The sequence below is a fragment of the Lysobacter sp. CA199 genome (assembly GCF_052078715.1).
Classification (GTDB): Bacteria; Pseudomonadota; Gammaproteobacteria; order Xanthomonadales; family Xanthomonadaceae; genus Lysobacter.
Genome location: NZ_JBQJIL010000004.1, coordinates 1 through 108,180 on the forward strand (window position 1 = coordinate 1; position 108,180 = coordinate 108,180).

131 protein-coding genes (1 of these 131 only partly in view) are annotated in these 108,180 nt (G+C 61.8%); 41 read left to right on the forward strand and 90 right to left on the reverse strand.

Annotated features, from left to right (window positions below; translation table 11 throughout):
- From ACTOWJ_RS07065 to ACTOWJ_RS07080, 4 genes are all read left to right on the forward strand, one after another.
- Positions 1 to 185: IS3 family transposase (locus tag ACTOWJ_RS07065; protein WP_441333891.1), on the forward strand; the 185-nt coding region annotated here is incomplete at its 5' end.
- A gap of 124 nt (positions 186 to 309) precedes the next feature.
- On the forward strand, positions 310 to 693 hold the full coding sequence (locus ACTOWJ_RS07070; RefSeq protein WP_441333892.1) for a hypothetical protein: 384 nt from the start codon (positions 310 to 312) through the stop codon (positions 691 to 693).
- Between the two features lie 72 nt (positions 694 to 765).
- Positions 766 to 1,413, forward strand: a complete 648-nt coding sequence (locus tag ACTOWJ_RS07075) for an NMCC_0638 family (lipo)protein (RefSeq protein ID WP_441333893.1) — start codon at positions 766 to 768, stop codon at positions 1,411 to 1,413.
- Positions 1,414 to 2,240: 827 nt separating this feature from the next.
- The gene (locus ACTOWJ_RS07080) at positions 2,241 to 3,884 is read left to right on the forward strand and encodes a hypothetical protein (protein ID WP_441333894.1); all 1,644 of its coding nucleotides are present in this window, start codon (positions 2,241 to 2,243) and stop codon (positions 3,882 to 3,884) included.
- A 356-nt stretch (positions 3,885 to 4,240) separates the two neighbouring features.
- On the opposite strand, the gene ACTOWJ_RS07085 is transcribed toward ACTOWJ_RS07080, so the two are convergent.
- The 11 genes from ACTOWJ_RS07085 to ACTOWJ_RS07135 all read right to left on the reverse strand — a co-directional run bounded on the left by ACTOWJ_RS07085 (position 4,241) and on the right by ACTOWJ_RS07135 (position 12,010).
- On the reverse strand, positions 4,241 to 4,684 hold the full coding sequence (locus tag ACTOWJ_RS07085) for a hypothetical protein (RefSeq protein WP_441333895.1): 444 nt from the start codon (positions 4,682 to 4,684) through the stop codon (positions 4,241 to 4,243).
- A complete protein-coding gene (locus ACTOWJ_RS07090) occupies positions 4,681 to 6,027 on the reverse strand; it encodes a recombinase family protein (RefSeq protein WP_441333896.1) in 1,347 nt (448 codons plus the stop codon). Before ACTOWJ_RS07090 ends, ACTOWJ_RS07085 begins: the two co-directional genes overlap by 4 nt.
- A complete protein-coding gene (locus ACTOWJ_RS07095) occupies positions 6,024 to 6,503 on the reverse strand; it encodes a DUF2924 domain-containing protein (protein WP_441333897.1) in 480 nt (159 codons plus the stop codon). Before ACTOWJ_RS07095 ends, ACTOWJ_RS07090 begins: the two co-directional genes overlap by 4 nt.
- A 120-nt stretch (positions 6,504 to 6,623) precedes the next feature.
- Positions 6,624 to 7,526 carry a hypothetical protein gene (locus ACTOWJ_RS07100; protein ID WP_441333898.1) on the reverse strand — a complete coding sequence of 301 codons (903 nt, stop codon included), beginning with the start codon at positions 7,524 to 7,526 and terminating at the stop codon, positions 6,624 to 6,626.
- Positions 7,527 to 7,538: 12 nt separating this feature from the next.
- A complete protein-coding gene (locus ACTOWJ_RS07105) occupies positions 7,539 to 7,847 on the reverse strand; it encodes a hypothetical protein (RefSeq protein WP_441333899.1) in 309 nt (102 codons plus the stop codon).
- A gap of 49 nt (positions 7,848 to 7,896) precedes the next feature.
- Positions 7,897 to 9,009 carry an AAA family ATPase gene (locus tag ACTOWJ_RS07110; RefSeq protein ID WP_441333900.1) on the reverse strand — a complete coding sequence of 371 codons (1,113 nt, stop codon included), beginning with the start codon at positions 9,007 to 9,009 and terminating at the stop codon, positions 7,897 to 7,899.
- A 7-nt stretch (positions 9,010 to 9,016) separates the two neighbouring features.
- Positions 9,017 to 9,472, reverse strand: coding sequence for a hypothetical protein (locus tag ACTOWJ_RS07115; protein ID WP_441333901.1), 456 nt, complete (start codon positions 9,470 to 9,472; stop codon positions 9,017 to 9,019).
- Positions 9,469 to 9,699: a helix-turn-helix domain-containing protein gene (locus ACTOWJ_RS07120; protein WP_441333902.1), complete on the reverse strand. Its 231-nt coding sequence runs from the start codon at positions 9,697 to 9,699 to the stop codon at positions 9,469 to 9,471. Before ACTOWJ_RS07120 ends, ACTOWJ_RS07115 begins: the two co-directional genes overlap by 4 nt.
- 1,038 nt (positions 9,700 to 10,737) lie before the next feature.
- On the reverse strand, positions 10,738 to 11,061 hold the full coding sequence (locus tag ACTOWJ_RS07125; RefSeq protein WP_441333903.1) for a hypothetical protein: 324 nt from the start codon (positions 11,059 to 11,061) through the stop codon (positions 10,738 to 10,740).
- A gap of 142 nt (positions 11,062 to 11,203) precedes the next feature.
- Entirely contained in the window at positions 11,204 to 11,767 is a 564-nt protein-coding gene (locus ACTOWJ_RS07130) for a DUF3489 domain-containing protein (RefSeq protein ID WP_441333904.1), read from the reverse strand.
- Positions 11,768 to 11,779: 12 nt separating this feature from the next.
- Positions 11,780 to 12,010 (reverse strand): hypothetical protein, encoded by a 231-nt coding sequence (locus ACTOWJ_RS07135; protein WP_441333905.1) that lies wholly within the window; start codon positions 12,008 to 12,010, stop codon positions 11,780 to 11,782.
- Between the two features lie 613 nt (positions 12,011 to 12,623).
- Between ACTOWJ_RS07135 and ACTOWJ_RS07140 the strand changes: the two genes are divergently transcribed.
- On the forward strand, positions 12,624 to 12,893 hold the full coding sequence (locus tag ACTOWJ_RS07140) for a hypothetical protein (protein WP_441333906.1): 270 nt from the start codon (positions 12,624 to 12,626) through the stop codon (positions 12,891 to 12,893).
- A gap of 16 nt (positions 12,894 to 12,909) precedes the next feature.
- Here ACTOWJ_RS07140 and ACTOWJ_RS07145 read toward each other — a convergent pair whose 3' ends face one another.
- From ACTOWJ_RS07145 to ACTOWJ_RS07155, 3 genes are read right to left on the reverse strand one after another with little or no spacing between them, the layout of a single operon-like run.
- Entirely contained in the window at positions 12,910 to 13,377 is a 468-nt protein-coding gene (locus ACTOWJ_RS07145) for a hypothetical protein (protein ID WP_441333907.1), read from the reverse strand.
- A gap of 40 nt (positions 13,378 to 13,417) precedes the next feature.
- A complete protein-coding gene (locus ACTOWJ_RS07150) occupies positions 13,418 to 13,696 on the reverse strand; it encodes a hypothetical protein (protein ID WP_441333908.1) in 279 nt (92 codons plus the stop codon).
- Positions 13,697 to 13,705: 9 nt separating this feature from the next.
- Positions 13,706 to 13,963, reverse strand: a complete 258-nt coding sequence (locus ACTOWJ_RS07155) for a hypothetical protein (protein ID WP_441333909.1) — start codon at positions 13,961 to 13,963, stop codon at positions 13,706 to 13,708.
- Positions 13,964 to 14,624: 661 nt separating this feature from the next.
- On the opposite strand from ACTOWJ_RS07155, the gene ACTOWJ_RS07160 reads away from it, so the two are divergent.
- On the forward strand, positions 14,625 to 15,077 hold the full coding sequence (locus tag ACTOWJ_RS07160; protein WP_441333910.1) for a hypothetical protein: 453 nt from the start codon (positions 14,625 to 14,627) through the stop codon (positions 15,075 to 15,077).
- Positions 15,078 to 15,199: 122 nt separating this feature from the next.
- Here the strand turns inward: ACTOWJ_RS07160 and ACTOWJ_RS07165 are convergent, their stop codons facing one another.
- The 3 genes from ACTOWJ_RS07165 to ACTOWJ_RS07175 form a co-directional block, all read right to left on the reverse strand.
- Entirely contained in the window at positions 15,200 to 15,691 is a 492-nt protein-coding gene (locus ACTOWJ_RS07165; RefSeq protein ID WP_441333911.1) for a hypothetical protein, read from the reverse strand.
- On the reverse strand, positions 15,688 to 20,454 hold the full coding sequence (locus tag ACTOWJ_RS07170) for an RHS repeat-associated core domain-containing protein (protein WP_441333912.1): 4,767 nt from the start codon (positions 20,452 to 20,454) through the stop codon (positions 15,688 to 15,690). Before ACTOWJ_RS07170 ends, ACTOWJ_RS07165 begins: the two co-directional genes overlap by 4 nt.
- A gap of 383 nt (positions 20,455 to 20,837) precedes the next feature.
- Entirely contained in the window at positions 20,838 to 21,221 is a 384-nt protein-coding gene (locus ACTOWJ_RS07175; RefSeq protein ID WP_441333913.1) for a hypothetical protein, read from the reverse strand.
- 239 nt (positions 21,222 to 21,460) lie between these two features.
- Here ACTOWJ_RS07175 and ACTOWJ_RS07180 point away from each other — a divergent pair, with 239 nt between their 5' ends.
- Entirely contained in the window at positions 21,461 to 22,084 is a 624-nt protein-coding gene (locus ACTOWJ_RS07180) for a response regulator (protein WP_441333914.1), read from the forward strand.
- Between the two features lie 528 nt (positions 22,085 to 22,612).
- On the opposite strand, the gene ACTOWJ_RS07185 is transcribed toward ACTOWJ_RS07180, so the two are convergent.
- Positions 22,613 to 23,233, reverse strand: coding sequence for a response regulator (locus tag ACTOWJ_RS07185; protein ID WP_441333915.1), 621 nt, complete (start codon positions 23,231 to 23,233; stop codon positions 22,613 to 22,615).
- A 285-nt stretch (positions 23,234 to 23,518) separates the two neighbouring features.
- Here ACTOWJ_RS07185 and ACTOWJ_RS07190 point away from each other — a divergent pair, with 285 nt between their 5' ends.
- The 11 genes from ACTOWJ_RS07190 (at position 23,519) to ACTOWJ_RS07240 (ending at position 31,338) form a co-directional block, all read left to right on the forward strand.
- Positions 23,519 to 24,265, forward strand: coding sequence for a hypothetical protein (locus tag ACTOWJ_RS07190; protein WP_441333916.1), 747 nt, complete (start codon positions 23,519 to 23,521; stop codon positions 24,263 to 24,265).
- Positions 24,266 to 24,301: 36 nt separating this feature from the next.
- Positions 24,302 to 25,060 (forward strand): hypothetical protein, encoded by a 759-nt coding sequence (locus tag ACTOWJ_RS07195; protein WP_441333917.1) that lies wholly within the window; start codon positions 24,302 to 24,304, stop codon positions 25,058 to 25,060.
- 29 nt (positions 25,061 to 25,089) lie between these two features.
- Entirely contained in the window at positions 25,090 to 26,205 is a 1,116-nt protein-coding gene (locus tag ACTOWJ_RS07200) for a type IV secretion system protein (RefSeq protein ID WP_441333918.1), read from the forward strand.
- 83 nt (positions 26,206 to 26,288) lie between these two features.
- Positions 26,289 to 26,678 carry a DUF4189 domain-containing protein gene (locus ACTOWJ_RS07205; RefSeq protein WP_441334361.1) on the forward strand — a complete coding sequence of 130 codons (390 nt, stop codon included), beginning with the start codon at positions 26,289 to 26,291 and terminating at the stop codon, positions 26,676 to 26,678.
- Between the two features lie 34 nt (positions 26,679 to 26,712).
- The gene (locus tag ACTOWJ_RS07210) at positions 26,713 to 27,219 is read left to right on the forward strand and encodes a hypothetical protein (protein WP_441333919.1); all 507 of its coding nucleotides are present in this window, start codon (positions 26,713 to 26,715) and stop codon (positions 27,217 to 27,219) included.
- A gap of 181 nt (positions 27,220 to 27,400) precedes the next feature.
- Positions 27,401 to 27,946: a hypothetical protein gene (locus tag ACTOWJ_RS07215; RefSeq protein WP_441333920.1), complete on the forward strand. Its 546-nt coding sequence runs from the start codon at positions 27,401 to 27,403 to the stop codon at positions 27,944 to 27,946.
- Complete coding sequence (locus ACTOWJ_RS07220) at positions 27,943 to 29,298, forward strand: XVIPCD domain-containing protein (protein WP_441333921.1); 1,356 nt, start codon at positions 27,943 to 27,945, stop codon at positions 29,296 to 29,298. Before ACTOWJ_RS07215 ends, ACTOWJ_RS07220 begins: the two co-directional genes overlap by 4 nt.
- 60 nt (positions 29,299 to 29,358) lie before the next feature.
- On the forward strand, positions 29,359 to 30,012 hold the full coding sequence (locus ACTOWJ_RS07225; RefSeq protein ID WP_441333922.1) for a hypothetical protein: 654 nt from the start codon (positions 29,359 to 29,361) through the stop codon (positions 30,010 to 30,012).
- Positions 30,006 to 30,338, forward strand: coding sequence for a hypothetical protein (locus ACTOWJ_RS07230; protein ID WP_441333923.1), 333 nt, complete (start codon positions 30,006 to 30,008; stop codon positions 30,336 to 30,338). The genes ACTOWJ_RS07225 and ACTOWJ_RS07230 overlap by 7 nt, the downstream gene beginning before the upstream one ends.
- 5 nt (positions 30,339 to 30,343) lie before the next feature.
- Positions 30,344 to 30,568 (forward strand): carbon storage regulator, encoded by a 225-nt coding sequence (locus ACTOWJ_RS07235; protein ID WP_441333924.1) that lies wholly within the window; start codon positions 30,344 to 30,346, stop codon positions 30,566 to 30,568.
- Positions 30,569 to 30,669: 101 nt separating this feature from the next.
- A complete protein-coding gene (locus ACTOWJ_RS07240) occupies positions 30,670 to 31,338 on the forward strand; it encodes a DUF416 family protein (RefSeq protein ID WP_441333925.1) in 669 nt (222 codons plus the stop codon).
- On the opposite strand, the gene ACTOWJ_RS07245 is transcribed toward ACTOWJ_RS07240, so the two are convergent.
- From ACTOWJ_RS07245 to ACTOWJ_RS07405, 33 genes are all read right to left on the reverse strand, one after another.
- Positions 31,282 to 31,722 carry a hypothetical protein gene (locus ACTOWJ_RS07245; RefSeq protein WP_441333926.1) on the reverse strand — a complete coding sequence of 147 codons (441 nt, stop codon included), beginning with the start codon at positions 31,720 to 31,722 and terminating at the stop codon, positions 31,282 to 31,284. The two genes, ACTOWJ_RS07240 and ACTOWJ_RS07245, sit on opposite strands and share 57 nt — an antisense overlap.
- Before the next feature lie 2 nt (positions 31,723 to 31,724).
- Positions 31,725 to 33,938, reverse strand: coding sequence for a phage tail protein (locus tag ACTOWJ_RS07250; protein ID WP_441333927.1), 2,214 nt, complete (start codon positions 33,936 to 33,938; stop codon positions 31,725 to 31,727).
- Entirely contained in the window at positions 33,925 to 34,140 is a 216-nt protein-coding gene (locus tag ACTOWJ_RS07255) for a hypothetical protein (RefSeq protein WP_441333928.1), read from the reverse strand. Before ACTOWJ_RS07255 ends, ACTOWJ_RS07250 begins: the two co-directional genes overlap by 14 nt.
- A gap of 2 nt (positions 34,141 to 34,142) precedes the next feature.
- Positions 34,143 to 34,379 carry a hypothetical protein gene (locus ACTOWJ_RS07260; RefSeq protein WP_441333929.1) on the reverse strand — a complete coding sequence of 79 codons (237 nt, stop codon included), beginning with the start codon at positions 34,377 to 34,379 and terminating at the stop codon, positions 34,143 to 34,145.
- 15 nt (positions 34,380 to 34,394) lie between these two features.
- Entirely contained in the window at positions 34,395 to 35,210 is an 816-nt protein-coding gene (locus ACTOWJ_RS07265; protein WP_441333930.1) for a phage BR0599 family protein, read from the reverse strand.
- On the reverse strand, positions 35,207 to 36,910 hold the full coding sequence (locus ACTOWJ_RS07270) for a hypothetical protein (protein ID WP_441333931.1): 1,704 nt from the start codon (positions 36,908 to 36,910) through the stop codon (positions 35,207 to 35,209). The genes ACTOWJ_RS07265 and ACTOWJ_RS07270 overlap by 4 nt, the downstream gene beginning before the upstream one ends.
- Before the next feature lie 12 nt (positions 36,911 to 36,922).
- Entirely contained in the window at positions 36,923 to 37,858 is a 936-nt protein-coding gene (locus tag ACTOWJ_RS07275; RefSeq protein WP_441333932.1) for a hypothetical protein, read from the reverse strand.
- The gene (locus tag ACTOWJ_RS07280; protein WP_441333933.1) at positions 37,858 to 39,435 is read right to left on the reverse strand and encodes a hypothetical protein; all 1,578 of its coding nucleotides are present in this window, start codon (positions 39,433 to 39,435) and stop codon (positions 37,858 to 37,860) included. Before ACTOWJ_RS07280 ends, ACTOWJ_RS07275 begins: the two co-directional genes overlap by 1 nt.
- Positions 39,436 to 39,559: 124 nt before the next feature.
- On the reverse strand, positions 39,560 to 39,952 hold the full coding sequence (locus ACTOWJ_RS07285; RefSeq protein WP_441333934.1) for a hypothetical protein: 393 nt from the start codon (positions 39,950 to 39,952) through the stop codon (positions 39,560 to 39,562).
- Positions 39,949 to 40,557 carry an RHS repeat-associated core domain-containing protein gene (locus ACTOWJ_RS07290; protein ID WP_441333935.1) on the reverse strand — a complete coding sequence of 203 codons (609 nt, stop codon included), beginning with the start codon at positions 40,555 to 40,557 and terminating at the stop codon, positions 39,949 to 39,951. The genes ACTOWJ_RS07285 and ACTOWJ_RS07290 overlap by 4 nt, the downstream gene beginning before the upstream one ends.
- Positions 40,557 to 41,426 (reverse strand): transglutaminase family protein, encoded by an 870-nt coding sequence (locus ACTOWJ_RS07295; protein ID WP_441333936.1) that lies wholly within the window; start codon positions 41,424 to 41,426, stop codon positions 40,557 to 40,559. The genes ACTOWJ_RS07290 and ACTOWJ_RS07295 overlap by 1 nt, the downstream gene beginning before the upstream one ends.
- A gap of 277 nt (positions 41,427 to 41,703) precedes the next feature.
- Positions 41,704 to 44,958 carry a tape measure protein gene (locus ACTOWJ_RS07300; RefSeq protein ID WP_441333937.1) on the reverse strand — a complete coding sequence of 1,085 codons (3,255 nt, stop codon included), beginning with the start codon at positions 44,956 to 44,958 and terminating at the stop codon, positions 41,704 to 41,706.
- A gap of 166 nt (positions 44,959 to 45,124) precedes the next feature.
- Positions 45,125 to 45,304 (reverse strand): hypothetical protein, encoded by a 180-nt coding sequence (locus ACTOWJ_RS07305; RefSeq protein ID WP_441333938.1) that lies wholly within the window; start codon positions 45,302 to 45,304, stop codon positions 45,125 to 45,127.
- A gap of 143 nt (positions 45,305 to 45,447) precedes the next feature.
- Positions 45,448 to 47,127, reverse strand: coding sequence for a sensor domain-containing diguanylate cyclase (locus ACTOWJ_RS07310; protein WP_441333939.1), 1,680 nt, complete (start codon positions 47,125 to 47,127; stop codon positions 45,448 to 45,450).
- 162 nt (positions 47,128 to 47,289) lie between these two features.
- A complete protein-coding gene (locus tag ACTOWJ_RS07315; protein ID WP_441333940.1) occupies positions 47,290 to 47,679 on the reverse strand; it encodes a hypothetical protein in 390 nt (129 codons plus the stop codon).
- Complete coding sequence (locus ACTOWJ_RS07320) at positions 47,676 to 48,152, reverse strand: glycoside hydrolase family 24 protein (protein ID WP_441333941.1); 477 nt, start codon at positions 48,150 to 48,152, stop codon at positions 47,676 to 47,678. The genes ACTOWJ_RS07315 and ACTOWJ_RS07320 overlap by 4 nt, the downstream gene beginning before the upstream one ends.
- On the reverse strand, positions 48,133 to 48,354 hold the full coding sequence (locus ACTOWJ_RS07325; protein WP_441333942.1) for a DUF7940 domain-containing protein: 222 nt from the start codon (positions 48,352 to 48,354) through the stop codon (positions 48,133 to 48,135). Before ACTOWJ_RS07325 ends, ACTOWJ_RS07320 begins: the two co-directional genes overlap by 20 nt.
- Before the next feature lie 181 nt (positions 48,355 to 48,535).
- Positions 48,536 to 48,970 carry a DUF6631 family protein gene (locus tag ACTOWJ_RS07330; RefSeq protein WP_441333943.1) on the reverse strand — a complete coding sequence of 145 codons (435 nt, stop codon included), beginning with the start codon at positions 48,968 to 48,970 and terminating at the stop codon, positions 48,536 to 48,538.
- A complete protein-coding gene (locus ACTOWJ_RS07335; protein WP_441333944.1) occupies positions 48,970 to 49,728 on the reverse strand; it encodes a hypothetical protein in 759 nt (252 codons plus the stop codon). The genes ACTOWJ_RS07330 and ACTOWJ_RS07335 overlap by 1 nt, the downstream gene beginning before the upstream one ends.
- A 50-nt stretch (positions 49,729 to 49,778) precedes the next feature.
- Complete coding sequence (locus ACTOWJ_RS07340; RefSeq protein ID WP_441333945.1) at positions 49,779 to 50,321, reverse strand: hypothetical protein; 543 nt, start codon at positions 50,319 to 50,321, stop codon at positions 49,779 to 49,781.
- A complete protein-coding gene (locus tag ACTOWJ_RS07345) occupies positions 50,321 to 50,752 on the reverse strand; it encodes a hypothetical protein (protein WP_441333946.1) in 432 nt (143 codons plus the stop codon). Before ACTOWJ_RS07345 ends, ACTOWJ_RS07340 begins: the two co-directional genes overlap by 1 nt.
- A complete protein-coding gene (locus ACTOWJ_RS07350) occupies positions 50,745 to 51,035 on the reverse strand; it encodes a hypothetical protein (protein WP_441333947.1) in 291 nt (96 codons plus the stop codon). Before ACTOWJ_RS07350 ends, ACTOWJ_RS07345 begins: the two co-directional genes overlap by 8 nt.
- Positions 51,032 to 52,045 carry a major capsid protein gene (locus tag ACTOWJ_RS07355; RefSeq protein WP_441333948.1) on the reverse strand — a complete coding sequence of 338 codons (1,014 nt, stop codon included), beginning with the start codon at positions 52,043 to 52,045 and terminating at the stop codon, positions 51,032 to 51,034. The genes ACTOWJ_RS07350 and ACTOWJ_RS07355 overlap by 4 nt, the downstream gene beginning before the upstream one ends.
- Before the next feature lie 3 nt (positions 52,046 to 52,048).
- The gene (locus ACTOWJ_RS07360) at positions 52,049 to 52,441 is read right to left on the reverse strand and encodes a head decoration protein (RefSeq protein WP_441333949.1); all 393 of its coding nucleotides are present in this window, start codon (positions 52,439 to 52,441) and stop codon (positions 52,049 to 52,051) included.
- A gap of 1 nt (position 52,442) precedes the next feature.
- Positions 52,443 to 53,615: a S49 family peptidase gene (locus ACTOWJ_RS07365; protein ID WP_441333950.1), complete on the reverse strand. Its 1,173-nt coding sequence runs from the start codon at positions 53,613 to 53,615 to the stop codon at positions 52,443 to 52,445.
- Positions 53,612 to 55,108: a phage portal protein gene (locus tag ACTOWJ_RS07370; protein WP_441333951.1), complete on the reverse strand. Its 1,497-nt coding sequence runs from the start codon at positions 55,106 to 55,108 to the stop codon at positions 53,612 to 53,614. Before ACTOWJ_RS07370 ends, ACTOWJ_RS07365 begins: the two co-directional genes overlap by 4 nt.
- Entirely contained in the window at positions 55,108 to 55,326 is a 219-nt protein-coding gene (locus ACTOWJ_RS07375; protein ID WP_441333952.1) for a phage head-tail joining protein, read from the reverse strand. The genes ACTOWJ_RS07370 and ACTOWJ_RS07375 overlap by 1 nt, the downstream gene beginning before the upstream one ends.
- Positions 55,323 to 57,269, reverse strand: a complete 1,947-nt coding sequence (locus tag ACTOWJ_RS07380; RefSeq protein WP_441333953.1) for a phage terminase large subunit family protein — start codon at positions 57,267 to 57,269, stop codon at positions 55,323 to 55,325. The genes ACTOWJ_RS07375 and ACTOWJ_RS07380 overlap by 4 nt, the downstream gene beginning before the upstream one ends.
- A 3-nt stretch (positions 57,270 to 57,272) precedes the next feature.
- Positions 57,273 to 57,869, reverse strand: a complete 597-nt coding sequence (locus tag ACTOWJ_RS07385) for an elements of external origin (RefSeq protein WP_441333954.1) — start codon at positions 57,867 to 57,869, stop codon at positions 57,273 to 57,275.
- A gap of 73 nt (positions 57,870 to 57,942) precedes the next feature.
- Positions 57,943 to 58,197, reverse strand: coding sequence for a hypothetical protein (locus ACTOWJ_RS07390; RefSeq protein WP_441333955.1), 255 nt, complete (start codon positions 58,195 to 58,197; stop codon positions 57,943 to 57,945).
- Positions 58,198 to 58,347: 150 nt separating this feature from the next.
- Positions 58,348 to 58,878: a hypothetical protein gene (locus tag ACTOWJ_RS07395; protein ID WP_441333956.1), complete on the reverse strand. Its 531-nt coding sequence runs from the start codon at positions 58,876 to 58,878 to the stop codon at positions 58,348 to 58,350.
- A gap of 187 nt (positions 58,879 to 59,065) precedes the next feature.
- On the reverse strand, positions 59,066 to 59,314 hold the full coding sequence (locus ACTOWJ_RS07400; RefSeq protein ID WP_441333957.1) for a hypothetical protein: 249 nt from the start codon (positions 59,312 to 59,314) through the stop codon (positions 59,066 to 59,068).
- Between the two features lie 133 nt (positions 59,315 to 59,447).
- Positions 59,448 to 59,975 carry a hypothetical protein gene (locus ACTOWJ_RS07405; protein ID WP_441333958.1) on the reverse strand — a complete coding sequence of 176 codons (528 nt, stop codon included), beginning with the start codon at positions 59,973 to 59,975 and terminating at the stop codon, positions 59,448 to 59,450.
- A gap of 240 nt (positions 59,976 to 60,215) precedes the next feature.
- On the opposite strand from ACTOWJ_RS07405, the gene ACTOWJ_RS07410 reads away from it, so the two are divergent.
- The 5 genes from ACTOWJ_RS07410 to ACTOWJ_RS07430 all read left to right on the forward strand — a co-directional run bounded on the left by ACTOWJ_RS07410 (position 60,216) and on the right by ACTOWJ_RS07430 (position 62,525).
- Positions 60,216 to 60,446: a hypothetical protein gene (locus ACTOWJ_RS07410; protein ID WP_441333959.1), complete on the forward strand. Its 231-nt coding sequence runs from the start codon at positions 60,216 to 60,218 to the stop codon at positions 60,444 to 60,446.
- A 70-nt stretch (positions 60,447 to 60,516) separates the two neighbouring features.
- Positions 60,517 to 61,182, forward strand: coding sequence for a DUF3489 domain-containing protein (locus ACTOWJ_RS07415; protein ID WP_441333960.1), 666 nt, complete (start codon positions 60,517 to 60,519; stop codon positions 61,180 to 61,182).
- Between the two features lie 53 nt (positions 61,183 to 61,235).
- Positions 61,236 to 61,715, forward strand: coding sequence for a hypothetical protein (locus ACTOWJ_RS07420; protein WP_441333961.1), 480 nt, complete (start codon positions 61,236 to 61,238; stop codon positions 61,713 to 61,715).
- 34 nt (positions 61,716 to 61,749) lie between these two features.
- Positions 61,750 to 62,031, forward strand: coding sequence for a hypothetical protein (locus ACTOWJ_RS07425; RefSeq protein WP_441333962.1), 282 nt, complete (start codon positions 61,750 to 61,752; stop codon positions 62,029 to 62,031).
- Positions 62,032 to 62,204: 173 nt separating this feature from the next.
- Positions 62,205 to 62,525, forward strand: coding sequence for a hypothetical protein (locus tag ACTOWJ_RS07430; protein ID WP_441333963.1), 321 nt, complete (start codon positions 62,205 to 62,207; stop codon positions 62,523 to 62,525).
- Between the two features lie 36 nt (positions 62,526 to 62,561).
- On the opposite strand, the gene ACTOWJ_RS07435 is transcribed toward ACTOWJ_RS07430, so the two are convergent.
- The 14 genes from ACTOWJ_RS07435 to ACTOWJ_RS07500 form a co-directional block, all read right to left on the reverse strand.
- On the reverse strand, positions 62,562 to 63,599 hold the full coding sequence (locus ACTOWJ_RS07435; RefSeq protein ID WP_441333964.1) for a DNA cytosine methyltransferase: 1,038 nt from the start codon (positions 63,597 to 63,599) through the stop codon (positions 62,562 to 62,564).
- On the reverse strand, positions 63,596 to 64,843 hold the full coding sequence (locus tag ACTOWJ_RS07440; RefSeq protein ID WP_441333965.1) for a site-specific DNA-methyltransferase: 1,248 nt from the start codon (positions 64,841 to 64,843) through the stop codon (positions 63,596 to 63,598). Before ACTOWJ_RS07440 ends, ACTOWJ_RS07435 begins: the two co-directional genes overlap by 4 nt.
- Before the next feature lie 361 nt (positions 64,844 to 65,204).
- Positions 65,205 to 65,630, reverse strand: coding sequence for a DUF6362 family protein (locus tag ACTOWJ_RS07445; RefSeq protein ID WP_441333966.1), 426 nt, complete (start codon positions 65,628 to 65,630; stop codon positions 65,205 to 65,207).
- Positions 65,623 to 66,228, reverse strand: a complete 606-nt coding sequence (locus ACTOWJ_RS07450) for a hypothetical protein (RefSeq protein ID WP_441333967.1) — start codon at positions 66,226 to 66,228, stop codon at positions 65,623 to 65,625. Before ACTOWJ_RS07450 ends, ACTOWJ_RS07445 begins: the two co-directional genes overlap by 8 nt.
- Positions 66,221 to 68,497, reverse strand: a complete 2,277-nt coding sequence (locus tag ACTOWJ_RS07455; RefSeq protein WP_441333968.1) for a phage/plasmid primase, P4 family — start codon at positions 68,495 to 68,497, stop codon at positions 66,221 to 66,223. Before ACTOWJ_RS07455 ends, ACTOWJ_RS07450 begins: the two co-directional genes overlap by 8 nt.
- Positions 68,494 to 69,345: a hypothetical protein gene (locus tag ACTOWJ_RS07460; RefSeq protein ID WP_441333969.1), complete on the reverse strand. Its 852-nt coding sequence runs from the start codon at positions 69,343 to 69,345 to the stop codon at positions 68,494 to 68,496. The genes ACTOWJ_RS07455 and ACTOWJ_RS07460 overlap by 4 nt, the downstream gene beginning before the upstream one ends.
- Positions 69,342 to 70,229 (reverse strand): hypothetical protein, encoded by an 888-nt coding sequence (locus tag ACTOWJ_RS07465; RefSeq protein ID WP_441333970.1) that lies wholly within the window; start codon positions 70,227 to 70,229, stop codon positions 69,342 to 69,344. Before ACTOWJ_RS07465 ends, ACTOWJ_RS07460 begins: the two co-directional genes overlap by 4 nt.
- Positions 70,230 to 70,240: 11 nt before the next feature.
- Positions 70,241 to 70,987, reverse strand: a complete 747-nt coding sequence (locus tag ACTOWJ_RS07470; protein ID WP_441333971.1) for a PD-(D/E)XK nuclease family protein — start codon at positions 70,985 to 70,987, stop codon at positions 70,241 to 70,243.
- Positions 70,988 to 71,039: 52 nt separating this feature from the next.
- Positions 71,040 to 71,276: a DUF6511 domain-containing protein gene (locus tag ACTOWJ_RS07475; protein ID WP_441333972.1), complete on the reverse strand. Its 237-nt coding sequence runs from the start codon at positions 71,274 to 71,276 to the stop codon at positions 71,040 to 71,042.
- A 188-nt stretch (positions 71,277 to 71,464) separates the two neighbouring features.
- A complete protein-coding gene (locus ACTOWJ_RS07480) occupies positions 71,465 to 71,662 on the reverse strand; it encodes a hypothetical protein (protein ID WP_441333973.1) in 198 nt (65 codons plus the stop codon).
- 10 nt (positions 71,663 to 71,672) lie between these two features.
- Positions 71,673 to 72,284, reverse strand: a complete 612-nt coding sequence (locus ACTOWJ_RS07485; RefSeq protein ID WP_441333974.1) for a hypothetical protein — start codon at positions 72,282 to 72,284, stop codon at positions 71,673 to 71,675.
- A gap of 14 nt (positions 72,285 to 72,298) precedes the next feature.
- Positions 72,299 to 73,129: an ATP-binding protein gene (locus tag ACTOWJ_RS07490; RefSeq protein ID WP_441333975.1), complete on the reverse strand. Its 831-nt coding sequence runs from the start codon at positions 73,127 to 73,129 to the stop codon at positions 72,299 to 72,301.
- Positions 73,126 to 73,596, reverse strand: a complete 471-nt coding sequence (locus ACTOWJ_RS07495) for a hypothetical protein (protein WP_441333976.1) — start codon at positions 73,594 to 73,596, stop codon at positions 73,126 to 73,128. Before ACTOWJ_RS07495 ends, ACTOWJ_RS07490 begins: the two co-directional genes overlap by 4 nt.
- Positions 73,593 to 73,805, reverse strand: a complete 213-nt coding sequence (locus tag ACTOWJ_RS07500; protein ID WP_441333977.1) for a helix-turn-helix transcriptional regulator — start codon at positions 73,803 to 73,805, stop codon at positions 73,593 to 73,595. The genes ACTOWJ_RS07495 and ACTOWJ_RS07500 overlap by 4 nt, the downstream gene beginning before the upstream one ends.
- A 558-nt stretch (positions 73,806 to 74,363) precedes the next feature.
- On the opposite strand from ACTOWJ_RS07500, the gene ACTOWJ_RS07505 reads away from it, so the two are divergent.
- The 9 genes from ACTOWJ_RS07505 to ACTOWJ_RS07545 all read left to right on the forward strand — a co-directional run bounded on the left by ACTOWJ_RS07505 (position 74,364) and on the right by ACTOWJ_RS07545 (position 80,145).
- Positions 74,364 to 75,272, forward strand: a complete 909-nt coding sequence (locus ACTOWJ_RS07505; RefSeq protein WP_441333978.1) for a hypothetical protein — start codon at positions 74,364 to 74,366, stop codon at positions 75,270 to 75,272.
- A gap of 188 nt (positions 75,273 to 75,460) precedes the next feature.
- Positions 75,461 to 75,937 (forward strand): DUF2924 domain-containing protein, encoded by a 477-nt coding sequence (locus tag ACTOWJ_RS07510; protein WP_441333979.1) that lies wholly within the window; start codon positions 75,461 to 75,463, stop codon positions 75,935 to 75,937.
- On the forward strand, positions 75,934 to 76,398 hold the full coding sequence (locus ACTOWJ_RS07515; protein WP_441333980.1) for a recombinase family protein: 465 nt from the start codon (positions 75,934 to 75,936) through the stop codon (positions 76,396 to 76,398). The genes ACTOWJ_RS07510 and ACTOWJ_RS07515 overlap by 4 nt, the downstream gene beginning before the upstream one ends.
- Positions 76,399 to 76,407: 9 nt before the next feature.
- Entirely contained in the window at positions 76,408 to 76,779 is a 372-nt protein-coding gene (locus tag ACTOWJ_RS07520) for a recombinase family protein (protein WP_441333981.1), read from the forward strand.
- Positions 76,776 to 78,113 (forward strand): recombinase family protein, encoded by a 1,338-nt coding sequence (locus ACTOWJ_RS07525; protein WP_441333982.1) that lies wholly within the window; start codon positions 76,776 to 76,778, stop codon positions 78,111 to 78,113. The genes ACTOWJ_RS07520 and ACTOWJ_RS07525 overlap by 4 nt, the downstream gene beginning before the upstream one ends.
- A complete protein-coding gene (locus ACTOWJ_RS07530; protein ID WP_441333983.1) occupies positions 78,110 to 78,541 on the forward strand; it encodes a hypothetical protein in 432 nt (143 codons plus the stop codon). Before ACTOWJ_RS07525 ends, ACTOWJ_RS07530 begins: the two co-directional genes overlap by 4 nt.
- 50 nt (positions 78,542 to 78,591) lie before the next feature.
- The gene (locus ACTOWJ_RS07535; RefSeq protein ID WP_441333984.1) at positions 78,592 to 79,065 is read left to right on the forward strand and encodes a helix-turn-helix domain-containing protein; all 474 of its coding nucleotides are present in this window, start codon (positions 78,592 to 78,594) and stop codon (positions 79,063 to 79,065) included.
- Between the two features lie 123 nt (positions 79,066 to 79,188).
- Complete coding sequence (locus ACTOWJ_RS07540; protein ID WP_441333985.1) at positions 79,189 to 79,632, forward strand: hypothetical protein; 444 nt, start codon at positions 79,189 to 79,191, stop codon at positions 79,630 to 79,632.
- 216 nt (positions 79,633 to 79,848) lie between these two features.
- A complete protein-coding gene (locus ACTOWJ_RS07545) occupies positions 79,849 to 80,145 on the forward strand; it encodes a hypothetical protein (protein ID WP_441333986.1) in 297 nt (98 codons plus the stop codon).
- A 79-nt stretch (positions 80,146 to 80,224) separates the two neighbouring features.
- Here ACTOWJ_RS07545 and ACTOWJ_RS07550 read toward each other — a convergent pair whose 3' ends face one another.
- The 4 genes from ACTOWJ_RS07550 to ACTOWJ_RS07565 all read right to left on the reverse strand — a co-directional run bounded on the left by ACTOWJ_RS07550 (position 80,225) and on the right by ACTOWJ_RS07565 (position 83,518).
- Entirely contained in the window at positions 80,225 to 80,806 is a 582-nt protein-coding gene (locus tag ACTOWJ_RS07550; RefSeq protein WP_441333987.1) for a hypothetical protein, read from the reverse strand.
- 28 nt (positions 80,807 to 80,834) lie between these two features.
- The gene (locus ACTOWJ_RS07555) at positions 80,835 to 81,392 is read right to left on the reverse strand and encodes a hypothetical protein (protein WP_441333988.1); all 558 of its coding nucleotides are present in this window, start codon (positions 81,390 to 81,392) and stop codon (positions 80,835 to 80,837) included.
- A gap of 430 nt (positions 81,393 to 81,822) precedes the next feature.
- Positions 81,823 to 82,254: a hypothetical protein gene (locus ACTOWJ_RS07560; RefSeq protein WP_441333989.1), complete on the reverse strand. Its 432-nt coding sequence runs from the start codon at positions 82,252 to 82,254 to the stop codon at positions 81,823 to 81,825.
- A 643-nt stretch (positions 82,255 to 82,897) separates the two neighbouring features.
- Positions 82,898 to 83,518 carry a response regulator gene (locus tag ACTOWJ_RS07565; protein WP_441333990.1) on the reverse strand — a complete coding sequence of 207 codons (621 nt, stop codon included), beginning with the start codon at positions 83,516 to 83,518 and terminating at the stop codon, positions 82,898 to 82,900.
- A 268-nt stretch (positions 83,519 to 83,786) separates the two neighbouring features.
- On the opposite strand from ACTOWJ_RS07565, the gene ACTOWJ_RS07570 reads away from it, so the two are divergent.
- The 9 genes from ACTOWJ_RS07570 (at position 83,787) to ACTOWJ_RS07610 (ending at position 90,910) form a co-directional block, all read left to right on the forward strand.
- Positions 83,787 to 84,371, forward strand: a complete 585-nt coding sequence (locus ACTOWJ_RS07570; protein WP_441333991.1) for a hypothetical protein — start codon at positions 83,787 to 83,789, stop codon at positions 84,369 to 84,371.
- A gap of 47 nt (positions 84,372 to 84,418) precedes the next feature.
- Positions 84,419 to 85,177: a hypothetical protein gene (locus tag ACTOWJ_RS07575; RefSeq protein ID WP_441333992.1), complete on the forward strand. Its 759-nt coding sequence runs from the start codon at positions 84,419 to 84,421 to the stop codon at positions 85,175 to 85,177.
- Positions 85,178 to 85,211: 34 nt separating this feature from the next.
- Positions 85,212 to 86,330, forward strand: coding sequence for a type IV secretion system protein (locus tag ACTOWJ_RS07580; protein WP_441333993.1), 1,119 nt, complete (start codon positions 85,212 to 85,214; stop codon positions 86,328 to 86,330).
- Positions 86,331 to 86,461: 131 nt separating this feature from the next.
- Positions 86,462 to 86,827 carry a DUF4189 domain-containing protein gene (locus ACTOWJ_RS07585; RefSeq protein WP_441334362.1) on the forward strand — a complete coding sequence of 122 codons (366 nt, stop codon included), beginning with the start codon at positions 86,462 to 86,464 and terminating at the stop codon, positions 86,825 to 86,827.
- Between the two features lie 643 nt (positions 86,828 to 87,470).
- The gene (locus ACTOWJ_RS07590; RefSeq protein WP_441333994.1) at positions 87,471 to 88,112 is read left to right on the forward strand and encodes a hypothetical protein; all 642 of its coding nucleotides are present in this window, start codon (positions 87,471 to 87,473) and stop codon (positions 88,110 to 88,112) included.
- A 4-nt stretch (positions 88,113 to 88,116) separates the two neighbouring features.
- Positions 88,117 to 89,454, forward strand: coding sequence for an XVIPCD domain-containing protein (locus ACTOWJ_RS07595; RefSeq protein ID WP_441333995.1), 1,338 nt, complete (start codon positions 88,117 to 88,119; stop codon positions 89,452 to 89,454).
- A gap of 93 nt (positions 89,455 to 89,547) precedes the next feature.
- On the forward strand, positions 89,548 to 90,180 hold the full coding sequence (locus tag ACTOWJ_RS07600; protein WP_441333996.1) for a hypothetical protein: 633 nt from the start codon (positions 89,548 to 89,550) through the stop codon (positions 90,178 to 90,180).
- Positions 90,174 to 90,509: a hypothetical protein gene (locus ACTOWJ_RS07605; protein WP_441333997.1), complete on the forward strand. Its 336-nt coding sequence runs from the start codon at positions 90,174 to 90,176 to the stop codon at positions 90,507 to 90,509. The genes ACTOWJ_RS07600 and ACTOWJ_RS07605 overlap by 7 nt, the downstream gene beginning before the upstream one ends.
- Positions 90,509 to 90,910 carry a carbon storage regulator gene (locus ACTOWJ_RS07610; protein WP_441333998.1) on the forward strand — a complete coding sequence of 134 codons (402 nt, stop codon included), beginning with the start codon at positions 90,509 to 90,511 and terminating at the stop codon, positions 90,908 to 90,910. The genes ACTOWJ_RS07605 and ACTOWJ_RS07610 overlap by 1 nt, the downstream gene beginning before the upstream one ends.
- Here ACTOWJ_RS07610 and ACTOWJ_RS07615 read toward each other — a convergent pair.
- The 21 genes from ACTOWJ_RS07615 to ACTOWJ_RS07715 form a co-directional block, all read right to left on the reverse strand.
- Positions 90,800 to 91,240: a hypothetical protein gene (locus ACTOWJ_RS07615; RefSeq protein WP_441334374.1), complete on the reverse strand. Its 441-nt coding sequence runs from the start codon at positions 91,238 to 91,240 to the stop codon at positions 90,800 to 90,802. The genes ACTOWJ_RS07610 and ACTOWJ_RS07615 overlap by 111 nt on opposite strands.
- 2 nt (positions 91,241 to 91,242) lie before the next feature.
- A complete protein-coding gene (locus ACTOWJ_RS07620; RefSeq protein ID WP_441333999.1) occupies positions 91,243 to 93,456 on the reverse strand; it encodes a phage tail protein in 2,214 nt (737 codons plus the stop codon).
- Positions 93,449 to 93,658 (reverse strand): hypothetical protein, encoded by a 210-nt coding sequence (locus tag ACTOWJ_RS07625; RefSeq protein ID WP_441334000.1) that lies wholly within the window; start codon positions 93,656 to 93,658, stop codon positions 93,449 to 93,451. Before ACTOWJ_RS07625 ends, ACTOWJ_RS07620 begins: the two co-directional genes overlap by 8 nt.
- Positions 93,659 to 93,660: 2 nt before the next feature.
- A complete protein-coding gene (locus ACTOWJ_RS07630; protein ID WP_408952099.1) occupies positions 93,661 to 93,897 on the reverse strand; it encodes a hypothetical protein in 237 nt (78 codons plus the stop codon).
- Positions 93,898 to 93,945: 48 nt separating this feature from the next.
- Positions 93,946 to 94,761, reverse strand: coding sequence for a phage BR0599 family protein (locus tag ACTOWJ_RS07635; RefSeq protein ID WP_441334001.1), 816 nt, complete (start codon positions 94,759 to 94,761; stop codon positions 93,946 to 93,948).
- On the reverse strand, positions 94,758 to 96,317 hold the full coding sequence (locus tag ACTOWJ_RS07640) for a hypothetical protein (RefSeq protein ID WP_441334002.1): 1,560 nt from the start codon (positions 96,315 to 96,317) through the stop codon (positions 94,758 to 94,760). The genes ACTOWJ_RS07635 and ACTOWJ_RS07640 overlap by 4 nt, the downstream gene beginning before the upstream one ends.
- Before the next feature lie 155 nt (positions 96,318 to 96,472).
- Entirely contained in the window at positions 96,473 to 97,408 is a 936-nt protein-coding gene (locus ACTOWJ_RS07645) for a hypothetical protein (protein WP_441334003.1), read from the reverse strand.
- Positions 97,408 to 99,003, reverse strand: coding sequence for a hypothetical protein (locus ACTOWJ_RS07650; protein WP_441334004.1), 1,596 nt, complete (start codon positions 99,001 to 99,003; stop codon positions 97,408 to 97,410). The genes ACTOWJ_RS07645 and ACTOWJ_RS07650 overlap by 1 nt, the downstream gene beginning before the upstream one ends.
- Before the next feature lie 183 nt (positions 99,004 to 99,186).
- Positions 99,187 to 100,251, reverse strand: coding sequence for a hypothetical protein (locus tag ACTOWJ_RS07655; RefSeq protein ID WP_441334005.1), 1,065 nt, complete (start codon positions 100,249 to 100,251; stop codon positions 99,187 to 99,189).
- Positions 100,252 to 100,449: 198 nt separating this feature from the next.
- Positions 100,450 to 103,134: a tape measure protein gene (locus ACTOWJ_RS07660; RefSeq protein ID WP_441334006.1), complete on the reverse strand. Its 2,685-nt coding sequence runs from the start codon at positions 103,132 to 103,134 to the stop codon at positions 100,450 to 100,452.
- Positions 103,135 to 103,201: 67 nt separating this feature from the next.
- Complete coding sequence (locus tag ACTOWJ_RS07665; RefSeq protein WP_441334007.1) at positions 103,202 to 103,591, reverse strand: hypothetical protein; 390 nt, start codon at positions 103,589 to 103,591, stop codon at positions 103,202 to 103,204.
- Positions 103,588 to 104,064: a glycoside hydrolase family 24 protein gene (locus tag ACTOWJ_RS07670; RefSeq protein WP_441334008.1), complete on the reverse strand. Its 477-nt coding sequence runs from the start codon at positions 104,062 to 104,064 to the stop codon at positions 103,588 to 103,590. Before ACTOWJ_RS07670 ends, ACTOWJ_RS07665 begins: the two co-directional genes overlap by 4 nt.
- Positions 104,045 to 104,266, reverse strand: a complete 222-nt coding sequence (locus tag ACTOWJ_RS07675; protein WP_441334009.1) for a DUF7940 domain-containing protein — start codon at positions 104,264 to 104,266, stop codon at positions 104,045 to 104,047. The genes ACTOWJ_RS07670 and ACTOWJ_RS07675 overlap by 20 nt, the downstream gene beginning before the upstream one ends.
- Positions 104,266 to 104,391 (reverse strand): hypothetical protein, encoded by a 126-nt coding sequence (locus ACTOWJ_RS07680; RefSeq protein WP_441334010.1) that lies wholly within the window; start codon positions 104,389 to 104,391, stop codon positions 104,266 to 104,268. Before ACTOWJ_RS07680 ends, ACTOWJ_RS07675 begins: the two co-directional genes overlap by 1 nt.
- A 56-nt stretch (positions 104,392 to 104,447) precedes the next feature.
- Entirely contained in the window at positions 104,448 to 104,882 is a 435-nt protein-coding gene (locus ACTOWJ_RS07685) for a DUF6631 family protein (protein WP_441334011.1), read from the reverse strand.
- The gene (locus tag ACTOWJ_RS07690) at positions 104,882 to 105,640 is read right to left on the reverse strand and encodes a hypothetical protein (RefSeq protein WP_441334012.1); all 759 of its coding nucleotides are present in this window, start codon (positions 105,638 to 105,640) and stop codon (positions 104,882 to 104,884) included. The genes ACTOWJ_RS07685 and ACTOWJ_RS07690 overlap by 1 nt, the downstream gene beginning before the upstream one ends.
- A 52-nt stretch (positions 105,641 to 105,692) precedes the next feature.
- Complete coding sequence (locus ACTOWJ_RS07695; RefSeq protein WP_441334013.1) at positions 105,693 to 106,241, reverse strand: hypothetical protein; 549 nt, start codon at positions 106,239 to 106,241, stop codon at positions 105,693 to 105,695.
- Positions 106,241 to 106,669 carry a hypothetical protein gene (locus ACTOWJ_RS07700; RefSeq protein WP_441334014.1) on the reverse strand — a complete coding sequence of 143 codons (429 nt, stop codon included), beginning with the start codon at positions 106,667 to 106,669 and terminating at the stop codon, positions 106,241 to 106,243. Before ACTOWJ_RS07700 ends, ACTOWJ_RS07695 begins: the two co-directional genes overlap by 1 nt.
- The gene (locus ACTOWJ_RS07705; RefSeq protein WP_441334015.1) at positions 106,662 to 106,952 is read right to left on the reverse strand and encodes a hypothetical protein; all 291 of its coding nucleotides are present in this window, start codon (positions 106,950 to 106,952) and stop codon (positions 106,662 to 106,664) included. Before ACTOWJ_RS07705 ends, ACTOWJ_RS07700 begins: the two co-directional genes overlap by 8 nt.
- On the reverse strand, positions 106,949 to 107,962 hold the full coding sequence (locus tag ACTOWJ_RS07710; protein ID WP_441334016.1) for a major capsid protein: 1,014 nt from the start codon (positions 107,960 to 107,962) through the stop codon (positions 106,949 to 106,951). Before ACTOWJ_RS07710 ends, ACTOWJ_RS07705 begins: the two co-directional genes overlap by 4 nt.
- Positions 107,963 to 107,965: 3 nt before the next feature.
- Positions 107,966 to 108,180: the 3' portion of a head decoration protein gene (locus tag ACTOWJ_RS07715; RefSeq protein ID WP_441334017.1), read on the reverse strand. The gene runs 178 nt beyond the window's last position; 215 of the gene's 393 nt are visible here — the last part of the coding sequence; the start codon falls outside the window, past its right edge — the gene reads right to left on this strand; it ends in the stop codon at positions 107,966 to 107,968.

Here is a 108,180-nt window from a genome sequence, read left to right on the forward strand (position 1 = left end):
ATGCCGTCGCCGAATCGTTCTTCAGTAGCCTGAAGAAAGAGCGCATTCGCAAACGCGTCTACAAAACCCGCGATTTGGCCCGTGCCGACGTCTTCGACTACATCGAAATGTTCTACAACCCCACCCGCCGCCACAGCCATCTGGGCGGCGTCAGTCCTGAGGCCTTTGAGCGTGCCTCAATTTGAGGCTGGCGAGTGTCTTAAATTCCTGGGCAGTCCACCTCACCTAGGCTGCGCCATACCACCTCAGTGGGTCGTATAGATAAATCAAGGCTACGGCCGACAGCTGAATCAAGTTCAAGGATGAAAAATGAAAAGCAAGAAGCCCTTTCAAGTGCGCGTAGCGGTAGCGCTATTTTACCTCGCGTTGGTCCTAACATTAGCCGCTCCCTTTATCGATTCCCCTTTCGGGAGGCGGCCACCGGGCGCCCTGATCATCGCGGGTGTGGTCGCGGCACTTTTTACTGTGTTCCTGATTGAATTTATATCGATCGGAAGGAACTGGGCCCGAATTACATATCTCGTGCTTACGATTCTCTCCCTGCCAGCTCCTTACTTCTATTTGAAGCAAGGCATTTCGGCGAACTATATCGGCGCAGCTTCCGTCGCGGTCCAACTGCTAGCACACGGTGTTGGCCTGTACTTGCTTTTTACGTCGCCGGGTAGATCGTGGTTTTTCCGGTCGCGTAAGTGAAATCTCGCCTCGTGCTCGAATATAGCCAGGCTAACAAGCCAAGGACACCGACCTATCAAGAGGAGCAACGCCGTGAAATTGCAGGTGAACGTAACGCATGTGAGGGTGTTGTCCGTTCTGTTGCTCGTATCAGTCACTGCTCATGCCGTAAAACCAGCTGAAAGTGCAACTGCTACCGATGTGGTCAGGCGTTTCTATGACTACTGCGTCTTGTATCGGAAGCATCCAGATCAGTTTGCTGTGGCTATGGAAAGGGCCGGGGTCCGTTTGTCACCAGATGAATCAGCTCCTTTCATGTTTGGGCAGCCCGGAGTCGCATGGCGCATGCGTGGCAAGGACTACATCTTTACGATGGGCCCGCCGCCTTATTCGCCCTGCCATATGCACGTTTTATTTCAGCCAAAAGGCGACATTGCAAAGGCGTTCAACTCAGCGGCCGCGAAGCTACCGCAGGATGCGACGATGCGTGAGATACCCTATGTGTTGCCCCGAATGATCGGCTTCATTTGGAACGAGAAAGAATCTGGGTCGGAACCTGCGCGGTCGACAGCGTTATCCCTATCTCCTCCCCCACAGAGTAAGCAGGCGCCGCACGCCTCGCTTTGGCCAGACGCAACTTATTGGCTTCTGGACGCGAGACGTGACCTGGACGAAGAAGAAAGAATCAAAGGTACTTACGTATATCCCGTGGCTCCGCCCGAACCACCGAGGCAACAATGAGCGAGGGTTGCCGGGCCTAACGGGCCTCCCTGATTGGGGGCGTTATTCGTAAAAGTATCCCGCTCTACCAATGGTCGTGAGTTGCAGCGCGTTTTTTGGTTCAAAAGATCAAAAAAACCGCGTTTCGTAAGTGCCTGAATTTCAAGGGGTGAGCAATGGTCGGCCGACCAATGGCTTGGAGAAAAAGGCCTGGAGAGAGGCGAAAAAATCGCCAAAAGGCCTGTCTGTGGATAAGTCGCCGACCAATGGCAAACGCCGAAAGCCCCGAATAAAAGGCCTTTTTCGTCGTTGCGACGAGGCGTAGAAAAAGTTGAGGCTGGGAGTTTGGCGCGCCTGAGTGGGATTTGTCCGACGTGGTTTGATGTGCGCATGCGGGCTGGCGTACCCGAGCATCCCAAGCTGGTCGTCATCGGCCATCGGTGGCGTGTATCTGCGCCCCGGCCTCTAGCAGCGACTCACCGAGCGGGTTGAATTACGGCCTGTGGGTGGCGAGGAGCGGAGCCGACTGTTACCAGCTACTAGTCCTTGTCGATGTCTCAGGAGTCGGGGAGCGCCCACTCGCTGTGAACTCGGAATTCGGCGGTCGTCAGCCAGCCTGGGTTGGCGGCGAGTCCGCTTTAGAACCTCCGACTTACTCGCTCTATCTGCAGCCAAGCACAATGAAGTTGCCTTGGCTATCGCAGTTCATAAAATCACCACGGACCAGCGCCCTGATTTGTGCTATAGCGCTACTGCTCGGATCACCGAGGCTTGCTTTACTGCGGTCATCGATACTTACAGGGGGAGATTGACAGCAGGCCGCTTGTCATCCTAGACAGGAGTCCCCCATGAATATCTATGCCCCTTCTAGCGCACGGCGCCTGGCCTTCGCTTTCACGTTGCTCGCCATCGCCCCCGCCTTTGCGCAGACCCCGCCCGACGGCACGTTGGATCCCAGCTTCGGCCACGGCGGTATGCTCGTCAGCGACCGCTCCGTCACCCCATATTATCCCAAGGCCATCACCGCTCAGAGCGATGGCAAGATCGTGGTACTGGGCGTGGGTGGCCGCACCCAACCACCGGACCCCGTTCTGAAATGCCACCTGGCACGTCTGCAAAACAACGGTCAACCGGATCGCAGTTTTGGCGACAACGGCGGCGTGGCCATCAGCGTGCCGGCAATCGACGCAGATGCGTCCTGCGACAAGCTGACGATTCAGCCAGATGGCAAGATTGTGGTCGCGGGTATCGTCAACGATGAACTGCTGGTGTTGCGTTACAACCCCGACGGCATGCCTGATCAGAGCTTCTCCGGCGATGGAGTGCACATCACCGATTATGATTGGGATCCGGACCTCAACACGCTGACCCCCTACGGCGTAGCGATCCAGGCCGACGGCAAGATTGTGGTAGGCGTCAACGCTTCTGACGATTGGATGGCCGACTACAAAGTGGTCATCGTGCGCTATCACAGCAATGGCGAACTCGATAAAAGCTTCGGCGAGAGAGGCGTGGTGCTGTCGCATTTCTGGGAGCAGAATGACGGGATACAAGCCAACCAGCTCGCGATCCAGGCCGACGGCAAGATCGTCATCGCCGGCCACGGATTATCCTGGGACAGGCCTAGGGAGGAAGCGGTGCTGGCGCGCTACCTCGTCAATGGCAGTTTCGATCCGGCCTTCGGTCACAATGGTGTCGCCACGACGGCCCTGGAGGGGCTGCAAGATGGCGACATCAGCCTCGTGCTTCAGGCCGACGGCAAGCTGGTGACCGGACACGCCCTCCACGACGGAAGTCCGCTCCCCCACCCTTCGCGCGGCACCCTGCTACGGCACAATCCCAACGGCAGCCTCGACACCGACTTCGCCCGCCCGGACCTCGAACTCCCCTCCACTCGCTTGGCCGTGCAGGCCGACGGCAAAATCCTATCCGCCAACATCACCCAGAACTGGTTGTCCACGCCGGGCTGGATGCAGCGAGTCAACCCAGACGGCACGATAGATGCCCACTTCATTACCCCGCAGATCAATTTCGGCGGCGCCCACGATTACTTCGCGAGTATGACGTTGCAGGACGACGGCAAGCTGCTGATCTTGGCCGGGCTCTACGACCGCCGCCTCACCGGCTTGGCGCGCGTGTCCAATGCAACGTATTGCATCGCCGATCCCTATAATCCGGGGCGTTTCATTGGCTTCAGTGACAGTGGCTGGTTCTCCACCGCCAACACCGGCGTGGGTGGCACCGGCTTCGGCCTGGTCGGGCGCGGCAGCATCCAGGCCTGGAACCGACCGGGGGTGGGGCAGGTGCACCGGCTGACCGCGTCGGCAGCCTCACCGGCGGCGGTCTCCCGTGTGGATGCTTCCGTCTTTATCAAAGGCGTGCAGAGTTGGGGCTTCGGTAACGTGTTCGCCAATGGCGCGACGCCAGCCCGCTACGCGGCGGTGGACACCCGTATCAACGCCCCTGGTTGCGTGGTTCGACCAGGACAATAAGGCGACCGTAAAACGTCGTCTGGCGCAGATGCGCGCCAGACGACTGCAGTCGTAACCGCAGGATGGGAGTGCGATGTTTGCTGGGCCAAGTGCTAGCAGAGCCGCGGAACATCAAACTCAATAGATCGGCCCATAGCCCGCACCTATGACGGACTGGATTCGGGTCGCCGTGGCTAAATCCGCAGGCCCTCAAAAAAAATCGCTTCAACTCGCAGCCTCCGCGAGGATTCAAGTTCTCGCTACTTGAACGGCTGGCGACTGCCTAAAAAAAGCCTGGGCGATTCAGATAGCTACCAGCTAACGCACCATAATAGAATTCCTTTTAATGGATCTAGCTGATCAGTGGGAAGTACAACTTAGTTACGGCTTTGAAGTATTGGTTGGTGCGGTGCCGAGTTGTCATACCAGTGGAGACTCGGGTTGATCGCTAATGTATTCAATCCGATATCGCTAGGGAGCGAGTCGTCCAAGATAGCTTCCACAAGCTCCGGAGCCAGAGTCGTCAGGTTCAGCACGCGGGCAACGTAGCTGATGTCCGTCTTCTCCTTGCGCGCGATTTCGCTCAGGCTGGCGACCTCGCCTTCCTCCAGCATCGTCAACCACCGATGCGCTCGCATGAGAGCGACCTGTAGCGGCGTCTTTTGCTTGTCCCAAGGCCGGTTAGCCTCCACCGTTTGCATCTGCACTAGGCGCCTTCCGCCTCGGCGCTTTAACTGAATTGGCACGACAAGCGCGACGCTACCGTCGCTGACCTCGCGCTTTTCGGCGTCGCCCAGGATCTCCAAGTTCGGTCGGCTCATGCCGCAGCCTCTTTTGTTGCATGCATCTCGTCCGCCGTGGCGCGGACCCCTGCCGCTCGCAGCCGGACCTCCAGGGTTTCGGCGCTGACAATGACCTTCTCGACCAGTCGATGCAGTAGACGGGTTTGTTCTGCCGGCACCAGCAGATCCCACAGCTTGTCGACCTGCGCCATAGCGACCGTCACCATGGCTTCGTCCAGCTTCGGGTTGCGCGCGACCTCGGTCTTGATCAGGTCCGCCAGCAACGTCGGCATCGTCATGACGTGGCGCAGTTGCTGGACGACGGCGGCCTCCAACTCGGCAGCCGGAAACCGGAGTGCGTCCTGACCTTTGACGCCTTCGTGCAGGGCGCGGGTGCTCAGGTAGTAGCGGTATGTCCGGCCGTTGCGCTTGGTGGTGTGCCACGGCGTCAGCGCGTGGCCGTCCGTGGCGAGGACCAAGCCGCGCAACGGGAAGGCGACCTTGCCCGCCTCCACCCGCTCGCGCGCCGGCACCGGCGTCGACAGGCGCGCCTGCACCCGGTCCCACAACTCGCCGTCCACGACGGCGGGGTGCGCGCCGGGAAACCATTGGTCGTGGTGCCGAAGTTCCCCGAGATAGGTGCGGTTGGCCAGCATCTTATAAAAGAGTGACTTATCGATGAGCTTGCCGGTGATCTGGCGTCCGCCTCGCGTGGTCCAGACTTTCGAGGTCGCACCGCGCATCCGCAGTTCGCGGAGCAAGCCAATGGCGGTGCCGTTCTCGGCGAAGTGTTCGAAGATAAAGCGGACGAGCGCGGCCTCGGTCTTGTTCACTGCCAGCCGCCGGTCCTTCAGGTCATAGCCCAGCGGCGGCACACCATGCATCCACAACCCCTTCTTCTTGCTCGCGATCATCTTGTCGCGTGCACGGTCGGCGTCCAGTTCGCGGTCGAACTCGGCGAAGGACAGCAGGATGTTCAGCATCAGCCGGCCCATCGAGTCGGTCGTGTTGAACTGCTGGGTGACCGAGACGAACTCTACGTTGTGCTCGGCCAGCACGTCCCACAGCTTGTGGAAGTCGCGCAGGTTGCGGGACAGACGGTCGATCTTGTAGGTCACGATGATGTCGACCCGGCCGGCGCGGACATCGTCCAGGAGGCGCTGAAGCGCTGGCCGGTTCAGTGTTGCCGCCGAGTAGCCGGGGTCGTCGTAGTCGTCGGCGACCGGGATCCAGCCCTCGCCGCGCCGGCTGGCAATAAAGGCTTGGCCGGCGTCGCGCTGGGCATCAATGCTGTTGTACTCGCGTTCCAGCCCTTCCTCGGTGGACTTGCGGGTATAGACCGCGCAACGCAGGCGGCGCGGCGTTGTCGGGACATTCTTCATTTGTTCTCCTTCTTGGTGGCCGCGCGCAAGCCGAAGAACGCCGGCCCGGACCAGCGGGTGCCGGTGATGGCGCGGGCGACGGCCGACAGGCTGGCGTAGCGCTGACCCCGGTACTCGACGCCGCCGTCCTGCGCGACCGTGACCCGATGCATCTCGCCGTTGAATTCGCGCGACAACATCGTTCCCGGCATAGGCGCGGTGTTACGCGCGCGTGGCGGAAGGTCGCCGGTTTCCACGAGTGTGCGGATACGGCGCTGATTACGCTCCAACCGAGCGCGATCATGGTGGCGGTATTCGATCTCTTGTAGCCGGGTTGCGATGCGGCGCTCCACGAAGCGGCGGTGCTTCACTGACGGCTCGGCGTGATAGAGACGTTGATGCTCGGCCTTCAGCTCAGCCCACGACATCTCGGGCAAGCGCGCTAACTGCGCCAGCAATGATGCAGATGGTTGAAAGGTGGTCGTAATCTTTGACATGCGGTTGGACTCGCGTGGACGGGTTGACATGTACGCTCGGGTCGGCCCGAAAGCCAACCCAACGCGTTGTCGATTCGTCGCGAAAGCGCGCCGCAGGGGTGAACCTGCGGCGCGAAGTACTCAGTGGATGATCGTGACCAGCGATTCGTTCTTCTTCGGCGGATTCGGGTCCGGTGCGTAGACGTGCCGGTCGTCCGCTTCGTCGGTCGGATGGAACACCGAGACCCAGGACGAATCGATGCCGGCCTGCTCCAGTCGCTGGTGCAGCACGGTACTCAGGTCGTTGTCGTATCGGCCGTAGGTGCGGTTCAGATCGATAAGCTCCCTGAAGTCCAAACCTTCGATGTCAACGGAGAGCCAGTCGTCCTTCTCTTTGCGTCCGATCAAATCGAAGTCGTCCGTTTCAATCTTGCTGCCGTCGGTGTAGCGCTGGTGCATGCGCGTAGCACCGCGCAATACGCTATCCATCGCGACCATCTCCCGATGGGCTTGGGCGAACTCGCGAGCACGGTCTAGCATCCGCTGCGCGCTGGGTCGGAACAGACGACGCACGATCTCGCGGTAGCCATTGCCGTCGGCGAGCACCTGCATCTTCGCGGCGATGCCGTTGAGGTGCTTCTCCAAAGCCTTGACGCGTGCGCGGGCTTCGGCGGCGCCTTGGAGCGCGCGTTGGCGCCCGGCGAGTTCAGCGTCGAGGTCGGCAGCGTGCTCTTTATCGAACGTCGCCACTGCTACGGCGTCGCCGACGGCGACGAGCAGCTCGCGCTGAACGTGCCAAGTTAGATCCGGCTCCGGCAGCGGATCGACGCCGCTGACCAGCCGGCGAGCGGCAACGAGAGCGGTCTGCCCGCGCCTGTAGTCCGCTTCAAGTTGCCTCAGGTCGCGCTTCCACTGGGCCAACTCTTCCAAGTCGACCAGATCATCCGCGGGGGAGCGGATCTGCGAAGGCTGCATTCCTTCGTCTTGCCGGGACTGGGCCACGGCAGCGGCAGGCTTCGCATTCTTTCGAGACAACAACTTCATGGTGTGGATACCTCAATTAATGGCGTAGGGGTGGGTGGTGTTGAGCCGCATCGGCAACACATAGCTGAAGCGCGGTGCGCCCATGCGGGCAGGCGCCGGGTTAACGACGGCTACGGACGCAGCGGTGGTTGCAGCCGTCCGCGTAGCGGGTCTAATGGGTTCGGGATACAGCGGGTCGCCGGGCCAGACGACCCGGCTTTCCCAGACGTGCTTCGACAACTTGCGGCGCAGGTTTCGGCCTTCGTGGTGATGGACGCCACCGGCCGGTGGAACGGCTTCCCAGACTGTGGGGTACACGGCGTCCTCGGACGATTCCGACATGACGTTCTCCTTACGGGTGTTGCCGCCCTGATCGCCGGGCGGCGGGGCGTTAAGCCGGGGGCGAACGGCCCCGGTGTTCGGCTGCATCCAGTTCGCTGAGCGTCACTGATGCGGCGGGTGCTTCGGTCGAGCGGGGGCGACGTTTTCCGGCTGAGGAGCGGTGGTTCTTGCTTCCAGGCGGTGTAAGGCGACCTTCTTGCTCGGCTTTGCGGAAGGCGCGCGACACCGTACTGCGGTGTACCTCTAACTCGCGTGCGATCTCGGCTTGCGACAGGCCCATGTCGGCGAGTTCCAGCATCTTCGACTCGCCGATCGCTTCGACCGACCGCGTGGTCCACTGCTGCCGTCCGGCGTCAGTCTCCAGGCTGGCCTCCATCGGCAGCACGTCCTGACCGTGCAGGCTGCGCGCCTTCTCGAAATGGATCTCGAACCGCGCGCCCTGGTCGGCGGCGTAGTCCGCCGGCCGCTTGAGCAACATGACGACGTCGAGCAGATCCTCGCGCTTACTGGTGCCGCGCTGCTGCCCGCCCTTGCCGGCGTGGTGGATGAAGATCACGCTGCGCCGGTTGGCGCGCATGTGCAGCGCCCATTCGGAGACCGGGTTCCAACTGTCGGCCTCGTTCTCCTTACCGCCTCGAACCCAGCAGCTCAGGTTGTCGACAATGATGACCTGGGCGTCGCCGATGACGGCGTCCAGCGCGGCCTGCCCCGACGGCAGCGCCAGGTTCGGGATGACGCCTTCGCTCTGCAGGTCCGGGGTGACGACCCGCAGGAAGCCGGGGGCCGGCATCCGGCCGTCATTGACCAAGTGGGCGAAGCGCTCGCGCAGCACCACGCCGGGCATCTCGCCGTCGAGGTAGAGAACGCGGACCGGCTGCGATGCGGTCCAATTAAGGAAGGTGCCGCCGGTTGCCAGCGCGTAGGCGATGCCGAGCGCGATGTGGGTTTTGCCGACGCCGCGCCACGCGTAGATCATCGCCAGGGACTGCGACTCCAGCCAGGGTGCGAGCAGCATCTCCCGTGCCGGCAACTCGGCCGCCATCAAATCCTCCAGGTTCACTGCGACGACAGGGCGGCGTTCTTCGCCGTCTTCGCGCAGGCGATGCGCGCGCGCTTGCACCTGCGTCAGTTCGCGGTGGGCCTGCGCATCCAGGTTGGACATCCGAGTCTCAGCGGTCACGCAGCACCTGCCTTGCATCGGCGACTCGTTCGCAGGCAACGTCGAGGCGCTGCATATCGATTGGAGCGAGCGCACTGCCGCCAGCCAACTGCCGGCCGGCCAGCCGAATGATCGTGGCTTCCCGGTCGAGCACGCCGAGGGCCGCGCGCCAGTACGCGTGCACGGCGCCGACGGGCGGACGCGGCCGGCGTGCCGGAGCATCGTCTTGTGCTTCGGCGCGGTCGAATAGGTCGCTGACGTCCAAACCGATTGCATTAACGATCTGCTGCACGTTGCAGCCGGCGAAGCAATACGCGAGCACGCGGCCGTCGTCGCCTTGGGCGACGGCCAGGCTCGGACCGAGGTCGTCGTGCGCGGGGCAGCGCGCGACCCAGCCGTTGCGGCTCGCGCGGACGTGGCTCAGACGCTCAAGGAGATGTTGCACTGGGGGCAAGACGTCGCTCACTGCGTGTCCGACACGGTCGCGGACTTGGTGGAGCCGCGCAGGTTCGCGTTCTCGAAGTCCTCGATGTCCTGGTAGGTGTAGATCACGCGCTTGCCGAGCTTGCGGAAGCGCGGGCCGATGTTTTCGCGACGCCAGCGGGCCAGGGTCTTGGGATCAACCTTCCAATGCGTGGCAAGCTCGGCGGTGGTGAAGAAACGGAACGGTTGGGGGCGTTCGGGAGCGCTCATGGACAGTAGGGTAGTTACGGGAATGCAACCAGTTTCAGCATTCCAAACACGCTGTAAAGGCCAAATTTTCGGCACTTTTTTGTCATGTGAAGGCATGGGTACAGGAGCCCCCATAAGCCAGCACTAGCCCTCATGGCGTGACTCGCCTCGAGGGCGCACCCATCACCTCGGCGGACGAACATGCGCCAAAGTGCGCGAACTCAGTGGTTGGTGCGGTGGGAGCAGCGACGCCGGCTGGAGAGTTGTTGCGTGTTGCGCCCCTAGGGAGACGCAACAGCGCAACAACATCCGGGGGATCGTCCGAGACGGCGAAGGGGACAACCGCAATGTCCGCCGGCCTGAGGCAACACAACAGAGAGCAGGGTGCATCCCTCTCTCCCCACGGACCTGACTCCGACAGCCCCTCGCACGCAGGTTGTTGTGTTGCGCGTGTTGCGTTTCCTTAGGCGCGCAACACGCAACATGCCGGTCGCGCCGGGCTCGGGCGGGACGCCGTCGACTGCGGTAGCGAGTGGCCGGCACAGCCGGACCGCTGGCGTCGTGTTGCGAGTGTTGCGTTTCCTAAGGAGTGCAACACGCAACAACGCCTCCCGGACCAGGAGAGCGTGACGGTGGTGATGGTCGTGACGGTGTATCCGGACCTGTCACTACGGCCGAAAACAGAAGGTCGCCCGCGCCCGCGGGTTCGAGAACGCCAAACGCAGGCGTAATCCGCCGAACCATTGTTGGCGGGGTTTCAGCCGCCAGCTAATTCTGCAAATTTGCAGAATGAAGCGCCGCCGCCCAGCCGAGGCGACGGTGCGGGCATGGCGTCAGAGGCCGAGCAGGTAAGCGCGGCGCTGACTGAGCGCAGCGTCGGCCTGCGTGGTCGGCACGACCGTCACCACCATCACGGGCAAGGCGGCGGTGACGATGGTGACGGTCTATCCGAACCTTGAGCTACTCGCGAAAAGAGAAGGTGCTCATACGTCGCCGGGCGATTGTGCAAAACAGATCGCCACCGAACTCCTCCACGCAGGGCGCGGAGGCTGAGTCCGGTCACTCTTCGGCCGCGACGCCGACATAGCGGGCATAGCCCAAGCCCTCGGGATTGACGTACAGCGTGCGCTTCCCCGGCGCGGTGAGCCGGATCGCATACCAGTGCCCAAGGGCGTTGCGCCCGCCGAATGCCCTCATCCAGTCATGTGCCTGAAAGAAGTTGGCGGCGAAGGCGTCGTAGTCGTCAGGGGTGAGCGCGCGTTCTGCTTCGATCACGACGTCGACCTCGTCGTGCCAGTGAGGGATGCCGGTCGCGTGGAGCACATCCCCCAGATCACCGGGTTTGCGGGCGAAGCGGACGCGCGGCAGGGTGGGTTCGTTCATGGCCATCTCCTTGTCGATGCGGACGTGCATGAACGCTTCACCTTTCGAAGGAAGCAAGCGACATACAGGGCGTGCGGCCAGACCCCGAACTTCCGGACAGCTAACAGACAGCGAGCCGAGGGGTGCCCGGCTCGCCATCGGGTTACGCGGCGGCGTCGCCAGTCTGTGCAGCTTCGGTCTGGATGCGGTAGACCCGCTCCTCCTTTCCTTCCTTATTAGATGTCAGCGAATAGCCCTTCTTGCGGATGGTGCCGGCGAAGAATCCACGTACCGAGTGCGCCTGCCAGTTCGTCGCCGCCATCACCTGCGGGATCGTCGCGCCTTCCGGGCGGGACAGCAGGCTAACGACCAGATCCAGCCGGGGCTGCTTGGTGTTGGAGGTCGGCGCTGCGTCGCTGGCCAGCGGTTCGGCGGGTGCTGCGCCCGCTTCCGCGACCGTGTTGCCGCCGACATCGGGGACTGCTCCGCAGGCAGCACTCGATTCCGGTGGCGGCTCCGGCCTCCACTCGTAGCCCACCGTCAGCCAGCCAGCTTCGGTTAGTCGGTGGCCGCCGCCGTCGGCGACAATCAGCTCGTTGAGCAGCAGGCCGCGCACCACCGCCGTGCGTGCGCCGCCTTTGAGGTTGTCGGGGAAGTTCTCGACCCGACCGTCGGTCTCGACGGCGAGAAGGATCAGAGCGCGCTGGCTGTCAGTAAGGTTCGTCATGGCTCCCTTCCTTCAGTCAGCAAGCACTTCGCGGATGGCCCGCTGGATGTTCACCTCGCCCTTGGCGATGGCGACGAGTAGATCATCGGGCAGGATCTCGATGGCGTGGATGGCACGCCGTTCAACCTCGCGGCGGAGCAGCTCCGGCCAATTGCTGATCGTGTCGAGCCGCTCCAGCGCGAGGCGGTTGTTGCGCTTCATGCCGTTGAGGTAATCCTTCAGTTGCTGCGTCTTGTGGTGCATGGCAGGCCTCCGTGGCCGTCGTTGGGTGACGGCATGAACGCTTCGTGCGCGGAGGAATCCAAGCGGTTTCGCCGATAAAGAATGGTCGTTCTCCATCGCGTACAGGTGTCGGACACGTTCGTGCAGAGCGCTTCGAAGAAGCCGCCGACACACGATTAATTGTCGTTATGGCGACAATTAATTCTTCGCCAGAGAAACCGGCCAATTGGCCTATTTCTTTTGAGTCTAAGCAAAGTTCATCGGCACGCAGGGTGAGATCGGCCAATTGGCCGATCTGCTGACGCTGTCGAAATCGGTCAACCACCTTCTGCTGCCGGGTGCGAACCCACCCTGCTAAGTGCGAACCAAAAAAGTGCAAACCTAATTCGCAATTCTGACGCTAGCGGGGTTTTGCGGCCTTGCCCCCCGCTTTACCTAAGCTGAAGGAAGGACCCGCGTTTTTCCCGGTCGTCGCGCAACGTGTGCGCGTGTGTGTGGCGCGCGTTGAGATAACCACCGCGGGCTCGCCTTCTTTATAAGTCGCGCGCACGACGCGTTACGTTGCGACTGTCGGCCTTGGATAAAAGGCCAGATAATCTTAGCCGTCACCATCTGGATCAGGCAGGACGACGATATGGAATACGACGATAAGATCAGAACAAAGAAGGCGGTCGTTGTCTGCTTGCGCGACATGGGCGACGGCACTAGTCGCTTCTTCTTCGACGATGTAGATGGAAATCAGGAGTCACTTCCGATTGACTGGAAGCACAACTCCTTCTTCACCTTCACGCCGGCCTTCGACAACGCCGCGCTCGATGAGATGAGCCTGGATGACGATTGGTACCAACAGATCGGGGTGATGCTAGCCGCACGCCTTCTGGCTTTGAACAAGCGCGTGAAGTAGGGGAAACGCCCAGAACTTAAAGCGGCTGCTTCGTGCACTTGGCAACGTACTGGGAGTCGTTGCCATGAATAGAGTCAACAAACTTCACGAGCATGTCGCCAGTCGTCACCGAGTACGTTCCAGCCAGCGTGAATTCGGTTTCCGAAGTTTGGCTATAGAGCGAAAACCTATCCACCGAACCCCAAAGCACAAAGTCTCCGTACAGATCACCGCCCCTTGTGAACAGAGTGCCATTGCCCCTCTCCCAGAGCTTCAGAATAGGTCCATACCGGACGTAGGTCATCTCCAGATGGCTGCTCTTTATGGTCTGCCCGTTCTTAAACGACCTGGCCCCATCGCATTTCACAAGCGCTGTTTCATAGTCCAGGATCCCAACAGCCAAGTAGCCAATCGTCAGGGCAGTGGCTGAAAGGACTAAACATCCGAACCCTTTGAGCAGAAGGTGGATTACCTGAGATGTTCTTTTCTTGCTGCTGACGTCCATGCCTGCATCTATGCTGACGGCCTTGTGGCCATTGTGGGAATCATATCCGCGCCTGTCGTGCCCTGTCCGATTCCACGAAGATCCATTCCGTCGGGCCAGATGTGAAGACGACCGGCGCATAGCGGCCGCCTGCACTCCTCTTCAACGCGACCTCACTCACGCGGATGCGGAAGGCGGGCGCGATCTCCTTCCTGACCGATTCGACGCTGCCGTCAACGGATGGGTGGCAGAAGTGGCGCTTGCCGCCGATCTTCTGGATGTAGGTCGATCGGCCTATCTTTGAGATCTGAAAAGGAAGGACGCCGCCGTTGCGGTCCATCCGCCAAATCTATTCCAAGTCGTCCCACGAGGACTTAGATCGCGTGTCAAACTTCGCCACAACGTAGATGTCTCCTGGCGCGCTCTCGTGATCTTCCATCACCAAATGGATGCCGTGGAGCTTCGAATGCTGCCGAATGCTGGCGACGTATTTGTTCGACTTCGCTCCCCAGAAGTTGAGGCTCTCGACCACCCCGCCTTTACCGTCGACGCCGAGTAGCTGCTGCTGATAGACCGCGCTGCCACGCAGCCGGTTCTTATCCGGCATCGGAAATGCAGATATTGCGTATGTCAACGGATGATGGAAATCATCTGGTCGTTCCGAAGACCGAGTCCAGGCTCCCTCTCTAAAGACGTACCAACAACGGGTACAGATTTGGCCGCCTCTGTCTCCGACGACTAAGCAGTCGGCACCGCGGGTCCAGACTTCAAGATTCCGACTTGGCTTGCTCCGATCGTCCTTGAGATCGGCGCTATTGGCTAGCTGGCCCTGGCAGATGGGGCAGGTTGCGTCCGCATCGCTCGCCACCAAAGGGAGCGACATTGTCATCAGAGCAAACCCGCATACAAACTGGCGCCGATCCATACGCTCTCCGTTGCCTTCCGTCCTAGATAGCTAAGGCTACTACTTGTCGGCAGCCATTTCGATGGCGTCGTCCGAACCAAGCCTCGGCTCGGCAGCCGCTTCCTACCCTCTGCTTCCGCGCATAGTTCAAGGTCCGGATACACCATCACAAGCGTCACGACCGTCACGGCGGTGCATAGACACCGCAGCCTTCTCTTTTTCGCGTGAGTCCAAGGTCCGGATACACCGTCACCATCGTCACCATCGTCACCATCGTCACGACTGTCACATCAGCGAAATCGCGCTTGCAGCGCCGTCGTCGTGACGGCATCGTGGTCATCAGGCCAGTGCAGCGAGATACAGAATGAAAAACACGAAGCGCAATCTATCCCGGCAGGCAGCGTGCCCATCCAAGCGCGAGGCCAACTTGCGCGACAGGCTTGAGAAGAAGCTACTGAAGGTCTGCGCCGACATCGGCTGGATCTGTGGCTGGCGGAAGGAGCGCATGATCGCCACTCCGGTCGCAAGGCGTTCGTCGTGGCGTCGGGTGATGCTGGGGCGCGCGCTGGCGGCCGAAGCCAAGATGGGAGGGGCCGAGGCGTTCCTCCCCGTCGAGGCAACGTTTTTATCAAGCAGGCGAGCCGCTCGTGCCCAGGCTGAGCCGGCAGCCGCAGAGGGCGGCTTGGCCGACTTCGCCATCGACTTGCAGGATGAACTGGTGAGGTTAGGACGCGTGGGTATCAGCTCTAGCGAGGTCGCCAGAGCGCTCGGCAATAGGCGCGCGGTCGGTCGGCAACCACGGGAGCGGAGCCGATAGGGGTAAAGCCGTAGCAAAAGAAAGGCCCCGTGGTGGACTGATCCCGCAGAGATTGGAGGGGGCAACCTTCCAGGGTCAGTTCATTGCCAGGGCCTTTCTAAAACTAATTCCAGCCGACCGAGTTACTGATTTCGCAAGAAATTTATCGGATCTGCGCAAAATTCATACCCACTCGACAGCTTAATTTTTTGCATGATCAAATCAAGGATCGGATCAATGACTTCGCCGCTACCGTAAAGCACTAACTTGCAATCGAGGGCGACAGCTGCAGCCAAAATAGCCTGCAGGTGTTCAGCTGAAAACTCTCGCAAATCTAAGGCGCAAACCACATCGTCATCCCAGACTTCGATCCAATCTCCGTCCTTTTGACCAAACATTTTCGCTTCAGGGCTCCATGATTCCGCGCGAGGCAGTATCCCGCCTACAGCACCAACGGCGGCATCAATATCCAACCCTTCCCAGTAATTCGGGAAATTATCGCCAGTTCCGCCACCATCTCCCTTGAGCGATCCCGGCTTACGATATTCATCAAGAACCCGCCTAGTGTCACCATACACACGCTTCAACCCGTGCACTGGCACTAGCGCAAATTTAAACTGCCAGATCGCCATCATCTGCCCCTTCTATATTTTGGCGGCTTTACATTTCCAACAGTATCCAACACGTCCTTGGCAGTGTTGAAATTGGTCCCCGAGACAGGGAAATCTACCCGCTGAAATAAAAGCTTATCTAATTTTCCCAATTGCTTAGCCGCCAGAAATCGATTATTTCCGACAACGATAAACGGAACATCATCCACCATTACGTATTTAATCACAGGATTTTGAATTCCATCAGAATCCATGGATTTAACGAGACGCGTAAATGCCTTATCAGCCATCGCATCAGTAAAGCGGAATTTATTCGGATCGAAGCCAAGCCCAGCTATCCGCGGAAGAAGGGGGCTTTTTGCGGCTTTACAGGCAGCCCTTACGCCAGCGCGACCTGCCGCATTCGCCAGACCTCCAAGCCCGAACCCCATCTCCCAGGGAGCGCTACTTGGCTGCAACTCCCCACTGCCTTTAGGTGCGGTGTAATACACATCACTCTGCGTAAATAGCATGACAAGTGTGCCGCCGTACGGGTCTTGCTTGTAAGCCCGCGCTGGATCTGGAGAGCCAATTACTTGTAGACCTAATGGGTCAATCTGGGTAGTCGGATTCCCTCCCGCGTAGGCGTATGTACTGACGCCGCCATCCAATCCAATCGGATCGCTTTGGATGTAGCGCCCGGTTGCCGGTTCGTAGTCGCGAAAATAGTTGTAGACCAGTCCGCTAGCGGTATCGTAGCGCTGCCCCGGAAACCGCATGTTGAACACGAACGCAGTTCCGTCTAGATCCGGATCCTGATTCGGCGGACTGTTGCCAAACGTCTCACTCTTAGCATCCCAAGTCCAAATCGCGACGTTTCGCGTCGGGTCGATGACAGAGCGCGGCGTGCCCAGATGATCAGGCTGCACGTACTTCAGTGACTGGCCGGCGGCCGCACCGGCTAACAGGCCAACCGGAGCGCTGCCCATCCAAACGGCTTGTTGGATTGCCGCGCCAGTGCTGTCGTAATCGCCGATCCACTGACCGCCCTCGTCGTACAGCGTGTAGGTTGTTACCGGGCCGCTATCAGAGTTGATCGCCGCAACGCGTTCACCGATGGCGTTGTAGCGGTAGCCCATTTTCACCACACCGCCCAACTTGAGCTGCTTCATCCGGTCATTGGCGTTGTAAACGAACTCTTTAGCCGCACCCCCAATGCTTGTCGTATTGCCAACCGCGTCGTGTCCACGACTGGTGGCACCCACGCTGTTCAAACGATGGTTGGTGGTTGAGTAGCTGTAGGTGTCGGTAATGCCAGCACGCAGCAGGCTGGTGCGGTTGCCGGTCTTGTCGTACCCATACGTTTCCAGCGGGGTCGCGCTGGGGCCATCCTTGGTGATCTTCAGTCGGCTCAAGGTGTCGTAGTCGTAACTGGCCTGCGTCGCGATGTACTGCCCGTCTTTCAGCTGGGTCAATTCGCCAACCGTGTTGTAGCCATAGCCCAACGACAAGCCGCCACTGGCCGGGTCGAAGATGGTCTTCGGGCGGTAGTCCTGGTCGTAAGTACGGCTCAATACGCGGGCGTTGCCGTACGTCCAATTGGTGACCGGGCCAAACGGCTCATACGTCGCATTGTTCAACAGCACCGTGCGGGTACCGCCGGCCGGCTTGACGCCGACTTCCTTGATCCGTTGTTGCCCGTCACGCAGGTAATCGACAACTGCGCCATCGGGGTAGGTCACCATCCGCAGGTCGCCGGCGTTTGTGTACTGGTAGCGAAGCAGGAAGCTCTTGCCCGCGACGGTCTGCACCTTGCGCACGACTTGGCCGAAGCGGTCGTAGCAGTACTTCAGTTCGGTGCCATCGTGGCGCATCGCGGATACGCGGCCCAGGGCGAAGGTTTCGCCGGCTGCGCATTGAGTGTTGACGGTGTCGTAGTCGTACTCGACATCGGCTGGGCCTGCAGCGGTGTAGAAGATCGCCTTGGGGCGGTTCAATGCGTCGTAGGTATAGCGGTGCGCGGCGTCGTCGTTGGCGTCCTTCTTGGTCGCCAGTTGGCCGGCCGGGTTGTAGGTGTAGTCGGTGACGCCGGTGTCCGGGCTGGTCAGCTTGGTGCGGTCGCCGAAACCATTGTAGGCGTAGTCGGTGTCGAGACGTTTGGGGTCTTTGACCTTGGTGACCTGGTCGAAGGCGTTGTATTCCAGATTCGTCTCAACGTTCAGTCCGCCCACGTCTTGCATGGTGGTGATGAGGCGATTGAGCGGGTCGTAGGTCTGGTCGTTGTTCCGCAGCAGCGCGTCGGTCGTCCGGTCAGGATTGCCGTTCTTGTCGTAGCGGAAGCCGGTGGGGTTCGCAGATGCGTCCTTGAGCGTTTCCAACTGGCCCAGAACGTTGAACACGCGCGACAGGGTTTGCTTGAGCGTGTCGCTCGCGGTCCTGGTGTCTTCCTGCTTACGATTGCCGGCCAGATCCAAGGTGTAATGGATGTAGTTGCCGGCGTTGTCGGTGATACGGGTCAGGCGCTGGGCCGCGTCGTAGGTGTAGCTGGTGGCCACATTGCCCGGCAGGGTGACCTTCTTGACCAGACCGGTTGGCCAGTGTTCGACGCGGGTGATGCGGTCGTCGGTCTCTACCGCATTGTCGGCGCCGCGGATCTTGGTCGCGGTGAGCCAGCCACGCGAGTTGTACTCGTAGTCAGTCACTACGCCGTTGGCGTCCAGCACCGACAGAGGCCGGCCCTGTGGGTCGTAGCCCAGCACTTCGGTGGCGCGGTTGAGTGCGTCGATGGTCTTGCGCAGGTCGCCCTTGCGGAAAGTGCACAACGCGGGCTGGGTGGCGCAGGTGCTGTCGTCGCTGCCGTAGTACTCGAAGCGGACCACGTCGCTGACATCGCTGCGCGGCCCGTCGACCGACTTGGGCAGGCCCAGGATCGGGCAGGCGCTGTTGCTGGCCGCGACGTCGGCAGCTTCGCAGTAGGCGAACGCAATGGTGCGGGTCTCGTTGGTGATGGTGTCGCGCACGGCGATCGAGGCGGGCTGCAGGCGCGCGTTGCGGACGATGCGGGTTTCGCGATTGGCGATGGCTGAGTAGATCGGCCGGTTGCTGGCGATGTCGTGGCGCTGCAATGTGACGCGCTGTTTCGCCGTACCGACGGCCTCCGTGGCGGTCACGGTGCGGGCGAGCGCGCCGGTCACCGGATCGTTGGCTTCGGCGTAGGCGTACTCTGTTCTGACGTTCTTGAGATCGGTGTCGCTGGCGGGGCGGCCACGAAAGTCGCTGGTCTCGGTGTTGTAAGTGCGTCCCGCCGTGCCACGGAGATCGATCACCGCGCTGACACGACGCGGCAACGCACCGGTTCGGTTGGTCAATCCGTAGGTGGTCTGATGGCCCAGAGCGTCGGTCACCACCGTGCCGCCCTGCGATGGATAGCTCAGGGTGATTCCGTCTTTGCCGCCTTCGTGCTGGCTAGAGGTCACCCGGCCCTTTGTGTCGTAGGCGAAGGTGCTGTAACGGATATTCCCTTCGATGGTCACGCCGGTGAGATGACGCGGGAAGCGAGTGTCTTCGTAGTGGTATTTGCGGAAGCTATTTCCGGGGAACGTCACGGTCTCGACTTGCCGGCCTGGGGTGTAGCTGTAGCTAGCCAGCGTGCTGCCTTCGGAGGTGATCGAAGTGATCAGCGCGTCGCCGGAGGTATCTGCGTAAAGAAAGCGCAAGGAGCGGCCAGTCGAGTGGGTAACCTTGTCCAGGCGACCGGAGGCGTCATAGGTATAAAGCAGTGTCGTGCCATCCTCAGCGCGCTGCTCGGCCAGACGGCCCTTGCTGTCGAAGGTCAGTGTTTCGTCTTCGCGGAACAACACCCACTGAGCGCCCGACGCCACGATTCGCTCGCCGCTATCGTTGGCGGCGAAGTACGCGGTCCCGACCTTTTTGAAACGTGCCTGGTAGCCGGCGCCACCACTCAGGCCCAGTGTATTCGGAGAGATGCTCAGTCGCAGGTCCAGAGAGTGCGTCCAGCCCGTACCAAAGCCCCCAGAGAACGAGCCGATGATGGAATGGTAGCTACGCGTTAGGGCAATCCAACCCAGATCGAAGTCGGTCTGATGTTCGATCTTTTCACCGGTTTTGACGTTGCACGGATTTCCTTCTTCGTCGCACTTCTCGATAATTTGATTAGTAGTGACCGTTGCGACGAAATCCTCGCCCGCACAAGCCCCGTATTCATTTTTCCAGTTGGTATAAGGCTTAGGGCATTGCATACGGCGCATTCGTGTGAACTCAGCCGTGCCCTCTTGATCCTTTACACAGGGTCTTTGTGCGGTGTTATCGCCGCTGAAGTGCAAGACGGTGTAGTTACGCGTCTCCATCATTCCAACTGTGGATGGATCGGGCGGTGTCCACGCGTTGTCAGGTGTCGCTTTCGACGTGGCCGGGCAGGAGGGATTGAGGTCGTTGTAGAACGCTTCCGCTTCGGCAACAGCTTGCTGTTCACTGGGATAGTCCATTCCGCTACCAAAACCGGCGTCGTACTTCCAATCCGGATCCAACGGTGCGGTCAGGCCCATCCAATAAGTGATGTTGGTATAGCCTTCATCGGTAACGACGGGAGGACCCTTGATGGCGTCGATGTGTGGATACGGATTGGGGGCGGTTTGAGGTAATCCGGGGGGGCGAGGCAGAGCCTTGATCGCCGCGGCTGCTTCAGCCTGCGTGTTATGAACTGTGGCCTGCCCGGTTGGCGCGGTGATCTGCCATGTTATTTGGGTTTCCTGCTGCTGCGCAGTGACGCTTGCGCTGCACAGAAGCATGGACCAACAGAAGGCCTGTCTAAGCCAGCCTCCGGGTCGGGTGGACCGAGTTATCTCGGCTCTCGATGTCAGGCGACGTATCCTTGTGAACATGGCTAATTCCCGGAGTCGTTAAAAAAGGAGTTCGGCGTGGTCAATAAGCGAACGCGACCATCCGGAGCGGCGTCGCTCCAGACGGATAAATACGGCGAGCTGATTCGGACGACGTTTGCGGCCTGGCCCGGAAGGTCACGGGCGGCAGTGGCGCGATTGATGGCAAGTCCATTTGCACTGCTCCATGTCGTTTAGACCGTTCTAACGGTCGAGTGTCGCGTCTGATGCGACACCTTCGGCGTGCTGACGGCCGAGTATGCGCGGGGAGTATTGCATCGAAGCGCGAAGCGTCAAGGCGATCTCGTCAATGATGTGACGCTGGCCTCGTTGTGATCGGTGGGCCGGTTGTCCTTGTTCAGGCGACGAGCCGTATTCAGGTGGACAAGCCAATGGTCCGGTGCAACCCCGCCAAGCGCTATGGAGACGTAGTCCCTGTTGAGGGCACCAAAGCGGATGATGGTTTCCGCATTGCCAGGGCGAGTGGTCATGCGAACTTCGGTGGATACATCATCATCCAGATGGCGAAGCCGGGCGTGGGCGCGTGCGGCAGCGAGTGCGATCTCGCGATCCGTGAAGCGCGCAATAGGCGGGGCGTCGTCAATCGAAACCAGCCAGGCCAGCGGGTGCCGTTTCGATACGTCGAAAATGACAGTGGTGTTCGTGCAGATTCCCATGACGAATGCTCACGGCAATGAATGTCGAGGCGACGGTATCAGCGCGCTCAGCCGATATCTGTAGGATTTCCCTGATTCGTCGTGGACGTTTGTCCACGCTCATGTAGACGTTTGTCCACATCGCGTAAGCGGTCGGCTACGTTTGCATCGACGCGACGCAGTTTCAAAATGATTGTGTTGCCAATCGCGAGATGACTTCGGCTAAGTCGCGTCCCAGGACGACGTAGTCGAGGGAGTCGATGATTCGCGTGTTTGTCGTGGACGACCATCCGCTGGCGCGGGTGGGGTTGCGTTGGCTATTGGAAGCGCAAGCGGATATTCGGGTGATTGGCGAAGCGGCCACCCTGGACGACGCGAAGATGGCGATTCCCGCCATTGCCCCTGACGTGGTGCTATGTGACTACCAGCTTCCGGATGGCAGCGGACTGGATCTGACCCGACATCTTCTGAAGCACGATCCGGCGATGAAGATCCTGGTGGTGTCGATGGTTGACGGCGGGCCGGTGCCGCGCAGGCTACTGGCGGCCGGCGCGTTGGGCTACGTCTCCAAGGCACGCGACGGCGCCGTCGTAGTGCGGGCGGTGCGGGAGGTCGCGCAGGGGCGACGCTTTCTGGACGATGCCTTGGGCGGCCATCTCCTGTTTGAGTCCTCGCCGTTCGAGCGGCTGAGCGGACGGGAACTGGAGATCGCGATGCTGATGATTCAGGGCAAGCGTAACCACGAGATCGCGGAAGCCCTGAGCATCGCCGGCTCGACGGTGCGGACGTTACGAGCGCGGTTGCTGGCCAAGCTGGAGGTACGTGGCGAGGCCGCGTTGACGCGACTGGCGCTGGAATATGGGCTGGTGCGAGGGCCGGGTTAGCGGTTGGAATCGCCAACGGTGGGCCATATCCGAATCCAACCTCAATTCGAGGTCGTTACAAATCCACCTTGTTTTTGGCGCTTTGCGCACACGAGCGTTTGGTCTCAGGACCAACCGACCGGAGAAAAACGGGGTGGAGAGAGAGGAAAACGACCGGATTCGGGGTTCTTGCCGAAGACCCAAAACCAAACGCCCCTCGCGGAAGGCCGCCAGGACTGGGGCTTTCGGAGGGGCGTGCGGAGAGCGGAGAGAGTTCACCGCTGGAAACTGGCGCGCCCAAAGCACGCGGGGTCCAACTCTCTTGACGGGTTTAAACAGGCTTAAACCGGTCTAAACCGGCTCATGCCGGTTGGCCCTGTGTCGCCGCGTCCCGGCGTGCGTTGCGCCGCGGGACAGGTCGGCGGACGTCGCCTCGCCCCCAGTTGGTTCTGCCTAGACTGGCCCGTTTCGGCGGGATGACCCGCCCCCGCGCAAAGATTCTGACAGCCGCTCTGAAACCCGCCACCCCCTCGCGGCGCTTCGTGGCAGTCAAAGGCCGCCGTCAAAGCCTTCGTTCTTGGCGAGCCTCAGCAGCGCCTCGCGGTCGCGGATCTGGAGCTTTTCGTAGATGCGCGACCGATACGATCCGACCGTCGAAGCGGACATGCCGAGCTTATCGGCGATGCTCCGGCGCTCCTCACCGCGAATAATCATTCGAACGACCTCCTGCTCGCGTGCGCTCAGCAGGTCGAAGCGGGAGTATGGGAGCAGGTCTTCGCCGCCGAGCGCTTCATCCAAAAAACGTCCTCCTGCGGCGACGTCTCGTATTGCTTGGAGTACCAATGCGAAATCGGAAGCCTTCGTGACATAACCTTTTGCGCCTGCCCGCAACAGTTGTCGGGGAATGGGTCCACCCTCAAGCATCGAGACAACGACGATTTTCATGAACGGGTCCAGCGCCAGCAACTGCCGCACGACATATAGGCCATCGCCGTCGGGCAAATGAAAATCGCAAAGCACGACGTCTGGATTTAGCTCAGGGATCAAAGCCAAAGCGTCTGCGGCATTCGCGGCCTCACCTACGATAGCGATATCGATCGCATCCCCAATGACCAGGCGGAACCCGGCCCTCGTTAGCGAGTGGTCATCAACAATGAACACATGGATCATGAGCCCTCCTGGCAATGTGCGTCCCGTGGGGGTGCGACTAAGCCGCAAGAGTTCTAGAGCTATCAAGTCAATCATTTTGTTTTTGCTGTTTATCCGTCTGTTTGTAGGCGCTATGACCACAACGCGTAGTTACATCGACCACAGCGTGTAGTCGATACGACCACGCCGTGTGGTCGAATCAACTACAGCAAAATCAGACTTTTCCTACAGATTCTAGAATTCATTGATTGCATGCTTGTATTCCTCGCGATGGCGAGTTATCAACGACACCCACGGAGGGGCGTCATGCAGATTTCAGGGAAAGAATCTCGGCAACAAACGGTCGGGTTTGACTACGGCATTCGCCGGCATCCGTATCGCTCAGTTGGCGGCTCAGGTTGGGAACTTTGCGCTAGGCGCGGAGGCCGAGTCGTCAAACGCCGATATTTCAGCGACGTCCTCTACGGAAACCCTGACCGCGCGTGCGCAGCGGCCATTGCTTACCGGGAAAGGCTCCTGATGACAAATAGCAGCTGCAAAGTTCCAGCGAAGACCGCTGACGCCATCTACGACGGTGTGTCGGCTGTGCGGAAGGGCGGGCAGGTCGTGGGCTACACCGCCGAGACTCGCCTTTCGCCGGATCAGCTTCTGACCAAAACGTACAGGACCGCTCAGCGCGGACCAGCCGCTGCGTTGACGCTGGCGATTGGCGAGCGCAAGCGGCAGCTAGGAGAAAAGGGAGCTGAACTGCTGGCGGCCAACAAGCCCTCGTGCGCAATCCAGCTTTCAACTGATAAAGACGAGCATTGCGTGGCGCCCGAAGCCGCCAGCGATGCCGACGCAACCAACGCGGCGGCTCCCGATCTCCAAGACATCTATCGGCTACCCGAAGACGGCTGCGCGCCGGGCTGGCGCGTGCTGACAAAGAAAAATCGTCGTCGCGTCAGCCGTCTGTTCCTCGACCGAGATCACGGCGGAAGGGCGGGCGCGTTCGCGCGCGCGCTGGAATTCCGAGGCCCACCGGCAGCACCCCGGCGCAAAAAGTCTACGTAATCCATTTGCAGCACATTCGATACGAAAGGAGTCGGTATGGAACATCGCAGCAGAGTGAATCGTCGCTCCGTCAGGGGGGCTGCAGTAGTCGTTGCCATCGGAATCGGCTTGTGCGTAAGTCAAGCCAGCGCGCAGATGATCGTCAATGATCCGGTCAACTACGGAGCCAAGCTCCAGCAAATCGCGAAGGACGCTGCCGAGTTCGGAAAGAACGCTCAGCGTTGGCAGGAAACGGCCAACCACTACCAGCAGCAACTCATCAAGCTCCAGCGCATCAACTTCGGTCAAGGGCGAATGGAGGACAGCTTTCCCCCACGTCCCCAGGACTACGGCATGGAAGACATGTGTCCGGGTCCCGGCCGGGGCATCAAAGACCAACTGACAAGCGCGTTCCGGCAGGCCATGCCGAAGCTCGACGGCAACGTGGTCGATGAGCAACAGGGCATATGCCAGCGCCTCGTCTACGCGGAAAACGCCAAGTACAACGAGTCAGTCAACATGCTCCGTACGCTTATGCAGCGTAACCGCGAGTTCGCGCAGATCGAGAGTCAGCGCGATGGCGTCAGCAATAGCCCAGGAGCCCTCGCAGCCAACGACAACGAGGCATACCGCTTCGTGGCGCGTAACCAACTGGAGCTTGACTACTGGCAAGCGCGCATGAAGGCATACGACGATTACGTCGCGTCACTGAAGTGGGACCAGGCGCGGCTTGCGAAGCGTGCGCTCCAAGGCAAAAAGGGCGCTCTTGATGGCGTCATCCCCAGCGACGTGATCAAGTCCGCCCTGCTCAAGTAGGCGACGCCCACCATTTTTGGAACCTTGCAATGGATCTGTTTAGTGCTTCTTCGAACATTTTGGGCTGGCTGTCGCCGTCCATCGACAGTGGCGTAGCCGACTACGCCATCTTTCGGATCGTCAACGGATGGCTCACAAGTCGCATCGCAGACTTCGGCCTCGCTCTCATGGGGAGATCGATGGGCTTCGTCGGAGGCGTCGGGCTTTGCTTTGTCACCCTGTGGGTTTTTTTCCAGGGCTACCAAGTCCTGACCGGCAAGTTGCGCGATCCCCTCATGGGCCTCGTCGTCAGCGGCTTGAGGATCGTCCTGTGTTTTGGCATCGCTACGTCGATGGCGCTGGGTGGCGTAAAGCTGCATGACTTCCTAACCACTGACATGGACGAGGCCATTCATGAAATCGTCACCGGAAAGAAGGGGCAGACCACGGCCGACAGCATTGACGAGAATCTGGCATACCTCCAGATCGCGATGACCGCGATTGACGGAATTCAGGTTCTCGACGGAAACCCCGAACTTGTGGAGGAGAAACGTACCGCGAAGCTCTTGGCCGGCCTTGGCGCCGCCGGGCCAGCGCTGGCCGCAGGCGTGATGCTGCTGTTGATGAAGTTCGTGGTCGCCATGTGGGTCGGTTTTGGACCACTGTTCATCTTCGCCCTCGCATTTGATGCGACAAAAGGGATGTTCCACCGCTGGCTTCAGTACGGGCTAGGCACCCTGTTCTCGATGGCAATGTTGAGCTTCGTCTCAAATCTGATCCTGGATCTGATGATCCGAGTCTCGGCGGCGATGTGGTTGGCGAAACTGGTCAACATTCCGGGCATGAGCGCGGAAGGAATTTCAAGCCAAGCTATGCAGCAGGGCGGGCTCGGGCTAGTGCTCACCATGCTCATCATTTCGGTACCGCCTGTTGCTGCCCATTTCTTCCAAGGGCAAGTCGGTAGCTTCCTGCAATTCTCTGCCTTCAACAATTCAAATCAGAGCCAACCCGGTCCCCAGGGACAGCCGCCCGGCTCATACTCCCAGGGTGACCGCGTCTCGCCCCCAAGAGAAGGCAATACTGGAAGAACTTTTGATGCCGGTGCCAGGCACATGCCGACCGGCCAGCCAGACTCTCAGAACAACAACGAGATCAAAAAAAGATGAAGCCGGCCATTCTTCTAATCATGATGGTTTCGATAGTCCCTTTTATTCATACCGCTCGCGCCGAGGGAGGTTGTCCGCCAGGAATGATTCCCCACCAGGGAGCTAATACCTCTTCTTGTGGCCCGATACCCAGCAGCAGACCCCAAATTCAGTGGTCATCGCGTTGGGGTGCGATCACCCAGGACCCGCAAAACCGGATTATGGGAGCAGCCGCAGATCAGAAGTCCAAGCGACTGGCAGTCAAGGAGGCAATAGCTTCCTGCGAGTCCCGTGGCGGTCATGCCTGCGTGCTTCTATCGACCTATAGCGATCTTTGCATAGTCACAATCCAGGGGGAGAAGGGGACTAACGATGCGACAGCGAAGTCGATTGAGGACGCGACAGAGTTAGGGATGGAAGCATGTAGTCGACGTGGCGATAGCGACTGCCACGTGTACTACAAGGCCTGCAGCCTTCCAGTCCGCGTTCAGTAAGCGTCGCTCCGTCAGGCGCGAAAAGGAATTTCAGATGAACAAGCTCATAAAAGCAATGTTCCCTCATAGGACCGCAATAGAAAATGTCCAAAGCTCATCGAGATGGGCGCTGAAGTGGTCGCGCTTGTCCTTTGGCTCTTTCGCGACTTCACTTGTTGTCCTCGCCGTTGCTGGCGTCACGCACTCGGTGGGCACGATGACAGCAGGCATTTTTCTCGCGCTGGCATCGACGCTGCTACACACAATCGCTGCGGGGTTTCACAGTAATGTCTACTTCGACTCGCGTCGTGCGCTAAAGGCCGAGCCCGCCTACGCCGCGCATCGTGAAGTACATCAACGCATCAAGCGATCTGTCGCATTGCACTGGTTCGGTTCAACCCTAGTCATGGCAGCGGTGCCTTTAGTTCCCTTTGCGTACTTGCTTCCACCGCTGTGGTTCGTTCTGTTCGGATTGACGGTTGGGTTATTCATGGCCGATCGCTATTCGACAAGGACAGGCAAACTTCTCGCCCGCGTCGGCGCAGCCCAGTTGGAAGCGTGACCTTGGGTCACACCATGGTCCCAACCCTATTCACACGCTCAGCGTGAGGACTAGAACAATGCAATTCGGCCTAGCCAAGCGCCCAGTTTCGATGTCTCGATCTTTGCTACTGACCTTTTCGATAGCGCTGACGTGTGTCGCGCTCGCAGTCGGCGGATGCTCAAGCAAATCTGGAACAAAAATGCCTACGTATAAACAGAACCCCAAGCCCGATGCTCTTTATGATCTGACCATCACCCTCAGCAATCCTCCCGGCCCATTTGAGGTCGTGGAAGGCTGGATGCAGTACGACATTACCAACATGGACTGCTTGCCTCCGGCCGAGTATTTCTCCGGCGTTCAGACCACCCCCATCTCAACCACTCTTCCGATCAAGCTCGACAGGACCAGCAGCAACACCTATCAGGGGCGAGTGGCTTTAGACGGTCTAATTGATGGCGACTATTTCGGGCACGGCGTCTGTCGGTTCAAGGCTATCGGCCCGGCTGTAAGATTCAAGGCGACCGGGGCTGAAGGTGAGACGAGATTCGTTGCGAGCGTCGATGCAGACGACATGGCTACCAAAACGGAGAACACGTCCTACTACTGGCGGGGCAACTACCCCAGGGACGAGAAGATCGCAAACTATCCCGACCATGGCGCCCCAAGCCCGGATAAGTATGTAGAACGTCTTCGAGGCGAACTCTTCAGCATCACGATAACCACGGCCAGGACGCCGCAGCCATGAGCATGACCACACAGCAGTACGCAAACCTAGCGCAAGATGCTTATCGATCGCCGGATCTGAGCAAAGAGGAAGAGCGTCGTACCCAAATCGATGGAGTCACGTACAAGATCCTCGATCACGTCGATAAACCATCGGGATACCAAGGAACGATTTATCAACGCGAAGATACCGGCGAGATCGTCGTTGCCCATCGGGGAAGCGAGTTCGACAACCAGCCATTCAAAGATGGCCTGCTTGCCGATGGCGGCATGGTTGCTAAGCGCGTTAATGCTCAAGCAGCGGACGCACTTGAGTTCACGCGATCCGCGATTGAGAAGGCGCAGAAGCAAGGGCATGATTTTGGCGTGGAACCGCAAGTAACCGTGACCGGGCATTCCCTCGGCGGCTGCCTTACCCAGATCACCGCCGCTAAGCTCAACCTAAACGGCGAAGCCTTCAACCCCTACGGCGCGGCCGAACTTGGCTATCGGATACCCGAAGGTGGAAATCAGGTCATTAACCACGTGATGGCCGGTGACGTGGTCAGCGCGGCGAGCAAGCACTTCGGAAAGGTGCAGATGTACGCGGAGCCCGTCGAGTTGAACGTGATGAAGGCGGCGGGTTACGACGACAACGGCAGTCAGTTCGACATCAGGAATCCGATCAAGGCTGCAGTCACCGGGGGCGATTCTCACCGGATGCATCATTTTCTCAACGTCGACGGCAATGGACAGCCAGACCGGTCGATCCTTGTCCAGCCGCAGGCGCGCGAACTTGCCGACCAGCATCGCCCCATGTTCGATAAGTACAGAGGAGACATCGAGAATATACGCGGCGGCGTCTCTGTCGGTGCTTCGGGCGTGCGTGGCCTTCAGGGCGTGGCGGACGAGATCGGCAGACTGCTTCCAGAGAAGCCTGCGGAGAGTCCCTTCAAAGACGCGCACGGTTCTCTACCGGCTGGCGGCGACCGGCCACATGATCCGCGCCAGCCAGGCCACCCCGATCACAAGATGCACGACTCCATTAATTCGGGCGTGCAAGCGATCTACGCGCGGCAGGGCATGAGCTTCGATGAATCAGGTGACCGCACTGTCGCCGCCTCCCTGGCCAGCGCCAAGCAGAGCGGTCTGCAGCGCGCTGACCACGTAGTCCCAGGAAACGCAGCTAAATCCGGCGTCGATATCTTTGTTGTCGAGGGCGATCTCCAAGACCCCGCCCATAAACGCGCTCAGGTCAACACTGCGGTAGCGGCGCAGATTCCGGTCGACGCGTCATTACAGCAGGTCGACGCTGTCAACAAGCGCCAAAGCGCAGTCGCTGTAGAAGAACCATCGCAAGAACAGACGCGCACAGCCGCACCGCGCACAGCCTAACCGCTTCCTTCAATCCGACCTTAGCCACACCGCCTCGAAAGGGGTGGACAGGAGAGCTTTGTGTCTCAACTTCCGTACCCGGCGCATATGCATTGGAAGCTACCGAATTGGCTGCGCCGGTTTTTTACATCCGGTGCTCCCGCTGGCTGCGCGGCGACCAACTATGAGTACAAGCTCATGGCCGCCCAAGCACGCAGCATTCTGTGGGGATTGCAGCCGCCGCCGTTTGAGCCACTTTCCTTTCGATACGCTTCCGGCGAAGCCATTGCATCAACCCAACGCCTTCTAGACTACGGCCTAGGCCGTCTCCGCGAAGACGTGATCGCCGCTCAGCGCTTCGGATTGACCGCTATGGTGCGCGGATTGTTGGAGGCGCAACTGCGTGTCCGCGTGGCCTACACCTTGGGCTACGTGTGCCAGGACGAACATCGGCTCAGCTATACACCGATCGAGGGACTGGAACAGATGTTGCGCACCGGCATTGCGCCGGGTTCGCGCGTCAGCCTGCATGCCTGGTTGACGCTTCCCAGTCACGAAATCATGGACCCGACCTTTTGGGCGGTGTTCCCGGCGCACTCTCACTCTGACGAGCGACAAGCCCGTGGACTCTTCTTGCATCCGGATCAGATGCAAGGGCGCAGTTACCACCCTCAGTGGGTGGGCGAAGGATTTGTCCGAAAGATTGGGGTCCTCAAGGAGCGCGAGGGATGGTAATCAGTGATGCAGTTCATTTCGATGCGGTCTGCCGAGGTTCATTGAACTGGCGCGTTTCGATCAACGGCGAGGACGACCACGTTCCGTTTGCGGGTCGCGAAGCGTGCATCGGTGCCGCCACGGCGCGTGCGCGCCGCCACCACCTCGATCATTCGGTGACAACGGAAGTGTGGGCACCGGGCTTCGGTGGAAAGCGCGAATGCATCATTCGCTTCATGACGCCGCCCGATCTTGAGGCGCTGCTACGAAATCCTTTGCCGAGCATGGAACTTCGCGAAGCCTGCGATCAATACGGGCTGTATTTCCCGTGCGTGTGGCCGGGCTGATCGCGATGCTGATTCTCTCTCGCCGGCCCTGCCAAGCCATCAAGGTCGGTCATGACATAGAGATCCGCGTCTTCCGCTGTGCAAACGGACACGTTCGCTTTGGCATAACTGCACCCCGATGCGTCCTCATTCTGCGCGAGGAACTTTTGAATCGACCTGCGCCGCAACTGCCTTCGCGCTCATCCCCGCCGAGGCAGTCTTCCGCCCTCCGACGTACCCCCCGTCGCTAGAGCGTAACCGCGGTGCAGGAACTACCCGCCGGCCAATGGGGGCCGGCGGGCTGTGATATCCGACTACACCCAGATTTAGCTATAGAGCAATCGAGGACAACATGATCGGCGATTTTCGAGCTGAAGTTGTACGAAAGCTAAGCGGCGCCCCGAACTGGAAGCGCGTCGCATTCATGGCGTTTTGTGCTGAGCCTTGTGTAGCGAACTATCGCCTATACCGGCGGGCCTATAACCGCGGCAGCATCAAAGCCCTGCGTGAGTCGCTGGATGTCGTATGGGATAGCACCGCGCTGCCCGAGTGGAAGCGCCATAGCGCGGCGGTGATCGAACGCCCCTACCAGCAACCTCCGGCGCGCAAGTGGATACGCCCCATGTCGCCACTGGAGGAGTCAGCGTATTACGGCTGTGCCGCGATTGGCTACTGCCTGGACGATACCGGGCACATGGATGACGTCGAGGCGGTAGCAGAGGTCGCGCTGTTTGCGATCATTGCCGGTCTGGGCGGTAGTCTTGCGATGATTGATAACGGACAACCGGAAAATATTAAGCGCTTGGTCGAGCAGGAGATTGATCGACTTCGGAGTTGCCTCGACGGATTGTCTGAGGCCACTGAGGACTCCCGCGACTCGATCGTCAGCACACTTCGTGAGGAAGGACGTAACGCGCGCCCTAGCATCGTGTATGCATCTCCCCTTGACTATGCCGATGCACAGTTAGTCCACAAAGAAACCGATGCCATCGAGCGAGAGCCATCCGAGTACGCCAGATGACGGTAGTGCGACCAGGACTTCGCCATTGCTCCTTACGTCGATCCGTGCCGGCGCAGCCAAGTCGCAGCCGACTAAGAAGAGCAATTGTGTGAGCGGTCGAAATGCGGCCGGCAATACGCAAATGACGCTTCCTCCCACGCCCGCTTTGACCAGCCCGCGTAGCTGCACACGCCCACCATCCTTGCGATACCCGGCGTTCGCGAATGGATCGCCAAAGGCTGCCCAGGGCGCGTTGAGCGTAAATGCCTGCCACGCCCCCTTTCGTAGGTCGGCCAAGGCGGCAGCCGTGGTGCTGCGGGTCTGACCCGCCTGCACCACCGGCAGGATTTCCGTCCCGGTGAGTGCCGCCGCCGCCGGCAGCTGCGAGAGTTTCAAATTCGCCATCGTCAATCCGCCAGAATGAAATCGCCGGCCTCTGTGACCAAGTCGTCGCCGACCTCGGTACGCAGCAAGCCGTTCTTAAAGTCGAAGGTGTGGGTCGTTTTCTGCCAGCTCGTCAGGCCATCGCGCGTCGTGCCGACCTCGGCGCGCAAGCGGTACGCGCCCCGCAATGGCGACGTGTAGCTGGCCACAGTCAAAGCCGCCGGGCTGTCGAGCGCTTGGCCCGCGATGGCGTCCAGCAATCGCAAGACATACGCAGCCCCTGCTTCGGGACCGATCGATCCCTGCCCGTGATCGACCAATTGGTCCGCCTGCAGGCGTCGGTCGCGATGCGCCCAGGCCACGACCAGGTCACCGTCGATCGACGCCGGGTAGCGTTGTCCGTTGAGCTTCAGATCACCGGGCGGATACGGCCGCGCTTGGCGCTGCGCTAGCTTGATCGAGTCTACCGGCGCCAGAGCCGGGTCCAACTGCGCACTCGACGTGCGCGTCAGTAACTTAGCCTGCACGGTCTCGCCGATGGTGTAGTCGTGCGGATCATTCGCGGCGAAGTCATCAAAAAACCAGATTCGCGCCCCGGTTGCATGCGGCACCGGCACCGTGTCCGCGCAGCCGCGCGCCAACGTGGCGGTCTGCGCTTGGGGATCGATGGCGACGACACGGACGATCTCGTCTTCGACCAGCGCAGCGGTACCGGCCGTGATCTGATCCAGTCCACGGCCCGATGCCAACTGCACCGTGGTCGTAGACGCAACCATCTCATCGGCCAGCAGCGCAGTCGGGCACCAATCCCCGACACCGGCCTCGGTGAATTCGCCATTGCCAACACGCGTGGTCAGCACGTAGTTCAGCGCCAACCCGGTCGCCTGCTCGGCTACGGCCAATACCACGCCGGCATCGGCCGGTAGTGCAGCCAGCGCCGAGGCATTCAACGTAGTAGCCAGATCGCGGTAGCTCGCCTCCATCAATCGCCGGTTCGGCGACGGCTGCGGCGCTCGATCCGGCGGCGTCCACACCGGCGGCTGCGGTTCCAGATAGGCCGTTGCCGGCAACCCGAACACGTCCTGCACCGCGGCGACGGTGATCGCGCCCTCGGCCAGTTTGCCGTCATCGAACGTGCCGACCCGCAGGACGAGGTTGTCGAGGCCACGGAACGGATCACGGATTCGGAACACGCCGCCCGGCGCGAGGACACCACCGCGGCGATCAAAGCGAAGCTTCAATCGCTTCAGACCGGAGCATGCGATGGTCAGATCGCGCGTCGCCACGCGCCCCGCCAGTTCCGCTGTGGGTAAACCCTTGTACTCCGTGGTGCTGGACGCGACGCCGCCGGTGGCTTGGATGCCGGCCAAGTCTTCAACCCGGATTTGCCGCTCTTCGTCCTTGATCGGGTCGTACCACGTCACGATCAGTTGATTCATCGCGCCGTCCTGCGCCCCGCCTTCGTCCTCCTCGATCGCCAGTAGGCCGGATTCGTAATCGAACAACGGCAGGTCTTCGACCCGATAATCATCGCGCAGTAACTTCAGCGTCAGCCGGCCGGTCGAGCGGTCGGTGTACTGAGCGGCACCGATGTGGTCGATGACGACCTGCATGAAGTCGGCGATCGACGACTGCCGGTTCCAGCGCAGACACAGGCCAAAGCCTTCAGCGTGCAGCGTGTCGGCGGCCCTTCGATAGCTGGCTTCGTCCAACACGCCACGATCCAGACCGCGGCCCCAATCCCGGTTCGTCAAGCACTCAACCAAGATGTGCGCCGGGTTCATCGCTCGGATCGCGCCACTCGCCAGCGGGACCATCGCCTTCTCGGGATACCACGGCGCCCCGTCCCAGCCGGCGAGCGCACGGCGAACCCGCATCTTCCAGGGCTTGGGATACGGATTGTTGGCGGCGATCTGGCCGTCGAAGTATTGGGTGGTGACACCGCGGAACGCAGGCGTCGGCGTGCCGTGCAGCGCGCTGAGCATGGGCAAGACGGCTTGAGCGGCATCGCCCATCAGCACATCGAGCCACCCCTTGATCCCGCCCTCGCCCTTGTCGCCGCCGAACAGATCGGGCTTGTTGATGAGGATGCGGCTGGTCTTGGTGATCGAGCCCTTCCAGGCTTCACGATCGCCGACCCGGATCTCGACAATCTCATCCAGCGGACCGCGCGACAGGCCCATGTGCAGGCCGAACAGATAGCGATGCCCGACCGTTTGCTTCTTACTGTTGCCCACGCGCTTCCTCCGCGCGCGCGAACGCGACCAGGTGCAAGCCCAAGGCATCGCCGATCGCTTCGACCACCTCGGACTCGATGCCGTCGCGCACGAACGCGCTCCAGTCCAGCCCGTAGTAGGCGAACCACTCGCGACCGCCCTGTGTGCAGAATCCGGCGCGCGCACCAAAGCCCGGCGCGCGGCGCAGATGATCCAGGGTCACGATCACTTCTTGCCGCCCTTTTGCTTGATCGGCTGGGTGCGGTATTGGCCGACGCCGAGCACCATCCAATCCGGCGTCCACACGTCGCCGAACACGACCGATTGCGGTGTGCCCTCGGTGCTTTGCGGGAACTGAAAGTCACCGAACGCGGCCGGCTTGGGTTGCGGCGGCTTCGGCCGTGCGGCCACCGAGACGAAATAGCTGATAACCCAGATCGCGAGTTGGACCCAGATGCCCATGCGTGTATCCGAAAATTAGAAGAGAGGGGAGCCGTCGAACGGCGATTTGCCGGGCAGACCGGGTACGCCGCCGTAGTTCGGGGCGTTGTTGAACTTGGTGTTGCAGATCGCGATGGACCGACCGCAGCCGGGATACGCAATGACGGCTTGGCCCACTCGCAAACCATCGCCAGCACCGAGAAGCGTCAGCCGCTCACCGGTGTGCGCGCGGATGCCGCGTCGCTCCAATCCCGCTTCGCCTAGATCCCATGCCAGGAATCCACCGGCGAACCAGCCATCCGGGTACTGGCCGAAGATGCCCGCCGTGATGACGTTGCCGGCGAGCGTGGTCAGTGACGCTGGAACGCGGTACGACTCGGGATTAACCCGGCAATTGCGGTCGTAGAGGCTGTACGGACAGCCGCGTGTCCACGCCAATCGCAATCCTGGCTGCCCGAGTGCCGCATCGAGCGATTGGCATCGGACCTCGGTGCTTTCCAACGACGGCCGATTGACGCCTGCGATGCGGCCCATCCAGACCACGCGCGCATCGCCGTCGCCTTCGTGGACGTCGCGGACGATGACCGCGACCTCGCTCGATGGCGGCAGTCCGCGATATAGCCGCGCGACCTCAAAATCGCCGGGCGCGGTGATCGTCAGCATGTCGCTGGCGGTATGGCCCGATTGGCGGATGCCGTCATCACTGATGGCAGCAGCGCCGTAGACTTGCGTGTCGAGCGCGAAGTCGCGGTCGCCTCCGGTGTAGCGCCAGCGCTGCGCGCCGCGCACGAACTCGTAAAGCCGCCGCGGATTGCCCGCAGCAGTCGATCGTTCAAGCTGTTCAAAGCTCATGCGGGTGCGGGCGTCTCAGTGTCAGGATCGCGCACAGCGCGCAGGACAATGGAAGCGTCGGCGGCGCCGTCGCTGTCGGTGTGGTGTTCGATTTCGGTGTCGTCGCTGTCGCCGCGACTCAGGACCAAGAAACTGATGCGTCGGACGTCACCCGGGCGCACGTCCACGCCGAGCGCGACATCGATCGTCAATCGCTCGGCATCGTCATCCAGCGCTACTGCGGCCGTGATCCGACGGTGGAATGCCTGCCCATTGCGCAGCTCGATCCGCACGTCGCGTCGCCCCGGTCGCAAGCCGGCAAACCGGGCCAGCCCTACATTGGCCACGTCCAGCGCCGTGGCGGTGCCGGCCAAGTTGGCGACCAATGCCAGGTCGTCGGCGTGGGTGGGCCGCCAAACCGCCTGTTGGCGGCCACGCAGGGTGTACAGCCACGACCGGACGTTGGCCCGCTCGACGCGGCCGTGCATGCGCCATTGATGCGCCTGCGATACCGCAGCCCAATCCGCCGGGTCCAATACGAACGGACGGCCGAACTCGTTGTCCAACGTCAGCAGCGCTCGCTGCCAGCCGTTCGACAACTTCTCGGTTTCATCCGGCCGTTGGGCGAGCACCGGGTAACCGCGGTACATCGGCGCATTCGCAATGACCGGCCAATCGCAGGCTTCGACCACATCGAATCGGGCGCGGACCGACGCCGCCTGATCCGTCAGGCGCGTGACCTTCGGGGGTTCTGCCAGCCGCGCCGTCCGCACCGGATACAGCCGCGTACCGCGCGGCCAAGTCTTCGTCGTCGGATGGCGCAGCGTGATCGAGGCGCCCCCAATCGCCTCAACCTCTGCCACTTCGACATCGAAGGCGGTCTTGCCACGCAGCTGCACCAGCCCGCCAACGCGGAAATCGCGGTGACGGGGATCGCAGGCGATCACACGAACGCCGAGCGCATGATCGCTCGACAGCCACTGTACATCCGGCCACATCGGCAGCGCCCAGGTACGACCGCCCCAACCGAACACCGCCAGGTCGAGCAGCACCCGCTCGCGACCGTCCACGATCATGGTGGCTTCAAACGAGCGACGCGGTGCGGAACGTAGGCCGCGCCTCTGCTCGACCTGTGTCGGGCTGGTCAGGATGTCGGTCTTCCACGCCAGCCGCTCCAGCACACCACGCGACCAATCGGGGACGAACGCCCAGGCCACGATGCGCTGGCCGGTGATAACGACGGGAATCGCGGCGAAGCCATCGAATTGAAACGAAAGCGTCGCCGCGATCACCGGCGGTCCATCGGTGCCGACCGCGATCTGCCACGTCCGCTCCGACATCGGCGCGAACGGCAGCGGCGGCGCACCCGGCGCGGTCAAGACGATGCCCTCGCCACCCGACAGAGCAGCGTCGGTCAACGTCAGCGCACGCGCGCGGTAGGCATTCCAGACGCGTACCGCGCGTTGTTGCACGCTGCTGACGTTGCCCAGGTTCAGTAACTGCGGCTCGACATGGATGCGATCGAAGAAGTCGTCGCCGAACATCGCCTGCGGTACGCCGACGCGACGGTCAGCCACATGGACCGGCACCTCTACGGTGCGCGCGCCGAAGCCGGGTTCGGCACCGATGGCGCCGGATGCACCGCCGTCCCACGCGGGCGACGATTTGAAATAGTCGCCCTGACCGCTGAAGGTCAGCGGCCAGAGGGCGGGCCAGATCATGGAGAGGTCGGTTTACTCGGTGATGCGGTAGGCGTATCCGTAGACACCGCTGTTGGGCGTGCCGGGCGGACCGTTCTTGCGGTGGATCGGAAAGATCTTCCAGCGATCACTGCCCATCGGCAGTTCCTCGCCGGGTGCGTAACTATCCATTCGGATGAAGCGCATATCGGCGGGATGACCAATGTCCGAGAACAAGCCGGCGCCACGCGGCACTGCGCTCCACAGCGGCTGTCCCGGCGCGCGGCCGGTGAGCGCGCTGTGCCCGATGTCCTTCAGCAGATTGATCGGCGCCGCCTTGCCGCGCCAACCGGCCAACAGCCGCCGTGAGTCATTGCTGTCGCCACTGGTCGCGTGCCAACGCGGGGCAATGCCTTCGTAGTCGGCTCGGATACGCGTACACGGCGAGGTGTAGTTGTAATAGGTGTCATCGAACGCGACGCTGTGGTACGGGGAATCCGCGCTATTGATGTAGGTCGCGGAGTAGTACCACTGGCTCCCATAGACGTACTGACCGGTGTTGACGACCCCAGCGGTCACCAGTCGGCCGGCACCAAAGTGCTTGAAGGTGCCGGCTTGAGTTTCCAGCACGATGTGCAGGTACGGCTGCGGCGCGGTACGGCCGAAGAAATGCACGGCGCTGTATGGGCCTTGGGCATAGTTGGTCCAACATATGGCACTCGCATCGGCTTGCACATCCGCGTTGGCACCAGCCGCAAAGCCGGTGTGACCGAAGGCACCCATAAACGGCGGCGGGCTGTTGCCGTCGCCGCCGACGAGTTGGGAAATAAACGTGGCGTAGAAGTCGCCGACATGCAGACTGAGTGCCTTACCGGTGCTGGCGGTGCGATCGCGCAGCCCATCGATCGCCCAGCCAGCGCCTTGGGCGAACAGCCGCAGCTTATCCAGCAGTTCGTTAGGATCGTTCGCGGCCGAGATTGCGTAAGCCATCAGTCCATCTTCAAGGCGAAGTAGTTATCGGGTGAGATGCGGAAGATGTTCTGGAACGCCAGCCACGTCACACCGTCGCGTTCGATGCGCGATTCCGATGCCGTCGAGAAGCCGGTCGTCCAGGCGCATCCGTCGAACTCGCCCCAGCCGTGGCGGGGCTGGGCCGTTCCGAGAATGAGCGGGAACAGCGGCGAAGAACCGTCTAGGTTGTCGCGCAGGTAAGCGCGATCCCCACCGGTGGACATCGCGCTCGGATAGACCTTACCGGAGGTTTCGGTGTCGCCGTAATCGTTCGCACCCGAGGCATAGCGATTGCAGTGAGGGCGCCACACGTTATCCGGGTAGTTAGCTATCAACGCGTAGCGGCCCGGATCGAAGAAGCCGCGGAAGTTCGCGTCCGTCGCATCGGGCGTGCCGTTCTCGGTCGAACCACAGGCTCCGATGATCAACGGGTACTCATGGATCGACGGCGGCTCGTAGGCGGTCGCAAATCCCAGATAGGCGCTGACATAGACCGTGCCGATCCGCGCCACAACCACGACGCGTTGCCCGTTGATGGCGAGCCAGTAAGCAAATGGACCATTGCGCAACGGCAGGTGCCGCAGTCCGCTGTTGTTGACCTGCGTGCGCAGGTTCAGCAACGGGTTATGGCTGCGAAAGCCGTACCAGTTGAGGTTGTACGCCGCGCGCGCGGGTTCTTCAAACAGTTCGGCACCGATGAAGATCGATTGGCGACCGTCGAGGCCAGGGGCCTTTACGATCCATTGAGCACGGTCCTCCAGTTCGAAGTCGGCGTTGAAGTCGGTATGGAACGACAAGTCATTGCAATCCAGCGGCGTCGCGCCGTTCGTGGCCGAGAACACCACGCGCCAGAATCGGGCTGCAGTTGAATTTCCCGTCACCAGGAACGTTTGGCGCGCCCGTGCCGAAGGCCACCGCACACCAGACCAAGCTTGCACACGCAACCACACCGCGCCGTCGTCCGATCCCTGCAGTTCGAAGGCCGCCGCGCCGCGCGCGCCCGAGTCGCCAATGCCCATCGTGACCGCCCGGACGGCGACCGGTCCGATCAATTCGATCCCCGCAACAGCGGGAAGATCGGCAACCGCACGAGTGCCCCACGTATCCATTGCGTTATCGAACAGCGCGGACAGATTGGTGAAATTGCCCGTGCGGAAGTTCGGGTTTCGCACACCCCATCGGCGTACCAGGGTCCAAGGCGGCGATGTGTTCAACGTAAAGCGATCACCGGCCGTGAAGGCCATAGATCCCGCATTGATCCGAAAGCGGAGCCGCTCGTGTTCAAAGGGCTGGCCGACCTGCGCGATACCCAGTTCCCCGGCGGCAGCACCGACCACTTGGAAGCGGCCCGCGTCGAGCGCAGTGACCGTGAAGCCCTCGGCGAGGCTGGCGTCGCCGCCGCGGTAGCCGCCGGTCGCGCCATCTACGCCAGTCAGCGTGCCGTTTCCAGCACCCGCGTAGAACAGCCCCCAGGCATGGCCCTCTGCGCAAAGCGCGGTTTCCAAGCGGTTGAGAAAATCGTAATAGTCGGTGGCGACACCGGTTCGAAGAGTCATAGGCACAAAAAAGCACGCCCGGCAGGGCCGGGCGCGCTGATGATTAGATTTACGGAAGCTACGCGATCGGTACAGCTGGTGAGCGCCTAGGCGGAAGCATGCTCTTAACGTTAGCCTCAAACGATTAATGCTTCTTTTCTTGTTCGCGGAGCATCTCTTTTAGCCGTTCTTTTGCGAATTGTACGTTCTGGGCTGCCGCCTTCTTCATCCAGTAGATGGCGCGCATTTGCGAATAAGAATCAGCTTTTCCAGATAACAAGGATGCGTAATTGAACTGGCATGTGGGGTCGCCATTCTCGGCACCAATCCAAGTCCAGTACTCCAACAAGTGCGTATCCCTGGTGCCATGAAACATCGCCACCTCTAAGGCCGCTGCACCCGAGCCCTGCAAGGCCTTCTTTTCCAGTTGCGCTTTTATCTGCGGAGTGATCGATTGGTCCTGTGCATCAGCGTCCCGAGCCGCACCAAGGCAAAGCAAACACGCCAAGCAAAGAGTCGACCATCTGGAGATCATCATTTTTTACCCCCTTGGGGCCAAAAGATCAGATTGCCTTCGTAACCGTAATCCCAGCCATTTTTACTAGCGCCACCGATTGCGTTGCCCAGGAAGAAGGAACCATCCGGTCGACGCCAATTCCAATACTCCGATGCGTAGGTGGCCTTCCCGGCGTGGTTGGCGAAGTCCTGCGCGGCGTTGTAGCCCTTCGCATCCGCCTTACCGGTGCGGCAAGAATTAAGCTGTACAACTTCCGCGTCCTTTAGTTGCTTCATGAACTCCGGGTCTTTACTAAGCCGTTCGTAAAGCTCTTCGCCGGTCAACAACTTTCCGTTGACTTGGAAGCGACCCGGCAAGCCATGCACGGCAATCGACAACACGTTCTTGCCGTCCTGGTACTTGTTGACCCAGCCGTTCAACGCCTCTTTCTTTGGGATTAGATTGATGTCGTCGAGCCCCAGCGGATCAATACGGCTGAGCGGATCGCTATTTACGTAAGCATAGGTATTCGTTCCGGCCGCTTGACCGATGGGATCGGATTGAACGAATCGCGCGAAAGCGCAGTGGCTAAAGGCAATGATCGGCAAGGCCAGTAGAGAGGCCAGAACGAATTTGCTGGAGTGCATCACTTTCCTCCTTGAGGTGTTGCTCTGGTGCGTTGAATGTTTCGCTGATAGACAGCGGTTTCGGCTTGCGTGGGCATCTTCCACCCCAGCGCCTCGGCACGTTCAAACCACAGTTGGTTGTTGCGCTGTAGCCCGTCAAAGTCCAATCGCTGTGCTGGCGGCATTTCATCCGGCGAGCGGTATTTGGATAAGTATCGCTCTTGCATGATGCGGAAGTACGCGTTGCCCTTTTGCAGCATTGCCACTACGTCGTTCGGCGCAACCTGCAACACCATATCGGCTGTCTTGATGCGGTCCTGCTGCCTGCCCTGCTGCCCGTAGAACTCCATCACGGTCGCGATCATGACCGCGACAGATTCGTGCTTATTGAGCGGGCGCAAGTAAATTCCGCTGGCGATCGCTTTGGGGGCAATACCCAGTTCCTGCTGATAGCCGGTATCGTGCTTGGTCCCGAAGCTGGTGGCTTCGATGTTGATCCACTGTCCCTGATCGTTCCGGAACTTGACCAGGACATGCTCAGGGGCCGTCGCCAAGGTCATGTCCAACCCGAGCTTCTGGCCGAGAACGACCAATAGCACCGGCATGGATACGCAGTTACCTTTACGGGTTGCCAGATAAGTCGAAAGGAGCTTGTTGCGGATATTCCGGCCGAACGGATCAGCCAAGTCGTAGCTGAAAGGTCGATGGTCGTTCCACGGCCCCGGTTGCGACAGCGAAGTCACCAATAACTCTAGCTTCGCTTGGCTCGACGCGCCGTTGGGGAAACGCGCCTCTATCCGAGCAGCGAAGACATCGAGTATCCGGCGCGTCTCGATGGCATCGACCGTTGGATCGATTATGCGGTCAATGGTCAACTTGGCCTTCGCCAAGTCAATCCGATCTTCGGGTGTCTGTAGGAGCTGCTGCAGCGGCGCAAGCGACTCGACCGGGACATGGGCAGCCGCACGCGGGGGCGAAGACGCGGCGGCCAGTCCGGGGGCCGGCATACCCAAGACGCACAACGCGCCCGCTAGAAGAACAAATCGCCGCATCCCTTCGCCTCATGTTCTGGGGGCATCGTAGCCCGGCCCTGGCGGGCTGTCCACCGAGGTAAGCCACTGCCGTGAAAGGAATAATGCGCTTCGCAGGTCGCATCGGCTGAGATGCTTATCCAAGATCCTGCCGCACCGTAGGGGCGTTCGCCCGAATGGTAGACAGGATGACCTGCCTCCCGGCTTGGGTACTCATCACGTTGACGATTTCGCGCGGGTCTAGATACAGGACGTTGGTGATCTGCGATCCACGACGCTCGCCTTCCGCCGCTGGGGCAGCCCGGTCAGAGATGGGACCCCGCATCGGTGCCGGCGCACGCGGCGCTGGGCTGACAAAGCCGCCCGTCGCGTAACCACGCAACCCTTCCAACGCCGACATGCCCAAGCGGTTGAATCGCTCCAGAAACGAGCGCGCGCCCGGTTGCCGAACGACTTCGCGCCGATGGACGAACTCGCCGCGGTGGACCACGCCAGCAGGCGCGTACTTCGGGCCGATGCCGGTGAAGCCACCCGACGCAAAGGTCGCCGCGGACTTGGTGGCGTTGGCGGCCAGCATCGTCATCGCCGCGGCCTGCATCGCGACCGCCGCATCCTTCACCACCTTGCCGGCCACGCCCAGCGCCACCGATGCGCCGGTGATGGGAATCGCATAGGCCGCGCCTGCCGCAGCGGCCTGCACGGGATCGGGCTGCGCCAGGTCAGGGGTGCCCTTGCCGCCCGCCGCCTTGCCGATCACCGACATTAGCTTCGCGGTTGCCATCGCCGCCAACTGCTGCGAGGCCAATTGCGCCAGCGACTTCGCCATGTCCTGCACCAGACCGGTCAGCGCCTGACGCAAGGTCAGCGCGCCGGTGGCCAGCCCTTCCAGGGCATTGCTCAGGCCGCTTTCGAAGCCGTTGGTGAGCGTAATCACAAGTTCATTCGATTGAACCTTGAGCGCGGCGACCTGAGCGGTCAAATCCTTGACCCGTTCTATCGATTCCGGGGCGCCAGTCTTGGCCGCCAGCGCATCCATTTTCGGAAGCAGCTGCTCGACTTCGGCGGCAGTTTTGGCATGCAGGTCGATCAGCTCGCGACGTGCGCCGATCTCGGTCAACAATCCAGTCTGCTGACGCGTTTGGATCGACTGCTCTTGCCGGGACTGCTCGCCGAACACGCGATCAACCTGCGCTTGCAGATCGTCCAGCTCGACCTTCGCTACATCCGTGTCGATGCGAAGCTGGATCTTCAGCGCATCGGCAGTATTGCCTTTGGCCTGCAGGTCGGCGAGCGCCTTTTTGTACTCAAGATCAAGCTCTTTCCTGCGAGCCGCCGCACCGTCACCGCGGTTGCGCATGAGAGTGACATCGGCTTCTTGGACGGTTTTGTCTAGGGCTTCATCGTCCTTGGTATCCTTCTTGCCTACTTTGTCGTGCTCCTTCTGGTCGCGCAGTAATTTGCGCTCGTCTGCCTTACGCTGACGTTCCGCATCACGAACCGCTTTCGTCTGCGCGCGGCCGGCATCGGTGGATGCCTTGGCGGCGTCTCGCTCGCGGACCTGCTCATCGATGGCCTTGCGCGTGGCCTCGGTGAGCTGCGTGGTGTCTTTGACGCCCGCCGCTTTGACGGCTTGATACTCCAGCGCCGCGCGCAATCCTTTCTCGCGTTCGATTCGCTCGATCTTGAGTTTTTCGTTCTGGTCCGTCAGCGCCTTGGTGAAGTCAGTGGCATCTTTGGTTGCTTGTTGCCGCGTTCGGCCGCCGCTGGCCTGAGCCGCGCGAAGTTGCGTCAACGAGTCGCGGACTTGATTGAACTCATCGTTGGTTCGTGCCAACTGCGATCGGACGCGTTTGATCTCGCCGTCCAGCTCCTCGCCGTAGAGAATCCGTCCCGAGCTTTGGCCTTCGTTAAAGTGACCGCCACCCCAGCCTTTCTGAATGCCCTCAAGATCGGCTAGCTCCTTCTGGAGTTGCTCTCGCTGCGCGATCAGGCGCTTGCCGGCGTCGACGCCCGTATCGATGTCTTGTTGTTCGCGAAAGCGCTGCGCTGCCTTGATCGTGCTTTCGAACTCGACCTTGGCTGCTTTTGCACTCGCGCTGGCGCTGGCGAACGCGCTGGCCAGCAGCGTGACGCCGGTAATCGCTAAACCAAGCGGTCCGCCCATCAGGGTCAGCACCGACGACAGCGCACGCACCGCGACCGCCTTCGCGCCTACCGCCGCCGTCGCCACCTGCGTAGCCGCAGCCGTCCGCGCCTGCGCGGCGGCCAGGGTGCCTTCGGCGGCGGCTACCCGCGCCGCCCCCGAGCCCGACATCGTCAGGGCGCGAGCGCGCGCCAGTTCGGCTTGCGCCGCGGTCTCGGCCGCCCGAGCTTGCGCTAATTCTTCCTGCGCCAGTCGCTGTGTCTTCTGGATGCCAGCCACTTTCGCGGCGCCCGCCGTGGCCAGCGTCGCGATCAAGCGACCCAACCCGGCGACGACCACCACGCCGACCACATTCGCCAAGCTGTCGAAGTTTTGCGACAACCCTTGGATTGAACCCGCGATCGCGGTCGACACGCCACTGGCGCGGTCTTGTTGACCAATGAACCGCGTAAACGCGTTATCCAGCTGGGTCAGGCTGCGCTCGACCGTGAGCGGCAGTTGCGAGAACTCCGCGGCGATCTTCTTCGCCTGCTCGCCGGAGAAGGCAACCCGCAGCTGCTCGCTCGTCAGCTTGCCGGCCTCGGCGAGCTTGCGCAGCTCCCCGATCGGCACGCCCATGCTGGCGGCCAGGGCCTTCATCAGCCGCGGCGCGGCGTCATTGACCGAGTTGAACTCGTCGCCGCGCAGCGTGCCAGAGGCAAACGCCTGGCTTAACTGCAAGATCGTGGACGACGCTTCAGCGCCGGTGGCGCCAGAGACCGCGAGCGCCTTGTTGATCGTCTCAGTCAAACCGAGCACTTCGCGCTGCGAGCCGCCCTGGTCTTTCAACGCACTGCTGAGGCGACCGAAGAGCGTCGCGGTGGTGTCGAGCGAGGTCGAGGTTCGCTGCGAGATCGCGAAGACCGCATCTTCGGCAAGATTAAAAGCAGCCTGCGAAGCGGTAGCGAGCTTGATCTTCGCCGAAAGATTCGCGTATCCGTCTGCCGCGCGCACCAAGCCACCGATGGCCGTGCCGGCGCTTTGCAGGCCAACAAAAGCCAGTAGCTGTGCCTTGGCCTGGCCGAGCTGACGCCCGATGGCCTCGACACTGTTGCGCGAACCATCGAAGGACTTGCTGGCGCGTCGGCCCGCGCTATCGGCCTCGTTGCCAAAGACTCGCGCGCGCACACCGGCCTGTTCCAGCGCCTGATTCAGTTGTGCGGCATTCGCCTTGATCAGCAGCGTGATCGTGGTGTCGCGGTTGGTCATGAATTGTTCGCGCGCGCAGATATGCGCTCCGGTCGCGTGAGCAGCCAGAACGGGAGACAAGAGGTCGAGATAAGACGCGCTGGGCGTCAGAACGAATTAGGGCCGCTGGAATGACTTCTCAGCGGCCCACGCAATCAAGAAAGATCCGCAACGCGCGCAGCGCTGATCAGCGCTGTTGGTGCGCGTAAGCGGACTCGGAAGATTCAGCAAGCGCTTTCGCAGCCTTCGCTCCGGCGGCTTTGGCGCTAGCGTCAATGAGATTCGGCGGGTGCGTGGGTACTTCGCAGCCGACACAAAACAGCAGGCTGATCGTAACGACGACCGCAGCGAGTCTGGGCAGTTTCATGGCATGGGTCCTATAAGAAGCGGAGAGACGCGGCCCCAAATCCCTTGGCCGCAGCCCAATTTAGCCCGCTCCAGCCCCTGCACCTGTCCCGCTGAGCGAGAGATTGATGCGCCTCACAGATTCCAACACGCCGCGCTGCGCAGTCAGGTTCCGACGCTCGGCGTCCCCATGACGGCGTTATACACCGTCACTCTGGCCCGTCCATCGGTCTTGCTTTGGTACAGCGCGGCGTCGGCCCGCTTCAGCAACTGCTGCAGGGTATCGCCCAACTCCAGGTCGGCGACACCCATGCTGAGCGTGATCTGCATACGATGGCCCTGAATCGCCAGGGGATTTTGGGTGACGGCAAGACGCAGTTCTTCGGCCACTTGTGCGGCGGCGGATTGGTCATGGTCATACAGCACCACCAGCATCTCGTCGCCTCCGTACCGCGCGATCAAGTGACCCGGATTGAGCCAATTGCGCGCGCGCAGCGCGACGATGCGGATGGCTTCATCGCCTGCCGCGTGACCGTATCGATCATTGATGTCCTTGAATCGATCAATGTCGATGAAGACCACCGACAGCGGCTGCTCTAATCGAAATGCGCGCTCCATATGTTCAAGGAGCATTCCCTCGATAGCGTCGCGCGTGATGACTCCGGTCAGGCGGTCGAACGTCCAGCGCTGCTGCGCCGCATCGCGATCCTTGCGCAACTGGTGCAGTCGGTCCGTCAAGCCAAGGAACAAGCCGAAGCCACTGAATGCCAATCCGGCGGGAAGCGCCGATTCGATCCAGTTGGTGATGGGCCACCACGCCTGATAACCGCCGACCAGCGCGACCAAGATCACCATGACCGGCGCCCATGCCAACAGCAAGTAGAGCGCTTCTCGCTGGCGATGCAAGAGCGCTCTAAATCCCGCAACGGCCACAATAGCGAACGCGGCCAGCATCACCGCGTTGCCGAAGTACGCACTCACCGCCCACACCCGGATCACCGAGACTAGCAACAGGCCACCGAGTAGTGCGCTGCAAACGTTCAATGCTCGCGCTACGCGCGGCTGGCGCTGAGGCAGACCGAGGAAAAACACGATGAAGCGTAGTCCTGTCAGCACGGCTGCGGTGCTGATCACGATGCTGGTCCTTCGGTCCCCTGCCATCTGTGCGAGCCAGGGCCATTGACCGATCTCGCCGCCGTCGATCATCAGTTTGATCAACTGCGCTAACAACGTCAGGCCCAAATAGGCGTAACCCCGTTCACTCAATGCGAAGAAGTAGCCAAACGCCAGTACGGCGATCAATGCCAGCGCCACCAGCACGGACGTTCGGTAGCGCACGAACGCTAGATCTTCTTGGTGGACTTCCTCCAGCGGCGCGATGGAGACCACCGAGGGTGTTTGGCTCGCCGCTGTAACGCGCAGATAGAGAACATCTCCGGCGCGCAGCCCGGCCGCGAGTGGAAATACGTGGAAGCGCGAAGTGCGGCGTCCACCATCGGGGTCGTGCGTGATTCGACGAAGCGGCACAGAGCCACCCGGCTGCCATAGCTCGACGGCCTTACGAGTGGGGTGGGTCAGCACCAGCTGAGGTACCTGCGTGTCCATCACTGGGGCGGTAAGGACCAAACGCCACCACTGCGGGATGTCTACGGAATTGACGACCTCGTCGTTGCCGACCGGTCGGAAATCGCGGTCGCGGCCACCGGACACGATCTGGTCGGGGGCGAGCGCGCTGGAGGACTCCAACCGCTCCAGGCGAAAATCCGAAGCAAGTGCCACGCCCGCGACGGCCCACAAGGCAAGGGCCGCAAGCACGATGGCGAAGCGCTGTCGGATTCCTTCCATTTACCGCCCTCCAAGGCCTGTGTCCAGAATAGCGAGGACGCCGGCTGAACGACGGTGAGGCGGGTCACGGTTCCCCGGCCAATCTCATGGTCCGCGACTGGATGGACCGCCCGAGAGGGGCCGCATCACCGACGCCAGCCGCACAGGCGTCGGCCTGTCTCGTTATGGGTCAGGATTTGTCGGGCTGTCAGATCGGTCAGCGTGTCCTGCCGGGAGACCAGAATCGGTCGTGTCCACTCGCATCCGGTCGTCGTCTCGGTCACGCGACCATTCGTCGTACAGGCGGTCAGCAGCGGAATCAGGCACAGCGTTCGCCACCGGCGCCAAGACGCCAGGCGTAAGATGCAGGACATCGGTGTCTACCTCAATACGAATTTCAGAATCGGCACGTTCGCGCTCTGCAAGGCGTACTTGTCGTTCGCTATCGGCAATGCGATCGGCGGCGTCTTCGCGCGCCCGCTTGCTGCCTTTCCAGCGGCCCCAGCCGAACGCCGCCAGCACCGCAGCGAGCGCGGTTAGCACCGTGGTCGCCCAAACTTTCAATGCGATCATGCGATCTGGCCCCCTGCCTTTTGATAAACGGCCAGCAAGGTTTCCAGTGGAAGTTCGCGCTGGCCGTAACCGGCATCGGGAAGCGACGCCCAGGTCTTGCGGGATTTGCGCACGGCGGAACTGATCCAGCCCTTCTTGATGTCAGCGAGCGAACCGTTCTCTCGCAACAGTTCGATGGCCGCGCGATCCTGCGCGGCCGGGCCGAAGTCGGACAGCTTCAAGCGGTTGCGCAAGGTGTTCCATGTTTTCCACAGGAATTGATAGCGACCGGCGGCGGTGGAGTGAATGCGGTACTTCGGCAGCCACACCAGCTTGCGCGGATGCTCGGCGTAACTGGTGAACCGGCCGCCACCGACCAGCACGTCGTAACCGCCGTGCTCGCTGAAGCGCTGGACGCCTTCGGCATGGGCCAGCATGTCGAGGAAGGCGATGACGTTCTGCCCGCCGGCCTGCTCAGCCGATAGGTGTGCCATCGGGGCCTCGCTGCTGGACGAGCCGACCCAGGAGGCCAGCAATAAGAAGAAAGCCCGTGACGCCCGCGGTCACCCAAAGCGGGATGCGCTCGCGCAGGTCATCGGGTAGCGACAACCACGTCGCTTGCATGGCGAGCGCGGCGCCCATCGCGCGCACGCTCGCGAAGCGCCAGGCACAGCGCCAGTTATCGATCAGTTTCATACGGGATTCCGAAGTTTTTGAAAAAAGGCAGTGACGTCACGACCGCCAGCGAAGCCGGCGTTGACGTCTTCGACGCGATCAGCGCGCAGCGCGCGATCGCGCTGCACCGCGGCGCGGTAGAAAAGGGAAAGTTGTCGCGCGGTCGCGCGCTCAATCCACGACCAGCCGTGGCCGTGCGCGATCAGAGTGCCGAGGACTCCGGTCCATTCGTCGCCGCGGTCTGCCGCTGAAGCTCCAGAGCACTGAGCACGCGCTGCAGAAAAAAATCGGCGTTGACCGCCCAGAACGTCATGAGCAGCAAGTCGCCGTGCGTGGCATTCAACGAATGCACCCACTCCACGGATTGATCGCTGGTCTGCGCCAACAATTCGATGGTGGCGCCGGGGTGCAATGCACAGACCCGGTTTAGCCGGCCGAGATCGACATTGCCATCGTCGGTCAACGTGACCAGGCCACCGACGAGCGCGGCCACCGATTCGTGCAATCGCAGGCTTTCGAAGAAGCCCAGTTCGCGCACGGTCACGGTGCGATCGCCCAGCGGCAGCGTGCGGGTAGGCTGCAACACCGCCAATTCATCGGCCACAGGCGGGGCAGCCGGTTTGATCTTGCGTGCCATCAGCCGCCCACCATCTCGATCCGGCCGAAGCCGCCCAGCGCCGCGTCTTGGGCGCGGGTCTCATCGAACAGGGCGGCGCCCGACAGCTGCAAGCTGCCCCATTCCTCGGAGATCAGGTCGAGTTGTTCGATAGGATTGAACGCGACCCGATACAGGGTGACGTTGACTCGGCGGCCGTTGACCGTGTTGATGCCGTCGAGGAACAGCATCCGCTCCGGCGGCGGCGTGTTGAACAGGGCGATGTTGATCGTCGCGCCGTGCTGATAGGTCGCCTTGAACGGCTGCGTCGAGCCCTCGACCTTGCGCAGCCCGATCACGCCGGCCGACGCCGACTCGGTCCACCAATTGGCGGCCGGCACGGTCACCGGCGGGGTGCCGCTGTCGGTCAAAGACAACTCACTCACCCAGCCGCGATCCAGGCGGATCAAATCACCGGCCTTCAGACCCGGCGGCAACAGTTCATTGCTGACGGCGCCCGCCGGTAACGTAGCCGGGATCGAGTACAGGCCCTCGGCGACGTTCTCCGGGGTGGCTTCATCGAGCGTCAGATTGACGTTCGCGGTCTTGCTCTGCACCAGTCGGCCGTAGAGCATGCGGTTGCCGCTGAACGATTCAGTCTTGTCCGAGTTTTGGACTTCCAACGCGAGCTGGAGCTGGGGTGCGTTACCAACCCACCGCAGCGGACCGGGCTTGCCATTGGCAAGGCGCTGGGCGAGGTAGACCTTGCCCTGAAACGAAAACAGGTCTTGCGCGGCCATCGGTCGCGTTGCTCCTATAAGTAAGGTGTGGCTGCCCGAAGGCAGCGGATTCAGCGGCGCAGCGAGCGCAGCAGCAGCCGGTCGATCTCGGCGGTGATCACGTCCAGGCCGGCTTGGCCCATGCGCTCGGGCCGGTCGCCCTTGCGCAACATCTGCGCCAGCGACGGGCCGTATAGGCGTTGGATCGGGGTGCGCGGGACGCGCCTTTCCCCGGAAATCGGCGTGCGCTCGTAAGCGATCGGCGTACCGCGGTATTGGCTCGTGAAGCCGCTGCGGCGAAACCCGCGCTTGCCGCGTCGTGCGCTGTAGGTCAAGCCATCAGCGGTCTTGCGAGCGCCGAAGTTCGCCAGTCCGACGCCGCGCGCGACGCCGACCAGCTCGACACCCTCGCGGGTGGTCCGCACGCTGATGCCGGCCCGAGTGCGCTGAGCCGACAGGGCGTACTCGGTTTGAATGTCGCGGCGGGCGATGACCGGCCAGCGGCGGCGCAAGGTGCCCAGCGCGCGCCGCTGGGCCACGGCGACCTTGGCCGGGATCTCGCTCACACGCTTGGCCGCCTCCAGCACGGCATTGGCATCGATGAAGATGTCCATCAGCGGCGATAGCGGATCGTCAAAGCGACTTGGACAGCGACCACCGGCAGACCTTCGGGTCGGTCGAGGAACACGATGTCCTCGACCTGCACCGGCAGTGCCTGCGGTAGCGGAATCCAATCGTCCAGCGCGTCCTCGATGTCGGCCGCAATTGCGTGGCATTGGGCTTGGGCTTCGGGCAGCGAGGCCGGCAGCGTGGCTTCGACCAACGCTTGCAGCAGCCGATGCCGACCGTGGTGCGGCTTGTTGGCATCGCGTTGAATGCCCAGCGCGGCCAGTGTCAGGCCGATAGCGTCTTCGTCGGCATGTTGAGCCGGCTCCAGCGCGACCGCCGAGCCAATCTCGGTGCGGTAGTCTTGCGCCGTCCGAATCTCGGTCAATCGCTCAGCGATGCGTTGAAGTAACAGCCACGTCGCTGCTGGTTCAGCCATGCAACACCGCCTCGTTGATGAGGCCGTCATCGGTGATCAGCGATTCCACGGTTTGGACGCGTGCGTTGATCGTGACTTCATCGCCGCGACGGAACACCCACTCGCGATTGCGAGCGAAAACGTGCCGCGCGCGCCCGATGACCTGCTGAAACTCCCCGAGACGCTCGACGCCGTCGCGCACCACAAGAGGGATGCGGACCGATGAGACATTCGGGCGCCTTGCGAGCGCGACGACGCCGAGCGTGTCGAAGATTACGTCATCCATCGCCTGGAACGGAATCACACCGTGACCTTCACCAGCAGGCCAGGGCGTTGGCAGACCGGCAGCGGATTGGACTGCGTGTGCAGGTCCGTGCCGCGGTCGAACTTGCGTGGCTCCTGCTTGGCGTAGAGCAACTGGCCCAGGGTGTTCACGGTCTCGTTGAAGTCGGCCGGCGCGACGTAGGTGGCGAACGTGTCGATCGTGCCCAGCGGAAATGCGTGGCCTTCGTTCTCGTTGATGAAGCGGCGGGCCGGCTGCCCAGCGACGCCGGTGCTGACGACTGCGCGATACTCTTCGAACACCACGCCGGCCATCGCAAAGGCGGCACGCTGATCCGTGCGGAAGAACTCGCCGTTCTGCCAGCGCTCCCACGCCTTCTCGACGCTGGGGTGATTGGTCAGCGCGGTCATGAACTCTTCGGACGCCAGCACACGGATACCCGTCATCCGCTCGCCCAGCAGGTTGTCCTCCAAGTAGTGCTTCAGTTCGATGCATTTGTCGCGGACATTGGTATTTGCATCGGCCAGTTCGAACGAGAACACCTTCGGGGTGATATCGAACACCCGATAGAAGTCGATCAGTTCACTGCCGTCCGCGTCGAGGACCACGCCCTTCAACGCGCCCATGCGCAAGTGTTCCAGCGTGATCGCATGCTTGTTGCGCATGGTCTGGAGCTTGTCGGCCATGACGCCGGCCAAGGTCTCCAACTCGGTCTCACTGCCGAACGCGCGCACGCCGATTACTTCCTCGGGCAACACGACATCGTCGTGCGGGATGTGCGGAATAGTCAGCGCGCGCAGGTTGCGGCTGCCGCGCGTGCCGACCGTGCCCGGTGCGCCGACTGGCAGCGTCGGCAACAGGTTCAGCACGCCATTGCGCATCTCGATCGAGACCTGGCGCGTGCGGACCGGCTTGATCGGAAACAGGTTCAGCTCACCCAGCCGGCCATAGGTGTTCGGCAGCAGGTTGATCGCAGCGGTCAGCGAACTGACCGAGAACGCGGGGTTATGAAACGGGTTATTCATCGGCATGGATCAGACTCCGTGGCGCACAAGGACGCCGAGCGCGCGCAGCTGCAAGACGCAGGCGGTGCGTTGTTCGGGGGTAATGGCCAGGGGCCAGGCGAGATAGCGATCGGAGACCGTCGCGTAGCGCACGACGATCAGGCCATCGGGACTCGGATCTTTGGTGGTCGTGATCGGAACGATCACGACACCGGCGACCATCTCGCGGCCATCGGTTGCGGCCGGATCGAGCGCGGCGATCTGGCCGGTCTCGGTGATGCGGCCGACAACTTGGCCCAACACCAGGGTTTGATTGGCCGCGACGGTGACTTGGTCGCGCGAGTAGAGGTGATCGGCTTCCAGCTTCAGCACGTCGCCGAGGTTCGGTCCCTCATGGACCGGGGGATACGTGGTCAATCGCATGTCAGTGCTCCTGCACCAGGGCCGCGCGCGCCTTAGCGGCCCGAAGCACGGGGTTGTCGTCGGCCAATGCGCCCGTCTTGGGCGCGGTCGGGGTGAGGTGGCTGGTGATCTCGTCGGACTGCGCGCGCAGCGCGAGCAAACGCTGGCGTGCCGCGTCGGCAGTGATGCCTTCGGCCAGATACGCCGCCGTCAGCGCCGGCTGTCCGGCCAGTTCGCACAACTCGGCAATCGCCAGTGCATCGCCGTGCGCTTGCACACGGGCAGCGTCGAGATCGGCTGCGGTCAACGCCGCAGTCGGTTGGGGGGTGGACATCGAGAGGGACTCCAAGGGAAAGGGACGCGCGAAGGCGTCGAGTTCGGTGTGCATGTGCGCGACGGCGTCGCTGAGCGTGCCGAGCCGATCGGCCAGGCCGGCATCGATCGCGTCTTGGCCGAAGTACAAGGCCGCTTCGGTCGTTCGGATCAGGTCGGCCGAGACGCCGCGCTGGTCGGCCACGGTCAGTACGAACAATTCGTACAGCCGATCGACTTCGGTTTGGATCGCGCCATGCGCGTGATCACTGAGCGCGGCATGCGGCGAACCATCGTTCTTGCGCGCGCCAGCATGGATCGGCGTGTAGATCAGCCCATCCTTCGCATCCTTCTGCGATTGATCGACGTGCAGGGCGATGACGCCGATGGAACCGACACCGGCGGTGCGCGTTAGGTAGACCTTGTCGGCCGCGCTCGCCAGCGCATAAGCCGCCGAGAACGCGGCGTCGTTGGCGACGGCCCACACCGGCTTGATCGAGCGCGCGGCATGAACCTTGTCGGCCAGATCGAACAAGCCCGCCGTCTCGCCGCCCGCGCTGTCGATCTCCAGCACGATCCCGCGCACGGAGTCGTCGGCCAGCGCAGCGTCGAGCCGGCGTGCAATCGATAGGTAGCTGGTCAGGCCCGACAGCGCGTCCAAGCCGGTAGCACGCTGCACCAGCGTGCCGTGGATCGGCAGCACGTAGATGCCTTCTTCGTTCGCCAACGTCGGCGCCGCCGTGGGCGAACCCATTTGCGGCGGCGGCAGCGTTTGCAGGTCGAACTTGGGCGCCAGCACGCTCAAGATCACATCCAACTTGGCGCGCTGGATCAGCAGCGGCGTGTTGAACACGCGCGCCGCCAGATGTGGCAGTCCGATCATTGAGTGGGTTTCGCATCAAGGGCCGGCGCGTCGGCCGGCGGTGGGGCGTGCTTGACGCCGTTGCGGGCCACAGCGCGCGGATCGGTGTCGAGCACCAGGCCGAGCGCGTCAGCACGTTGGGCGTCCGCGGCGATTTCCCGATCGATGGTTTCGGCGTCGTAGCCGGAACTGGCAATGGCCTCGCTGCGACTGATCAAGCCGGCGCGGATCGCCAGGATCAGGGCGTTGAATTCCTTCTCCGGGTCGACCCAGCTCCAACCCTGCGGCACCCATTTGCTGGCGCGGTACTGGCGCTTGCGGCGGCGATAGCCGGGCAGCTCGATTGCACCGGACAGCACCGCGGCGTCAACGAACGCATTCCAGATCGGTCGGCACAGTTGGAACACCAGCACCGAGTGCTGCACCATCTCGCATCGACGTCGGAACTCGAGCAGGCCGGCGCGGATGGACGAGTAGTTCACCCCGGTCAGATCGCCGGTCAGCTGCTCGTAGGTAATACCCATCGCGGCGGCGACGGCACGGAACTGCGATCGCAGGAAAGCGTCGTAGCTCGCGCCGACGTCGGCCGGTTGGGCGAACGTAACGCTCTCGCCCGCTTCCAGAATCTGAAGGCTTCCCGGCTCCAAGCCGAGCGGCGCATTGCCGTGCTCGTCCGGTGGTGCATCGCCCGGCAACGGATCTTCGGGGCCGTCGCGGGTGATGAAGCCTGCGAACATCGCCGCGGTCTTCTTGCGGACCAACTCGGCGTCGTCGTACTGATCCAACTCATTGAGCTTGACCAGCGCGCGCGCCAGCCACGGCTCGCCACGAATCTGACCCGGACGCAGCGGCCGAAAGATGTGTAGCACCTCGGCAGCCGGAACACGGTAGGTGTCCAGGCCACCCTGCCGGCTCATCGGCGCCATCGCGCCGTCTTGCGGGTGCGACAGATACAGGTGGTACGCGACCCGGCGCCCGAGCCGGTTGAACTCGATGCCGGCGCGGATGACGTTGCCGTTGGGCTCCTCACGGTTGAGGGTCAGCGGCAAATGCTCGGGCTCCAGCACTTGCAGTTGTAGCGGCACGGCCAAGCCGTCCTCGGGGCGACGTGGGCGCAATCGCACCAGGCACTCGCCGCCCTCCAGCAGCGCGCGGCACGCCAGCGCCTGCAAGCCGTACAGATCGGTCAGCCCAGCGGCGTCCGCCTCGTCCACGAAGTCGCGCCACAGCGCGTGCAGCGCTTCGCGCTGCGCGGTGTCGACGATCAGCGATTGCGGCTTGATGCCGGTCCCGACCGCGTTGGCGACGAATGCCTCGATCGCTGCATTGGCCCACGCATTGCGGCGGACCAGATCGCGCGATCGAATGCGTAGCGCATCGCCAGTTGCGATCAGCGCGGCGATCGCGCCGGGATTGCTGGGCTGCCACGCCGTCGAACGCCGGCCGTGACCGGCGACCTCATGCACGGGGGAACCGCCGAACATCGCGGTTCGAACGCGTGACCACCAACTCATCAGAAACCCTTGCTTGTAGTGGTCAGCAATCGGCGCGGACGCCGAGGTTGGCCTTCGGTACCGGCCAACGCCGCTTCGATCTCGCGAATCGCGGCCAGCAGTTCATCGACACTGCGGTACTCGACCAGGCGGTCGCCGAAGCTGACGCGGCGTTCGCCGCGCGCGAGCGCGTTGCGCAGCGCCTTCAGCTGCTCATGGGTGTAGGGAAGATCGGTCATCGCATGAAACGGCTCGAAATGACCCGGCGCCCTCGGCGTGAGTCAGAAACAGAAAGGCCGCCCGGTGGGGCGGCCTGTGGGTTGGGATACGGCGCTGGCTGGCTAGGGACTGGCGGCGGCCCGATGGGTTGCGCGCTCAAGGTTCGTTCCAGCTCGCGCCAGTGACGCTCCTCGAAACGATCGACGCCGGCCTGCATCGCCGCAGCGCGCGCCATGACGTAGCAGTCGAGTGCTTCGTTGCGGTCGCGGCGCTTCTCCCAAACGCGCTGCGGGTAGCCGTGGCGGTCGCGACGCGTGATCAGATGCTCGGCGGTCAACTGCTGCAAGAACTCGCCATCGATCTTCGGCAGATGCACATAGCCGGCGGGGAACGCCGGCTGCCCGTCCGGGCCGATCTCGATCGATAGCCGCAGGGCGTTGTAAAACTCCAGCTTGGCAATGCCGCCGGTCACGGCGAACAACTTCAGACCGCGTCGGATGCGCTTGCCCGGCACGCTGACATCGACCGCGGTCGGCGTGCCGATCAGCGCCGCGCCACTGCCGACGCCCTTCATAGGCAGCAGGCGTGGATCTTGAACACCGCGCGCGAACGCATAGGCTTCCTGCGTGGCGAACCCGGTGTCCAAGCCCATGCGCGTGAGCGGCAATAGCGCACCGCTGGCGTGGGTCCAGTGCTCGCCCAGCACGCCAGCCAGTTCCGACCACACCGTGTTACGGGCGGTGTCGCCCATTAGCACGCGATGCTCGACTAGCCACGTCTCGCGCCCACGCCCGAAAGCCCACACCGAGACTTCGATGCGGTCCTTCTGGATGTCGGCGCCGCCGGCCAGTAGCAACCCGCCCGCCGGCACCGTGCCGACGCGGTAATCCTCTCGCCGCTCCTGCAAGCGCTCCCAATCCGGCGCTTCGCCTTCCTCTTCCCAGGTCTCGCCCAGCTCGGTGTTCTTGAATGCCTTCAGCGCTGTCGCCGAACCCTGCGCGGATTCCCACGCGGCGGCGATGTCGGCCCAACTGCGCCAGCCGACCGGCGAGTACAAGGACGAAAGGTGGTAGCCGGCTGTCTTGCCTTTGTTCTGCGGCGCCGTAGCCCGCCATTCGCCGCCGGCCAACATCGCGGTCTTATGGTGCTCGCCGATCGGCTGCTCGCAACCCACGCAGATGTACCGCGCGGAACGAGAATCTCCCCAGGTCCATCGCAGTTGCTCAAACCGCAGCCACTGCATCTCGGCGCAATGCGGACACGGCACGAAGTACCGTCGCTGGTCGGACGCGAGGTACTCGCGCTCGATGGTGCTGGCGCCGGCAATGGTCGGCGTCGAGACCAGCAGGATCTTACGGCGGGTGAACGTTCGGGTACGGGCTTCCGCCAGCGCGACCGCATCACCTTCGCCTTCCACGTCGCGCGGGTAGCCGTCCACCTCGTCCAAGAACAGATAACGCACCGGCATCGAGCGCAGACCCACCGCGCTGTTCGCGCCGGTCAGCACCAGCACGCCGCCGCGGAACTCTTTGGCGAGGATCGTGTTGCCGGCATCCCGCGCGCGCGAGGGCGCGATGCGCTCACGCAGCGACGGCGATTCCTCGATCAGCGGATCGATGCGCTGTTTCGAATTGCGCTTCGCCATCTCGACCGTGGGCGCCACGGCCATCATCGGCCCCGGCGCGCAGGCGATGACGTACCCGATCCAGTTGTTCCCGCACTCCGTACCGCCGACCTGCGCGCCCTTCATGAAGACGACGCGCTCGGTCGCCGAGGCCGGCGACAGGTCGTTCATGATGTCGCGCAGGTACGGGGTACGCGCGGTGCGCCAGCGACCGGGCTCCGACGACGACGTGCTGGATAACACGCGATCCCGGTCCGCCCAATCGGACACGTCAAGAAATGGATCGGGCGTCAGGCCGTCGCGCCAGAATCGCGCAACGTCGTCAAAGCCGTCGTACAAGGGTTAATCCAATCGTGCGTTGAAGTCGCCGAGTTCGGCCAAGTGCTGCCGCACCTCGCGCTCCAGCGCGACGTGCATGACATGCGGATCAATGTTTAGTTCGGCCGCCAGCATCGAACTGATGCGCGCCGGCCAGTTCAACCAGGCATCGCGCTCAGCGCGCGCAAGCGCGAAGACCTGCGCCATCACCTGAGAGCGGTCAATCAACTCACCCTTGAGTTGGGCGATGCGCAGCTTGTGGTGCTGCGCCTTGAGCACCTCGTTGGCGGTGCGGGCCTGCGCGTAGGTGTTGCCGCCGCTGGGCGCGCTGGTCGGCGCACCAGCGGCGACATCGCCGGCACCTGTCCCCGAGGCCGCGCGCGCCCGCGCCGGCCGTCCCGTCGCCGACAGGCGCTCGTCCGGAGTGCGCGTGCTGGCAGTCCAGTCAGCGTCGGCTCGCGCCGCGTTGATGGTGCCGTCCGCCTCGGCGGTGATGCGGCCGGCAGCGATGGCTTTGCGCACAGCCGTATCGGACACGCCACGATGGCGGCCGTAGGCGCGGATAGAGATTCCCACGATAGAAGAATTCGATTCGGTAGAGCCTCCGCGACCGCCGGCCATCGGCGCAGATCGGGCTGTTGGAAGAGGGAACACCCCAGCGCCCATCGGGCGCTGGGGACTTACCACTCCCGGCTTACTGCTTACCCAGCATCGCGTTGACGTCCGCGAGGATGACGTCCCAATCCGGTTCGGTCGGCAAGTCGACACCGGCCGCTCCACAAAGCATGGCAACGACCGCCCAACAGCTTCGGCTCAGCGTGCCAGCCGCTTTCAAATCTTCGGGCACCAACGCGGCGGTGTCGTCGTGCGCCAGCATGTCGTGGATGTCCACTTCGAACTTGGTCAGGCTGCGGGTGATGTTGCCGAAATTACGGTGATGCTCGCTCATGGTGGCTCTTCCTGGAGACGCCGCGTCGTTGCGGCGTATGCATGAACGCTTCCTTCCAACACGATAGCAAGCGGTTTCGTCCGAACAATTTCTTTTGGAAAGGGAACACCCCAGCCCTCCCCGAAGGCTGGGGTGTTCGCTCTCCCGTGGTCAGTTATGCGGCGCGCACATCGCCGCCATAATCGCCTGCTCCAAATGACGAATGGCCGCGCGCAGGCTAGGTTGGTACTTGGCGTCCGCTACGTCCCATACCTGCATCAGCCGGGCTTGTTGCACCGCTCGGTTGAGTTGATGCACCGGCAAGCCCGCGTATTCCGGCTCCAGTCCATTGAAGCAGCGCGCAATCTCGTCATGCAGCCAGCGCAATGTCGTCTCGTCCTCGCACATCTCGCTCGGAACCCAGCGCTTTGCAGCCCAGCTACCGGTCTCATCGATGGCACGTTCCACCGGGGCCAGCTCTCTACGGCACTCGGTTATCAATCGACCCAGGATGTCCGGGTTGAGGCGGCGCGTTCGGATCGTATCGGTTCGCTCGGCAAGAATGCTGGCCAAGGCAAAGCAGGCGAACAAGGTTAAACGGGCGTCGGGACGTGAGAACGTATAACCGGACCGCAGTATCCGCTCCACGTAATCGCTGAGGCTTCGAAGCTCAGCGTCGGAAATCATGATGCTCTGATTCATGGGCTCGTCCCTGTCAAACCGCGTTGTTGCGGCGGCGTCATGAACGCTTACGTACCGGAACATCGCAAGCAGATTTGCGCCCGTCCCGGAACGTGGACAGCACACAGACAGGCTCGCAGCGGGCGAGGAAGAGGAAGAGGAAATGCCCCAGCGTCCAATGGACGCTGGGGCAGTCGCTCTCATCTCATTACGTCGCTGCTTCGTTCAGCTCCTCGACTACCGTTGCAAGGTCCATGTCCGGTTCGAATTCCAGGGAGCCGCGTTCGGCCAGAAATTGGACGATGTTGAGGCAGCTGGTGACCAGCCGCTGCGCCGCGCGCAACTCCTCGTCACTAAGCCGCGCGGGGTCGCCGTCAGCCAGTTCTTCCAAAACGCTCTCGCAATCCTTCAGGGCCAGTGCGGTGTTCTGGAATCGGCAGTAAGACATATTCGACATGGTTGCTCTCTCTGGGTTCGCCGCGTCGTTGCGGCGAGTGCATGAACGCTTCCTTCCAGACAGAAGCCAAGTGGTATCTCGCCTTCGCTCTAGCGCCGACAGGCGTCAGACAGCTTGAGCACCCCACTCCGAATCAGGCGGTTCGAAATTCTGCGGCATCTTTGGCCTGTTCCAAGCCGCTGATGGCATGCGCCAATCCGCTCTGGAATTCCGCGTCATCGCCGTAGTAGTCCATCAGCCGCTCGATCCGTTCGATAGCACGACCGATGACATGCATCGGTTCCACCGGATCGAGTCCGTCAAGATAGCGGTCGATCATCGCCAGCACTTCGCGAAAGCAGTGCTCAATAGGCGTCAGCGCTCCAGCCGGCCGTCGCCGCGCTTTGTTGTGGCGCGGCAGGATATGCCGCTCCCACGAGCCCAGTTCGGCGTCCGCACCATCCAGCAAATCACGCAGCGTGTCCGGCCGGATGCGCTGCGACCGATGCGATGAGACGCAGTGCGCCAGCATCGTGCCCAGCGCCTCGCACCGTCTCGTGGCGAGAGTTTCGAACTCGCAGTCCGCGACCAATGTGGCGCGTGCGTGGTTCACGAGAAAGTTCAACCGCCCTGCGCACAGCCGTAGATCGTCGGCCAGCTTGTTGTGTACGCCTTCACTCACGCTGCGTCTCCGTAGGCCGCGTCGGTGCGGCGACGGCATGAACGCGTCCTTTCGGCGCGAAGCCAAGGCACTGCGTCGCACTTCCCAACGCGCGCGGAGATAACCAGCGGTCGGCCGCCTTAGCTGTCCGACACCTGTCTGCAACAGAGAACAAGCGTTCTTTATCGCGAAAACCGCTTTGCTTCCTCGGCGAAGGAAGCGTTCATGTCGCCACACCAACGACGGCCACGGAGGCCAAACATGAAAGACCAAACCGAAGCGTTTAAGGATTACATCGGCGGCATGAAGAAGCACAACCGCAACGCGATGACGCAACTGCTCACCATCAACGACTGGCACGCCGCCGCGCAGCGCGAGCTGGAACGCAGGGCCTACCTAGTCCTCAACACCTTCAACGACGACGTGATGCTCGCCATCGCCAGGGGCGAGATCAACCCCTACCGAGCCATCGAAGAAGTGCTCGCCGATTGATTGACCCGCGCGCCTCGCAACGGCGGGACGCGCTTAAACAAACCCACCATCTCTAAATAAGGAAAATGCCATGACCCAGCTTACCGACAGCCAGCGCGCCCTGATTCTCCTCGCCATCGACACCCAGGGCCGTATCGAGAACTACCCCGACAACCTCAAGGGCGGCGCGCGCGCGGCGGTAGTGCGCGGCCTGCTGCGCGAGGACCTGATTGCCGCTGACGGCTCTGGCTACGCGCTCACCGCCGCCGGCTACGAGGCCGTCGACCAGCAACCGCCCGCAAGCGGCGAGGGCGACGTGATTGCCTCTGGCGGCGACGACGCGGACAGCCAGAGCGGCGAGGTCGACGGTAACGCCGAGGCCGATACCGATACGACAGCGGGCAACGCCGATGACGCTGACGCGTCGGGCAGTACGGATGAAGCGGACGAGCAAGAAAGCAACGCCAGCGATGCGGGCGATGCAAGCCCCGAGACCGCAGAGCCGCCGACGAAGCGCAAGGGAACCCGCATCGACCAAGTCGTCGCCCTGCTGATGCGCCCGCAAGGCGCGACCATCAAAGAGGTGATGGTCGCGACCGACTGGCAGCAGCACTCGGTACGTGGATTCTTTGCTGGCGCCCTGAAGAAGAAGGGCTACGAAGTGATCAACGAAAAGAGCGGCAAGGAAGACCGGGTCTACCGGATCAAGACCGAGGAAGCGGTGACGACCGAAGTTTCCTCCGACGAAGAAGAGTGATGCAGCGCGCGGCCGGGCAAACGCCCGGCCGCTTCGCCCTAAAAGGACATCCTATGAAGCGCAACGCCCGCAAAGCTATGGAGGCTGTCGCTCTGCGCGAAGTCTTTCTCAGCTCCTTTACCGTAGGTCAATCTCTGACCCTGCGTGTCTGCCTGCCGCCGCCCACCGCGTTCCAGTTGACGTGGATTCTGTCGGACGAAGCCGTGTTCTGGTACGAAGATGGCGTCATTGGCGCGGTCGTCCATTTGGATGGACCGGACGCGTATGACGATTTCGTCCGCCACTTATCGGAACGGCGACCGTGGCCGAGCGATTTCGTCGCGGTCGACGCACTGGGTCAGAAACGATATGTGGCTGTGATTACACCGGAGCGCCCCACGCTTTATCTGCACCCAGATGCGAATGGGAACTTATCGTTGGTCGGGATTTGGTTCTTTGGATTCGACCATAAACGACGGCTGTCCGCGCCAACGAATCTTCAGCTATTGGCCGAGTCCATCGCCGCTGTTCCGCTTGATGTTCCTTTGAATTGAAGCGTTCATGGGCTCCCAACATGGAGACCACACCATGATCCAGAACGACAACACAGGCCCCGACCCGGTACTCGCATCGCTGCCCGAAGTTCTCCTGACGCTGGTCGAGGACCAACTCAGCAACAACGAGTCAGCAGGCGATTTCGAGCTTCGAGACTACTTCATCGAGTGCGGCCTGACAGCCGAGCAGGCATTGCGCGCGGTGCAATATCGCAGCGCTTACGCGAACGACATCTATTGGGGCAGCAACACCCCGATCCGCTCCGGTGTCGCCCTGAAGTTCAATCCGAACTCCGGGTGGCTTGAGCCGGCCTAACGGTTCGATTGCGAGTCGGCGCGCAGATCATGCGCGCCGATTTCGTTCTGAGAATGACTGTTCTTGTCCGACACCTAAACGGCTTTCTCGGGCTGCAAAAACATCGCGATTTATCGCTTGGCTTCGGTTTGGAATGAAGCGTTCATGACGCCACACCAACCACGGAGCGCGTCATGACCATCACGATTTGCAGGCCCTATCCAGTCAATGTTCGATTCTCTCGCAAGCCGACTAGCCTGCGCGCGATGCTGCGCGAGCACGGCGGGTACTACATCGAAGAGCAGCGCATTCGCGTCATTTCGATCAAGACCATGACGGCCGCTGAGTACGACGCGTATGTGCGCGATCTAACCAGCGCACAGGACTGGATTGTCGGCTTCAAGGGGAATGGTGATCAATGCATTGTGGTGCGCGCACCCGCCCGCATTGACCTGTACATCCGGCCGGAGGGTTACGACTACGCGCGCTACGCCGGCTTCACCGACGCAGACTGAGGCGGGTCCACCCTGGCGCTGCGCGCAAGCGCAGCGTCAGCGGCGCAAGGCGCGGAGGATTTCGGCGGCAACCTGCGGGACGATCGCGTTGCCGGCGGCGCGCAGGCGAGGAATTCGGGCGGGTATCCCATGAGCCAGAAGACGAATTCCGGATTCAGGTATCCGCCGGCCGGCGAGGGTTTGACCTGTCTCCCAAGCAGCGCATTCTCCGGTGCGCTGCCAACGCTCGATGCGTCTTTGTGATCCCGCGTCGTCGGCGTTGCCCACACCGCCTGCGCAGGCAGCGGCAACATGGCCCCGCTGCCGAAGCGTTGGCCCGGACTGCCCTTCGCGCCGTCGCTCGCGCGCGGCGTGCTCCACACTGCCTTCGCCACGCCCGGCAGGCCGTTGCGCCGCTCGGCCGCAAAGTCGCCGCGCTTCTCGGCGTCGTTCGCCGTCGCGGTCGGCCAGACTAACTTCGCTAGATGCGCCAGTTCGATGGTGCGCTTCTTTCCGTTCGGCATCTTCCCGGTCGACGTCGTTCCCGGCGGCACGCTGCGTCCACCGCTGGGCACCAGCGGTGTCGGCCAAACGCCGTCCGACGATCCAGACCCGGTCGCGTCGATGCGGGGCGTTGACGGCACAAGCTGGAACAACAATCGCCCGGCTGGCGTAGCCCTCGGCCTCCAGATCAGACAGAACTCCGTCGAGCGCCAGCGGGATGAGGCCAGTAACGTTTTCGCCCAGGAATGCAGCGGGTCGCGCGCATGCAATAAGGCGATGCAGCTCCGGCCAGAGGTGACGGTCATCCGCCTGCGCGCGCTGTCTTCCCGCGACGCTGAACGGCTGGCAGGGGAAGCCGCCCGTCCAGATTGCTTCGTCGTCGGGCCAGCCGGCGAGCCGGCAGGCGTAGGGGAAGCCACCGACCCCGGCGAAGAAGTGGCATTGGCCGTAACCGCGCAAATCGTCTGCGGAAACAGATCGGATGTCTCGGTCATCCACGTCGCCGGCTGGGATCAGGCTCGCGGCGATCAGGTTGCGTAGCCACGCGCACGAATACGGATCGATCTCGTTGTAGTACGCGGGCCGGGTCATGCATTGCCGGCAAGTGCGGTCTCGCGCGCGGCGTCATCGAACGACGCGCCATCGCTCTGCCGGCTCGCGGCCTGGCCGGTGAACTCCTGCCATCGGCGCACGATGACATCAACGTACTTCGGGTCCAGTTCGATCAGGCGGGCATGGCGACCGGTCTTCTCGGCGGCGATCATGGTCGTGCCCGAGCCGCCGAACGGATCGAGAATCAGATCGCGGGTCTTGCTGCTGTTGCGGATCGCCCGCTCAACCAGCGCCACCGGTTTCATCGTCGGATGCAGTTCGCTCTTGCGGGGTCGGTCGATGAACCAGACGTCGCCCTGGTCGCGCGCGCCGCACCAGAAGCGGTCGTTACCTTCCTTCCAGCCGTAGAGGATCGGCTCGTACTGCCGCTGGTAGTCGGCCCGACCCATCACGAACTGGTTTTTGGCCCAGATGATGAAGTCGGACCAGCGACCGCCTGCAGCGCGGAATGCGACCTGCAAGCGATCTAGCTCGGACGAGGACATGGCGATGTAGATCGCGCCCTTGGTCACCTCCAGCATCTGCCGGCAAGCGCTCTCCAAGAACGCACCGAAGTCCGTGCCGAGATTGTCGTTGAGGATTTCGCGCTGCGTGCCGCGAATCTTGTCGCGAGGGTTGTTGCCGTAATCGACGTTGTAGGGTGGATCGGTGAAGGTCATGTCGATCAGCTCGCCGCCTAGCAGCGCGGAGTAGTCATCCGCGCGCGTGGCATCGCCGCAGACCACCTTGTGATTGCCGCAGACCCAAACATCACCAGCTCGCGAGACCGGCTTGCTCTCCGCTTCGGGTACAGCATCCTCGTCCGTTTGACCTTCGGCTTGGCCGTCCAGTAGTTCGTCCAGTTCCTCTTCGGAGAAGCCGATCAGGTCCAGATCGAAATCGGCGTCGCGAAGCTCGGCAAGTTCCAGAGCCAGCAACTCCTCATCCCAGCCGGCGTTCTCGGCCAGTCGGTTATCGGCGATGACGTAGGCGCGCTTCTGCGCTGGGGTCAGGTAGGCAAGCTCGATCACTGGCACGTCGGCCAGCCCAAGCTTGCGAGCCGCTAGTAAACGACCGTGACCGGCGATGATGCCGTTGTCGCCGTCGATCAAAATCGGATTGGTCCAACCCCACTCGACGATGCTGGCGGCGATCTGCGCAACCTGCGCGTCAGAGTGTGTTCTTGCATTCCGTGCAAACGGAATGAGCGCCTCGATCGGGCGCTGTTCGATCTGAAGGCTCAAGGGATGTCCGAGTGCGAACCGGGTTGCAGGGACTGCAAACCCGAAGAAAAAGATTGACGCTAGCGAGGTTTTGCGGCTATGCCCCCCGCATAGGAAATCGGCGGGGAAGGACCCGCGATTTCAGCCCGACCGGCGCGACGTGTGCGCCGACGTGGGCCGCGAGGTTTCGAGGTTGGGCGTCGGTGGCGACGACTTCGAGCGCCTCACGTGCGGCCTGTGTCGCGGCCACGTTGCGTCGAGGTCTCATCGACGCAGGGTGATCAGCATGCCGTCTAGGCTAGGGCAAAACCGGGGAAGTTGGGACATCCCCAACTTCCGGTTAAGCCGGTTTAAACCGGTTTAGACCGGCGTAAGCCGAAACTCATTCGCAGGCACGTTCCGATTCATTCGAATCCACTTCCGCGATGCGGGGCAGCGGGCCATTGAGGCGCACCGTGATCACCACGATGGCGTGCTGCCAGTGACGCCACGCTGTCTTACGGATCAAGCCCGTGCGCGCGCAGACCTCGCGCCAGGGCACGTACTGCGCCCGCAGCCAAACCAGCCGACGCTGATCCTGATCGAGCCAACGTAACCAACGCACGGTCTCGCCGAAGCGATCAATCGCTCCCGGCGATGCCGGGAAGCGCAGCACGATACGCTCGTCCGCGTACCCCTCCCAGGACTGGCGCTGGATGTCCGGCCAGTAGGAGGCATAGCCCTGCACTCTGGCCGGCGGCAACCGCCGCGCGGTCACCGCGGCCTCTTGGAATCGGTCAGCGACCTGCTGCAACGACCAGTCAGACATGAGCCTGCTCCTGCGCCGCCGCCCAATGCAGAAGCGCCAACGCATCAGCTTCGTTGTCGTCGGCCGGTTCATGCCCCCAATGTTTCGCTGCCTCGATCATCGCGGTCTTGTTGGCGTTGCCCTTGCCGGTGGCGAACTTCTTGATCGTGCCGACCGGCACGCCTTGGTACGGAACGGCATGGCGCTCACACCACGCGGTGAGCTGTGCCAGAAAGCCGCCGTAGACGTGCGCGGCATCGACGCCCTTGTGCCGGCGCACTTCCTCGAAATAGACGGTCGCAGGCAGCCCAGCGAAGCGGCACAGATCATCGAGCCAACGAACGAAGCGCAGGTAGCGCATGCCGCCGCCTTCGAAGCGGCCCACCTTGAAGCGCTCGGTCCCGCTCATGGCCTGACCGGACAGGCGCACAGCCCAGCCCAACGTCGTTCCCAAATCGAGCGCCAACAGCATCGGAGCGGTGTCATCGACGGGCTGGGTGGCGGATGAGGCGGGACTGCTAGTTGATGCGCGTGCCTGCGCGCGCACACACACATAAGGGGGAACAGGCAAACGTGCCTCATCCGCCACCCGCCCTTCCAACTGATTGATTTTATTCATGGCTCGCACCTCCGTACTGCGTAAAGGATTTGGGCTTGAGGCTCAGACCAGCGAAGTAGCGGACGCCTTTGCCGCCCTTGAACTTGCTGAACTGCCGCGCGGTCAACAGATCGGAGAATCGCTTGATCGAGCCGACGAACTCGCCATTGCCCTCGGCCCACTCGCGCCAGTCGGTGAATAGGTCTGTTGCAGTGGCCTTGGCTTGCGCATGCACGTAGCAGCGTTCCTCGATCCAGTGGCCGAGCGCGTCTTCGCCTTCGAAATATTCATCGGTCGCATCGATTACGCACTGCGGCGGACGCAGTCCACTGTGCTGCCAGTCCAGGCAACCCTGTACCGCCCAGCCGATGATTCCGTCGCGCTCGGCCAGCAACTTTTCCGTCAAGCGAGCGTCGCGGCGTTCGGGCGGGATGGTGACGGTGAATGGGACTAGGTGCAGGCGTCGCTTCATGGCCTCGTCCACATTGCGAATCGCCGGTTTGTGATTGCCGGCGACCACCAACTTGAACTGCGGGATGTATTCGAAGAAGTCCTGGCGCATGAATCGCGCGCTGATCTTGTCGCCGCCAGTGATGGCCTTGAGCTTCGCCTCGTTCCACCTCCGGCCTTCCTCGGTCTCCACAGCGGCCACGAAGCGCGCGCCACGCAGACCGGCCAGTTCGGTCGGATGGCGTTCGCCGCGGGTCTCCATGAACGTGTCCATCGGCGCATTGGTGGCGTAGTCGCCCAAGATCGTGGCCAGGGTGTTTACGAACACAGACTTGCCGTTAGCGCCGGTGCCATACAGGAAGAACAGCGCGTGCTCGCGGGTGACGCCGGTCAGGCAGTAGCCGACGACGCGCTGCAGGTACGACGCTAGATCAACATCGCCGCCAGTGACATCGCCCAGGAAGCGCCGCCAAGTCGGGCAGTCCCCATGTGGGCTGGCCGTGGTCAACTTGGTCATGTGTTCGCCACGTGCATGGCGACGCAATTCGCCGTCACGCAGGTCCACAATGCCCTGCGGCGTGTTCAACGCCCACGGATCGCGGTCCCAATCCTCGGCCCAGGAGGCGTGGCGCGGATCGCTGCGAGCGAGGCGGTCAACGCCGCCCACAGTCGAAGCCGACGCCAGCTTCGAACGCTGCGTGGGCTTATCGGCGAACGCTTGCGCCGCACGACAGACACCGCGCACCAAGTGCTGCAGGACGAGAGTTCGATCCGGGTTCCAGCGCGTACCGGTCCAGCTTAGCCACTGGCCCCATGCGGCGCAGTAGCGCCAGTCATCCCCGTATCGCCGGGTGAAGGCCAGGCCGAGACCGTCGTCGCTGCTCCAGTCCAGCCCTGCGAAATCGATAGGTGGCGGCGCGTCTTCGGTGCCCGGCGACAGGAAGGTGCGTTCGCCCGCCCGCAGGAACCCGGCGATGTCGAATCCCTCGGCGCGCGCATCCGCTGCATCCCAGGCCAGAGGCTTGTCCTCGGGCACATGCAGCAGCGCACACGATTCGGCGCCGGCCTGGAAGGCGGCCTGCGCGGCCTGCATGGCGTACTCCCAACCGGGCTTATCCTTGTCGGGCCAGATCAGGACATGCTTGCCGCACAACGGCGACCAATCCGTCTTGTCGATCGGTGCGTTGGCGCCGTTCATGGACGTGGTCGCGCAGACGCCCAACTCGATCAGGGCATCGGCCGACTTCTCGCCTTCGACCAGAACCACTTCATTTTCCGACGCCATGCCGGGCTGGTTATAGAGCGGCCGGGGCGACGGTGCCTGCTGCTTACGGCGCTTGGCGTCCCAAGGGCGATACTGCTTACCTTCGGGTGGATCGTATCGGTAGACACAGCCGATCAACTCACCCTCGGCGGTGAGGTAGTCCCAACGAGCCGTGTGCGGACCCAGGTCGTCCATCGCCGGCTCCGAGCGTTTACGCCGTGGTGGCGGCGCATCGGGTGCGCGGCCCAGCAACGCGTCGGCCTCGTCCAGCACCTTCGCAAACTCGCGCCGAGCGTCCATTCGGTGGTGAGCAGCGATCAGGTCGAACACATCACCGCCCTCACCGCTGGCGTGATCCTTCCACAGCCCGGCTTTGTCGCCGACCAATTCAACTTCCAGGCTGTCGCCGGCCACGCCCGTCACGTCGCCGACGATGAACTTGCCGTGCCGCACCTTGCCCTTCGGCAGCAATGCTTGCAGGACACCTTCAAGGCGCAGTAACAGCGCGTCGCGAACATCGTCTCGACGCGCACGAGCGCCTCCCGGCGTAACCGGAGCGTTATTGAAATCCATCATGCCGTACTCCTACTACGCGGGGTTACCTCGTTCCGCAGTTCGGCAACAGCCAGCAGCCACGGTAAGCACCGTTCGTAGCGCTCAACAAATCTCGGGTCGTTCCAGTTCGCGTCATCGAAAAGGCGACGAGCGAAGGTGTCGATCTCGATGTTCGCGTTTGTTGCGCACTGAATCAAACTCTCCAAGCGGGCCATGAACGTAACGATCCAGCCCGGCTGGTCCACGACTTCGATGAAGTCGGTGCGTGGTTCGTGATGCTTTCGACCTTGGCTGATGTTGAGCGCGCGAGTCAGTTCATGCTTACGTTCTCGCTTGTCCTCGATCTGGACAATGCGGTCCTGAGACTTGACGCCTAGCGAAGCAATTTTTGCGCCCTCGCTCACCGTGATTTGGCCGGTCTCCACCTTGGTGACCAGCTTCGGCGTACCGCTTTTGCGAACGTCTTGAGCTTTCCGAACAGACCGCTCAGAAACTCCCAGCAAATCAGCGGCTTGTCCCTGTTTCATCGGGCAAACCGGCAAATGTGCCGGTTTGCCGGGGTTGCCCTGGCTCAGATTGGCCAGGCTTGCCGCGACCATCGCGCGCTGCGATTCGGTGAGGTGCCGACGCGCCACGTTCTCGCTGATCACGAATGCGACAGGATCGGCGCCACTGAACTCGATCGTTCGAGGTTCGATGCCGCACTCCAGGCAGGCGCGATAACGATGACGACCGTCGAGGATCATCCCTTCGTACAGCACGATGTCCCGCAGTTGGCCATTGCGGCGAACATCTGTAACCAGTCCCTTGAACGCCTCGGCCGCCATATCGGGCAATGCCAAGCAAAGCGGATGGAACGATAGGTTCATCGGGCGATCTCCGGGAAAGTTTCATCAGAGCGCGGGAACACCGGTCGCCACGTCGAGTAGGAACGCCCCGTGCGGGTCGCATTCCAAGCCTTGATGCCTGCGTGCAGCACTACGGTATCCGGGAGAGATTGCCCCTCCATGCGGACCTGTAGTAATCGTTGACGCAGGTGATAGAGCGGCTCGGTCTTACCGAGGTGTTCGCCGGTAAACAGTCGTTCAACGAATTCGTCGGCAGCATCAACGTTGCGCTGGCAGAACGCCCAGTGCAGAAATAACGCTTTGGAGTGACTGATTGGCATCACCTTGCGAGGCAACTTGGCGACGAACTGGCTGCTACGCCGAATCGTCGCCTGAGTGCTCCATGCCTCAATCAATTCTTGATTGGGGTATTGCGCCCGACTGTGCGGGATCAATCCGCGCTGGTAATTCAAGATCAGCGGCATCGCGGCTGCGACGGTCGAGGACTCTCGCAGACCCACACCCTCGATGACCAGAACGTCCGCGCCAGTGCGCGAACGACCGGTATCGATCACGTCGAAGGCGCTGTTGTCCAAGCCGGTGGCCACGCCCATGCGCACGGCTACACCGGACTCCACGATGGCCGCCAATCTGTGTTGCCCGTCGAGCAGGCGGCCGCTCGTACTGAACTTGATGGTTTCGCCAGTCGGCTTCCACGCGCCGCGTTGGATGTCGCGGGCATACTGCGTAACGGCACGCTGTCGAAGCTTTCGATTGGCCTCGTTGCGTCGTAGCCATGCGCTCGCCAGGACGGGCGTGATCAGAACGTCATGAATTTTGTACTGCACGTTATCTGGAAGCGCCACCAACGCCGCGATCAGTTCATTGGAGTTCGATGCATGCAGGGACATAACGTCTGCGTTCATAGGATTCTCATTTATTGTGTGGAAGAGATTGGCAGGGACCAGCAACGGTCCTGCCAAGGGCAGTAGCGACAGGTTTGATGGGTAGGGGTGGTGCTGATACGGGGAAGCAATTCGGCGGCGTCACAAGCGCGCAGAATTTGGACGGCACGGTCGGACGCGTGCTGGGCTAAGCCGCGATCGAACGGCAAGCGCTCGGCGTAGATCGACATATCGTCGGCGCAGATGGCGGTGAATAACGCAGGCTGTTCGTGCAGGCCGAGGTAGGCTTGATACAGCGCTATCTGCGTCGCATAGACCGGTCGACTGGCGGCGAGACGCTTTTTCTGTAGCTCGCGGAAAGTCTTAGCGCCGACCGCCTTGTTCTCCCAAAGCATCGGGTAGGAGAAGCTGTTTGGGCCGGCGACAATGACGCCATCGGCGTGCCCGCGCACTCGGCCACTCGCTGCAACGAAGCCGAACTGATCGCCTTGATCGTTGCGGTCGCGAAGATCGAACCCGGCCAGGCGTAGCCACGCCGCCATCCAATCCTCGACGCGATGGCCGCGCGCGAACACGCGCAACACGCGGCCGGGGAAGTGCCGGCCGATGTCCTTCGGTGCGTTGAAGTATTGGAACTGCAAACGGCGAGCGCAGTCCTCGCCGAGACTGGACGCACCGAGGTAGGCGCGCGGCGGCAACAACGCCGCCTCGTGCTCCATCGCGGTGTCGATCAGCGCGCCTACGTGCTCGGACAGATCGTGCGTGTTGAAATCAAGCATGTTCTTCGCGCCAAAAGTGGCAAATGCCAGAATAAAAATGGCAAGCCAAAATTCAGAAGGGAATCGAATCGTTTTCGAATCCGTCCAGGGGCAGCGCGACCTTGTAAGCGCTTGGATTGGACTGCGCCCGGATCGATGCCTCGTAGGCGTGCGTAATGGATTCGATGACTTCGACGGCTTGCGCTTGGTTGTAGTGACCGAGCGGCGTATCGAAGCCGATGCGACGGGCAACCGAAGCCAGTGCTTGCAGGCACGCGCGCTGCGCGTCATGGGTGAGCGGATGAGTCACAGGCAGTAGCTCCTCTATCGAAGCCGGATCGCTCCGGCTTCGGGTGTCGTAGAGTTGGTGGAAAGCGTTTTGGCAGACCGTCGAGCAGAACGCCCATCGGTACGGCGCCCGCCGCGGATCACCGATCCGACGGCGTAGGTCCAGATGGCCGAAGCCGCGCGCCGGTTTGCCGCAGGCCCAACAGAACGTCATCGGCCATGACGCGACTTATCGAAGACGCGGTCGCGGTACGCGATCAACGCCTCGGCGTGGTCGAAGTGCTGCTGCGCCAATCGTCGCAATGCGTCGATCTGGTTCTCGATCTCGGTGCCGGTGAGTTTCCGCAACGGCGTGTAGATACCGCTGCTGTTGGGATACTGGTCTTGCAGCATGGTGTCGGTGGGCATGGCGTTCGCCTCACTGCGCCCACGTCGGCACGGGGCCGGCATGCGCCGCCGCCTGCGCTGCCTGCGCCATGTGCGCCGGAATCGCGCCCGTCGCCGCCGATGCCGCCTTCGAAGACGCGGAAGCGGTACCCATCACCTCTTTGTACTGCGGGTGATCGGGCATGATCGGCATCTTGATCACCGCCTTGTCCTGGCCGTAGCCGTCCTTCTCCCAGTCGACCTGAGCGGCGAAGATCAGACCGTCGAGATCGCCGAAGCTGGCGATGCAGCGCCCAGCCTGCGCGGTCGCGCCCATGTCGTCGGGGTGCAGACCGAGCGCGGAGTTCAGCGCGCCCTTGATGAAGCTGCGGCCCATCTGGCCCCAGGTCGGTCCTTTTGCGCTGTACAGCCCGATCAGCGACCACAGCTTGCGACGAGCGTACTTGCCTTCCATCACGACAAACTCGCCGTTGAGATAGACGGCGCCGGTGTCGCCGCGTGTGGCCCAGCCGTGCAGCCAGCCTTGGTTGGCGTCGTCGTAGCCGCCGGGCTTGATGGTCATGCGGACCTTGATCAGCGTGCCCTTGGGGATGAGCGAGAACGCCGGGTTCTCGGCGTCGTTGAAGTTGTTCCAGGTAGACATGGGATTCCTGCGAATTATTCGGGAGAGGTTTTGTTGGGTGCCGCCGCTTCGGGGGCGCCGAGCTTGCGCATGAGCCGGCCCAGATCCGGTGGCTCGACCATGTCGAGACGGCCGGAACGATCCTTGGCGGGGAAACCCCACGGGTTGCCCGTGTGGCAGATGAAGGCGCGGTACGGGTTTCCTTCGCTGGGCGCGATCTCGGCCAGCGTGATCACCTCATCCACGATGCCGGGCAGTTCCAGACCGGTCTTGGAACCGTCGATCTGCAACTCGTAGACCTTGCGGTTGAAGTCGTCGGTTCGCTCATCGAGGATGCCGACGAACCAGACGTGCTTGTCGCGGCTGTGCTGGATGTGGGTCAACCAAGCGACCATCTCCTGACCCATCAAGCCGTAGGCACCACGGGTATCAGGTTTGTTGGTACGGTCGGAGAACGCTTGCGGTTGACCCTTGCACCATTGAAGGCAGAGCCGACCGGCGACGGTAATCGAGTCGATGAAGAGCGTGCGGTACTTGCCCAGCTTTGTGGGGTCGCCGATCCGGTGGCGGGCCTCATCGAAATGCCATTGGCTGAAGGACTGGCCGTCGCGGAGCGCGGGGTTCGCACCGCCCAGAAGGACGGCAATGTCGCGGCATTCTTCCCAAGTACGAGGACGCAGGCTGTCGCCCGGCCAGTCCTTGACGGCCAGGTCGCCCGCTTCGATGTCAATAAACAAGGTGCTGCTCGGATCGAGCGTCCACAGCTGGTAGGTCTTGCCCAGGCCCCAGCGGCCCACGAGGACACCTTTGACGCCGCGCGATTCCGCCAGTCGTTGATCGGCGGTGATGATCGGCAGACCGCTCATGCGGTTTCCTCCACCGGCGACAGTCGGAAGGTAGGCTTGCCGGTCTTGAGCGTTCGCGCCGGATCGAACGAGGTCCGCATAGATGTCGGCCAGGCGCAGTACTTGCTTTCGCTGATCTTGTAGGTGACTTCCAGGAATTCAGCCGGGTCTTTACCCGCTGCGCGGATGCGGTCTGCGATGCGCGCGAGCGTTGCCTGGTCCCATTCGACTTTCTTCGGCAGCTCGACACTGATGCGAATCGGCCCGTCGTTGAAGGTGACTGAGCCCGTGTCCTTGCCGGCGGCCAAGCGCTGCGCGTGGGCGAGCCGGCCGTACTTCAAATCCAAAGCGCGGTCGACCAACTCGGCGTTCGCCTTTGCCGTGGTCAGCGCCGACGCCGCTTCGCGCTTGAGATCAAGCAACAGTTCGGGTGCGTATGCGGCAAGTTCGGTAGCAGGCCGGTCCACACAGCGTTGCAACAGGCTCATGCATGCGCTCCCGCGGACGCGGACACATCCTCGGGGGATCGCACCGAGACCTCTTCGAAGGCTTCGACGTCGCTGAGCCGATAGCGAATAGCGCGCGTCACTTTTAAGAATCGCGGCCCGATTCCTTCAGACCGCCACCGTTCGATCGTGTCGACGGTGACGTCCCAGCGTGCAGCAAGCTGCTCGGTGGACAGGTGGGTACTGCTCACGGTGATGACTCCTCTCATGCATCGGCACACGCGTGCCGTGGAGAAGCGTCGGGTCAAAGTGGCTAGATGCGAAAGAGGGAAACGAGCTAGGAATGAGCTAGAAATAGCTAGAAATCGAGGTCGATTTCTAGTTCGACCCCATCTGTATCCGAACGAATGATGAATCGCGATGGACGAATGTGTATTGCGGGCGAAATAGTCGCGCATGTGATATTGCGCACAACGCGGAAGCCGAATAGGCTTCGTTCAGCAAACACTGCAAGCAAGAAATGGTCGAAGGCGACCACCCCCATGAACAACGGAATGTTTCAACACGCGGCGCAGCCGCGACCCTCTGTAGGCCGGTCCATCAAGCGCCTCCTGATACTGCAACTCGGCATTCCGGGTTGCATTGATCGCGTAATCGCACTCGATAGTGAAATCGACGGCGAACAACACGGATGCCTAGCGACGTCGGCTTCGCCGATCCGCTGATCCCTACTGCTGAGAGATTCGTTAGCAAGCCTTTTGAGGCTTGACGGGCACTGTTTGCCCGCGATTTTCCGAAGGACGTTGGCTGTGTTCAATCGATATTTGCGCTGGTTCGAACGCGAACCGGTGGATGCCCTTATGCCTGTTGATGAAAGCGAAGGGACCAACAACCTGCTCGTCTTGGGCGCTATGAACCTGCCCAGGCGAACGATACGAGTGACATGCATGAATTGTCGCCACAGCGAAATCAGGCAGAGCTATGTACATGGCGATCATGGTCTGCGTTGCAGCGAGTGCGGCTCGGTTGCGCAACTCGGCGTGCCGTTTCAATCGGTCCAGATCAATCACGAATGGCTGCCCAACGCGTTGACGCACCAGATGGCCGCCGTCAGCGACGCGCCGACCGTGTTGATCAAGAACAGGTTGTGGCGACTGGCGTACATCAACACCAGGGCCGGAAGAATCCCCGTCTATCTCGTGCGGTGCGGCTGGCATATCAACTATGACCAAGTGTCCGATGTGCTGCGTTTGGAGAATGGAAGCCGGCAACTGGTGCTCACTACGTCCACGCTGATGGAGAGCGATCTGGCCGAGCCCGATCGTTTCGTCGTGCCGTTGCTGAGCGTCGCAAAGCTGGAAACTGAAGGGCTGTGGTTGAACGTAGAGCACTTGATTGATCTGGTTTCGAAGCCGCCTCCACTGTGGTTCCGCCTGACTCACAACGCGGATCGCCTCATCCTGGGCGACGAAGAACTTCATCTTCGCCGCGGGCAGCGTCACTTCTTCCGTGCGCTGGCGGATGCACACGGGCGCGGAATGAAGCGAGCAAGCACCGATTGGCTGCTGCAGCGATCCAAGTACCGCGGCAAGTACACAAGTCTCCATCAGCTCATGAAGCCGGAGTTCTTCCGATTCATTGATTACAAGGGCGGCGAAGTGTGGATTCGGAAAGAAGTCGTTCCCGCCAAGAGCGAAGGTGCATCCGATGAAGAGTAGCCAGTTTATGAGTCGAAGCCGTGCGAAAGACGATCGACTCGTGGCGGCGGCGGATCTGGTCGTAATCGCTCTGCTCCGATTGCGCGCGCGACCGAAACCGGCGGAGAAATTCTCCGCAAAAGTTGGACTTGATAACGCGGGCGAACCGAGGGTCTATGTCAACTCCTTGGAGAGCCCTGGAGGCTAGCGTGACATCGCAATCGGTACAGACAGCATCCACAGCAGCGCAAATTTCAGCGCTGCCGGATCTGCCTTGGCATCAACTAAAAGCCAAGTGGGTAGAGTTATTTGGCGAGCCGCCGGGCATCAACAATCGACGCTACGTGATTCGGCGACTGACGCATCGGATTCAAGAACAGGCTTATCGAATCTCACACCCAACGTTGATCGACGACAACGCGCGCCGCATCAAGCAGCTGCTGGAAACAGGCCGCGTCAGCAGACGGGTCGCCACCGCCGCGCCGCTCATAGGCAGCGTCCTGACCCGCGTCCACGGCGGAAAACTCCATCGGGTGACGGTGCTCGACGGCGGTCTTTTTGAACACGAAGGTCGGCAGTTCACTAGCTTGTCGAAGGTAGCGCGGGAGATCACTGGAACCCGATGGTCCGGGCCGGCGTTCTTTGGCCTGAAAGTCAGCGGCGACAAAAAGGAACGGGGAGTATGACCAGTCAAAGAAATAGCGGAAGCATCGTGATTTATGTGCGCTCCGGACAACCGGATGCCAAAGCTCTCACCGAGCAATTCAAGGTGGCGCAGCATGCCGCCGAAGCCGCGTTTGGTGAGTTCGCCACGGTCGCGTATTGCGACGACGGCATGGCGGGGTCAACGACGCGACGGCCTGCGCTGCAGACACTGCTTCAGCACATGGACGCGGGATTTGTGCGGGCGATCGTGGTCGTCTCGACCGACCGGTTGACTCGTTCGTACATGGACGACCTACGGCTGCGGGTTCGCTTTCAGGTGGCTGGCGTGCCGCTGATCATCGCGACAGGCGTGTCGGCCAGTTTGGTGGGAGCCGACGAACAAGCCGGCCCGCAGGTGCATGACAGCGAACCGACCCGAACCCCGGCGCATCAGCGCTGGCTGTCCCGCGCCCTGACTGGGCTGCGAATTAAAAAATATTAAGGATTTTCGATGTCTAACTACGAAAGAAAGCCGCTGCGCACCGCAGTGTACTGCCACACATCGTCGCCAAACAGCGAGGAAATTGCGTTTCAGAAGACGCTCGTAGCGAAGGGAATGACGGGTTGTACCGATCTGCCGCCACATTTCATGGTCTATGTAGATGATGGCTTCTGCCCTCAGACGGAGGTCCGTCCGGAGTTGCAGCGATTGTTGACGGATGTGGCCCACGGCCATATCGATTGCGTCGCATCGTCCGGATGGGACGTGCTGTCGCCTTCGCCGCGTGACCTGCAGAAGCTTGCCGTATTCTTCATCAGTCACGGCGTGCCTATGATCGATTTCCCGGTGGGGTATGCGTTCAGAATAAAGATCGTGGCATGAACACAATCGTCCAAACTCGAACGCGATGCGCGGTCTACACTCGAAAATCGAACGAAGAGGGATTGGAGCGCGAGTACAACTCTATTGAGGCGCAACGCGACGGCGGCGCGAACTACATCGCCAGCCGGCGCAGCGAAGGTTGGGCGCAGGTTGCCGAAGACTACGATGAGTTGGCGGTGTCCGCGCGCGACATGAACCGGCCGGTCTTGCAACGCCTGATGGAAGACATCCGGCAGGGGCGAATCGATGTAGTCGTCGTCTACAAGCTGGATCGGTTAACCCGTTCGATGCGCGACTTCCCGGTGCTGATTGATTTTTTGGATCAGCACAAAGTCACGCTAGTGTCGATTACCGAGAACTTCAGCACCAAGGACGCGGTCGGCCGCATGACCTTGAACATGATGATGACGTTTGCGCAGTTTGAGCGCGAGCTGGCCGTGGATCGGGTCCGGGACAAGATGCTAGCGAGCAAGAAGAAGGGTCTGTGGATGCATGGCATCCCGCCGCTGGGCTATGACGTTCAGAACCGCCGTCTGGTAGTGAACCACGCCGAGGCGGCGCAGGTCCGCCTGATCTTCCGGCGCTTGATCGAGACCGAGTCGATTCTGACTGTGGTCAAGGACATACGCGGCATGGGCTACCAGAGCAAGGCATGGACGACGCGCGAAGGTCGGGCTCGGGAGCCCCAACCGCACGACAGGAGCACGATTCAAAAGATCCTGCACAACCGCACCTACCTTGGTGAGTTGAAGCATCTGGATCAATACTTCACGGAATGCCACCCGCCCATTATCGAAAGGGCCGTTTGGGATCAGGTGCATGCGGTGCTGACCAAGAACGCGCACGCTCGCGGCAACGCCTCCCGCGCACGTGTGCATTTCCTGCTCAAGGGAATCCTGTTTGGGCCTGACCGCCGTGCCCTCACACCGTGGCATACCACCAAGCGTAACGGCCGGATGTACCGCTACTACCTCAGCACCGCGCAGATTCATGAAGGCAAAGCCGCGACCACGATGCCGCGCCTGCCTGCGCAGGAGGTGGAGTCCCTCGTCGTGTCGTACTTGCGAACGCTGCTGACCTCGCAGGACATGCTTCAACTCATTACGCAGCAGGCGGCCACGCTCGACCGCGCGCTGGACGAGGCCAAGGTGACCGTGGCGATGCGCCAGTTCGATCAGGTCTGGGATGCCTTATTCCCTGCTGAGCAACAGCGGCTGGTCAAGTTGCTAGTCGAGCAGATCGTGGTGCGCCCCGAGGCGATCGAGATCAGGTTTCATCCTAATGGGATCGCTTCGCTCGCCAACGATTTCGAGCGCAAGGCGGTGACTGTATGAAGCCGATGATGAAAATAGCCGGTTCGCCGAACATCATCGTGACCAGCGACGGTGCACTGACGGTCATCCTGCCGGTAAGCATTACCCGGCGCGCGGGACGAAAGCGAATCGGGGTTCCGAAGGACGTCGCGACGGCAGCATCAGCGTCCGATCTGACGTCGCTCCAGCGTGCGCTCGCCCGTGGCTATCGGTGGCGAGGCATGTTGGAGAGCGGCGAGGTCGCCTCCGCGAAGGAAATCGCGGAGCGCGAGTCAACCGACAACAGCTACGTGGGCCGGATCATCAATTTGACGCTGCTGGCGCCCGAGATCATCGCCGGGATTCTCGACGACACGGTGCCGGATGTGCAGATCGATCGGCTGGGCATGAGCCCTCCGCTGCTCTGGAGCGACCAGCTGGCAGTCGTGGGCATGAGCCCGGCCCCGTAATACACCGGACTCTATTCGCGGTAATCAAACCAACACAGGAAAAATCAACAATGGCTAACGTGGCGACTGCATTGAACGAGAAGATTGCGCGCATCTCCCGCAAGGAATGCCGCTTGCTGATTGATCCGCTCAAGGCAAAGATCATCGCGCTGGGTAAGACGGTGTCGGACATCAAGAAGGAGCGCGACGCATTGAGACGGCAGCTGGCGACGGTCTCGAAAGGGACAGTGCGCTCCGCTCAGCCGCGTTTGCAGGATGATCAGGGCGACGCCCCGCCGAAGAGTGCTGACGAGAAGAAGTTCCGATTCTCGGCCGCCGGGCTGCGCCAGCTTCGCGAACGGCTGGAGTTGTCGCGGCGCGAGTTAGCAACACTGGTCGGATGTGGTGAGAACGCGGTTTGGAAGTGGGAAGCGAAAAAGGCTGTGCCGCGCGACGTGTTCGCGCAGAAGATCGCCATTGTGCGCGGGTTGAATAAGCGCACGGCTCGCCAGCTTCTTGATCAGCACGCCGCGCCTGCGGAGTGAGCGGGCTGGGGTCGCCGCGCGCCTATGCGCGGCGACCGATGCCGGCGTCACTTTTTTTCATAACGGCGGTAGCCAAGAACGAGTCTGCCGGTGCATATTTGCCTCCCGACATGGAGGTGAGAAATGCGCTCAACACCGCGTTCTTTTTGCGGCATCATTGTAGTAACCCTGGTCGCGACTGGCGTGGTTGGCTGTGGCGGCCCCGATGTTAGTTCGCCGCCGACCGCTGCGGTGGAGCCCCGCCAACTTAGCACTGCGAATCCGGCGGATAAGGTGATTCCTGATTCGTCGTTCTACGTTCGTGGGGAAGGGTGGGAGAAGACGAAAGCAAAATGGGGCGAGGATGGCGTGGCCAGGATCAACGAACTCATGCCCAAGGCGGCGTTGAAAGCGGCCGAATCCCCGGAATGTGACCACGTGGAGATCGCAGGAATATCGGACCAGCGCAGCGAGCCGGGTGTTGAGATCGTCTACTACGTTGATTGCCGAAACGAACACCGAGAGTATGTCAGTGAGAGGGACATCGCTGAGAGTGAGAACTCGCTCGGAGCTTCTTCAGGCGGCTAGAGCTTTGCGTCGCGGCGCGCATAGGCTGCTGGTATCTCCGTGGCTGACCACAGGTGCCGCTTGTTCCGCGATCGAGATTGGCTCATTCGGGCCGGAGCTTTCTTGCGATCCATTCGCGCCTTATCTAATGCTATGCGCATGCTTCCGTCAGCATCATCGGAGATTCGGGATGGCTGTGTCGCGGCCTTTGCGACGGCGCGCGAATAGCGTGTCGGCATGGACACAATCACCAGTCAGGACGTGCCGCTGCCGTCAGGCTTCCATTGGGAAGTGCTTGGCGCGGCACCGACAAAGCACCTAGTTGCAGTTCCCGACACCGCGCCGGAGGTCTGGTTGGCCTCGATCGGGGATGATGGGGCTGGCTGCATCGCCACCATTCGGCGGCACAAGGCGCGCGCCAGCCACATAGACCGACCGTTCCGAACGGCGGCAGCAGCGGCCGGCTGGGTGGCTCGTTGGCTTGATCGCCAGGGTGGATTGATTCGGGCGGAACTCGCCCGCGACACCGATTGAGAATCTGGTCGCTAAGGTTGAACCGAACCGCGAAGCGGTCTCGGTTCTGTCGCCCGTCTCGCGGCGGCGCCGCATGCGCTCAAGGGTTACACGCTATTTGCCTTCTATCGGCCTCTCCTGTTGTATCAACCGCCGGTTGCTCCAACTGGAAGGTCTTGTACTCGGTGTGGAACATGTAATAGCAAGTGCTTTCGAATAGAACCTTTCCAGTGCTTGCATTCAGCACTTCAACAGAGAGGAAGAACTCGGGATCGGAGAAGATTGCAAGTGGGCGGACTGTAGGACCAACCGTGCCGGCGTCTAGCACAAGCCTGTGGGTGAACGAACTCTTCGGAAGGTCAGACCTCATCAGGCTAATCACCTGTGATTGGTACCCTGTCGCGACCGACCGAGTCCTCTCTACTGGCCCGTGGATGAAGCCCATATTGCTTTCCACTCGAATGAAATATCGCAGGTTTGACCTGCTCGTATTTTGAACCTCAAGGTCTAGCTCGGTTTTGCCGAGCTTAATTAGACGGACAGGAAGGGCGCCCGGCTGCACTACAACGGTCTCCGAGTAGTCACTCCTGTACTGAAGAACCGATATCCCAAGAGCTACGAAGCTGACGATAAGAGCGACTACAGAGACGCCCGTGGATACTTGGTTCGATGAGATAGTCATATCGTGAACGGTCGGCCTGAATCAATTGTTATGCAATTCGCCAACGCTCAATCCGACGCGCAGCCTCTGAGGACAATTTCTTTGACGCCTCATAGCGATCCAGCAGTTCCGCAGCCTTGCTCTGCATTCCACATGCTGCCGCTTGGTCCAAAATCCAGTCTATATTTCTCCTGCCATCACAGGCGGATGCGACTGACTCTTCGCTACGTCGGTGCGCCAAGTACTGGCGGTAGGTCATTGACGTAAGGTTTAGGCGCTCCATCTCAGCGTGTTCACGCGCCTTGTTCTTTGCGGGGAATGAAAGGAAATAGTCTGCGATCAATCGTTCCGACAACGCATCAAAGGCTGCGTAAGCGGCGCCCTCTTGCTGTCGAGCAGCAATATGCTCAGTCTCACTTGAGCGAAGGACGAAAAAGGGTGCTTCATTTTCACGGTGCCATTTGTTGCGGCATTCTTCGCAATCTATGGAGTAGGAACTGTCTGCGCTGCTCCAAGGATTATCCTGCGTTGTGACGTGTTGGATAATAGTGCCGTTGCCGCAAGGGCATGGCCCCCTGTCGTGCGTCGTAGTTTCCGAAGTACTCATAAAATTTCCATAGATAGCTGCGCCTGAATCAAGTCGAGCCGCGAAGAGGCTTCGGCTTTACCGGATTGTCAGATTGCAGTTGCGACCGCCCGTTCCGGGAATCGCCAAGCGATCAGCTTGCGGCCAGAAGCGAACAAGTGCCGGCGCGTTTGAGAAATTACGGACCTTGCCCGTTTGTCCGTGATGCGCCTTTGATTGTGGTGGACAACCTCCAGCACTCCGCCTCCATTAGCTGTCAGTGTGAACCCGAATCCTGCGCCATGATCTAGGCTTCTGAAATGACATTGATAAGGGAGAAAAGCGCCTACGAGTAGCTGCTCGAACTCTTGAAAGGTCAGATCCGGCCTGTGGTCAGTCACGAGAGTCTCCAGTGCAATTAATGCCAGCTAGAATTAGGCCCAGCTGCTAAGCGGCTTCACCCTAGGCAAATTCAAATATTCTTGGTCTGGATTTTTGGACCGCACCCAGAGAATTCTGGATTGGTGGGCAGAAGGCGCCGATACTTGTACTTCAGCGAGTGACCCAAATAGATGACATCGCGCCGTTGATCCTCAAGTTCGACACCTTGCGGAACTGAAACTTCCAGTGTGTTTGCGTCGAGCCAACGCAGGCCGATGCCATGCTTCAACGTGTGAAAGGCGACAACGTTGCCGCCCAGTCGGTGGGAGTCTATATCGCAATCTGTCAGTGCTTGGGTAACGACGCCACCTGAGCCGTAGTCGGCTTGGTAATAATGAGCGCCACACTTGCCGCCAGGATAAGTAACGGTCGGTCCAGAACAGGTGGCGTAGTCGGTACCCGAGCAGCCACTGAGAAGAGCGGTTGCGCTCGTGATGCCAGCAACGACCAACCATTTGTCCATGAGCGGAACCTGTCCTTGTCGGGGCCTTCCTATCGACGCATTAGGTCTCACGAGCAGTGGTCGGATCAAGCGGTTTGATGGGGCACTGGGGTCAAAACGTCAAAAAAACTGTTGACTCAGACCATTGCTAAGTCACTGATTCGTATAGGCGCCCATTGGTCGGCCGACCACAGGTCTGGAGAAAACGGCCCGGAGAGAGGCGAAAAAAACGCCAAACAGCCCCTATGTGGATAACTCGCCGACCAATGGAAAACGCAAAAAGCCTCGGAAATAAGGCCTTTTTCGTCGTTGCGACGAGGCGTAGAAAAAGTTGAGGCTGGGAGTTTGGTGCGCCCAAGGCAACTCGGGGCTAACTCTCTTGATCCCCCTATGTCCCCTCTTGTCCTCTTGTGTCCGCTCGCTGCTTTCGGGCTGGCGAAGCGGGACGCGTGCGCGGCCCGTTCGGTGGCGGCTTGGAATGCAGCGCCGCAGTGACCTGCCCCCGCTACTGCCTGGACGGATGTTTCGGCGTGCTCCGGTTGACGAGGGGTGGCGGATGGCGCTGGGGCAGGCACAGGCGCAGGGGCGGCAACGTCGGTGGCCGGCGGCGGCGTGTCAGCATCCGACGCTCGCGTAACTTCAGGCCGCGGTCGGCCCGGCACGCTTAGTAGGGGTCGCCGAAACCGGCAACCTTGGCCATGGCGACCAATTCGGCTTCGGTTTTGATGCGGAGTTCCTTCATCAGTATCGACTTGTGCCGCCGCACCGTTCCCTCTTTGATCCCGAGCGCGAGTGCAATTTCACTTGTGGATTTGTCGGCTGCGAGAAGCTTCATAACCTGCGCCAAGCGCCCTTTGATCCGGTCCATCGCGCCGTGGTCAAACAAAGAGGCTCCGCCAAGCAGTTGATCGAAGTACCGCTGGCCTTTGGCGACCTTTCTGACCGCTCGAATCATGACGGCCCCGTCCGACGCTTTCACGACATATCCAAGCGCGCCAGCGCTCAACAGCTGCGCCGGTATTGCAAGCGTGTCGACGGACGAGACGATAAGGATCTTGCATTCTGGATCCTGTCTGATGAGCTGCTTCACCACTAGCAGGCCATTCCCCGGCGGCAAGTAGTAGTCGCAAAGGACGACATCCGGTTTCAAGGCTGCATATGCAGCTAGCGCACTAGGGACCGAATCTGCAGTACCTACCACTTCGATTCCGGCTGCGGGTCCGAGAAACACTTTGAGCCCCGCAATCGCCATCGGATGGTCATCAACAATGAGCAAGCGAATCATGCGCCCTCCTGGCTAGATGAATTATCGGGGGGCGACTTAGCCAGATATCCGTTAGAGCTTTCAAGTTACTTTCGTTCAATGGCCAGACCCCGCTTCTGAGGTGTCACACATCTCGTTCAGGTAGAAACGAATCGGCCGGCTGAATTCCATTGAACGAAAGTCATGTTTGTTCAATGGAACCGTTTTTTTGCACGTTTTTCGAAATAAAGACTTGCAATCCGGTGGGGTGGAAGGTATCCCTATGCCGCGACACGGAGGGTCGTATGTCATGACAGAAATCGGAATTCAGTTTGCTTTTCGCCACGGCGGCCTGAAGGGAATCACGCGGATCCGGAAGGATGGTCGGGTCATCGGTTACCAAGCGCGGACCCTGTTGCCATCGAAGAAGAGCCTGACGAAGTACTTCAGCGTCGATAGCTACGGCGCAGCGTCGGCTCTAGCAATGGCGCTTACCGAAAGAAAACACCAGTTGGCCGAGCGTGACCGGCTGGCCGGTGGGGCCGCGCCTGGTCGTACTGTCCGTAAGAAGCGCACCAACCGACCGACGATGCAGTTGATCGATGTGGATCGCGAGGCTGAGGTTGCGGCGCAGTTGATGTCCAGTTCGAACGTGGATTTCCTTGGGATCGATCGAAACGACATCACGAACGCGGAGGGCTGGTGCGTCGCGATCGATCGGCGACGCAAGCACCTTCGCCAGTATTTTTTTGACGCCGCCTACGGTGGCGCAGAGCAATCGCTCGCCGAAGCTGTCGCATATCGAAACAGCCTTGCGGTGTACTCGGCTCTCGTTAAACGCAGGGCCGCTGCCGGCAAAGCCACCAGGTCGCCCGCCTCCAAGGCCCAGGGCTAGGTGCAACGTCATCGTTAGCAACATCACAAATGGATGTGGAGTCGGGAATGAACAATCGCAGCAGAGCTAAGCACCGCTCGATCAGGGGGGCTGCAGCAGTCGTCATCACATTGATCGGGATCTCTGCCGGTCCAGTGAGCGCCCAGATGATCACCAAAGACCCAACCAACTTCATGGCGAAGCTGGAACAGATCAGTAAGGACGCCGTCGAGTTCGGTAAGAACGCCAAGCGCTGGGAGGAGACGGCCAATCACTATCAGCAGCAGATGATCAAGCTGCAGCGCTTGAGCTTCGGGCAGACGCAGATGGAGGACAGCTTTCCGGCGCGGCCAGCCGACTACGGCATGGAGGATATGTGTCCGGGGCCCGGCAGAGGCATCAGAGACCAACTGACCAAGGCTTTCCGGCAAGCGATGCCAAAGCTTGAAGGCAACGTCGTAGACGAGCAGTTAGCGATTTGTCAGCGCATGGTCTATGCCGAGAACATGAAGTACAACGAGTCGGTGAACATGCTCCGCACGTTGATGCAGCGCAGTCGCGAGTTCGCACAGATCGAAGGTCAACGCGACAGCGTCAGTGGTAGCCAGGGGGCACTAGCGGCTAATGACAACGAAGCCTATCGCTTCGTCGCCCGCAACCAACTGGAGTTGGACTATTGGCAGGCCCGCATGAAGGCCTACGACGACTACATTGCCGCGCTCAAGTGGGATCACACTCGACTCGCGAAGCGTGCGCTGCGCGGCAAGAAGGGTGCGCTGGACGGCATCGTCCCCACCGACGTGATCAAGTCAGCTCTGGGCCAATGAGCCGCTCATTCATCTTTCAGACGGACACATCGCAATGGATTTGTTGAACACCCCGCTGGATCTACTTCACTGGCTCTCGCCTTCGTCGCAAAGCGGCTTGTCCGACTACGCCCTGTTTCGCCTCATCAGCGGATGGATTACGACTCGGGTCGAGGACTTCGGACTGGCACTTATGGGACGCTCGATGGCCTTTGTCGGCGGCGTCGGGCTCAGCTTTGTCACGCTCTGGCTGCTCTTCCAAGGCTATCGAATCCTCAGCGGTGCTCAGGAATCGATGATGGGGACAATTCAGAAAGGCGCGTGGATCGCCATGGCCTTCGGCGTTGCGACCACGATGGCTGTGAACAACATTTCGTTGAACTCTTTCCTGACCAAGGATATGGATAAGGCAATCCACGAACTTGTCACGGGCAAGAAGGATCAGACCACAGCAAACAGCATTGATAAATCGCTGGCTGTCGTACAGCTAGCGATGACAGCAATTGATGGCGTCCAGCTTCTTGAGGCGGATCCCGAACTGCAGGAGGAAAAGCGCAGTGCAAAGGCGTGGGCGACCGTGGGCTCTGCGGCTCCTGCGATCGCGGCAGGCTCCATGCTTCTGCTTTGGACAATTGCGATCAATCTTTGGATTGGTCTCGGGCCTATCTTCATATTTGCTCTAGCATTTCCAGCCACTAGGGCTTTTTTCATGAATTGGTTGAAGTACGGACTTGGCACCCTATTCTCGATGGCCGTGCTGAGCTTTGTCGCTAACCTACTATTGGATCTGACCGTTCGAATTGCGGTGTTCATGTGGGTTGCTAAACTCGTCAACATTCCCGGAGCCGCAACCGAGGGCATCACAAATCAAGCCATGCAGCAAGGAGGCGTTGGGATGATCATGACGGTAATCATCATCGGTGCGCCTCCACTGGCGGCTCATTTCTTCCAAGCGCAAATTGGCAATGCGATGAGCGCCTCTGCTTTCGGCAGATATGCCCAGACCGGCACTACCGGCACTACTTCCACTTCAGCATCGCCGCCTGCGCCTGTACAACCCAGGGATCAGATTGATCTACCGCCAGTACGACATAACCAAAATAGCGTGCGAACGATGACGGAATCGCAACCGGCGCACGCTAACGAAATAAAGAAGAAGGACACGAGGGACTAACAGTGAACAGATTACTGCTTGCAACGACCTTGCTGCTTTTAGTGCTATCACATGTAGCTCGTGGCGAGGGCGGCTGTCCGCCGGGTCAGATGCCTGGGCTCATGACCGAACCCGAAGGCACTGCCCGGTCAATGGCAAGTTGCGTGCCAATTCCTACGGCACCTGAGCCACGTTGGGCAAACCGCTGGGGGGCTGTTGCGAACGACAAGACCGGTATTTTCGGTGTCAGCGTCAATGAGGCCACCGAGAAGAGAGCGGCAAAATCAGCTATTGCCGACTGCAAGAAGAAAGGAGGCGCGGACTGTGCGTCTTCCTTTACCTATGGAAATCAGTGCGTATCGATCGCGACAAGCGATTCAGATTCAACAGTGGCTAGAGCCACGGATCTGCGGACGGCAGAAAGCGACAGCCTTCAAGGTTGCCAGAAAGCTAGCAACGGGCAGCTATGTGCTGTTTATTACAGCGCCTGCAGCCTGCCAGTGAAGGTGGCTCGATAGCTTGGCGTTGACCGTCTCGTCAGTACAGCGAAAGCCGTGCGCGCTTCGATTCAGTCGAGAGATTCAATGAAATGATTCCAAATGCTAAACACTGCCCCAGTGATACGGACTTGGTCGGCGGCGCTGCGGTAGTGGCACCTGTCTCCATGCTCCTCTCGCTCGGCGTTGCTGCCGTTGCATCGAAGCTTCAAATGGATTTGCTCACACCGATTGTTTGGATCGCAGCTATCGGTTCGGCGTGTTGCCATGCTTGGCTCGCTTGGCTACGAACTGGCCTAGCGATTTGGCTCTATCACCATCTGGCGAGCCAGTGGGGAAGCATCAGAGTCCCCGCTGTAGCGCCAACACGACGGCGAGCTAGAGGACTAGCTCTCGGCGCGCTTGTAGCGTGGATCATTACAGGACTTCAGTTCACATGGGCGATGGTGCTGAACGTGAAGTACGTGCTGCCAATCACCTTGGCAGGCTACTCCGTACTCGTTGGGATGTCCGCCGCGTACTCCCTTGCCTTCTTGCATTCTCACAAGGCGCTACGCGCAGAGCTGAAACAACTGCAAAGCGTGCCGCCGTCGTGCAAAGTCGACCTATGAATTGTTGCGCAGAGCGTTCCGATGCGCCGTCGCTCTTTCGGTTGAACAATCACATGAAATCAAATGCCCTCAGAGCCACCGCTGGCACAATGTTAGCTGTGCTACTAGCAAGTTGTTCAAATGCCGTCAGGAACCCTAATTACGAGCGCAGCAGCAATCCAAAGCAACGATACAACGTCGTCGCGAAGATTGATGACGCGCCAGGCCGGTTCAGCATCGCTACCGCGAGCGTGAAATATGAAATTGGCCCGACGAAAGAATGCATGCCGGATGCTGAGCCGTTCACCGGAGTATTCCCCACGCCTGATACTGCCGGTGTCGAGAGTGGGGTCAATGTGTTGTCGCCAACCGAGTACTCATTCGATGTGTATCTCGATGGAATGGTGTCTAAGGACTACTTCGGGAAGGGGATTTGCAACTGGCTCGTTCAGAGCGCGGGAATCACGGTAGCCAAGTCTCGAAGTCCTGACTTCCTTGGCTTCCACGCATCCTTATCCGAAGCCCAACTGAAAAGTGGGAAGCCGGTTGTGTTGTACGTTCCTCGGAAACCCTATTTCGACCCGCCACGGAGATTGGATTCCACCATGTATCCGAGCGGAGAATCTGGCCTAACGGAGGAAACCCTGCGATCTGTAGGGCGATTTGATCCGGGCAACTCTTTCACCATCACGTTAACCGCGACCGCCAAGGACTAGGGCTATGACGATCAGTAGCGCTCACTATGCGGAACTCAGCGAGGCCGCCTACGATCCGCCCAAGGCGGATAGCGAAGGTAAGCGGATAAAGGAGATCGACGGAGTCAAGTACACAGTATTGGCAGAAGCAGATACTCGTTCTGGCTACCAAGGTCTAATCCTTCAGCGTGAAGGAACCAAGGAGATTGTGGTAGCGCATAGGGGCACCGAATTTACCCGCCAATTTATCCAAGATGTGGCGAGTGCGGATGGTGGAATGGTCGCGCAACGTGTTAATGCGCAAGCTGAGGATGCAATTGCCTTTACCGCGAAAGCCGTAGAGCTCGGTCGCCAACAAAGCGTCTCAGTGACGGTGACTGGCCATTCGCTGGGAGGATGCTTAGCCCAGATCACCGCGGCCAAGCTCGGCCTACGAGGCGAAACCTTCAACCCTTACGGGGCGGCCGATCTCAATTTGCGTATTCCCGAAGGCGGTCACCAAGTCATTAACCACGTCATGGCAGCTGATTTCGTAAGTTCCGGCAGCCAGCATTTTGGTGAGGTCCGAGTTTACGCTAGCCGGCATGACGTCAATACGCTGTCGGTCGCGGGCTATGCCAATAACGACGCAAGGATAACGGACCAACGGAACTTGCCAGTCGCCCTCGCGTCTGGTGCGTTGTCGCACAGCCTCCACAACTTCCGCGATGAAGGGCCGGGGGGAGCGAAGGACATGTCGGTCCTGCGCGACCCCGAAACGAAGATCAACGCGCATCGATTTGAAGCGATGATCGATAAGTTCCGTGATGATATTTGGACCTTACGTGAAGGGGCATCAATCGGATCGGCCATCCTGCGTGGGCCCATGGGGATCGCAGATGAGATCGGGCGTCACCTGCCCGAGAAGCAACCCGAGAGTCCGTTCAAAGACGCGCACGGCGCGCTGCCGACGAGTAGGGGCAATTCGTACGACCCGCGACATCCCGATCATCCGCAGCACCCGATGCACGGCACCATCCATGCCGGCATCGAGAAGATCTACGCGTCGCACGGCCACCAGTTCGATGAAAGTGGCCAGCGCACTGCTGCGGCGCTGCTCGTCAAGGCTCAGCAAAGCGGTCTGGATCAAGTGAACCATGTCGTTCCTGGCCGCAGCACCGCTGCCGGCATTGATGTGTTCGCCGTTGAGGGCGAGTTGCATGACCCGACGCACAAGCGCGCCTCGGTGAACACGGCAGTGGCGGCACAGATCCCGGTCGAGACCTCGTTCCAGCAGTTGGCCGCAGCTGAGCAGAAACAGACGGCGAGCCAGGAGCAGCAGAGCGTAGAACAAAATCGGACGCAGGCCGCCCGCACCGCGTAAGCCTGCTCTTTTTCCCCAACCCGACCTCAGCCGCACCGCCCCACAAAGGGCGGCTAGGAGCGCTTTGTGTCCCGATTTGAGTCACCGGCGTATATGCATCCCCTGCTGCCGAATTGGTTACGCCGGTTTTTTGTTCGAAAGCCCAGCAGATCGGGGGAGCACGCTGCCGGTTGTTACGAAGCCGCATTCGTGGCGGCCCAGGCGCGCTCGATCCTCTGGGGGTTGCGTCCACCTGCGATGGAGCCGTTGCCGGTGCGCTACGCGTCACCGACCGCTATTGCGGCGGTTCGTTGGCAACTGCACCGCGCCATTGGCCACCTCAGCGAGGACATCGTCACCACGCAGCGCTTTGGCATCACTGCGGCGGTTCGAACGATGTTGGAGGCGGAACTGAAGGTGCCGCTGGCCTATACGCTCGGCTACGTTCGTCAGAATGGGCAGCGGCTGTGCTGTACGCCGATAGAAGGTCTTGAGCAGATGTTGCGCACCGGAATCGCGCCGGGTGCGCGCGTCAGTCTCCATGCGTGGCTCACCTTGCCGAGCCACGAGGTCATCGACCTCAGCTTTTGGGCACTGTTCCCGGATCTGAGCGGCGCCGAAGAGCGCGAGATGCGAAGTCTGTTCATGCATCCCGATCAAATGCTGGGGCGCTCCTACTTTCCGCAGTGGATCGGTGACGGATTCGTTCGTCGGATCGGCGTCCTAAAGGAGTACGAGGGATGGTAACCGTGCCGTCCGTGATCTTTCAGGTTGTCTATCGCGGGTCGTTGAATTGGCGCGTAGTAGCCGACGGCGTCGAGAACTATGTTCCGTTCGCCACGCGCGAAGCGTGCATTGCCGCCGCCACGGCGCGTGCGCGCCACCATCACTTGACCTATGGAGTAGCCGCCGAAGTATGGGCACCACGAATCGGTGGCGAGAACGAATGTGTCATGCGCTTCATGACGCCCGACGACCTCGACGCATTGCTTCGATGGTCCAATGCGAGCATCCAGATTAGGGATGCTTGCGAGGATTACGTCCTGCAATCTCCTAGCCTGTGGCAGGTGCGCTGATGCTGGTGCTATCGCGCTTACCAATGCAAGCGTTGTTGATCGGCGAAGAGATCGAGGTTCGCGTGTTGCGCGTGAGCCGCGGCGGCGAGGTTCGCTTCGGTCTGACGGCTCCGCGCGACGTGGCCATCCTACGCGGCGAGCTACTGGATCGGCCTGCCGATCACCCCTCACGCCATCCCAAGCTGAAAAAGTCTTCCGCCCGCCGACGAAGCCCCCGTTGGCAGAGCGGTAACTGCGGTGGAGGAGACTACCCGCCGGCCGATGGGGGCCGGCGGGCTGCGGATTGTGGGCTACTCGGCGAAGAAGCCAATAGCATCCAGCGACAGCCAGCCCAGCGTTCCAGACGCAGGCTGCGAGAGCAGTACGTCGCCATTGCTTCGTACATCCACGCGGGCCGGTGACGCGGCGTCGCAGTTTGCGATGAATACCTGCTGCGCGGGAGGACGAAAACCCGCCGGCAGAGTGAGGACGATGCTGCCGCCTGCGCCACCTTTCACCAGCCCACGCAGCTGTACCCGGCCGCCGTCCTTACGGTACCCCGCGGCCGCAAACGCGTCGCCATAGTTCGACCATGGGGAGGTGAGTGTCGGCACTTGCCAAGCGCCTTTGCGTAGATCAGCCACGGCCACAGCCGTGGCGATTCGGGTCTGGCCCGCCTGCACCATCGGGATGAGTTCGGTGCCCGTGAGCGTCGCCGCCGCCGGCAGTTGCGAGAGTTTCTGATTCGCCATGGTCAATCCTCCACAATGAAGTCGCCCGCCTCGATCACCAGGTCGTCGCCGACCTCGGTGCGAAGCAGGCCGTTTTTGAAGTCGAAGGTGTGTGCAGCTTTCTGCCAGCTGGTCAGCCCATCGCGCGTCGCACCAATCTCCGCGCGCACCCGGTGTGCCCCCTTGAGCGGCGAGGTGTGGCTCGTGCCCGTGATCGCCGCCGGGCTGTCCAGCGCCGTTCCGGCGATGGCATCCAGTAGCCGCACGACGTAAGCCGTGCCCACTTCCGGACCAATCGATCCTTGGCCGTGGTCGACCAGTTGATCGGCCTGCAGCTTACGGTCGCGGTGTGCCCAGGACAGAGCCAGGTCGCCGTCGATCGATGCCGGATACCGTTGGCCGTTGAGCTTCAGGTCGCCCGGCGGGTACGGTCGCACCTGCCGCTGGACCAGCTTGATCATATCCACGGGCGCCAGTGCCGGGTCCAACTGCGCGCTGGACGTTCGCGTCAGCAGCTTGGCCTGCACGGTCTCGCCGACGCTGTAGTCGGTCGGATCGTTGGCGGCAAAGTCGTCGTAGAACCAGATGCGCGCTCCGACCGCGTGCGGTACCGGCACCGTGTCGGCGCACCCGCGCGCCAACGTCGCGGTCTGCGCCTGCGGATCGATAGCGACAACCCGCACCACCTCGTCCTCGATCAACGCGGCGGTGCCGGCGGCGACCTGATCCAGTCCCAGGCCTGACGCCAGCTGCACGGCGAGCGTGGTGGCGGTCATGACATCGGCGAGCACTGCTGTCGGGCACCAATCGCCGACACCGGCCTCGGTGTACTCGCCACTGCCCACCCGCGTGGTCAGCACGTAGTTCAGCGCCAAGCCGGTCGCTTGCTCGGCCACGGCCAGCACTGCGCCGACATCGGCTGGAACGGCGGCGAGCGCCGCGGCGTTGAGCGTCGTCGCCAGATCCCGGTAGCTCGCCTCGATCAACCGCCGGTTCGGCGAGGGCTGTGGAATGCGATCGGGCGGGGTCCACACCGGCGGTTGCGGCTCCAGATACGCCGTCGCCGGCAGCCCGAACACGTCCTGCACCGCGGCGACGGTAATCGCCCCCTCGACCAGCTTGCCGTCATCGAAGGTACCGACTCGCAGAACCAGGTTGTCCAGGCCCCGGAAGGGATCGCGGATGCGGAACACGCTACCGGGCGCGAGGATGCCGCCGCGGCGGTCGAAGCGCAGCTTCAGTCGCTTGAGGCCCGAGCAAGCGATGGTCAGATCGCGCATGCCCACCCGCCCGGCCAGCTCTGCTGTGGGCAGTCCTTTGTACTGGGTGTTGCTGGACGCGACGCCACCGGTCGCTTGAATGCCGGCCAGGTCCTCGACCCGGATCTGGCGCTCTTCGTCCTTGATCGGGTCGTACCAGGTCACGATCAATTGATTGATCGCGCCGTCCTGCGCCCCGCCTTCGTCTTCCTCGATCGCCAGCAGGCCCGACTCGTAGTCGAACACCGGCAGGTCTTCGTTCCGATAATCGTCGCGCAGTAGCTTGAGCGTCAGGCGGCCGGTTGAACGGTCGGTGTACTGCGCCGCTCCGATGTGATCAATGACCACCTGCATGAAGTCGGCGATGGAAGACTGTCGGTTCCACCTCAGGCAAAGACCGAAGGCTTCGGCATGCAGCGTGTCGGCTGCGGCGCGGTAGCTCGCTTCGTCCAGCACACCGCGATCCAGCCCTCGTCCCCAATCCCGGTTGGTCAAACACTCGACCAGGATGTGCGCCGGGTTCATGGCGCGGATGGCGTTGTTGGCGAGCCAGATCACCGCCTTGTCGGGATACCAAGGCGCGCCGTCCCACCCCATCAGCGCGCGACGCACGCGCATTTTCCACGGCTTCGGATACGGATTGTTGGCCGCGATCTGACCGTCGAAGTATTGGGTGGTGACGTTACGGAACGCGGGCGTCGGCACACCGTGCAGCGCGCCCAGCGCCGGCAGCACCGCTTGGGCGGCCTCGCCCATCAGCACGTCGAGCCAGCCTTTGATCCCGCCTTCGCCCTTATCGCCACCAAACAAGTCGGGCTTGTTGATAAAGATGCGGCCGGTCTTGGTGATCGAGCCTTTCCAGGCTTCGCGATCTCCGACCTGAATCTCGACCAGCTCGTCCAGCGGGCCGCGCGACAAGCCCATGTGCAGCCCGAACAGATAGCGGTGTCCGACCGTCTGCTTTTTACTGCTACCCACGCGCTGCCTCCACACGCGCGAATGCGACCAAGTGCAGACCCAACGCATCGCCGGTCGCTTCGATGATGTCGGCGTCGATTCCGTCGCGAACGAACGCGCTCCAATCCAAGCCGTAGTAGGCGAACCACTCGCGCCCACCTTGGGCGCAGTAGCCCGGCCGCGCCCCGAAGCCCGGTGCGCGGCGCAGATGATCCAAGGTCACGATCACTTCTTGCCGCCCTTTTGCTTGATCGGCTGCGTCCGGTATTGACCGACACCGAGCACCATCCAGTCCGGCGTCCAGACATCGCCGAATACCACCGCCTGCGGCGTGCCTTCGGTGCTCTGGGGAAACTGGAAATCGCCGAAGGCTGCCGGCTTGGCCTGCGGCGCCTTCGGCCGTGCGGCGGCCGAGACGAAATAACTGATAACCCAGATCGCGAGCTGGACCCAGATGTTCATGAGATGTAATCCAAAGGAGGGCGGCTGTCGCCGCGCGCATGTCAGGCGCTAAAACAAAGGCGTGCCGTCAAACGGCGACTTGCCGGGCAGACCCGGTGCGCCGCCGTAGTTCGGGGCGTTGTTGAACTTGCTGTGGCAGATCGTCATTGACCGGCCGCAACCGGGATACGCGATGACGGCTTGGCCGACACGCAGGCCATCGCCGGCCCCCAGGAGCACCAAGCGTTCGCCGATATGCGATCGAATGCCTCGCCGCTCCAGTCCCGCCTCGCCCAGATCCCAGGCCAGAAACCCGCCCGCGAACCAACCGCCCGGGTACTGACTGAAGATGCCGGCCGTGACTACGTTGCCGGCGAGCGTCGTCAACGACGCCGGAACACGGAACGACTCGGGATTGACGCCGCAGTTGCGGTCGTAGAGCGTGTAAGGGCAGCCACGCGTCCATGCCAGCCGCAAACCCGGCTGTCCGAGCGCGGCGTCGAGCGATTGGCAGCGCACCTCGGTGCTTTGCAGCGTGGGCCGGTTGACGCCTGCAATGCGGCCCATCCAGACCACGCGCGCATCGCCATCGCCTTCGTGGACATCGCGCACTACGACGGCGACCTCGCTCGACGGCGGCAGACCGCGGTACAACCGCGCCACCTCGAAATCGCCAGGCGCGGTGATCGTCAGCATGTCGCTGGCGGTATGGCCGGACTGGCGGATGCCGTCGTCGTGGATGGCGACGGCACCGTAGACCTGCGTATCGAGCGCGTAGTCGCGGTCGCCGCCGGTGTAGCGCCAGCGCTTTGCACCGCGCACGAACTCGTACAGCCGCTGCGGATTGCCTGCTGCGGTCGATCGTTCCAGTTGTTCGAAGGTCATACGGGAATGGGCGTGTCGGTATCGGGATCGCGCACAGCGCGCAGGACGATGGAAGCGTCGGCGGCGCCGTCGCTGTCGGTGTGATGCTCGATTTCGGCTTCGTCGCTGTCGCCGCGGCTGAGCACCAGGAAACTGATTCGCAGGACGTCGCGCGTGCGCAGATCGACACCGAGCGCGGCATCGACCGTCAGGCGCTCGACGTCGTCGTCCAGTGCCACCGCTGCCGTAATCCGGCGGTGGAACGCCTGCCCGTCCCGCAGCTCAATCCGCACGTCGCGCCGACCTGGCCGCAGCCCCGCAAACCGGGCCAGCCCGACGTTGGCCACGTCCATTGCGGTCGCGGTGCCGGCGACGTTCGCGACCAAGACCAGGTCGTCAGCGTGGGTCGGCCGCCAGACCGCGGCTTGCCGCCCACGCAGGGTGTACAGCCAGGAGCGGACGTTGGCGCGTTCGACGCGGCCGTGCATGCGCCAGGCATGCGCCTGCGATACCGCGGCCCAATCCGCTGGGTCTAGCACGAAGGGGCGACCGAACTCGTTGTCGAGCGTCAGCAACGCACGCTGCCAACCGTTTGACAGCGACTCGGTCTCATCGGGGCGCTGCGTCAGGACCGGGTATCCGCGGTACATCGGCGCGTCCGTGATCACCGGCCACTCGCAGGCTTCGACCACATCGAATCGCGCACGGACCGAGGCCGCCTGATCCGTCAGGCGCGTGACTTTGGGCGGTTCGGCCAGTCGCGCGGTACGAACCGGGTACAGGCGTGTGCCCCGCGGCCATGCTTTCGTGGTCGGATGCCGCAACGTTATCGACGCGCCGCCAATGGCCTCGACCTCTGCGACCTCGACATCGAACGCGGTCTTGCCGCGCAGCTGCACCAGACCGCCGACGCGGAAGTCGCGATGACTAGGGTCGCAGGCGATCACCCGCACCCCAAGTGCATGTTCGTTCGATAGCCACTGGACATCCGGCCAGATCGGCAGCGCCCACGTGCGACCGCCCCAGCCAAACACGGCCAGATCCAGCAACATCCGCTCGCGTCCGTCCACGATCATGGTCGCTTCGAACGACCGGCGCGGCGCCGAGCGCAGACCGCGGCGCTGCTCAACTTGGGCCGGGCTGGTCAAAATGTCGGTCTTCCACGCCAGCCGCTCCAACACGCCCCGCGACCAATCAGGCACGAAGGCCCAGGCCACGATGCGCTGGCCAGTGATAACGACCGGGATCGCGGCGAATCCGTCGAACCGGAAGGACAGCGTCGCGGAGATCACTGGCGGGCCATCGGTGCCGACCGCGATCTGCCACGTTCGCTCTGACATCGGCGCGAACGGCAACGGCGGCGTGCCCGGCGCCGTCAGGACAATGCCTTCGCCGTCCGACAGCGCCGCATCGGTCAACGTCAGCGCGCGGGCGCGGTACGCATTCCACACGCGCACCGCGCGTTGCTGCACGCTGCTGACGTTGCCCAGGTTCAGCACCTGCGGTGCGACGTGGATACGATCGAAGAAGTCGTCGCCGAACATCGCCTGCGGCGCGCCAACACGGCGGTCGGCCACATGGCCGGGCACATCGACGGTACGCGGCCCGAAGCCGGGCGCGGCGCCGAGTGCGCCACTGGGCCGGCCGTCCCAGAACGGCGGCGATTTGAAATAGTCGCCCTGACCGCTGAAGGTCAGCGGCCAAAGGGCGGGCCAGAGCATGGTCGGTGGGTTTACTCGGTGATGCGGTAGGCGTAGCCGTACACGCCGCTGTTGGGCGTGCCGGGCGGTCCATTCTTGCGGTGGACGGGAAACACCTTCCAGCGGTCGGTGCCCAGCGCGAGTTCCTCGCCGGGGGCGTAACTGTCGAGCCGGATGAAACGCAGATCGGCCGGATGGCCGATGTCCGAGTACAGTCCGGCGCCGCGTGGCACCGCGCACCACAGCGGCTGTCCCGGTGCCCGACCCGTCAGCGTGCTGTGGCCGGTTTCCTTCAGCAGGTTGATCGGTGCAGCCTTACCGCGCCAGCCACAGAGAAGCCGACGCGCATCGGTGGAATCACCCATCACCGCCTGCCAGCGCGGTGCGATCCCTTCGTAGTCGGCCCGCACGCGTGTGCTCGGCGCGGTGTAGTTGTAGTACGTGTCATCGAACGCGACGCTGTGATACGGCGAATCGGCGTTGTTGATGTAGTTGTTGGAGTAGTACCACTGATTGCCGTAGACGTACTGCCCGGTAGTGACGACCCCCGCCGTAATCAGGCGGCCGGCACCGAAGTGCTTGAACGTGCCGGCCTGCGTCTCCAGCACGATGTGCAGGTAGGGTTGCGGCGCGGTGCGACCGAAGAAATGCACGGCGCTGTAAGGCCCTTGGACGTAGTTGGCCCAGCACACCGCGCTGGCGTCGGCTTGCACATCGGGACTCGCATTGGTCTCGTAACCGGTATGGCCGAATGCACCCAGGAATGGCGGCGGACTGTTGCCGTCGCCGCCGGTGAGCTGGGACAGGAACGTGGCGTGGAAATCTCCGACGTGCAGGCTCAACGCCTTGCCGACACCCGCAGCGCGATCGCGCAGCCCGTCGATGGTCCAGCCGGCGCCTTGGGCGAACAGTCGCAGTTTGTCGAGCAGCTCATTGGGGTCATTCGCCGCCGAAGTTGCGTAAGCCATTAGTCCATCTTCAAAGCGAAATAGTTATCGGGCGAGATGCGGAAGGCGCTCTGGAATGCGAGCCACGTAGCGCCGTCGTGCTCGATGCGTGACTCCGAGGCAGTCGAAAATCCAGTCGTCCATGCGCAGCCATCGAACTCGCCCCAGCCGTGGCGCGGTTGTGCAGCAGCCCCCAGGATCAGCGGGAACAGCGGTGACGAACCGTCGAGGTTGTCGCGCAGATAGGGGCGATCCCCGGCGGTGGACATCGCGCTGGGATAGACCTTGGCGTAATCGGTGTCGCCGTAGTCGTTTGCGCCAGACGCGTATCGGTTGCAGTGCAATCGCCATACGTTGTCGGGATAGTTCGCCGCCAGGCCGAAGCGTCCCGGATCGAAGAAGCCGCGGAAGTTGGCATCGGTCGCATCGGGCGTGCCGTTCTCGGCCGAACCGCAGGCACCAATAATCAACGGGTACTCATGGATCGACGGCGGCTCGTAGGCGGTTGCAAATCCCAAATAGGCGCTGACATAGACCGTGCCGATGCGGGCAACGATAACGACGCGCTGGCCGTTAATCGCCAGCCAGTACGCGAAGGGGCCGTTGCGCAGGGGCAGATGCCGCAGTCCGCTGTTGTTGACCTGACTGCGCAGGCTCAGCAGCGGGTTGTGACTACGAAAGCCGTACCAGTTCAGGTTGTACGCCGCTCGTGCGGGTTCTTCGAACAGCTCCGCGCCGATGAAGATCGACTGCCGGCCATCCAGACCCGGCGCCTTCACGATCCACTGCGCGCGATCCTCTAGCTCGTAGTCGGCATTGAGATCGGTGTGGAACGATACGTCGTTGCATTCCAGCGGCCCAGCGCCCGCGGTCGCGGTGATCAGCACGCGCCAGAACCGAGCCGGCGCCGAATCGCCGTTGACCACGAACGTCCGACGCGCGCGCGCGGACAGCCAAGTCTGGCCCGTCCACGCCTGCACGCGCGCCCAGGCCGCGCCGTCGTCGGAGCGCTGCAGTTCGAAAGCGGCCGGTCCACGGCCACCGCTATCGCCGATGCCGATCGACAGCGCTTTGACTGAGGCAGCGCCAATCATTTCGATCGTCGCCCACGCCGGCAGATCGGCTACCGCGCGCGTGGCCCAGGTGTCCACAGCGTTATCAAATAGCGCGGGCGTGTTGGCGAAATTGCTGGTACGGAAGGTGGGGTTACGCACGCCCTGACGGCGGACCAGCGACCAAGCTGGCGAAGTGTTCAACGTGAAGCGGTCGCCGGCCACGAAAGGCGTGGAACCGGTATTGATGCGAAAGCGCAACCGATCCGATTCAAACGCCTGGCCGACCTGCGCGACGCCCAAATCGCCCGCGACCGCGCCCACGACCGCAAAGCGCTCAGCATCGAGAGCGGTGATCGTGAAACCTTCGGCAACACTCGCGGCGCCGCCTCGATAGCCCCCGACCGCGCCATCCGCTCCCGACAACGCGCCGTTGCCAGCACCCGCGTAGAGCAGACCCCAGGCATGACCCTCTTTGCAGAGCGCGCCTTCAAGTCGGTTGAGAAATTCGTAACAGTCGGTAGCAATGCCAGTTTGAAGAGTCATGCTAGGAAGGAACGCCAAATGATCGTATGTGGACGTACGTCGTGCCGGCCTGGAAGAGGCACTTGCGCTTGATATAAGAAAGTCGCCTCAGCTCAGACGAATCGTGTATGCAAAAATAAGGCCGCCCATAGGCGGCCCATCTGTAACTTGGCGGACGGCCGGATAGCCGTGCAGTCGTAGCAATTAGCTTGAGATCGTCGGCTACAAATCTCTTTCGTCGTGCCGATGCGCCGGCTCGTGGTCCGGATTGATCAAAGCGTCCAGGTACTTCTGGAACACGTCTTCTTTGCAATAGTGTTCACGGACGAAGCTGATCTCCGCAGCCTCGTCAGACCGTTCTGGGTCCATCAGATCCTCTGGATACCAGATTGTTGATCCATCCTGCCGATCCATGGCCAAAACTTCGGTCGGAAGTAGCTGGCCTCGCTCCAGCTTTTCGAGTAAGGCCGGCTCAAGCGAGATGCCTTGAATGTAGATGCGATCGTGATAAGAAGGCGAATTCCTTTGACGCTCGATCCACTCAATCAGAGCCTTGAGATAGTGCCGGCATTTATCGTAATTCCACCGTTGGAATTCCCACGTTTCATAGAGCGTATGAGTCCGGTGGTGGAGGCGATGTTCCTTGGCTATGACGATGCCAACGGGCTCGGTCGCTGCTTTGTCTCCTTGCTCAAAAGCGTTTGCGAATTTAGCGCGACGATTCCGGACAATCAGAACTTTGGGGCGGCGGCCAGCTTTAGCTAATGCGACAAGCCGAGCGATGGCGCCTTCCGTACCCTTGTACCAATTGCGTACAGGAGGTGGGTAACCGTAGGCCGGCCCATCCCCTAACCAACCTGCTGGTACATGGAAGTGGCGGCGAACTCGATCGATCAGGGGGTCGGTCAGCAAATCCAGAAATGCTTTCTCGTCGTGCAACGTCGAGACTGAGACACCAAAGTCGTTTAGGAACTCAGCAATCTCCTGGGGTTCGTACCCATGCACTCGAAAGACATGAAGGATGCGGTCGCGCGTCAACTCGATCTGCCGCTTCATCTGCAGGTGGGGTTGGTCCCTATCGCTCGCTTGCGTTTCACGCATAACGCCTTCTAACGTCATCGCGATGAAAGAAGACATCGACATCTGACCGAAGGCTTCTGCGTGAGCCGCAAAGAACGTTCGCGCCTCGGGTGACAGTCGGATCGTGGTAGGTGCTCCCGCGGCCTTTTCATCGACCTCGGTGACTGCTGCTCGCTGCGACCCCTGCCCGATCAGGGTCGAGATCAACTTTTGTAGATCAAAGGCTAGGGGCTTACCGGATGACATAGAGGACACTCGCCAGAATAGTTGGATTGATATCGAATCGATGGATTGAATTCATTCTGCCGGAACGATTCCAAGCTAAAGGCGCAATCATTGGGCGTCAAGCTCCGGATCGATTCATTTGCTCAATGGTTTTCTGGAAATATCCCGCATCGATCTATGTCACCCCAGGTCTTGACGTACCGTTGGGGCGTTGGCCCGGATGGTGGACAAGATCACTTGCCGACCGGCTTGGGTACTCATCACGTTCACGATCTCGCGCGGGTCCAAGTACAGGACATTGGTGATCTGCGATCCACGTGGGCCGGCATCCGAAGCTGGACCGCGCTCGGGCATCGGCGCGCGCGACGGAGTCGGGGCACGCGGCGCCGGAGTGACAAACCCGCCCGATGCGTATCCGCGCAGCCCGTCGAGCGCGGCCATGCCGATTCGGTTGAACCGTTCCAGAAACGAACGCGCGCCCGGCTGCCGAACGACTTCGCGACGGTTAACGAACTCGCCGCGATGTACGACGCCGGCCGGGGCGTACTTGGGGCCGATGCCGGTGAAGCCGCCTCCGGAGAATCCGGACATCGACTTGGTGGCGTTGGCCGCCAGCATGGTGGTCGCCGCGGTCTGCATAGCGATCGCCGCACTCATCACCACCTTACCCGCCGCGCCCAACGCGACGGACGCGCCGGTAATGGGCACCGCATAAGCTGCGCCGGCCGCCGCCGCTTGCACCGGATCGGGCTGCGCCAAATCCGGGGTACCCTTGCCGCCGGCCACCTTGCCGATCACCGACATCAGCTTCGCCGTCGCCATCGCCGCCAGTTGCTGCGCGGCCAATTGAGCCAGCGACGCCGCCATGTCCTGCACCAAACCGGTGAGCGCTTGGCGCAACGTCAGCGTACCGGTAGCCAAGCCTTCCAGTGCCGTGCTCAGTCCGCTCTCAAAGCCATTGGTGAGCGTGACGACCAGTTCGTTGGACTGAACCTTGAGCGCGGCGACCTGTGTGGTCAGATCCTTCACGCGCTCGATGGCGTCCGGCGATCCGGTTCTAGCCGCCAGCTGCTCCATCTTCGGCAGGAGTTGATCGACTTCGGCCGCTGTGCTGGCATGCAGACCGATCAGCTCCCGGCGCGCGCCGATCTCGGTCAGCAGGCCCGCCTGCTGCCGCGTCTGGATCGACTGCTCCTGCCGGGTCTGATCCCCAAAGACACGCTCGACCTGAGCCTGAAGTTCCTGTAGCTCGGCCTGCGCCGACTCGGTATCGATGTGCAGACGCAGGGTCGTGTCGCCGGCCACGCCCAGTCGCTTCATGTCGGCCAGCAGCGGGGCATACTGCTCCGCAAGCTCACGCTCGCGCGCCTCTCGCTCCTTGCCTTGCACGCGCAGAATCGCGTTCTCGGCGGCGGCCACCGCTTCGGTCAGCTCCTTCTTGCGATCCTCGTCCTTTCGCTTCTGCTCGTCCTCCTCCTTCTTCTTGTCGGCTTTCCGCTTTACATCATCCTTGTCGCTGCCGGCCTTCCCTTTGACCTTGCCTGCGCCGTCCGAGATGGTCTTGGCACTGGCCGCGAAGTCCCGTGCCGGCTTCGCATCCGCGCTGGTTTTCCAAAGTAGCTCAAGCTGGGTATTGGCCTTGCCGATGTCGTCGGCCATGTCGCCGCCGGCCGCGCGCCACGCCTCGGCCGTTTGCCGCACCAGCCCCTTCGCGTCGGCAAAGGCTTTCTGCTGGACCTGAAAGAATTGATCCGGCCCGGCGAAATCGAACTGCGCGACCTTCTTGACGGCCTCGACATAGGCGACGATGACGCGTCCGTTAAGAATCAGGTAGCGGCCGAAGTTCTCGATACTGACCATCAGCGCGGCAATGACCCGGCCGATGATCTGGAACCCGACCTTCAATCCGATAAACGCGCTGACCACAACACGGACGATCGACACCAGGACGTTGAGATTCTGACCTGCGGCTTCGGTGTTTCCATTCGCCGTCACCAGCGCGGCGTTGTAGTTGGAGATGAAGGTCGCGAGCGACGAAATCTCGGTGGATAGGCCGCCGGCCGCACCGGTCGAGCGCTCCATATCGCCTACCGTGACGGTGAAAGCGTTCCGCAGCTGGGTCAGCGCGCCGCCGATGGTCAGCGGCAGCTTGGCGAACTCCTCGTTCAAGGTCTTGGTCTGCGTCTGCAACGCACGCAGTACCAGCGACGGCCCCAACTTGCCCGACTCGCCAAGCTTCTTGAGATTGTCGGCGCCCTCGACGCCGAGTTCCTTCAAGCCCGCCTTGAGCGCTTCGGCGATGCGCGAGGTCTGCTCGATCACGGAGTTCAACTCCTGACCGCGCACTTCGCCAGACGACAGGCCCTGGCTGAACTGCATCAAGGCCGCTTCACCCGCGGCGGTAGAGGTAAAGCTAAGGGCGACCGCTTGGGAGATCGTTTGCGTCAGACCCAAAATCTGGCCCTGGCTCAACTTGAGCGCCTGGGTGCTGCGCTCGATGCGCGCATACAAGTCGACGGTCGAGGCGAGCGGCTGTCGCGTCGCCTGCGCGATCTGTTGAACGCCTTGGTAAGCGGTGTTGAATTCCTGTTGGGTTTTGGTGACCAGCTTCAGCCGGCCTTGCAGGTTCGCGGCTTCGTCGGCGACATGAACCAAGCCCTGCGCGGATCGCAGTGACAGATAGCCCGCGGCGACGCCCCGGATCTCGGATTGGAGGCCGGACAATCCTGCCTGGGCTTTACGACCCGCCGCCTGCGACTCCGAGGCGAACGATCGGATGCGGGCACCGGCTTGTTGCAGCGCGGTGTTCAGCGCCGCCGCGTTGCCCTTGAGCAATAGCGTGATCGTGGTGTCGCGGTTCGCCATGAATCAGTGCTGCTCGACTGCCGTTGGAGGCTTGCGTCTCCAGCCGCACAATCGGCGACCGGTTTCGTTATGGGCCAGGATTTGTCGTGCTGTCAGGTCCGTCAGTTGATCCTGTCGCGAGACCAGGATCGGCCGCGTCCAGGCGCAACCCGTCGTTGCTTCCGTCACGCGACCAGTCGTCGTACAGGCGGTCAGCAGCGGAATCAGGCACAGCCACCGCCACCGGCGATGGGGTGCCGGTCGGCAGTTGTAGAACATCGGACTCCACCTCAAATCGGGTTTCAGAATCGGCTCGCGCTCGTTCCGCGATCCGCACCTGTCGTTCGCGATCGGAAATCCGATCAGCCGCTTCGCTCCGCGCCCGTTGTGCGCCCTTCCAACGCCCCCAACCAAACGCGGCGACGACCGCGGCGAGCGCGGTCAGCACCGTGGTCGCCCAAACTTTCAATGCGATCATGCGATCTGGCCCCCCGCCTTCTGATAGACGGCGAGCAGGCTTTCCAGCGGCACTTCGCGCTGGCCGTAGCCGGCGTCGGGCAACGACGCCCAGGTCTTGCGCGACTTGCGCACCGCGCTGCTGATCCAGCCCTGCTTGATGTCGGCCAGGGCGCCGGTCTCGCGCAGAAGTTCGATCGCGGCGCGGTCTTGCGAGGCCGGGCCGAAGTCGGGCAGTCGCAGACGATTGCGCAGGCTGTTCCAGGTCTTCCACAGGAACTGATAGCGCCCCGCCGCGGTGGAATTGATACGGTATTTCGGCAGCCAGACCGGCTTGCGCGGGTGCTCGTCGAAGCTGGTGAAGGTTTTACCGCCCACCATGACGTCGTAGCCGCCCTGCTCGCTGAAGCGCTCGACGCCTTCGGCGTGGGCGATCATGTCGAGGAAGGCGACGACATTCTGGCCGCCGGCCTGCTCAGCGGAGAGTCGTGCCATCGGCGCCTCGCTGCTGGAACAGACGGCCGATCAGGCCCAGGATCAACAGGCCTGCGGTCACGCTGGCGGCGATGCGATCAGGGACGTGGACCCGCAAATCGTCGGGCAGGTTCAGCCACACGCCCTGCAGGGCGATGGCCACGGTCATCGCTTGCACGCTGAGGAAGCGCCACGCTTGGCGCCAGTTCTCGATCAGTTTCATCAGGTCTTCCGAAGGGATTGGATAAAGGCGGTGACGTCGCGCCCACCGGCAAAGCCGGCGTTGACGTCCTCGATGCGCTCGGCGCGCAGCGCGCGTTCGCGCTGGATCGCGACGCGGTAGAACAAGGCGAGTTGGCGCGCGGTGGCGCGCTCGATCCACGGCCAGTCATGGCCGTGATCGATCAGGGTGGCGAGGACGCTGGGCCAGTCGTTGCCGGGTCCGCGCGACGCAGCTCCAGCGCCGCGATCACGCGCTGCAGAAAAAAATCGGCGTTGACCGCCCAGAACGTCAGCAGCAACAGGTCACCGTGCGCGGCGCTGAGCGAATGCACGAACTCGACGGATTGATCGCTGGCTTGGGCCAATAGCTCGACCGTCGCCTCCGGATGCTTTGCACAGACCCGATGCAGACGGCTCAGATCGATGTTGCCGTCGTCGGTTTGCTCGATCAGGTCGGCGACCAACCCGGCGATCTGCGCGTGCAAGCGCAGGCTTTCGAAGAAACCGATCTCGCGGACGGTCACGGTGCGATCGCCGAGCGGCAGCACCCGGTTGGGCTGCAACACAGTCAGATCGTCGGCCGGCGGCGCCTCAGATCGTTTGATCTTGCGCGCCATTACGCCTTCACCATTTCGATGCGGCCGAAGCCGCCCAGGTTCGGGTCCAACGCGCGGGTCTCATCGAACAAGGCCGCGCCGGACAGTTGCAGGCTGCCCCACTCCTCGGAGATCAGGTCGAGCTGTTCGATCGGATTGAAAGCCACCCGGTACAGCGTGACCTTCGCGCGGCGGCCGTTGACCGTGTTGATGCCATCCAGGAACAGCATCCGCTCCGGCGGCGGCGTATTGAACAGGGCGATGTTGACCGTCTCGCCATGCTGGTAGGTCGCTTTGAAGGGCTGCGTGTGGCCATCGACCTTGCGCAAGCCGATCACGCCAGCTGAGGGCGATTCGGTCCACCAGTTGGCCGCCGGCACCGTAACCGGCGGCGTCGCGCTGTCGGTCAGCGACAACTCGCTGATCCAGCCCCGGTCGAGCGCGACCAAGTCGTTGGCCTTCAGGCCCGGCGGCAGCAGTTCGTTGCTGATCGCGCCCGCCGGCAGGGTGGCCGGAATCGAGTACAGCCCCTCGGCGATGTTCTCCGGGGTCGCTTCGTCCAAGGTCAGGTTGACGTTGGCGGTCTTGCTCTGGACCAGACGGCCGTACAGCATGCGGTTGCCGCTGAACGACTCGGTCTTGTCCGAGTTCTGCACCTCCAACGCGAGCTGGAGCTGGGGCGCGTTGCCGACCCACCGCAGCGGGCCGGGCTTGCCGTTGGACTGGCGTTGGGCAAGGTAAACCTTGCCCTGAAAGGAAAACAGGTCCTGCGCGGCCATCGGTCGCGTTGCTCCTATAGTTATGGTGTCAGGCTGCCGAGCGGCAGCGGGTTCAGGTACGCAGCGAGCGCAGCAGCAGCCGGTCGATCTCGGCGGTGATCACGTCCAGGCCCGCCTGCGCCATGCGCTGGGGCCGGTCGCCCTTGCGCAGCATCTGGGCCAGCGACGGCCCATAGAGGCGACGGATCGGGGTACGCGGGACGCGCTTGGCGCCCGCAATGGGGGTGCGTTCGAAGGCAATGTCGGCGCCGCCGTGGCGGCGATGGAAACCCGAGCGCTTGAAGCCACGCCGGCCACGAACTGCGGTGAAGTCCAGGCCGCGGTCGTCGGCGCTGCGCTTGGAGGCGAAATTGCGCAGGCCCACGCCGCGCGCGACGCCGACCAACTCGACACCTTCGCGCGTGGTGCGCACGCTGACGCCGGCCCGGATGCGCTGGGCCGACAGGGCGTATTCGGTCTGGATGTCGCGGCGGGCGATGACCGGCCAACGACGACGCAGGGTGCCCAATGCGCGGCGCTGTGCCACCGCCACCTTCGCCGGAATGTCGCTGATGCGTTTGGCCGCGTCCAGCGCCCCGTCCGCATCGATGGATAGGTCCATCAGCGGCGGTATCGGATCGTCAGGGCGACTTGGACGGCGACCACCGGCAACCCCTCGGGTCGGTCGAGGAACACGATGTCCTCAACCTGCACCGGCAGGGCGTGCGGCAGCGGAATCCAGGCATCGAGCGCATCCTCGATGTCGGCGGCGATGTCGTGCGAGCGAAGCTGGGCGTCGGCGAGCGTCACCGGCAACGTCGCCTCAGCCAGTGCCTGCAATACCCGATGCCGGCCGTGGGGCTGATTCGTATCGCGTTGGATGCCCAAGGCCGCCAGGGTCAGGCCCACCAGCGATTCGTCGGAATGCTGCGCCGGCTCCAGCGCGACCGCCGTGCCCACCTCGGTGCGAAAGCCGTTGTCGATGCGGATCTCGGTCAGTCGTGCGGCGATGCGCTGCAACAGCGCCCAGGTTCGGGCGACGTCAGCCATACAACGCCGCCTCGTTGATCCGGCCGTCGTCGGTGACCAGCGCCTCAACGGACTGGATGCGGCCGTCGAGGGTGACCTCATCGCCGCGCCGGAACACCCACTCCCGATTCCGCGCGATCACGTGCCGGGCGCGCCCGACGACCTGCTGAAATTCCCCGAGACGCTCGACGCCGTCGCGCACGATCAGGAGCGAATGTGCCGAGGGGCAATCAGCACGCTGAACGAGCGCGGCGACGCCGAGCGTGTCGAAGACTACGTCATCCATCGTTTCGAACGCGTTCACACCGTAACCTTGATCAGCAGGCCCGGTCGCTGGCACACCGGCAGCGGATTCGACTGCGTGTGCAGGTCCGTACCGCGGTCGAACTTGCGCGGCGCCTGCTTGGCATACAGCAGTTGGCCGAGGGTGTTCACCGTCTCATTGAAGTCGGCCGGTGCCACATAGGTTGCGAACGTGTTCAAGGTACCCAGCGGGAAGGCGTGGCCTTCCATCGGGGCGATGAACCGACGCGGATCTTCGCCCGGCACGCCCGTACTCGCAGTAGCGCTGTACTCCTCGAACACCACGCCGGCCATTGCAAAGCCGGCTCGCTGATCGCTTCGCAGGAACTCTCCGTTCTGCCAGTCCTTCCAGGCTTGCTTGACCTCGGGATGGCCGGTCAGCTTGTCGAAGAATTCCTCCGACACCAGCACACGCACGCCGGACATCCGCTCGCCCAGCAGGTTCTTTTCGAACAGGCGCTTGAGCTGGATGCACTTTTGTCGAACGTCGGTTTTTTCGTTAGCCAGTTCGAACGAGAAGACCTCCTGCTCGATGTTGAAGAACTTGAAGAAGTCGATCAGTTCCGTACCGTCCGCGTCCAGCACCACGCCTTTGAGCGCGCCCATGCGCAGGTACTCCAAGGTGATAGCGTGCTTGTTGCGCATGGTCTGCAACTTATCGGCCATGACACCGGCCACCGTTTCCAACTCCGATTCGGTGCCGAAGGCGCGCACGCCGATTACTTCCTCGGGCAGCACCACATCGTCGTGGGGGATGTGCGGAATGGTCAGCGCGCGCAGGTCACGGCTACCGCGCGTACCGACTGTGCCCGGCGCGCCCACCGGCAGCGTCGGCAGCAGGTTCAGCACGCCGTTGCGCATCTCGATCGAGACCTGGCGCGTGCGCACCGGCTTGATCGGGAACAGGTTCAGCTCATCGAGCCGGCCGTACTGGTTGGGCAGCAGGTTGATCGCCGCGGTCAGCGAACTGACCGAGAACGCGGGATTGTGAAACGGGTTGTTCATCGGCATGGATCAGGCTCCGTGGCGCACAAGCACGCCGAGGGCGCGCAGCTGCTCGACGGCAGCGGCACGTTGTTCAGGGGTAGTGGTTCGGGGCCAGACCAAGTAGCGGTCCGAGACCGTGGCGTGACGCGCGACGATCAGGCCATCCGGGTTCGGCACGTCGGCGGCGGTGATCGGTACGATGACCACGCCTACGGCAACCTCGCGGCCGTCCGAAGCGGCCG

Bases quoted from the DNA above. Each gene is read 5' to 3' on its own strand.
- ACTOWJ_RS07070 (WP_441333892.1), top strand. From the start codon at position 310: ATGAAAAGCAAGAAGCCCTTTCAAGTGCGCGTAGCGGTAGCGCTATTT.
- ACTOWJ_RS07080 (WP_441333894.1), top strand. From the start codon at position 2,241: ATGAATATCTATGCCCCTTCTAGCGCACGGCGCCTGGCCTTCGCTTTC.
- ACTOWJ_RS07085 (WP_441333895.1), bottom strand. From the start codon at position 4,684: ATGAGCCGACCGAACTTGGAGATCCTGGGCGACGCCGAAAAGCGCGAG.
- ACTOWJ_RS07090 (WP_441333896.1), bottom strand. From the start codon at position 6,027: ATGAAGAATGTCCCGACAACGCCGCGCCGCCTGCGTTGCGCGGTCTAT.
- ACTOWJ_RS07095 (WP_441333897.1), bottom strand. From the start codon at position 6,503: ATGTCAAAGATTACGACCACCTTTCAACCATCTGCATCATTGCTGGCG.
- ACTOWJ_RS07100 (WP_441333898.1), bottom strand. From the start codon at position 7,526: ATGAAGTTGTTGTCTCGAAAGAATGCGAAGCCTGCCGCTGCCGTGGCC.
- ACTOWJ_RS07105 (WP_441333899.1), bottom strand. From the start codon at position 7,847: ATGTCGGAATCGTCCGAGGACGCCGTGTACCCCACAGTCTGGGAAGCC.
- ACTOWJ_RS07110 (WP_441333900.1), bottom strand. From the start codon at position 9,009: ATGTCCAACCTGGATGCGCAGGCCCACCGCGAACTGACGCAGGTGCAA.
- ACTOWJ_RS07120 (WP_441333902.1), bottom strand. From the start codon at position 9,699: ATGAGCGCTCCCGAACGCCCCCAACCGTTCCGTTTCTTCACCACCGCC.
- ACTOWJ_RS07125 (WP_441333903.1), bottom strand. From the start codon at position 11,061: ATGAACGAACCCACCCTGCCGCGCGTCCGCTTCGCCCGCAAACCCGGT.
- ACTOWJ_RS07130 (WP_441333904.1), bottom strand. From the start codon at position 11,767: ATGACGAACCTTACTGACAGCCAGCGCGCTCTGATCCTTCTCGCCGTC.
- ACTOWJ_RS07135 (WP_441333905.1), bottom strand. From the start codon at position 12,010: ATGCACCACAAGACGCAGCAACTGAAGGATTACCTCAACGGCATGAAG.
- ACTOWJ_RS07140 (WP_441333906.1), top strand. From the start codon at position 12,624: ATGGAATACGACGATAAGATCAGAACAAAGAAGGCGGTCGTTGTCTGC.
- ACTOWJ_RS07145 (WP_441333907.1), bottom strand. From the start codon at position 13,377: ATGGACGTCAGCAGCAAGAAAAGAACATCTCAGGTAATCCACCTTCTG.
- ACTOWJ_RS07150 (WP_441333908.1), bottom strand. From the start codon at position 13,696: ATGGACCGCAACGGCGGCGTCCTTCCTTTTCAGATCTCAAAGATAGGC.
- ACTOWJ_RS07155 (WP_441333909.1), bottom strand. From the start codon at position 13,963: ATGCCGGATAAGAACCGGCTGCGTGGCAGCGCGGTCTATCAGCAGCAG.
- ACTOWJ_RS07160 (WP_441333910.1), top strand. From the start codon at position 14,625: ATGAAAAACACGAAGCGCAATCTATCCCGGCAGGCAGCGTGCCCATCC.
- ACTOWJ_RS07165 (WP_441333911.1), bottom strand. From the start codon at position 15,691: ATGATGGCGATCTGGCAGTTTAAATTTGCGCTAGTGCCAGTGCACGGG.
- ACTOWJ_RS07170 (WP_441333912.1), bottom strand. From the start codon at position 20,454: ATGCTTCTGTGCAGCGCAAGCGTCACTGCGCAGCAGCAGGAAACCCAA.
- ACTOWJ_RS07175 (WP_441333913.1), bottom strand. From the start codon at position 21,221: ATGGGAATCTGCACGAACACCACTGTCATTTTCGACGTATCGAAACGG.
- ACTOWJ_RS07180 (WP_441333914.1), top strand. From the start codon at position 21,461: ATGATTCGCGTGTTTGTCGTGGACGACCATCCGCTGGCGCGGGTGGGG.
- ACTOWJ_RS07185 (WP_441333915.1), bottom strand. From the start codon at position 23,233: ATGATCCATGTGTTCATTGTTGATGACCACTCGCTAACGAGGGCCGGG.
- ACTOWJ_RS07190 (WP_441333916.1), top strand. From the start codon at position 23,519: ATGCAGATTTCAGGGAAAGAATCTCGGCAACAAACGGTCGGGTTTGAC.
- ACTOWJ_RS07195 (WP_441333917.1), top strand. From the start codon at position 24,302: ATGGAACATCGCAGCAGAGTGAATCGTCGCTCCGTCAGGGGGGCTGCA.
- ACTOWJ_RS07200 (WP_441333918.1), top strand. From the start codon at position 25,090: ATGGATCTGTTTAGTGCTTCTTCGAACATTTTGGGCTGGCTGTCGCCG.
- ACTOWJ_RS07205 (WP_441334361.1), top strand. From the start codon at position 26,289: ATGATTCCCCACCAGGGAGCTAATACCTCTTCTTGTGGCCCGATACCC.
- ACTOWJ_RS07210 (WP_441333919.1), top strand. From the start codon at position 26,713: ATGAACAAGCTCATAAAAGCAATGTTCCCTCATAGGACCGCAATAGAA.
- ACTOWJ_RS07215 (WP_441333920.1), top strand. From the start codon at position 27,401: ATGCCTACGTATAAACAGAACCCCAAGCCCGATGCTCTTTATGATCTG.
- ACTOWJ_RS07220 (WP_441333921.1), top strand. From the start codon at position 27,943: ATGAGCATGACCACACAGCAGTACGCAAACCTAGCGCAAGATGCTTAT.
- ACTOWJ_RS07230 (WP_441333923.1), top strand. From the start codon at position 30,006: ATGGTAATCAGTGATGCAGTTCATTTCGATGCGGTCTGCCGAGGTTCA.
- ACTOWJ_RS07235 (WP_441333924.1), top strand. From the start codon at position 30,344: ATGCTGATTCTCTCTCGCCGGCCCTGCCAAGCCATCAAGGTCGGTCAT.
- ACTOWJ_RS07240 (WP_441333925.1), top strand. From the start codon at position 30,670: ATGATCGGCGATTTTCGAGCTGAAGTTGTACGAAAGCTAAGCGGCGCC.
- ACTOWJ_RS07245 (WP_441333926.1), bottom strand. From the start codon at position 31,722: ATGGCGAATTTGAAACTCTCGCAGCTGCCGGCGGCGGCGGCACTCACC.
- ACTOWJ_RS07260 (WP_441333929.1), bottom strand. From the start codon at position 34,379: ATGGGCATCTGGGTCCAACTCGCGATCTGGGTTATCAGCTATTTCGTC.
- ACTOWJ_RS07265 (WP_441333930.1), bottom strand. From the start codon at position 35,210: ATGAGCTTTGAACAGCTTGAACGATCGACTGCTGCGGGCAATCCGCGG.
- ACTOWJ_RS07270 (WP_441333931.1), bottom strand. From the start codon at position 36,910: ATGATCTGGCCCGCCCTCTGGCCGCTGACCTTCAGCGGTCAGGGCGAC.
- ACTOWJ_RS07275 (WP_441333932.1), bottom strand. From the start codon at position 37,858: ATGGCTTACGCAATCTCGGCCGCGAACGATCCTAACGAACTGCTGGAT.
- ACTOWJ_RS07280 (WP_441333933.1), bottom strand. From the start codon at position 39,435: ATGACTCTTCGAACCGGTGTCGCCACCGACTATTACGATTTTCTCAAC.
- ACTOWJ_RS07285 (WP_441333934.1), bottom strand. From the start codon at position 39,952: ATGATGATCTCCAGATGGTCGACTCTTTGCTTGGCGTGTTTGCTTTGC.
- ACTOWJ_RS07290 (WP_441333935.1), bottom strand. From the start codon at position 40,557: ATGCACTCCAGCAAATTCGTTCTGGCCTCTCTACTGGCCTTGCCGATC.
- ACTOWJ_RS07300 (WP_441333937.1), bottom strand. From the start codon at position 44,958: ATGACCAACCGCGACACCACGATCACGCTGCTGATCAAGGCGAATGCC.
- ACTOWJ_RS07305 (WP_441333938.1), bottom strand. From the start codon at position 45,304: ATGAAACTGCCCAGACTCGCTGCGGTCGTCGTTACGATCAGCCTGCTG.
- ACTOWJ_RS07310 (WP_441333939.1), bottom strand. From the start codon at position 47,127: ATGGAAGGAATCCGACAGCGCTTCGCCATCGTGCTTGCGGCCCTTGCC.
- ACTOWJ_RS07315 (WP_441333940.1), bottom strand. From the start codon at position 47,679: ATGATCGCATTGAAAGTTTGGGCGACCACGGTGCTAACCGCGCTCGCT.
- ACTOWJ_RS07320 (WP_441333941.1), bottom strand. From the start codon at position 48,152: ATGGCACACCTATCGGCTGAGCAGGCCGGCGGGCAGAACGTCATCGCC.
- ACTOWJ_RS07325 (WP_441333942.1), bottom strand. From the start codon at position 48,354: ATGAAACTGATCGATAACTGGCGCTGTGCCTGGCGCTTCGCGAGCGTG.
- ACTOWJ_RS07330 (WP_441333943.1), bottom strand. From the start codon at position 48,970: ATGGCACGCAAGATCAAACCGGCTGCCCCGCCTGTGGCCGATGAATTG.
- ACTOWJ_RS07335 (WP_441333944.1), bottom strand. From the start codon at position 49,728: ATGGCCGCGCAAGACCTGTTTTCGTTTCAGGGCAAGGTCTACCTCGCC.
- ACTOWJ_RS07340 (WP_441333945.1), bottom strand. From the start codon at position 50,321: ATGGACATCTTCATCGATGCCAATGCCGTGCTGGAGGCGGCCAAGCGT.
- ACTOWJ_RS07345 (WP_441333946.1), bottom strand. From the start codon at position 50,752: ATGGCTGAACCAGCAGCGACGTGGCTGTTACTTCAACGCATCGCTGAG.
- ACTOWJ_RS07355 (WP_441333948.1), bottom strand. From the start codon at position 52,045: ATGCCGATGAATAACCCGTTTCATAACCCCGCGTTCTCGGTCAGTTCG.
- ACTOWJ_RS07360 (WP_441333949.1), bottom strand. From the start codon at position 52,441: ATGCGATTGACCACGTATCCCCCGGTCCATGAGGGACCGAACCTCGGC.
- ACTOWJ_RS07365 (WP_441333950.1), bottom strand. From the start codon at position 53,615: ATGATCGGACTGCCACATCTGGCGGCGCGCGTGTTCAACACGCCGCTG.
- ACTOWJ_RS07370 (WP_441333951.1), bottom strand. From the start codon at position 55,108: ATGAGTTGGTGGTCACGCGTTCGAACCGCGATGTTCGGCGGTTCCCCC.
- ACTOWJ_RS07375 (WP_441333952.1), bottom strand. From the start codon at position 55,326: ATGACCGATCTTCCCTACACCCATGAGCAGCTGAAGGCGCTGCGCAAC.
- ACTOWJ_RS07385 (WP_441333954.1), bottom strand. From the start codon at position 57,869: ATGGCCGGCGGTCGCGGAGGCTCTACCGAATCGAATTCTTCTATCGTG.
- ACTOWJ_RS07390 (WP_441333955.1), bottom strand. From the start codon at position 58,197: ATGAGCGAGCATCACCGTAATTTCGGCAACATCACCCGCAGCCTGACC.
- ACTOWJ_RS07395 (WP_441333956.1), bottom strand. From the start codon at position 58,878: ATGAATCAGAGCATCATGATTTCCGACGCTGAGCTTCGAAGCCTCAGC.
- ACTOWJ_RS07400 (WP_441333957.1), bottom strand. From the start codon at position 59,314: ATGTCGAATATGTCTTACTGCCGATTCCAGAACACCGCACTGGCCCTG.
- ACTOWJ_RS07410 (WP_441333959.1), top strand. From the start codon at position 60,216: ATGAAAGACCAAACCGAAGCGTTTAAGGATTACATCGGCGGCATGAAG.
- ACTOWJ_RS07415 (WP_441333960.1), top strand. From the start codon at position 60,517: ATGACCCAGCTTACCGACAGCCAGCGCGCCCTGATTCTCCTCGCCATC.
- ACTOWJ_RS07420 (WP_441333961.1), top strand. From the start codon at position 61,236: ATGAAGCGCAACGCCCGCAAAGCTATGGAGGCTGTCGCTCTGCGCGAA.
- ACTOWJ_RS07425 (WP_441333962.1), top strand. From the start codon at position 61,750: ATGATCCAGAACGACAACACAGGCCCCGACCCGGTACTCGCATCGCTG.
- ACTOWJ_RS07430 (WP_441333963.1), top strand. From the start codon at position 62,205: ATGACCATCACGATTTGCAGGCCCTATCCAGTCAATGTTCGATTCTCT.
- ACTOWJ_RS07435 (WP_441333964.1), bottom strand. From the start codon at position 63,599: ATGACCCGGCCCGCGTACTACAACGAGATCGATCCGTATTCGTGCGCG.
- ACTOWJ_RS07445 (WP_441333966.1), bottom strand. From the start codon at position 65,630: ATGTCTGACTGGTCGTTGCAGCAGGTCGCTGACCGATTCCAAGAGGCC.
- ACTOWJ_RS07450 (WP_441333967.1), bottom strand. From the start codon at position 66,228: ATGAATAAAATCAATCAGTTGGAAGGGCGGGTGGCGGATGAGGCACGT.
- ACTOWJ_RS07455 (WP_441333968.1), bottom strand. From the start codon at position 68,497: ATGATGGATTTCAATAACGCTCCGGTTACGCCGGGAGGCGCTCGTGCG.
- ACTOWJ_RS07460 (WP_441333969.1), bottom strand. From the start codon at position 69,345: ATGAACCTATCGTTCCATCCGCTTTGCTTGGCATTGCCCGATATGGCG.
- ACTOWJ_RS07465 (WP_441333970.1), bottom strand. From the start codon at position 70,229: ATGAACGCAGACGTTATGTCCCTGCATGCATCGAACTCCAATGAACTG.
- ACTOWJ_RS07470 (WP_441333971.1), bottom strand. From the start codon at position 70,987: ATGCTTGATTTCAACACGCACGATCTGTCCGAGCACGTAGGCGCGCTG.
- ACTOWJ_RS07480 (WP_441333973.1), bottom strand. From the start codon at position 71,662: ATGCCCACCGACACCATGCTGCAAGACCAGTATCCCAACAGCAGCGGT.
- ACTOWJ_RS07485 (WP_441333974.1), bottom strand. From the start codon at position 72,284: ATGTCTACCTGGAACAACTTCAACGACGCCGAGAACCCGGCGTTCTCG.
- ACTOWJ_RS07490 (WP_441333975.1), bottom strand. From the start codon at position 73,129: ATGAGCGGTCTGCCGATCATCACCGCCGATCAACGACTGGCGGAATCG.
- ACTOWJ_RS07495 (WP_441333976.1), bottom strand. From the start codon at position 73,596: ATGAGCCTGTTGCAACGCTGTGTGGACCGGCCTGCTACCGAACTTGCC.
- ACTOWJ_RS07515 (WP_441333980.1), top strand. From the start codon at position 75,934: ATGACCAGTCAAAGAAATAGCGGAAGCATCGTGATTTATGTGCGCTCC.
- ACTOWJ_RS07520 (WP_441333981.1), top strand. From the start codon at position 76,408: ATGTCTAACTACGAAAGAAAGCCGCTGCGCACCGCAGTGTACTGCCAC.
- ACTOWJ_RS07525 (WP_441333982.1), top strand. From the start codon at position 76,776: ATGAACACAATCGTCCAAACTCGAACGCGATGCGCGGTCTACACTCGA.
- ACTOWJ_RS07530 (WP_441333983.1), top strand. From the start codon at position 78,110: ATGAAGCCGATGATGAAAATAGCCGGTTCGCCGAACATCATCGTGACC.
- ACTOWJ_RS07535 (WP_441333984.1), top strand. From the start codon at position 78,592: ATGGCTAACGTGGCGACTGCATTGAACGAGAAGATTGCGCGCATCTCC.
- ACTOWJ_RS07540 (WP_441333985.1), top strand. From the start codon at position 79,189: ATGCGCTCAACACCGCGTTCTTTTTGCGGCATCATTGTAGTAACCCTG.
- ACTOWJ_RS07545 (WP_441333986.1), top strand. From the start codon at position 79,849: ATGGACACAATCACCAGTCAGGACGTGCCGCTGCCGTCAGGCTTCCAT.
- ACTOWJ_RS07550 (WP_441333987.1), bottom strand. From the start codon at position 80,806: ATGACTATCTCATCGAACCAAGTATCCACGGGCGTCTCTGTAGTCGCT.
- ACTOWJ_RS07555 (WP_441333988.1), bottom strand. From the start codon at position 81,392: ATGAGTACTTCGGAAACTACGACGCACGACAGGGGGCCATGCCCTTGC.
- ACTOWJ_RS07560 (WP_441333989.1), bottom strand. From the start codon at position 82,254: ATGGACAAATGGTTGGTCGTTGCTGGCATCACGAGCGCAACCGCTCTT.
- ACTOWJ_RS07565 (WP_441333990.1), bottom strand. From the start codon at position 83,518: ATGATTCGCTTGCTCATTGTTGATGACCATCCGATGGCGATTGCGGGG.
- ACTOWJ_RS07570 (WP_441333991.1), top strand. From the start codon at position 83,787: ATGACAGAAATCGGAATTCAGTTTGCTTTTCGCCACGGCGGCCTGAAG.
- ACTOWJ_RS07575 (WP_441333992.1), top strand. From the start codon at position 84,419: ATGAACAATCGCAGCAGAGCTAAGCACCGCTCGATCAGGGGGGCTGCA.
- ACTOWJ_RS07580 (WP_441333993.1), top strand. From the start codon at position 85,212: ATGGATTTGTTGAACACCCCGCTGGATCTACTTCACTGGCTCTCGCCT.
- ACTOWJ_RS07585 (WP_441334362.1), top strand. From the start codon at position 86,462: ATGGCAAGTTGCGTGCCAATTCCTACGGCACCTGAGCCACGTTGGGCA.
- ACTOWJ_RS07590 (WP_441333994.1), top strand. From the start codon at position 87,471: ATGAAATCAAATGCCCTCAGAGCCACCGCTGGCACAATGTTAGCTGTG.
- ACTOWJ_RS07595 (WP_441333995.1), top strand. From the start codon at position 88,117: ATGACGATCAGTAGCGCTCACTATGCGGAACTCAGCGAGGCCGCCTAC.
- ACTOWJ_RS07600 (WP_441333996.1), top strand. From the start codon at position 89,548: ATGCATCCCCTGCTGCCGAATTGGTTACGCCGGTTTTTTGTTCGAAAG.
- ACTOWJ_RS07605 (WP_441333997.1), top strand. From the start codon at position 90,174: ATGGTAACCGTGCCGTCCGTGATCTTTCAGGTTGTCTATCGCGGGTCG.
- ACTOWJ_RS07610 (WP_441333998.1), top strand. From the start codon at position 90,509: ATGCTGGTGCTATCGCGCTTACCAATGCAAGCGTTGTTGATCGGCGAA.
- ACTOWJ_RS07615 (WP_441334374.1), bottom strand. From the start codon at position 91,240: ATGGCGAATCAGAAACTCTCGCAACTGCCGGCGGCGGCGACGCTCACG.
- ACTOWJ_RS07630 (WP_408952099.1), bottom strand. From the start codon at position 93,897: ATGAACATCTGGGTCCAGCTCGCGATCTGGGTTATCAGTTATTTCGTC.
- ACTOWJ_RS07635 (WP_441334001.1), bottom strand. From the start codon at position 94,761: ATGACCTTCGAACAACTGGAACGATCGACCGCAGCAGGCAATCCGCAG.
- ACTOWJ_RS07645 (WP_441334003.1), bottom strand. From the start codon at position 97,408: ATGGCTTACGCAACTTCGGCGGCGAATGACCCCAATGAGCTGCTCGAC.
- ACTOWJ_RS07660 (WP_441334006.1), bottom strand. From the start codon at position 103,134: ATGGCGAACCGCGACACCACGATCACGCTATTGCTCAAGGGCAACGCG.
- ACTOWJ_RS07665 (WP_441334007.1), bottom strand. From the start codon at position 103,591: ATGATCGCATTGAAAGTTTGGGCGACCACGGTGCTGACCGCGCTCGCC.
- ACTOWJ_RS07670 (WP_441334008.1), bottom strand. From the start codon at position 104,064: ATGGCACGACTCTCCGCTGAGCAGGCCGGCGGCCAGAATGTCGTCGCC.
- ACTOWJ_RS07675 (WP_441334009.1), bottom strand. From the start codon at position 104,266: ATGAAACTGATCGAGAACTGGCGCCAAGCGTGGCGCTTCCTCAGCGTG.
- ACTOWJ_RS07685 (WP_441334011.1), bottom strand. From the start codon at position 104,882: ATGGCGCGCAAGATCAAACGATCTGAGGCGCCGCCGGCCGACGATCTG.
- ACTOWJ_RS07690 (WP_441334012.1), bottom strand. From the start codon at position 105,640: ATGGCCGCGCAGGACCTGTTTTCCTTTCAGGGCAAGGTTTACCTTGCC.
- ACTOWJ_RS07695 (WP_441334013.1), bottom strand. From the start codon at position 106,241: ATGGACCTATCCATCGATGCGGACGGGGCGCTGGACGCGGCCAAACGC.
- ACTOWJ_RS07700 (WP_441334014.1), bottom strand. From the start codon at position 106,669: ATGGCTGACGTCGCCCGAACCTGGGCGCTGTTGCAGCGCATCGCCGCA.
- ACTOWJ_RS07710 (WP_441334016.1), bottom strand. From the start codon at position 107,962: ATGCCGATGAACAACCCGTTTCACAATCCCGCGTTCTCGGTCAGTTCG.